Below are 114402 nucleotides of genomic sequence, written 5' to 3'. Positions count from 1 at the left end.
CATCGGCGTCATCGCCAGGGCCACCACGTCGTTGGTCAACAGGGCGGCCAACCCGCCGGCCACCCCCACCACCAGGGCCAGCAGCACGAAGGGACCGCAGGCGGCATTGGCCAGCCAATGGGCGCAGCGGTCATGGAAACCGCAGGCGGCGAATTGGATGCTGACCACCATCAGGCCGAAGAGGATGGCCAGGGTCTCGAAATCGATGGCGGCGACCAGGGCAGCGCCGTCGCGCGGCGCCACGGTTTGCAAGACGATGGCCGCGAGCAGGGCGATGCCGGTGCGATCAACGCCCAACCCGGGAACGCGGCCCAAAGCCATGCCCAGATAGGTGGCGATGAAGACGGCGAGAATGAACAAATCCATGGCGACCCGGCGGGCAGGAAAAAGGCCCTTCTGCCTGCCCCTTTCCGCCGCCCTTGTAAAGAGCCGGGCGCCGCCGGTCTGATCATCGGCGTAGCGTTACCGGGACTGCGGTCCAATTGGGAGGCCGGCTCGATCAGAGTGGTGGCCGGGGCTAAGGTGTGCCGCCAGGATCAAGCCCCGCCGCGCGCCGATTGATCACGCGCCGCCGCCCTGCAAACCGCCAACATCGCCTCCCCCATTCCCCGCCGCCCGAAGGCGGAGGGGAAGGGGTGAGGGAAGATTGGCGTCCTTGGGGGAATTCTTGTGCTGCTCAGTCCTGGAGAACGCGGGGGTCCGCCGCTAAAGGCGCGGGGGAGGCGGTCGTGTCTTGTCCCTGGCTTTCCTCGTTCGAGGATGGGGTAATAATCTCCGCCAATCCGCCGAAGCTCCAAACCCAGGCCTGAAGCTCTTTTTCGCTTGTCGTGGTGACGCTGAGGATGATGCCGCCGTCGTCTTGTTCTTCGATGGTCTGATCGGCGCTCCAGATGCGGTCGCGGACATAATCGGCGGCGTCGGCGGCCACATGGATCTGTCGGCGCATGGGTTCGTGCCATTTCAGGCCGAAGGCGCGGGAGGTGTCCTCAAAAGCGTTGAAGTGGAAGTATTCCTCGCCCGGGGTGATTTGGGTGATCCTGTGCAGCAAGAAGGTTATGAAGTGGCCCGGTAACAGCGACCCCTCGTCTAGGTAGTGGCCCTGCACATAAAACACCCCGTTCATGGCCACGATCCGACCGGGCGCGTAGCGGTAGGATTTGGCGGTGCGCTCGTTCATCGGCAGATAGCACAAGCTGCAAACACGACGGTTCGCAATCGCCTCATTGAGGGTTTTGATGGTCTCGGCATGGGGGCCGTAATCGATATATCCCTTGTTGGCAAAGGTGATCGGCGCGCCCGAAACCGAGCGGCGCTGGCCTTCTTCCAGGTGGAGCGCCAGATTGACTAGGCTGCGGTTGATGCGGCCGATCACGGCTTCGGGAAGATAAGGCGCGGCGAGATCGCGGCACGTCGCTAGATAGCGGACTTCCTCGAAGGAAAAGCCAGGGACATTTTCTTCTTTATGAGAAACAAGCTGATAACAGATTTCATTGTTATTATTTGGTGCTTTCACAATTTCCAGATCGGCGCTGAGAGCGTTATTGATATCGTCAACTATTCTGTCAACGGTTCGTTCTGAACATTCAAGCTCGTTCTTAAGCGTTTCTCGAGAGATTCCCCGGGAACAAGCCATCAAGCGACGAAACACCTTGATGGCTTGTTCCCGCGGGCGGGCGTCGGAATTGATTTTCTCTGACATCGTCGTTGGATCCCCCTACCTTACTCAAGTCCTATTGGTGAGCCAAGTTGCCGCTGCAATCAAGCGTGGTGAGTGGGTTTTTCGGGGCCGTGCTCGCAAAAGGGGTGTGCTTACAACGACCAGTCCAGGGCGCTATAACTTGGCGGGCGGGTGGCCGCGCCCGGGCAAGGCTGGCGCAAGAGGGACGCCATCATCAGGGCGGACCTCACGGGGCGGCCGCCATGGAAGGCTCTGGGGGTCATGCCTGCCGCGCCGGGATGGCTCACGGTTTTGCGGTTGCGCTTCTTGGCGTCGTACATCCGCTCGTCGGCTTCTTCGATCAAGGCGTCGACGCTGGTCGTCTCGTCTGAGTAGCGCGAGAAGCCAGTGCTCACGGTCACCGGGAAAGATTCGCGCAAGCCATTATGGTCGATGTCGACGGGGGTCTCGAAGGCGCGGGAAATGCGCGCGGTGATGGCATCCAGAGTGTCGCCTTCATCGGGTTCGACGATGATCGTGAACTCGTCCCCGCCGTAGCGGGCGGCGATATCGGCGCTGCGCAAGACGCTGCGCAAGCGGGCGGCGATCGCCACCAGGGCGGCGTCGCCAAAGCGATGACCATGGAAGTCGTTGATATCCTTGAAGCGGTCGACATCAACGAAGAGGACCCTAAAGGGCTTTTCAGAGCGCTGCGCCCGGGCGAAGGCGACCTCCAGATGGGTTATGAAGGCCTCTTTGTTCAGCATGCCGGTCAAGGGGTCGCGCTGGGCGCGCTCCTCCAACGCGGCGACGATCTTGTTATGGGCGGCGTCGGTCTTTGCGAGGACCCACCCGATGGTGATCGCCGCCGCCACGGCGATGATCAGCCCAGGGGCGATGCCGATGATCACCAGAGGGGAGCGGGGGAAGGCTGTTGCCCACAGCGGGACGGTGATCAGGATCCACAGGATGGCGCTGGTCAGAAAGAGCGCGACGATTTTGGTAATCGGGGTCATGCGGGCACCTCGGCTGTGACTGGACGAGGGGAAGGCCGCTTTCGTGGTCGACCTCCCTTACCGATGATCCTAGACGGGGGTACCCCCAGATTCTGACGGGTCGCACCCTTTTTCAGAGAAAAAATTCACCTTCGCACAAGGGGGTGGGAGGGGCGGATTCTTGGGCTCGCCTCAGCCTTCGCCGCCGGCCTTGCGGTAAAGGTCCAGGGCCCGGGGCATCAGGCGCTGGAGGTTTTCGATGCGGCTGCCCTCGCTGGGGTGGGTCGAGAGGAATTCGGGCGGGCGTTCGCCGCCCTGCGCCGCCATGGATTGCCACAGGGTAATCGCCTCGCGCGGGTCATAGCCGGCGCGCGCCATGTAAAAAAGGCCGATCTCATCGGCTTCGGATTCGTGGGTGCGGCTATAGGGCAAAACGATGCCAAGGGTCGCGGCCTGTTCCATCAGGGCCACGGCCTGGGCATTGCCGCCCGCTCCCGCGCCCAGGGCCGCGCTGCCCAATTGTAAGCCGGTGCCGATCACCATCTGTTGGGAGACCCGTTCCTCGCCATGGCGCGAGACCGCATGGGCGATCTCGTGGCCGATCACCGCGGCAAGCTGGGCATCGCTGCGCGCCACCTTGGCCAAGCCGGTATTCACGCCGACCTTGCCGCCGGGCAGGGCGAAGGCGTTGGCCGTGTCATCGGCGAAGGCGTTGACCTCCCAGTCATAGGCCGGCAGGTCATTGGCCTTGATCAACCGCTCGGTGATGGCGCGGATGCGCTGGGTATAGGCGTTGCCGGCCGGCAGAACCGGCTTTTCCTTTTTGATGTCCCGATAGGCTTGGGCTCCCATCTCCGCGCCCTGGGCGCCGCTGACCAGGATCAACTGCTGGCGACCGGTGACTGGATTGGCGGCGCAGGCGCAAAGCGCCAGGACCGCGCCCAGGCTGGCGATACGGGAAAGGCGGGGCGGAGACGGCAAGGCCATGGTCGATGCACTCCCAAACGGCATTGGCGGGCGAAAAAGGCGGGTCTTGAGGGTGGGGAGGCGGCCGGCGGCGGTCAAGACCTCGCGGAAAACCCCCAAACATCTCCAAAAGATGGTATCGTCACGAGAAATTGCCCGCAATGGAAAGCCCAAGGGGACGGACGGTGGACGATACGACCCGCGAAATGGTGATCACCGCCTATGCGGAAACCTTCGATGAAGCGCTGGACGCCGGCCATGACGAAACGACGGCCCACCGCGAGGGATTGACCGGCGCCGCGATGTGTTTGGCGGCCATGACGTCGATCGACGACAGTTTGGCGCGCAGCATGGTCGAGGCGATGGACCTGCGCAAACTGGCCGACGCCTGAGGGTTAGCGGGCGTTGGAAAGACCGGGGGCGATATGGCCGGCAAGCTCGTCGACGGCTTTGCTCATCGCCTGAACCACCCCGGCATCGCCGGCCGTGGTCAAGGGCACCGTCACCTGGGCGCCGTTTGAAACCACCGACTGGCGGCTGGCGCCATCGGCGATCGTCCAGCGCGCCGTAAGGATCACCGATCCGCCTTCGATCGCCTCGAAGCCGCTCACATCGACCAGCAGCTGACGGGCCGGCCGGTCGATCGGCGGCTGGGTGGTGAGGATCAGCCCTGGCAGCCGGGCGCCCAGGCTGGCGGCAAGCGCCCGCTGCACGCCGACCGACAGCCGTTCCGCCCAACGGCCTTGCTGGCTGGGGATGATGCGGTCGGGGCCGCGCACCACCAGATCGGTCGTATCAAGATAATCCGAGACCCTGACTGGCTTGATTTCGATCACCGGCCGATCGCCGCCCAAGGGCGCGGCCGTGGCCACCGATTGCGGTTGGCCAAGAACATACAGCGTGGGCGGTGGGCCGGATAATCCGCAAGCCGCAAGCCCCAGGGCCATCGCCGAGACGATAAGCAGCCGAAGACGGCGAGAGGGGGTAAAAGGCGTGCTCATCGTTTGGTGTCCCCACTCAGAAGGGCGCTTGGATCGCGTTCAAGGGTTCGGGTGAAGCTGCGGGTCGAACTGGCGCTGGCCGAAAGATCCCGGGCGGCGGCTTCAAGATCGGCGCGGAAGCGCGCCCTTGGCCCGGCCAGTTCGTTCAAGGAGATCATCAGGCTTTCGGCTTGGCGGGCGGTGCGTTCCGCCGCGCTTAGCGTTTTGCCCAATTCTCCGCCCCTGGCATCGACCTGACGGTGCAGATCGGCCAGCAGATCGCTTAATTCCTTCAAGGTCACCGAGGCGTCGGCCTGGATCTGGCGCACCGCCTCCTGGGTGGTGACCAGGGTCTGGGTGGCCACGGCGACGCTTTGCTCGGCGCTGGTGGTGAGCGTCGGAATGCGCGTGTTCAGCGAACTGGTCAGGGCCTGGACATTGGCCAGGGTTTTCTGGGCGGTCTCGACCAAGTCGCGCAGGGGCAATTCGGTGACCTTGTCGCGCAGTTCATCAAGGTCGGAGGCCACCGCCGGAATTTCCGGCAGGTCGGTGGGTTCGCCCGACAGCGCAGCCGATGTTCCCGGCTTGAAGTCGAGATCGACGCGCATCTGCCCGGTGACGATGCTTTGCGGGGCGAGCTGGGCGCGCAGGCCGGCGGCGATCAAGCGCTGATAGGTGTCGTCATCGCCGTTCAGGTGTTCGCCTTCCCAACTGATCTGATCGGGCTGCAGTTCCAAAACAACCGGAATGCGCGCCGAAAGATCCCGGGTCGAGACCCGCAGGGCGATGGTTTTCACCGTCCCCACGGGCACGCCGTGAAAGGTGACCGGGGCGCCGACCTGAAGCCCGGCGACCGATTCATTGAAGAACACCACCACCTCGCGGGTGGAGGTGAACAGGCGCTGGCCGCCGAACAGGACAATTGCGGCGACGCCGAGGGCGAGGGCGCCAAGAATGAAGCCGCCGACGACGGCAGGTTTAGCGGTCATTGAGACCTCCGCAGCGATGTCTGTGTTTGGGCGGCCCGCTCCATGAAGGCGCGGACCGTGGGATGGTCGCAGGTGTCGCGCAAGGTGGTCGGCGCGCCATGGGCGATAGCCGTCTTGGTCTCGGCGTCGAGGAAGATCCCGTCGTCGCAGATGGCGAACAGGCTGGGCAATTCATGGCTGACGATCACCACCGTCGCCCCCAGGCCATCGCGCAGTTCAAGGATAAGATCGTCAAGGCGCTTGGAGGTGATGGGGTCGAGGCCGGCCGAGGGTTCGTCGAAGAACAGGATCTGCGGATCAAGCGCCAGGGCCCGGGCCAGCCCCGCCCGTTTGCGCATGCCGCCCGACAGCTCGGCGGGCATTTTGGGTCCCGCCGCCGCCAGCCCGACGAACGACAGCTTCAGGTCGACCAGGATGGCGATGGCCTTGGCGTCGAGCGTGGTGAACATCTGCAAGGGCAGGGCGACGTTCTCGGCCACCGTCATCGAACTCCACAAGGCGCTGCTTTGGAACAGCACGCCGAACTTGCGGCCGATTTCGGTCTGGCGGGCGGCGGGCGCCGCCCAGTAATCCTCGCCATCGATCCGCACCGTTCCCGCCTTGGGGGCGAGCAGGCCGACCAGGGATTTGAGAAGGGTGCTCTTGCCGCAGCCGCTGCCGCCCATCAAGGCGAAAACCGAGCCGCGCTTGACCGAAAAGCTCAGGTCGCGCTGGATGATTTTGCTGCCAAAGCCCAGGCAGAGGCCGGAAACGCCGAGGCGGTCTTCGGGGTCTTGCGTGTGATCGGTCATGGTTAGATCCCCAAGCGATCGGCGCAGACGGCGAAGACGGCATCAAGGGCGATGACGCCGACGATGCCGACAACGACGGCGCTGGTGGCGGCGCGGCCGACATCGGCGGCGCTGCGTCCGGCCCTTAGGCCGATGTGGCAGCCGGCCAGGGCGACCAGGAAGCCGAAGGCAACGCTTTTGACCAAGCCGATGGCGAACTGGCGGCCGGCGATGGCGCCCTGGATCTGGTCAAGGAAGGTGGTCGCCGACATGTCGAGGATGGCCAGCGACACGACGAAGCCGCCAAGCAGGCCGATGGCGCAGCCGTAAAGGTAAAGCAACGGCATCATGGTGACCAAGGCGACCACCCGGGGCAGCACGAGAAAATCATAGGCGGGAATGCCCAGAACCTTCAGGGCGTCGATCTCCTCGTTGCCCTGCATGGTGGCGAGATGGGCGGCATAGGCGCCCCCCGTTCGCCCGGCCATGACGATGGCGGTCATCACCGCGGCCATTTCGCGGACCATGGCGATGCCGACCAGATCGGCCACGAAGATGCCGGCGCCGAAGCGCTGAAGCTGCACGGCGCCGACGAAGGCGAGGATCGCCCCGATCAGTCCGTTGACGATGGCGACGATCACCAGGGCGTTGGCGCCCGCTTCCCTCATCAGGTGAAGGATATCGACCGAGCGGGTGAAGGCCCGGCCGCCAAGGCCGCGCGCCACCCCAAAGACGCTTTCGCCGACCAGGGTGGCGATGGCGCCGAGCTCCGCCCCGAAGCCAAGGGTGCCGTGCCCGACGCGGGCGACAACCGAGGCCGCGGCCTTGTCCCCCGAGGCCGAGGGAAGGGGCTCGTTGGTCTCGGCCAGCTTGAGCAAGCGCAACGCCGCTTCGGGGAGGGTTGATTCATCAAGGGTGAAGCGCTTGTTCGCCCCCTCGCCGGCGGCGGCGCGCATCATCCGGGCAAAGGCGACCAGGGCGCTGTCCCAGCGGCCCAGGCCGCTGACATCGTAGCGCAAGGATCCCTTGACCGCCCCGTCACCAAGCAGGCGGGTGATCTCGACGGCGCTGCGCAGGCCGGTCTGGCTGGCCAGCCAGTCGCCCGACAGCACCACGACGCTGTCCGCCCCCTCCTGGCTTATGCGCCATTGCGGGGGATGAAGGGGGAGGTGGGGCGTCGTCATCGGCTCCATCCAGTCGGAACGCGGGGGGGATGGGCAGCGGCGGGGGCCGGGGCGGGCACAGGGTGGGGGGCAGAAAAGGACATCATCTGTCGATCACAACGCCGTTCAGGAAAATGGAGAGGGCGGTATCGAGGAAAGCGGCCCTCTCGGCTTCGGTTGACAGGGCCTGACCGCCAAGAAGCCATTGATTGAGGGCCCATCCGCTGACCATGCCAATCAGGATGCGGCTGAGGAGATCAAGATCGTGGTCGGCGCGCAACCGGCCGGCCCGCGCCGCGGCGTCGAGCAGGCGCCTGATGATGGCGTGAAAGGGCTCGGAGGTGGACTCAAGGGCGTGATCGGCCAAAGTGGGAAAGCGCCGTGATTCGGCGATGAGGATCCGGTACATGGCGATCGAGTCGGGTCGGGCGACGGTTTCAAGAAAGGTGGCGCAGGCCTCGCGCAGGGCCGCCAGCGGATCGGCCGAAAACTTCGCCGCCGCGTCGGCCCGCGTCAGCAAGGACCCGATCAGGGCACCGACGCTCGCCTTGAACAGTTCTTCTTTGGAGCGATAGCGGCGGTAGATCGTTTGCTTGCCAACCTCGGCCTGGGCCGCGACTTTTTCGATCGACGTGGCGGCATAACCATGGTCGATGAACGATTGGGTGGCGGTGGCCAGGATCAAACGGTCAAGCGTTTCCGACGCCTGGGCATCGGGTCGGCCGATGCGCCGCGCCGCACTTTCGCTTACTGCCATGCCACCGCCTATGATGAGGAAGCCGCACCCTATCACAACCCGGCCAAGTAAACGAGACCGTATCGTTCCGTTTTTCGGTTTTGGGGCGAGGGGAGGTGGTTTGCGCCGATGTCCCTGTTTCAAAAGGGGCGGGCGTGCGCTCATGCCTTCGCCAGGGTTCGCAGTCGTTCGGTGAAACCACCAAGGATGGAGTCGGCGATATCGCGAGGAAAGTCCTTGGGTAAAGCCTCCATAACATCCTCAAGCGCGGTCGGGGCGGTAGCGAGGATATCGGCGAATACCGGTTCTACCAGCGAGGCGCCGAGTCCGGCGGCAGCGGCTGTTTGAAGGAAGTGTCTGGGCATGATGGTGTCGATGACATAGTGGCGGTTCGTGCCCACGAACATCGCCAGTTTCATCCGATTGCGCGGGATCTGTCCCGCGTCGGCGCTTGGCTGAGCGGAAATCACGTCATAGAGCGGTGTCATGCGGAACCGCCCGCCCGACGACAGGAAGACGCTGAAATTTTTGGCGTGGCCATCGGTAGCGCCGAGAAGCCAGAAAGCGACCGTGGCTTTTAGAAAGCGCGTTTGATCGACCTTCGGAACATCGCTGCCTTTGAGCAAATTCAAAAGGGCCTCAATACCGGGGCCTCCTTCGGCCTGATACTTTAACGTTGGCGGAACGCCAAGCGCCTGACAGCAGTCTTCCTGGGGAAGGCGCAAAAGGCGATCATCGGCGGTCCAATGGCGATCGAACCGTTCGACCACCAGCACACGATTGTCTTCGAAATCGGCGAGGGCGACATCGGCGCTCGGGATACCAAGGGCTGCGGTCACTTTGAGGCAGAGAAATTCGTTTTCGACACTCGATGTCAGATCCAGACCATTGGACAGGCGCCCGATCCGAGGCTTCAGGATGTGAGTGGTTGCCGTGGTGCCGCAGGGTTTGTACCAGCGATCCTTCCAGTGCAGAAGGGCGGTCTTTTCCTGGGCGCCGGCGATGGAAATTCGGAAATCTATATCTTCGCCCAATCCCAGGGGCGCAATGGAAAGTTCCTTTATGAGACGGGCGATTTCCCGATCATCGACGGGAATGCCATCCACCGTGCCAGCGGTGCCGGGGGCCTCGCCATCGGGAAGGAACTGGAGTGCCCCCACACAGTCGCGGCCGATCGCAGCGAGCAGGTTGTAAGCATCGGATCCTTGTGCCCGAACGCGTTCGGCGGTCCGACGACGAATGAGGGCGCTATCGGGGAGCAGATTTTCCAGAACCGCGTTGACTGCCGCGCCGCTATACCGGTCCTCGCGAAGCGGCAGCGAGAGAGAGATGGGAAGGGCGCGATCCCACTCAAGCCAGGAGGAATCGTACTGGAAATCGATGGCGCCACGCGCCGTTCGATTAAGCCGACCAACGAGGCGGCTGTTCAGGAAAACCGCGAGCGGCGGCTCTTGGTGCGGACGCGGCATTAAAAGATGTCGCCGATTTCGTCGACCGATGCCTTGGTTCGCGGCTGTATGACGAATTCCAGATCAAGGGCGGCCAGGATATCGCAGAGCGTGCGGATTTGCGTTCCCGGTTCGCCGGCCTCGACCGCCGAGACCGTTGCCTGACGCAGCTTGGTTTGCTCTCCCAGGTCAGCCTGAGTGAGCGCGAGCTTGCGGCGTTGACGGCGGATGGCGGCGCCGATCTGCTTGGGGGTGCGGGCGATCATGAGCAAACCCTCCATGGTCCTTCTTGATATACGCTTGGGCGCATATCTTATCAATATACGCTTGAGCGTATTGCTCCGCCTCTTCCCCCTACAAAAAAGGGCGCCCCTTCGGCGCCCTTTCTTCATTGATCCGTCGTTTCCCGCTTGCGGCTTACGAGCAGCCGCTGGTCGAGCCGCAGGTGTCGCATTTCATGCAGGTGCCGTTGCGCACCAGGGTGAAGTTGCCGCATTCGCCGCAGCTGTCGCCCTCGTAGCCCTTCATGCGGGCTTCGCGGATTTTCGACAGCTTGCTGTCGCTGGCGCCGTTGCCGCTGCCCGTTCCCAGCGACATCGAGGCGATCGACGACATCGACGACGACGAAACGCTGGTCGCGCCGACGGTCGCGCCGTGGGTGCCGGTGCTTTGGGCCAGTTCGGCGGTGACGGCGCCGTTTTCGCGGTGGTGGTGCTTGTGCTTGAGCACATAGAGGTTCGAGCGCACATAACCCGCACTGACCGTGGTGGCGATGTGATCTTCTTCCCAGGTGCCCTCCAGATCGCCTTCCTCGTGACCATCGCCGACGGTGTCGGGGTGAAGGTCCTCGGGCTCGACATGGGCCAGATCGTTGCGGCCGAGGTAGCTGATCGCCACCTCGCGGAAGATGTAATCAAGGATCGAGGTCGCCATCTTGATCGCCTCGTTGCCCTGGACCATGCCCTGGGGCTCGAAGCGGGTGAAGGTGAAGGCCTCGACGTATTCCTCCAGCGGCACGCCGTATTGCAGGCCGATCGAGATGGCGATGGCGAAATTGTTCATCAGGCTGCGGAAGGCGGCGCCTTCCTTGTGCATATCGATGAATACTTCGCCCAGGCGGCCGTCCTCGTATTCGCCGGTGCGCAGGTAAACCTTGTGACCGCCGACGATGGCCTTCTGCGTATAGCCCTTGCGGCGGTCGGGCAGGCGCGAGCGCTTGGCGATCACCCGCTCGACGATGCGTTCGGCCACCACTTCGGCCTGGACCGAGACCGCCTTGCCGGCGACGGCCTCTTCCAAGGTCTCCTGGTCGTCGTCTTCCTCGAGAACCTGGGCGGCCAGCGGCTGGGACAGCTTCGAGCCGTCACGGTAAAGGGCGTTGGCCTTCAGCCCCAGGCGCCAGGAGGTCATATAGGCCTGCTTGCAATCCTCGACGCTGGCCTCGTTGGGCATGTTGATGGTCTTGGAGATCGCCCCGGAAATGAAGGGTTGGGCGGCGGCCATCATGTGGATATGGCTGGTCGCCGACAAGAAGCGCTTGCCCAGGCGGCCGCAGGGACTGGCGCAATCAAAGACCGCCAGGTGCTCGTCCTTGAGGCCCGGCGCGCCTTCCAGGGTCATCGCCCCGCACACATGGGTATTGGCGGCTTCGATATCGGCCTTGGAGAAGCCGAGCGTCGTCAGCAAATCGACGCCCGGGTCGTTCAACTGGGCATCCGACATCTTAAGAACGTCGCGGCAGAAGTCCTCGCCAAGCGACCACTTGTTGAAGGCGAAGCGGATATCGAAGCAACTGGCCAAGCCCTCTTCGATGCGGGCGAGGGCGTCTTGAGTGAAGCCCTTGGCGATCAGCGATTGGGCGTTGACGCCCGGCGCGTTCTTGAGGGTGGCATGGCCGACGGCGTAATTGATGATCGCGGCGATGGCGGCCTCGCCATAACCCAGGGTGCGCAGGGCGCTGGGCACCATGCGGTTGATGATCTTGAAATAGCCGCCACCGGCCAGCTTCTTGAACTTGACCAGGGCGAAATCGGGCTCGATGCCGGTGGTGTCGCAATCCATCACCAGACCGATGGTGCCGGTTGGGGCGATCACCGAGACCTGGGCGTTGCGGAAGCCGTGCGCGGTGCCGATCTCCAGGGCTTTGTCCCAGGCGCGCTGGGCCACGGCCACCAGATCGGCCTGGGGGCAATTTCGGATATCAAGCGGCACCGGGGCGATCGACAGCGCCTCATAGCCCTTGCTCTCGCCAAAGGCGGCGCGGCGGTGGTTGCGGATGACGCGGAGCATGGCCTCGCGATTGATGGCGAAGCCGGGGAAGGCTCCCATCTGCTCGGCCATCTCGGCGCTGGTGGCATAGGCCACGCCGGTCATGATCGCCGACAGCGCGCCGCACAGCGCGCGGCCGGCGTCGCTGTCATAGGGCAGGCCGTTGGCCATCAGCAGGCCGCCGATATTGGCATAGCCCAGACCGAGGGTGCGGAACTTGTAGCTGCGCTCGGCGATCTCGCGCGAGGGGAACTGCGCCATCAGCACCGAGATTTCCAGAACCACCGTCCACAACCGGCAGGCATGGGCGAAGCCGACGGCGTCGAACAGCCCGGCCTCGGCGCCCTGTCCCCGGAAGGTGATCAGGTTGAGCGAGGCGAGATTGCAGGCGGTATCGTCAAGAAACATGTATTCGGAGCAGGGGTTCGAAGCGTTGATCCGCCCCGATTCCGGGCAGGTGTGCCAGTCGTTGATGGTGGTGTCGAACTGCAGGCCGGGGTCGGCCGAGGCCCAGGCGGCGAAGGCGATCTCGTCCCACAGGGTGCGGGCCTTGACCGTGCGGGTCTTCTCCGACATGCGGTGGCGCAGCGTCCACGCCCCGTCGCGCTCGACCTGCTGGAGGAAGGCGTCGGTGACGCGCACCGAGTTGTTGGAATTCTGGCCGGCCACGGTCAGATAGGCTTCCGAATCCCAATCGGTGTCATAGGTTTCGAAATCGATGCCGGTGAAGCCCTGGCGCGACAGCTGGATCACCCGCTTGATGTAATTCTCGGGGATCATCGCCTTGCGGGCGCCGAGGATGGCCTTCTTCAAGGTCTTGTTGACGGTGGGGTCGAAACGCTCGTCGCCGTCCTTGCCGTCCCAGGTGCGGGTGGCTTCCATCACGGCGTTGAGGTTCTGCGAGCACAGCTTGGAGCCCGAAACCAGGGCGGCGACCTTTTGTTCCTCGCGCGCCTTCCAGGTGATGAATTCTTCGATGTCGGGGTGATCGATATCGCAGATCACCATCTTGGCCGCCCGGCGGGTGGTGCCGCCCGATTTGATCGCCCCGGCGGCGCGGTCGCCGATCTTGAGGAAGCTCATCAAACCCGACGACTTGCCGCCGCCCGACAGCGATTCGCCGCTGGCGCGCAGCGACGAGAAATTGGTGCCGGTGCCGCTGCCGTATTTGAACAGCCGCGCCTCGCGCACCCACAAGTCCATGATGCCGCCGTCATTGACCAGATCGTCATTGACCGACTGGATGAAGCAGGCGTGGGGCTGGGGATGCTCATAGGCGCTTTCCGAGCGCTTTACTTCGCCGGTTTTGAAATCGACATAGAAATGCCCCTGGCTCGGACCGTCGATGCCATAGGCCCAATGCAGGCCGGTATTGAACCACTGGGGGGAATTGGGGGCGCCGACCTGGGTGGCCAGCATGTGGCGCATTTCGTCAAAGAAGGCCTGGGCGTCGCTTTCGGCGTCGAAATAGCCGCCCTTCCAACCCCAATAGGTCCAGGTGCCGGCCAGCCGGTCGAAGACCTGACGGCTGTCGGATTCGCCAACCAAGCGCTCCTCGGTGGGCAGGCTTTCCAGGGCCTCGGTGTCGGGCTCGCTGCGCCACAGCCATTCGGGAACATCGGCCTCGGGCACGGGGCGCAGGCGGGCGGGAATGCCGGCCTTGCGGAAATACTTCTGGGCCAGAACGTCGGTCGCGACCTGACTCCAGGCATCGGGCACCAGAACGGCGTCGGCGCGGAAAACCACCGAGCCGTCGGGATTGCGGATTTCGCTGATCGCCTCGCGGAAACCGATGGCGGCATAGGGGCTCTGGCCATCCGTGGTGAAGTGACGCTCGATACGCATTGGTCCGTCCTTGGCTGTCTGACCTGACCCGGGGGAGGGCCCATGGACAGGTTTCCGGGGAGACGCGCCGCATCATACGGCTCTGCTACGTCCTCGGAGGGTGGGTAGGAAAAAAAGAATGACGTTGGTAAGGCGCCGGAAAACCTTGCGAATCCCCTGTCAACCTGAAAAGGGCGGGGCCACAAGATCTAGCTTCGTTCGCCGTGTTGGGGCCTAGATTATGTGTCTCCGGGAGGGGCTACAACTGGTTTTTTTCGCCTGACGCAGCCAAAATTTGTTGTGAGGGCGGGAACCCCTGGCGGGCTGCGGAGTCGGGCGGATGAAGTTTTTGGGCCTTGGCCTCGGGCTGGACGGACGGGAGCGCTTGCGCCATAGTGCGGCGCGACCAACCTTTCCCAGGGACTCGCGATAAGGAGTGAGACCGCCATGAGTTTCGCGACCCGGCTTTACACCATGCGCAACGGCGAACTGGTGGGCGAGGACGCCTTCGGCAACCGTTATTATCAAGAGAAGCGCTCCGCCCTGGGCCGAGAGGGGCTCTACCGGCGCAAGCGCTGGGTCTTCTATAAGGGAAAGGCCGAGGGGTCGAAGGTGCCCGCCGAATGGCACGCTTGGCTCCATCACACCAGCGACGCCCCCTTGGCGACGCCGGCGGCGGAGTGGGCCCAGCCCCATCAGCCCAATTTGACCGGAACGCTGGGCGCCTATGTTCCCGATGGCGATGAACGCGCCGGCGGCCGGCGCGCGGCGGCGACGGGCGATTATCAGCCCTGGCGCCCGTGAACACCCCGGTTTCTAGGCCGATGACGATAAGGACGACGAATGGCTGAGAGCCCCCGCAGGGAAACTCTGATCGGCGGCGCGGTGGTCTTGCTGGGCGTGGCGTTGCTGGCGGCGACATCGATCAATCGCCACGACGCTTCGGGACAGGCTGGAGCCTATCAGGTCGAAGCGGTGTTCAACCGAACCGATGGCATCGGCATCGGCAGTCCCGTTCGCTTGGCCGGCATTCCGATCGGCCGCATCGTCGGCCACAAGCTTGATCCCGAGTACCGGGCGATCGTGACCATGCGCCTGGATCTGCCCAACGAATTGCCCGACGACACCGCCGCCAAAATTCAAACCGATGGCCTGCTCGGCTCGAAATATATCGAACTGGTCTCGCTGGGCGGCGGCTATGGGACGATCGCCCCGGGCGGACGGCTTGATTACAGCCAGGATTCGGTGATCGTCGAGGACCTGCTGGTCAAGATCGTCGCCATGGCCAAGATCAAGCGCGGCCTTGATCCCGATATTCCGGCCGCCGAGCAGCAAAAAGCCAAGGCCGCCAGCCACCCTCAGGCGCCGCCGCCCGGCGGTGCCGGTGATCCCGGCGACCCCTTCGGCGGTGGGGCGGTCGCCCCGCCCGAGGTCAATCCCTTCGCGCCCGGGCCCTTTGAGGACGATCCGCCACCGCCCGAACCCGGGGTGTTCTCCCCCGATCCGGGTCGGGATGGCGTTTCCGAGCCGCCGCCGGCCCAGGATACGCGCCACGATATGCGCACGAATACGCTAAACGATACGGCGGGAACGGCGCCCGGCGCCGTGACCTTGGCCTCTTTGCCCGCCGTGCAAGCCGATGTGGAAGAAGGACGATAGGATGCGTAACCCGATCGAAACGATCATGGGCGCGGTGGTTCTGGTCGTTGCCGCCTTTTTCCTGGTTTTTGCCTATAACACCGCCGATCTCAAGGCGGTGACCGGCTATCCGATCCAGGCGGTTTTCCTCAAGGTCGGTGGTTTGGTGACGGGCAGCGACGTGCGGATCAACGGCGTCAAGGTCGGCACCGTCACCGGCCAGACCCTGGATTCCGATACCTACGAGGCGGTGGTCGATATGACCATCAGCGGCGATATCCATATTCCCGAGGACTCGCGCGCCGCCATCGTCAGCGATGGTCTGCTGGGGGGCAAATACGTGCGCCTGGAACCCGGCCAATCGGCGACCAGACTAGCCGCCAACGCCCGCCTGACCCATACCCAGGATTTCCAGTCGATGGAAGAACTGGTGGGCGAGATCATCTTCCTCGCGACACAGCCCGCTCCCGGGTCTTGAGGCTTACCATGCTCCGTCTGGTTTCCAGCCCCCGCGCCGCCGTTCTTTCGGCAACGGGCGGCCTTTGCCTGATGCTTGCCGCCACCGCCCCGGCCGGGGCCGAGGATATCAACGCCGATACCGCCCGCCTGGGCTGGCTTGACAAGACCACGGCGCGGGTGGGCGAAAGCAGCATCGCCGTGGGCGGCGACCTGCGGCTGGGGTCGCTGACCATCACCGTGCGCTCCTGCGTGCGCCGGGTGCCGCCCGACGATCCCGAAAGCGCCGCTTTCCTTGATATCGTCGAACGCGCCGAAGGGGTGGCGGCCAAGCAGATCTTCGAAGGCTGGATGTTCGCATCCAGCCCGTCGCTCTCGGCGATGGACCACGCGGTTTACGATGTCTGGGTCCTGCGCTGCGAGATCCCGGCCGACCGTGACGCCGGCGATAGCGGCAAGCCCGAAAGCGCCCCCGAAGCCGCCCCCATCCCGGTCGATCCCGGCGGCGCCCCGCTCGATTAAGGCGCCCCCTCGCGGTCCGGCCCCCCGGTCAGTAACCGCTGGGGGTGTCCAGGGCCGCCAGGACGTCGGGGACGTCGACGGTGAAATCGCCCATCACCTGCAAGGCGTTGCCAAGGCGGGCGTGGTAAAGCGGCCGGGCGATTTCGACGGCGCCCATGCTGCGCAGGTGGTTGGTGGTGAACTGGGTGTCGAGCAGGCGGAAACCGCCGCGTTTGAGCCGGGCGACCAGATGGCAGAGCGCCACCTTGGAGGCGTTGTCGACGCGCGAGAACATGCTTTCGCCAAAGAACACCCCGCCCATCGCCAGACCGTAAAGCCCGCCGACCAACTGGTCGCCCTGCCAGCATTCGACGCTATGGCCAAGGCCGAGGTCGAACAGGTCGGTGAACAGATGCTCGATCTCGGCATTGATCCAGGTTTCGTCCCGGCCGGGCACCGGGGCGGCGCATTGCTTGAGCACCTCGACGAAGACCGTATCGATGGTGACGGTGAAAGGGCAGTGGCGCAGCACCTTGCGCAGCGAGCGCGAGACATGCAAGCCGTCCAGCGGCAAAACGCCGCGCTCGTCGGGGTCGATCCAATAGAGTTGCGGGTCGTCATGGGCGCGCGCCATCGGGAAAACCCCGCTGGCATAGGCCCTGACCAGAATTTCCGGGGTGATCGAAATCACCGGCTGCACACCTTCTTCATCGCGTAGGAACGGCTCCGCTCAAGAAATCGGGGACGGCTTCCCGCGCGCGGCGGGAGGCCGTCCCCAAAGGAGATAGGATCAAAATTCCGGCGCGAAAGGCCTATTGGTCCACGAAGTTCTCGAGCCAGCGGATGTCATAGGCGCCATCGACGAATTCGGGGGCGCGGACGATGCGGCGATGCAGCGGCAAGGTGGTTTGAATCCCCTCGATGACGAATTCATCAAGGGCCCGGCGCAGCCGCATCAGGCATTCGTTGCGGGTCGCCCCGTGAACGATCAGCTTGGCGACCATGCTGTCGTAATGGGGAGGCACCATCACCCCCTGGTACAGCCCGGAATCCACGCGCACGCCCATGCCGCCGGGCTGGTGGAAATAGGTCACGCGCCCGGGGGAGGGGGCGAAGGTCACCGGATCCTCGGCGTTGACCCGGCATTCGATGGCATGGCCATGGAAGCGGATCGCCGATTGGTCATAACCCAGCGGCGCCCCGGCGGCGATGCGGATCTGCTCGCGCACCACATCGATGCCGGTGATCATTTCGGTGACCGGGTGTTCCACCTGAAGGCGGGTGTTCATTTCGATGAAATAGAACTCGCCCTCTTCGTAAAGGAACTCCATGGTGCCGGCGTTGCTGTAGCCTAGGCGTTCGACCGCGCGTCGGGCGATTTCGCCGATGCGGGCGCGCGCCTCGTCGTTGAGCGCCGGCGAGCGGGCTTCTTCAAGCACCTTCTGGTGCTTGCGCTGGAGCGAGCAATCGCGTTCGCCAAGATAGACCGCGCCGCCGTAATTATCGCCAAGCACCTGCACCTCGATATGGCGCGGGTTCTGGAGATATTTCTCCATATAGACTTCGGAATTGCCAAAGGCCGCCTGGGCTTCCGTCCGCGCCGTGCGGAAGGCCTCGCCCAGGTCATGGGGACCGGTGGCGACCTTCATGCCGCGACCGCCGCCGCCGGCGGTCGCCTTGAACAGCACGGGATAGCCAAAGGCCGCGGCGACCTTCAAGCCTTCCTCTTCGCTGGTCACCGCCCCGGCCGACCCGGGCACGCAGGGCAGCCCGGCTTCAAGGGCCGCCTGCTTGGCGGTGATCTTGTCGCCCATCAGGCGGATATGGCGCGGCGACGGGCCGATGAAGGTGAAGCCGTGGTCCTGGACCATCTCGGCGAAATCGGCGTTTTCGGACAAGAAGCCATAGCCGGGGTGGATGGCGTCGGCATTGGTGATGGTCGCCGCCGAGATGATCGCCGCCTTGGACAGATAGCTGTCACGGGCCGAGGGCGGACCGATGCACACCGACTCGTCGGCCAGACGCACATGCATGGCCTCGGAATCGGCGGTGGAATGCACCGCGACGGTCTTGATGCCCATCTCCCGGCAGGCCCGATGGATGCGTAGCGCGATCTCGCCCCGGTTGGCGATGAGGATTTTGTCGAACATGGGGCGCCCGCCCTCCCTCACTCGAGGATGATCAGGGGTTCGCCGAATTCCACCGGAGTGGCGTCGTCGACCAGAATGGCCGCCACCGTACCGGCGCGCGGCGCGCGGACCGGATTGAAGGTCTTCATGGCCTCGATCAGCACCAGGGTCTGGCCCTGGGCGACCTGATCGCCGACCTGCACGAAGGCGGCGGCGCCGGGTTCGCTGGAATGATAGACGACGCCGACCATCGGCGCCTTGATGGCCCCGGGGTGATCGGCCGGATCGGCGACCGCGGCCGGAGCGGCGGCGGCGATGGCGGCCGGCGCGCTGGCATAGGTCACCCCGGTCATGGCACCGCCTTTGGCGATGCGGATACGCAGGGCTCCGCTATCGTATTCGATCTCGGTCAGCCCGGTTTCGTCGAGCAACTCGGCGAGGGCGCGGATCGCGTCGCTGTCGATGGGGGTGTTCGCCATGGGATCGGTTCTCTCCGCAATGAAAGGATATTGGGGGGTCGGGCCGCGAACAGACGGTCAGCTCCGAACGCCCGGTTGGCCGGCGACGGCCTCGAGGGCGAGCGCGTAGCCCAGCGCCCCGAAACCGCAGATCATGCCGACGGCGGCCGCCGACACATAGGAGTGTCGGCGGAAGTCCTCGCGTCGGTGAATATTGGACAAATGAACCTCGATCACCGGCTTTTCACAGGCGAGCAGGGCGTCGAGGATGGCCACCGAGGTATGGGTATAGGCGGCGGCGTTGAGGATGATCGCCCCGTGGCCGTGGCGGGCCTCCTGAATCCAGGTGACCAATTCACCCTCGTGATTGGACTGGCGGAAATCGATGGCAAGGCCAAGGGCGGCCGCCCGTTCCTCGCACAAAACCCGGATGTCGGCCAAGGTGGTCGCCCCGTAGATTTCGGGTTGGCGGGTGCCGAGCAGATTGAGATTGGGGCCGTTGAGGATGAGGATGGGGCGTGCTGTCATCGGATTCCTGGCCCGCGCGGGCTTCTTCTGGCGCTTGGGGGGCGGATAGGGGTTATACCATGCTCCCCGGCCCTCGCAACAAATCCCGCGCCCGCTGACGGGTCATCCCAGTTGAATCCGACTGATCAGCGACCCATACTGAGGCCCTGCGGGACGAGGGCCGTCTCTCCGCCCAGAAAAAGCGGGATCGCTTTCGCGGAGGGGCCGCCCCGGATTGAGAGCCCGCCCAACAAACAGCCATGGAATTCCAAGACATGCGGGTGATCATCAACGGCGAGCCGCGCGAGCTCGCCCCCTCCGTTTCCATCGAGGCCTTGCTGGTTGGCATGGGGGTCGATCCCCGTAAGGTGGCGGTCGAGCGCAACCGCGAGATCGTGGCGCGGACCACTTATAAGGAAACCGCCCTTGATGAGGGCGATCAGCTTGAAATCGTCCATTTCATCGGTGGCGGCGACCGCTCGGACCCCCAGCCGGCCGATGATCCGTTCACCGTGGCCGGTCGGGTGTTCTCGTCGCGGCTGCTGGTCGGCACCGGCAAATACCGCGATTTCGAGGAGACCGCCCGGGCGATCGAAGCCAGCGGCGCCGAAATCGTCACCGTCGCCGTGCGCCGGGTCAATGTCAGCGATCCGTCGCAGCCGATGCTGGTCGATTACGTCGATCCCGCCAAATACACCTATCTGCCCAATACGGCCGGCTGTTTCACCGCCGACGAGGCCGTGCGCACCCTGCGGCTGGCCCGCGAGGCCGGCGGCTGGTCGCTGGTCAAGCTCGAGGTTCTCGGCGATCAGCGCACGCTTTATCCCAATATGGCCGAGACCTTCCTGGCCGCCGAGGCCCTGATTCGCGACGGCTTCGAGGTGATGGTCTATTGCGCCGATGATCCGATCGCCGCCAAGCGGCTGGAGGATATGGGCTGCGTGGCGATCATGCCGCTGGGGTCGCTGATCGGCTCGGGGCTGGGTATCATCAACCCCTATACCATCCGCCTGATCAAGGAGAGCGTCAGCGTTCCCGTGCTGGTCGACGCCGGGGTGGGAACCGCCTCCGACGCCGCCGTGGCCATGGAACTGGGCTGCGACGGCGTGTTGATGAACACGGCCATCGCCCAGGCCAAGGACCCGGTGCGCATGGCGCGCGCCATGCGGCTGGCGATCGAGGCCGGGCGGCTGAGCTATCAGGCCGGCCGCATGCCGCGCAAACTCTACGCCGATCCGTCCTCGCCGCTGGCCGGGCTGATCTAGGCCCGCCGCCAAGCCGGTCGTTTTTACCCGATGGGGCGGCAGGTTTTGCCGCCCCATCGGCGTTTTGATCCTGACGAGCACAAGACCTTGGCTGAAAGGTTGGGGTCTGGCCTTGGCATAGACTTTGCTGCATAGACCCCGGTTGGTCCATTTCCAAGGCTGTTCCGCGCGCCGCTCCGGCGGGCGGGGTCTTGTGACATGTCGGGAGAATGGCGATGAGCCTGGGTGGCGCGTTCACCAATAGTTCGATGGCGATGATTACCCAGTCCCATGCCCTGGGCCAGATTTCGACGAATGTCGCCAATATCAACACCACCGGCTACAAGCAGGTGGATACCAATTTCAAAACACTGCTGTCGGAATCCACCGCCAATTTCGATTTTTTCGGGGTAAAGCCCGTCGATTACCGGCGGGTGAGCGAACAGGGCGGGTTGCTGACCACCGGGCGCAATCTTGATGTCGCCATCGGCGGCCAGGGACTGTTCATGGTCAATCAGCAAGCCGATCTGTCGGGGGAGACCTTCTATACCCGCGATGGCTCCTTTGGCGCGCGGGTGGCGAAGGAAACCGTTGGCAAGGTGGTCGCGGGCAATTCCTATCTCTCCACCCAGGACGGCTATTACGTGATGGGATGGGCGGCCGATCAGGCCGCGGTGCAGGCGGGAACCGAGCCTTTCCCGGTCAATGACACCAAGACCGGGACGATCACCGGGGCGCGGGCGCTGAGCCCGATCCAGCTCAACACCCGGGCCGAGGCCGACGGTCAGGCGACCACCGCCGCCGTGGTGCGCGCCAATATCAACGCTTTGGCGACCACCACCCAAAGCCTGGGCATCCCCGTCTGGGGGCCGGAAGTGACGACGACGGCGGCCGACGGCACCACCTCGTCGACTTGGCCGCGTCAGAACGTGTCCTTGGAATTCACGCCGGTCGCCGGCACCCAGAACAGCTGGACGGTGGCGGTCTCCGATCCCAATGGCGGCACCACCGGTACGGCGACCCCGGCCCAGGTGACCTTCAACGGTGACGGCACCTTGCTCAGCCCCGACGATGGGCAGCTTGCCGTTGCCGTCACCTATGCCAATGGTACCACCGGCACCATCGCCGTTGATATCGACGCCCTGACCCAGGTCAGCGGCGCCACCCAGATCCGCAATCTTGATACCAATGGTTACAAGGAAGGGTCGCTGATCAGCACCAACATCGATGCCAGCGGCGTGCTGTCGGGCACCTATTCCAACGGCCAGACCCTGCCGCTTTACAAGCTGGCGCTGACCGATTTCCAGGCCAATGACCACCTGGAGGCGATCGGCAAGAACCTGTACCGGGCAAGCGACGCCGCCGGGGAAAGCCGGATCTTCAGCGCCGATAGCGCCGCCAGCGTCGGCACCACCGTGACCTCCGGGGCGCTGGAGCAATCCACCGTCGATCTGGGCGATCAGTTCAGCAAGATGATCACCACCCAGACCGCCTATTCCTCGTCCGCCACCGTTTTCCGCACCTGCGATGAAATGTCGCAGACGGTTTCGGGGCTGAAACGCTAAGGGGCGTGCGGGCCCTACGCGGGCGCGCCATTGTCAGGATGAACCGCGAAGGCTCCCGAGTGAACCGGACGGCCTTCGGTCAGACGGCGTTGGGCGTGCCAGAGGTCATAGGTGGTCTGGCCGTTCATCCACATGTGGGCGGAGGTTCCAAGGACTTCGCCAAGGCGCACGGCCGTGTCGGGGGTGATGCCGACATGGCCGTTGATGATCTGCGACAGATGCTTGCGCGATAGTCCGGTCGCCTCGGCGAAGGCGGTAATGGAGACGGCGCGCGGATCGAGATAAAGATCCTTCAAGATCTGGCCAGGGTGGGTTGGCTGTCTATTTTTGGGGATCATCATCGTCTGTCCTGAGAGGGCTTGAGGGCTATAGCCAATCCCGAGCGATCCGGATCAGACCGCGACGGCGATTTGCTTCACCATCAGTCTCTTAGAGCGGCGTGCGGGAACCAGGATTCACGGGCGCTACTCTAATGATAGTCTTCAAAACCTATATCCGTAATATCCGCCCCGTCGAATCGAAAGGTAATGCACCAATTTCCGCTGACGTGCATCGCATACTCTCCGGATCTGTTGCCTTTCAAGGGATGAAAGTCCTTCACGCCTTCCAGATCCCGAGCGCAGGTCGCCATGTTCAAGGCATCAAGAATCAAAAGACAATTGCGGTGATGGCGTTTGTCGATGTGGCGGGTGGTTCCGTCGTGAAACAGGTCTTCCAAAGCGCGAGTGCGAAATCTCCGGATCATAACGGGCACCTTCGATAAGGTGGCGGCGACGGCGCACTTGAGCTGTCGCGGTCTGTCTTTAGAGGCCCCGGCTCTTTTCCTGTTACCAAAATGGTGACGTTTAGGGAAAAATCAAGGAACGCCCACCGTCCGTCCCCATGAGGGGTGCGGACGGTGGAGCGTCGCCTTATTTCCCGCTGCGGGCTTCCTTGACCAGGGCCTTGAGGGTGGCGGGGTCGAGGGCGCCGGGGACGAGGCGGTCGGCGACGATGAAGGCCGGGGTGCCCGAGATGCCCAGGGCCTGACCGATCTGGAACGAGCGGGCGAGGGCGGCGTCAACCTCCTTGCCCGCCATGGCGGTCTTGAGTTTGGCCGCATCAAGGCCTTGGGCGCGGGCGATCCCGGCGATGGCCTCTTCGGTGAACTTGCCCTTATGGGCCATCAGCGCCTTATGGAATTCGGCGTATTTGTCCTGGCCGATCGCCGCCAGGGCGGCCCGCGCCGCCATCACCGACTCCGCTCCGAGAATGGGGTATTCCATCACATAGAGCTTGATCTGGCCGTCGGCCTCGACCTCGTCCCACAGCACGGGGAAAACGCGCTTGCAGTAGCCGCAGTTGTAGTCGGAAAACTCGATGACGGTGACGTCCCCCTTGGGATTGCCCAAAGCGGGCAAGCCTTCGGGGCTGTGCAACAGCGGGCCCAGGTCCTTGATGGCGCGCGCCTGCTGGGCCGAGGCCTCGGCCTCGTCCTTGGCTTGGAGGGCCTGGACGGCCTCGCGCAGGATTTCCGGGTCCGAGACCAGGGTGTCGCGGATCAGGGCGCGCACGGCGGCCTGCTGGGCGGGCGACAGGCTATCCTCGGCGGCCAGGGCCGGCGCAAGCGCGCCGCCGATCAGGGTCGCGGCAAGCAGCAGGGGGCGGAGCGCGCGAAGCGGACGAAGAGCGAAGGTCATCGGCGGCGAAATCCTTGGCTTTGGGAAAAGGACGATCTGAGTAACCGGCCGTCATGGCGAAACTGTGCGCCATCCGTCGGTCTGGGCGCAAGTTCTGCTAGAAGAATCCCACCAGCACCGCGACCACCAGGGTGGTCATCAGGCCGTTCATGCCCATGCCGATGCCGGCGAAGGTGCCGGCCAGCGGGTCGACCTGGAAGGCGCGCGCCGTGCCCAGGCCATGGGCGGCGACCCCGGCGGCGAAGCCCCGCGCCCGCATATCCTTGATGCCAAGGAGAGTCATCAAAGGGGTGACGATCACCGCGCCCAGCACGCCGGTCAGGATCACCATCACCGCCGTCAGTTCGGGCAGGCCGCCAATGCTCTCGCTGATGCCCATGGCGATCGGTGTCGTCGCCGATTTCGGCGCCATCGACAGCAACACCTCGGGCGTGGCGCCGGTCAGGGCGGCCAGCCCCATCGCCGAACCCGCCGCCACCGTCGAGCCGACGACCAGGGCGATCCCCATCGGGATCAGCGCCTGACGCACCTTGCCGATGTTTTCAAACAGCGGAACGGCCAGCGCCACCGTCGCCGGACCGAGCAGAAAGTGAACGAACTGGGCCCCGGAGAAATAGTCGTGATAGTCCGTTCCGGTGATCTTCAGCAGGCCGACAAGCAACAAAACGGCGATGGCCACCGGATTGACCAGCGGATTGAGGCGGGCGACGCTGTGCAGCCCCAGCCCGATCAGATAGGCGAGCAAGGTGACGGTCAGCCAGAACAGCGGCGTCGCGTGCAGATAGACCCACAGGTCGTGGATTTCGCCGGGAAGGCCGTTCATCGCCCGCCCTCCTTCTTGGCCTTCGAGCGCTCCATGATCTTGCAGACGGCGCGGAAGGTCAGGGCGGTGGCGATCAGGGCCAGGGCGGTACTGCCAAACAGGCTGACCGAGATCGGCAGCCATTGGTCGGCTAGGGTCTGTCCATGAAGGATGATGCCGACGCCGGCGGGAATGAACAGCAGCGACATATGGTTCAGCAGACCGCGCGCCACCTCGGGCAGGGAACTGGAGACCGGCAGGGTGACGGTGGTGCCCAGCAAAAGCCAGGCGAGCAGCAGAAGAAGGCCGAGCACCGGCCCGGGAATGGGCAGGTGCAGGGCCCGCACGATCAGCTCTCCCAGAAGCTGGCAGCCGAGCAGGGCGGTCATGGCGGTGGGCAAGGCAAGGACCTCCTCGAAACGACGGACGAACAAACGATCCTGGGGTTCCTCGCGATGACAGGGCCGCGTTAATCGCGATCTTCCTGGCGTTTCTTCTGGCGCTCGGCCTCGGCGATCAGATCCTGAAGGCGCAAGCCCTGGGGTGAGCCCTTGGGGATGCGTCCCTCGGCCCGTTTGGCATGGGCCAAAGCCTCGCGTGGGTCGCCCTGGGACAGGGCCATCTCGGCCAGATAATAGGCCGCCATCGCCTCGTCGCCCAGTTTGCCCGAGGCGTTGGCCATCTGCCGCCAAGCGAAGGAATTGGTCGGATCAAGCCCGAGCGCGGCGTTGAGATTGGTCAGGGCGTTTTCAAGCAAAGGCCGGTCGCCCAATTCCACCTGGACATGGGCCAGGGACACCAGAATAAGCGGTTCGGTGGGGGCGAGGCGGGCGGCCTTAGTATAGGAGCCGAGCGCTTCGCGCAGACGTTGGTTTTCAAACAACATCTGGCCGCGCAGTTCCTCGAAATAGGGATCGTTCGGATCCTCGGCGATCAGGCCGTCGATCAGCGGCAGGGCGCGGCCAAGATCACCCGCCCGGTAATAGGCGATGGCCCGGGCATAGCGGGCCGCGACCGATCGATCGGTCGCGGGATAGGCGGCCAGGGTGGCGCCGGTGGATTTGAGGAAGGCCATCAGCTTGGCCTTGGCCCGCTGATAGGCCAGGACCTCGGCGGGGGAGGGCGGAACGTCGCTGAAACGGGAATGGGCGACGTGGTCGGCCACGGCGGTGATGCGATCGCGGGTCAGCGGGTGGGTGCGAACGTAAGGGTCCTGGCTGGCGGTGATCAAGGCTTCCTGATCGCCCAGTTTGCGAAAGAACTTCAGCATGCCCGCCGCCGATTGCCCCGTGGCGTCAAGCATGCGCATGGCAAAGGAATCGGCCGAGCTTTCCTGGGTGCGGCTGAAGGTCAGAAAACCGCGCATCGCCGCCTGATTGGTGCCCATCATCACCGCGCTGCCGACATCGCCGCGACCGCTGGCGATACCGGCCGCCGCTCCGGCCAGCATGCCAACCAGCGCCGTCATCGACGCATTGGCCATTTCGTCCTTCATGCGCAGCAAATGGCCGCCGGCGAGATGGCCCATTTCGTGGGCGATGACGCCTTTGAGTTCGTCTGGCCCTTCGGTTTTGAGAAACAACCCGGTATAGACGAAAACCCGCATCTCGGTCGTGGCGAAGGCGTTGATCGTATCGTCGTTTATCAATCGGAAGGTGATGGCCCGATCGCCGATGCTCGCCGCGCGCAACAGTGGCGTCGCGATCATCGCGATGGTATTTTCGATTTCCGCGTCGCGGATCAGCGACATGCCCGCCGCCCTGGCGGGACTTGGTCCGGCGCCCAGCGCCCATAAGGCCAAGCCAAGCCCGAAGAAAAGCCTACCAGCAATGAGAAGGCGCATGCGCTTCACCATGATCTCCATAGACCGGATGTTTCCCCAAGCTAAGGGGCGGCGGCGGGTCCGTCAACGCGCCCGCCGGTCTGTTCTGGCCGTTCTTGCCGCGGGAAGTATGGTCGCCGGCTGCGCCGATGACCGCCAGATCGGCGTTGTCGGCTACATTGAAGGCTTTTCCGGGGTCGTCGCCGCCGATGAACCCCAGGCGGTTCTGGCCGGGCGCGATATCTTGAGCGCCGGCGGCCGCGCCGCCGATGCCGCCGTGGCCATGGCCTTCACCCTGGCCGTCACCTTGCCCTCCGCGGCCGGGCTGGGCGGCGGCGGCCTGTGCGTGGTCTATGACGCCAAGGCCAATAAGGCCGAGACCCTGGATTTCCTGCCCGGCCCGGCTTCGGGGGGAATGGCCGCCTATGGCGCGCCCGGCGGCGCCTTTGGCGGCGGGCGGGCGGTGGCGGTGCCGGCCCTGGGGCGCGGCATGTTCGCGCTGAATGCCAAATACGGCACGCTGCGCTGGGAAGGCCTGCTCGCCGCGCCGGAAAATCTGGCGCGCTTCGGCTTCCCGGTCTCGCGGGCCTTTGGCCAAAGACTGGCCGATTTGCCGCGCGGCCCGGGGGTGGATCGGCGATTGAGCGCCCGCTTCGCCGGGGTCAGCGAGGGGGGGCGGTATAGCGACGTCGATCTGGCCGGTCTGATCGGCCGCCTGCGCCAGCGTGGCCCGGGCGAGATGCACGACGGCCAACTGGCCCGTGAAATCGCTCAGGCCGCCCAGGCCGAGGGCATCGGCCTGACCGTCGAGGACCTGCGCCGCCAGTTGCCGCGCTGGCTGCCGACCACCACCGCCGAGCGCGGCAACGAGATCGTTCACACCGCCACCACCCCGGGCGCCGCCGGGGGATCGGGCGGCGCGGCGCCGGGCGCCACCGGCTTTGTCGTGGCCGACAGCTATGGCAACGCGGTGTCTTGCGCCCTGACCCTGGGGCGGCCCTTTGGCAGTGGCAGGATCATGCCCAATCAGGGCTTCGTGCTGGCCGATGCCAGCGCCGTGGCCGGGGGGGGCGAGGCTTTGGCCACCTTGCTGATGATCAACCCCAATGTGCACGAGTTCCATCTGGCGATCGCCGGCGCCGGCGCCGGGGCGGCCGCCCTGCAAAGCGCCGTCGCCCGCCCCTTGCTCGAGAATGAGGGCGATGCGCAAGCCGCGATCGCCGGGGCGATCTCCGCCGTGGCCAGCGGGGCGCGGGTCAATGTCGCCTCGTGCCCCCAGGGTATTCCGCCCAAACCGGCCTCGTGCCGGGCGGCGACCGATCCCCGGGGGGCTGGCTATGCCCTGAGGGCGGGCAGCTAAAAGCACCCTGGGTTCCCTTTTGCCTTTTTTTGCATGGCCCTCTTTTGCGTGGAATGTGGTTCGATGGCTTTGAAAGTGGCCCGGCGGGGCCTTATTCCGCCGTTTATCGTGATGGACGTGATGCGCGCGGCGGCGGAGCGCGAGGCCACCGGCGCCGAGGTCATGCACCTCGAGGTCGGCCAGCCGTCCACCGGTCTGCCCGAGCAGGCGCTTGACGAGGTGGCGCGGCGCCTGCACAGCGGGCCGATGGGCTATACGGTGGCCCTTGGCCTGGATGCCCTGCGCGAGGCCATCGCCTTGCATTACCAGCGCACCCAGGGGGTGGCTGTCGATCCCGGCCGCATCATCGTGACCACCGGATCCTCGGCGGGCTTCATCCTGGCCTTCCTCGCCGCTTTCGAGGCCGGCGACCGCGTGGGGCTGGCCGCGCCCGGCTATCCGGCCTATCGCCATATCCTCAAGGCCCTGGGCTGCGAGCCGGTGATCTTGCCGACCGGCCCGGAAACCCGCTACCAGCCGACGGTGGCGGTGCTGGAAGAGGCCGGGATGGATCTGGACGGGTTGATCGTCGCCAGTCCGGCCAATCCGACCGGCACGGTGATGCCCGCCGCCGACCTCAAGGCCCTGGTCGCTTATTGCGGCGAGCGGGGGATCCGCCTGATCTCCGACGAGATCTATCACGGCATCACCTATGGCGAGGCGGCGTTAAGCACGGTCGGGCTTGCCGAGCATCCGGTGGTGGTCAACAGCTTTTCCAAATACTTCTGCATGACCGGCTGGCGCCTGGGCTGGCTGGTGCTGCCCCCCGACCTGCTGCGCCCGGTGGAATGCCTGACCCAGAACCTGTTCATCAGCCCGCCGGCCCTGTCGCAATACGCCGGGCTGGCCGCCTTGCGCCATCATGGGGCCTTTGAAGAGAACATCCGCCGCTATGCCCGCAATCGCCAGATCCTGCTTGATGCCCTGCCGGCGGCGGGCTTCGGCGCCTTCGCCCCCGCCGATGGCGCGTTCTATCTGTATGGCGATGTCAGCGGCCTGACCGACGACAGTCTGGGGTTCTGCGCCCGCATGCTGGCCGAAACCGGCGTCGCCGCCACCCCCGGCCTTGATTTCGACGACGCCCGCGGCGCCCATTTTGTCCGCTTCAGCTTCAGCGGCGCGACGGAAACCATCGAAAAGGCCGCCCGTCGTCTGCTGGAATGGAAAGGCGGTCGCGGATAGGGGGGAGGAGAGGCCTGGAATAGCGTTCTAGGACGATATTCCAGGCTGGCGGTGCTACTGCCCGGCCGGCAACGGGTCGCCGTCGGGGTGTTCTTCGAAGGCGTCAAGCGAGGTCTCGGCGGCGGGCTTGGAAGAGGCTTTGCCTTTTGCCTTGGGGGCTTCCGTCGTCTCGGCCTCCTCGAAATAGCCGGCATAGGGATCGTCGGGGCGGGCGGCGCGGGTCAGGCGCAGGCGGTTACGCACCATGAGGACGGCCAGTCCGCCGCCACCGATCGCCAGCAGGCCGCCAAACGCGACGGCGATCCAGAAGAACAGGGCGCCCCAATCGAAGGGCTTGCGCGCCGCCTCTTCGGCCTGGCGGTTGGCCTCTTCCTCGGCAAGGCGGTTGCGCGTGGCGTTGGCCGCCGTCGCTGCCGCCTGATCGGCGCCTTCGGGCAAGGGGCCGATGGTGCGGGCCACCGCGGCCTCGGCGCTGGCCTTATCCTGGACAGTGGCGGCCCCGGCCTCGGCGGGGATTTCGCTCCCCGGCGGCGCCATCGTCGTGCCCACCGGCGCCACCTGACGCACCATGATTTCCGATGGCCCTCCGCCCGGGCCGGGGGTGAGCAAGCCCATCTTGCGGGCGATCACGCAAGGCGGATAGGTCATGTAGTAGGGATGGGCGCCGACGCAGTCGCTCGGGGTTTCCGGGGGCGGTTCATCGGGCGGCTGGGTATAGGCGGGCATCGCCCCGACATCGGGGGCCGGAGCCACGGCGACGGCGGGCGGCGGCGCGGGTACGGGGGCGGCGCGGCGGTTGGCCGGGGGCGCGGCTTGCGGCGGGGCGGGGGGCGGGGCGATGATCCGGCCGACCGCCTCGGCTGGAACGCGCAAAGGTCCGGGATCGCTGCCCGGCGGCGGGGCGGGGTCCAGGCTGCGGGTGGTGGTGGCCGAATCGCTGTTACAGCGGAAAACGGTTTTGCCGGTTTTGAGATCGAGGACCAATTCGCCGACCTCATCGCCATTGGCGCCCTCGCGGCCGATGCAGGTGCCGATGGCGCCGTCCACATCGTTCTGGGGCAGGCCCTGGGCGCTAGCGGTCGCGGCTTGCGCGAGGCAGCCGACCAGCGGCAGGGTGGCGCGTGCCAGGGTCCGGCCCACGCTCCGGGCCAAGGTCTGGTCAAGAAGGCTCATCGGGGCGGCGGTCCTTCAGCGGCGTCGGGCAAGGGGATCTCCGACGATCTTGGAAGGATACGGCCGGCCGGCGATCTTGAAAAGGTTTGCCTCGACCGGTGGGGGCGATGTATCCAATCTTTCCGGCCATTTTCATGTTTTCGCCGGCCGATCAAGACCGGCGCCGGGAATTTTTCCCTATCTTACAAGGATCTTGGTTATGAGCGAACGGGTCAATGTCGCCATCCTCGGGGCCAGCGGCTATACGGGCGCCGAACTCGTTCGCCTGCTCGCCCGCCATCCGCGCGTGACCCTGGCGGCGCTGACCGCCAACCGCAAGGCCGGCCAAGCCTTCGCCTCGGTCTTTCCCCATCTTGGCGGGCTCGATCTGCCGGTTTTGTCGACCATCGAGGCGGTCGACTGGTCGGCGATCGATTTCGTCTTTTGCGCCCTACCCCATGGCACGACGCAGACCATCATCGGCGATCTGCTGAACGGCCCCCACGGCGGGCGGCTGCGCATCGCCGATTTGTCGGCCGATTTCCGGCTGGCCGATCCAATGGTCTATCAAACCTGGTACGGCCATGCCCATGAGGCGGTCGAGCTTCAGAAGGAGGCCGTTTACGGCCTGACCGAGATCAATCGCGCCGCCATCGCCACGGCCCGATTGGTGGCGGTGCCCGGCTGCTATCCGACCAGCGCCCAATTGCCGCTGATCCCGCTGCTGCGCGCCGGCCTGATCGATCCCGACGCCATCATCATCGATGCCAAATCCGGCGCCTCGGGGGCGGGGCGCGACGCCAAGGAAGGCTCGCTCCATTGCGAGGTGTCCGAGGGCATCCACGCCTATGGGGTGGGCACCCATCGCCATGGCCCCGAGATCGAGCAGGGTCTGAGTCTGGCCGTCGGGCGGCCGGTGGCGGTGACTTTCACCCCCCATCTGATGCCGATGAACCGGGGTATCTTAAGCACCATCTATCTGCGTGCCACCGCCGGCAATGACGCCACCACCCTGCGTCAGGCGCTGAGCGCGGCCTATGCCGACGAGGCCTTCGTGCGGGTGGTGCCCGAAGGGGTGTCGCCCCATACCCGTCATGTGCGCGGGTCGAATTTCGTGCTGATCGGCGTTCACGCCGACCGGGTGCCCGGCCGGGTGATCGTGACCTGCGTCGAGGATAATCTGGTCAAGGGCGCCTCGGGTCAGGCGATCCAGGATATGAACGTCATGCTGGGCTTCCCCGAAACCCTGGGGCTTGATCAGCAGCCGCTGTTTCCCTGAGCGACATAAGGGGCGTCCGTCGGGCGCCCCTTTTTCATTGAAGAAAGGGTCGCGACCATGTCCGCCTCCGAGCCTCCCGCCGTTCCCTTGGGCACTCCCGCCGCCGCCGGGCCGATCATCCTGCCCCATCGCGGCATCTGGCCGAGGATCGCCAGCGACGCCTTCATCGCGCCCGGCGCCGTTGTCATCGGCGATGTGGAAATCGGCGCCCGGACCAGCGTGTGGTTCGGCTGCGTGCTGCGCGGCGACGTTCACCACATTCGCATCGGCGCGCGCACCAACATCCAAGACGGCACGATCGTCCATGTCACCGGCGGTCATCTCGGCACCCTCATCGGCGATGATATCACCATCGGCCACCGCGCCCTGCTGCACGCCTGCACCCTGGAAAGCAACTGCTTCGTCGGCATGGGCGCCATCGTCATGGACGGCGCGGTGGTCGAGTCCTGGGCGATGGTCGCCGCCGGCGCCCTGGTCACGCCGGGCAAGCGGGTGGAAAGCCGCAGTCTCTGGGCGGGCAGCCCGGCGGCGCGCAAGCGCGACCTGAGCGCCGAAGACATCGCTTTTTTCCCGGAATCGGCCCGGAAATACGCCGATCTCGCCGATATATACGTCGAAGAAATGTGAAATATATAGAAATACCACTGTTGACATGCTGAATTAAGCTGTGGTTCTTTGTTGAACCGCCGCCGGGTCCGTCCTATATCCGGTCACACTACGCGCCGATTTGCTCCTCAGCTTGCGGGCGCGCAACAAATGCGGCTAAAGCGGGGGGCGTCGGGTTTCCTTCCCGCACGACCGCCTCGGAAACAGCCGTGGCGGTTTTTTTGTGTCGTGAAGGAGTGTGCCGATGATTCGGCTCGCCGATATCCATAAGGTTTATCCCGCGCGGAGGGGATCCCCCGCCCATCCAGCGCTCAAAGGCATCAGCCTTGAGGTGGGCAAGGGGGAGATCTTCGGCATCATCGGACGGTCCGGCGCTGGCAAGTCGACCCTGCTGCGCTGCATCAACCTGCTTGAAACCCCCTCCTCGGGCACGGTGACGGTGGACGGCACCGATGTCACCGCCCTGGCCCGGCGCGATCTGCCGTTGTTTCGCCGGCGCCTGGGCATGGTTTTCCAGCACTTCAATCTTTTGTCGTCGCGCACCGTGTACGACAATGTCGCCCTGCCTTTGGAACTGGCCGGCGCCGGCAAGGCCGAGATCGCCCGGGCGATCGACCCTTTGCTGCCGCTGGTCGGGTTGGAAGACAAGCGCGATCGCTATCCCGCCGAATTATCGGGCGGTCAGAAGCAGCGCGTCGGCATCGCCCGCGCCCTGGCCAGCAGCCCGAGCGTCGTGCTCTGCGACGAGGTGACCTCGGCGCTCGATCCCGAAACCACCCGTCAGATTCTCGCCCTGCTGCGCGACATCAACGCCCGCCTTGGCCTGACCATGGTGGTCATCACCCACGAGATGAAGGTGGTCAAGGCGCTCTGCGACCGGGTGGCGGTGATGGACCAGGGGGCCATCGTCGAGGAAGGCCCCGTCTCTTCGCTGTTTGCCGCTCCGCGTCACGAAACCACGCGCTCGCTGCTCGCCGACGAGTTCATCGATCTGCCGATCCGGGAGGCGGTCCATGCTTGAGACGCTGTTCCACACCCTCGCCCCGCTGCTTGGCAAGGCGACCCTCGAGACCCTTTACATGGTCGTCGCCTCGCTGGGCATCGGCACCGCGCTCGGTCTGCCGCTTGGCGTGCTGCTCGCCACCTCGGGGCCGGGCGAATTGTTCGAGATGCCCTGGCTGCGCCGCATCGCCGGCCCGGTGGTCAACGCCACACGCAGCGTGCCCTTCATCATCCTGGCCGTCGCCATCATCCCCTTCACCCGGCTGATCGCCGGCACCTCGATCGGCACCTCGGCGGCCATCGTGCCGCTGACCGTCGCCGCCATCCCCTTCATCGCCCGCATCATCGAAGGGGCGGTGCGCGAGGTTGACGGCGGGCTGGTCGAAGCCGCCCACGCCATGGGGGCGCGGCCGCTTCAGGTGGTGTTCAAGGTGCTGCTGCCCGAGGCCCTGCCGGCCATCCTCCATGGCCTGACCCTGACCGCCGTCACCCTGATCGGCTATTCGGCGATGGTCGGCGCCGTGGGCGCCGGCGGATTGGGCGACCTGGGCATTCGCTATGGCTATCAGCGCTTCCGCCCCGACGTGATGATCGCCGTGGTCATCACCCTCATCGTCATCGTTCAGGCCGTCCAGACCCTGGGCGACCGGCTCGCCCGCCGGGCCGACAAACGCAACATCTGATCGCGCCCCCCGCGACCAATTTTGATACGACCCGTTTTCGAAAAGGATCTCCCCTATGCGTTTTCTCAAGACGATCGCCGCCGCCGCCATTCTGGCCACCGGCTTCGCCGCGCCGGGCTTTGCCGATACCAAGATCAAGGTCGGCGTGACGCCGGGCGAGCATGAAGAGGTGATGGAGCAGGTCAAGGCCCTGGCCAAGGACAAGGGCCTTGATGTCGAGATCGTGACCTTCAGCGATTACGTGCTGCCCAATCAGGCGCTGAACGATGGCGACCTGCAGCTCAACAGCTTCCAGCACGTTCCCTACCTTGAAAACCAGATCAAGGACCGCGGCTATAAGCTGTCGGTGGTCGGCAAGAATTTCGTCACGCCGATGGGCGTCTATTCCGAGAAGCTGAAAAGCCTCGACGCCCTGCCCGAAGGCGCCCGCTTCGCCCTGCCCAATGATCCGACCAACGGCGGCCGCGCCCTGCTGCTGCTCCAGGCCAAGGGCGTGATCACCCTGAAGGACGGCGCCGGGCTCAGCGTCACCCCGGCCGATGTGGTGGGCAACCCCAAGAAGCTGAAGTTCATCGAGCTTGACGCCGCCCAGCTTCCGCGTTCGCTGCCCGATGTCGACGCCGCGGCGATCAACACCAACTACGCCCTTGATGCCGGCCTCAACCCGACGGACGACGCGATCGCCATTGAAAGCGCCGAAAGCCCCTATACCAACGTCATCGTCGCCCGCACCCAGGACAAGGACGCCGAGTGGGTCAAGGCCTTCGTCGCGGTCTATCAGTCCGAGCCGATCCGCAAGTTCATCCTCGACACCTATAAGGGCGCGGTTCTGCCCGTGTTCTGATCATTCGCCGATCGATACTGAAAAAAAAGGCCCCCGGGGATCTTCGGGGGCCTTTTGCTATCAACGGGGAAGGTTTGACCAAGCGTCCTTGGCGGCGGATGGGGGCGGTTCCGCGCGCTTGGCCATCCACGCTTTCGTGCCGAAGATACCGGCCATCAGGCCCGGCAGGGAAAGATCGACGTCCAGGGTTTCCCAATGCAGACCATAGCCTTGGCCAAGGATTTCGACAGCGCAAAGCTGGTCGTCAGAGGCGCCCTCAAGTCCCTGCGCCAGTCGCGGCGGAAAGGCGAAGGTGCAGCCATTTTCAAGATCGACAATCACCCGGGCGGATGATCGATCATAGCGCGCCTTGGCGGCGCGCGGTTCGTTCGCATGGGCACTCCGGCCCCGCTCCAGGGCGGCGTCGATGAGGGCATCGGTAAGGTCAGCCATGTCTTGCTCTCCAACGCGCCAGAAAATCAGCCTGCCGCTCGATTACCACAGCCATCGCGCGACGCACCTCGTTGTGCTTCATATCCTCGGCCCAGATCAGTTCCGGTTCCCCATCGGGACCGATCAAATTGATCTTGGCATGCCCATCGCCGAACACATGCACATGGGCCGGTTCATGGTCATCGCTAAAAATGACGATGCGCAGGCCATGCGCCCGATAGATCGTAACTATGACCTCAGATGACCTATCTTTATGGGGTCTTCAAGGAGTCGACCGAAACGGCGGCCGGTTCTTTTTAGACGCTCAGCGCAGGGTCGGGCGGGGGGCGATCGGCGGCTTTGGGGTAGAGTCTTCTTCGGGCCAGACGGTGGCGTTGGGGCGGGCGAGCGGCGAGGATTGGGCGCCCCGGCGGTCGAGCGCGGCGCCGTGCTGGATCTGGCGGGCGAGGTCGTCGCAGAAACGGCCGCGGCCGCTATCGCCATTGGGCAGGGCGGCGGCGCGGCGGGCCTCGGTGTCGCATTTGGCCCGATAGGCCTCCATCAAGGCCTCGCGGTCCTGGGCCAAGGCCAGGGGGGCCGCAAGCAGCAGGGGCAGGGCCATCAGAACCGCCAGAGAACGCGTCATCACCATTCCTTGAAACACCCGTTTAAGAAAAACGCCCGGACGGCCTTGTCAGCCATCCGGGCGCCGAGTGTGACTCATCTCGAAGCGCGAGGAAACCCGAAGCGATTCTAGCCGGCGCGCACCTTCACGTAATCGCCCGGGGCGTCGCCCAGCACCGGCACGCCGGCGTCGCCGGGAACCCGGGCGGGAACCTTGCCCTCGGTGAACTTCTCGACCCAGGCCTCCCAATCGGTCCACCACGAGCCGTCGGTCTGGCTGGCCTTTTCCAGCCAGGATTCGGCATCCTTGGCCTTCTTGGTATTGGTCCAGAAGCAGTATTTATTGGCCGAGGGCGGATTGACCACCCCGGCGATATGGCCCGAGGCGGCGAGAACGAAGCGCACCGGGCCGCTGTAAAGCTGGGCTCCGGCGAAGGTCGAGCGCCAGGGGGCGATATGGTCTTCGCGGGCGCTGACGAAATAGCTGGGCGTGCGGTTGCGCCGCAGGTCGATGGGCACGCCAAGCAGCGTCACGCCGCCGGGGTCCTTCAGCACGTTTTCCTGGTACATCTTGCGCAGATAGAAGCTGTGCATGGCCGCGGGCATGCGGGTGCTGTCGGCGTTCCAGTACAAAAGATCGAAGGGGAAGGGATCCTTGCCCATCAGGTAGTTATTGACGACGAAGGACCAGATCAGATCATTGGCGCGCAGCATGTTGAAGGTGGTGGCCATCTCGCTGCCATCGAGATAGCCGACCTTGTTCATCTTGCCCTCAAGGAAGGTCAGGCTCTGGTCGTCGATGAAGATCCCCAGTTCGCCGGGCTCGCTGAAATCGAGCATGGCGGTGAAATGGGTGGCCGAGGCGATGCGGTCGGACTGGCCCTTGGCTTCCAGATAGGACAGAACGCATCCCAGCAGTGTGCCGCCCAGGCAATAGCCGATGGCGTTGACCGAGTCCTCGCCGGTGATCGTCTTGATGATATCAAGCGCGGCCAAGGGGCCTTCCACCATATAGTCTTCGAAGGACTTGGCGGCGAGATCGGCCTCGGGGTTGACCCACGAAATGACGAAGACGCTATGACCCTGATCGATCGCCCATTTGATGAAGCTGTTCTTGGGGCGTAGATCCAGGATGTAGTACTTGTTGATCCAGGGCGGAATGATCAGCAGGGGCCGCTTGTGGACCTGTTCGGTGGTCGGGGTGTATTGAAGAAGCTCCATCAGGCTGTTGCGGGCGATGACCTTGCCCGGGGTCGCCGCCACGTTCACCCCAACCTCGAAGGCGCTTTCATCGGTCATCGAAATGCGCAACTGGCCCTTGCCGCGCTCCAGGTCGTGGAGCAGGTGCTCTAGGCCCTTCACCAGATTTTCGCCGCCGCTATCAAGGGTTTCGCGGATCACTTCCGGGTTGGTTAGGGCGAAATTCGACGGCGCCATGGCATCGACGAACTGCCGCGTATAGAAATCGACCTTCTCGGCGGTATGGCGATCCATGCCGTCGACATCACGGACGACGCCCTGCATCCAGCGCGCCGTCAGCAGGTAGGTTTGCTTGATGAAATCGAAGACCTCGTTGTTGTCCCAGGCCTCGTCCTTGAACCGCCGATCGCCCTGGGCCGGGGTGGCCACCGGATGGGCCTCGGCGCCCATCATCCGCAAAGCCGTGGTCTGCCACAACGCGAGGTAGTCTTGCCACAGGCTCATCTGGGCTTCGACCAGGCGTTCGGGGTGGGACATCATCTGCCGGGTCATATCAAGGAAGGCCTGCCCGATATTCATCGGATCATCCATTCCCCCGGTCGGACTGGTCGCCTGGCGGGTCATGAAATCGGTGACGAGTTTCTGGCTGCGTTCTGCGATATCGGCCATGGTCTTGCCGATCCGCGCCGGATCGGGAGGGGTCTTCTCGCTGCCCTGATTGGCCATGTTGATGTCCTTGCGCGAAGGGGAGAGGGTAGAAGGGTTCCTGGACTGAAATGCTATGTGGTTTGTCCTGACGTTCCCGCAAGACGGGTGAGCTTGGTCGTGCCACTCATCGGACCGGGTGGGCGTGGATAATCCCAGGGGTTGCGTTCCCTATTAGGCTATACCCCATTTGGCTTGAATGTGCTAAGGGTCAAAACAATGAAAACGGCATAAGTTGCAGGGTTTTTTTGTTCATTCGCCTGAGCCTTGCCCCTACACTCTGCCACAGCGTAGTTGAACTGGAGTGCGTAAGAGTCATGACACGTGGGATGCCGGGGAGTCATCGACGCGGCGCGGCCTGGGCCGTGCTCGTCGGAACCATCGTGGCCGGAGGGCTGGTGATGGGCGGATGCTCGTCCGATAGCCCAGCCGGCGAGCGGGCGGAGACCGCCCCGGGGGATTTCCCCGATGTCAACAAGGTGCCGACCAGCCGGCCGCAGCCGCCCACCCTGGACGAACTCAACAGCGTCACCGAAGGCTTGGTCGCCGACCGCGAGGCCTCGCGCCATGCCCGCCAGGGCACCCGCCGCGCCCCCCAGGAAATCGACGCGCCGGTCTCCGAGACCCCGGTTTCCACGCCGCCCCGGGAAGCGACCGAGGTCGGCACCATGCTGGGCGTCGGTCCGGCGGCGCCCTCGACGGCGGCCGCCGCGCCAACCCCGGTGTCGCAGCCTTTGCCCGCCCCGGCGGGCGCGTCCGGTCAAACGATCACCCGGGTCGCCCCGGGAACGGTGGCCAATGCCCCGGCCGGTTCGCCCGGACCGGCCGCTGTCGCCGCCCGTCCCTCGGCCGCGCCGACGTCCGTGCTCCCGGCCTCCGAGGCACCGGCGATGCCCGCCGTCCCCGGATCGGGAACGGTGGTCATCGATTCCGCCGGCGTCCACCAGGAAAACTCCCTGCAAGGAAGCGCGGTGCGCAGGCTTGACGAGGCCGCCGCCCTGGCCGGCGGGGGAGCGAAGGTCGGCGTTGTCTATTTCGCCTCGAGCTCGTCCGATCTCGACAACAACGACTTGCGCGTGATCGCCGAGATCGCCGATTATCAACGCGAGAACGGCGGCGTGCTGCGCGTCATCGGCCATTCCTCCAGCCGCACCGGCGACATGGATCCGGTGAGCCACAAGATTCTCAATCTGCGGGTTTCGGCCGAGCGCGCCGACGCGGTGGCCCAGGCGCTGATGAGCGCCGGGGTGTTTCCGGCCAATATCGTCGTCGGCGCCGTGGCCGACGATCAGAAGGAATACCGGGAAGTCATGCCCTCGGGCGAGGCCTTCAATCGCCGGGCCGAGATCTTCCTCGAATAGATCGTCATCGTCAGCCCTTTCCGGCGACGATGATCGGGCCGGGGAGACGACGGGCCTCCCCGTACCGGATGAGCTTTCCGCCCGCGTTTGCCCCCGATTGGCTATCGCGCGAGAGCGTGCGACAGGATAAAAAGGGGGCCCTCTCAAACGGAATGAACCAGCCATGGACCATGATTTCTACCGGATCAAGCGCCTGCCGCCCTATGTCTTCGCCGAAGTGAACGCGATGAAGGCCCGGGCACGGGCCGCCGGTGACGATATCATCGACCTCGGCATGGGCAATCCGGACCAGCCCACGCCCCAGCATATCGTTGACAAGCTTTGCGAGGCGGCGACCAACCCCCGGGCGCACGGCTATTCGATGTCGCGCGGCATCCCCGGGTTGCGCAAGGCGCTGGCCGGCTATTATGCCCGGCGCTTCAATGTCGAGCTTGATCCCGAAACCGAGGCGATCGTCACCCTGGGCTCGAAGGAAGGTCTGGCCAACCTCGCCCAGGCGATCACCAGCCCCGGCGATATCGTGCTCGCCCCCAATCCCAGCTATCCGATCCACGCCTTCGGCTTCATCATCGCCGGCGGCGCGGTGCGCCATATTCCGGCCAAGCCCGGTCCCGAATTCCTTGAGGCGATGGAGCGCGGGGTGCGCCATTCGGTGCCCAAGCCGGTGGCTGTGCTGATCAACTTCCCGTCCAATCCCACCGCCTATGTCGCCGATCTTGATTTCTATGGACAGGTCGTTGATTTCTGCCGTCACCATGGTATCTGGATCCTGTCGGACATCGCCTATTCCGAGATCTATTTCGATCACAAGCCGCCGCCCTCGGTGCTGCAGATCCCCGGGGCCAAGGAGGTGGCGATCGAATTCACCTCGCTGTCCAAAACCTACAACATGCCGGGCTGGCGGATCGGCTTCGCCGCCGGCAACCGCCATCTGATCGGCGCGCTCACCCGCATCAAATCCTATCTCGACTATGGCGCCTTCACCCCCGTCCAGGTGGCGGCGACGGCGGCTTTGAACGGACCGCAAGACTGCGTCGAGGATATCCGCACGCTGTACCGCGAGCGCCGCGACGTGCTGATCGACGGGCTGGCCCAGGCCGGGTGGGATATTCCCTCGCCGCCGGCCAGCATGTTCGCCTGGGCGCCGCTGCCCAAGGGCTTTGAGCATCTGGGATCGCTGGAATTCTCCAAGCTGCTGATGCGCGAGGCCAAGGTGGCGGTCAGTCCCGGCGTCGGCTTTGGCGAATACGGCGATAGCCATGTGCGAATCGCCCTGGTCGAGAACAAGCACCGCATCCGTCAGGCGGTGCGCAATATCAAGGCCTTCCTGGGCGGTGGCCAGGGGGGCGAAACCGGCCTGGGCGCCAAGGGCGAGGACAAACAGAAGGCGGACGAAGCGGTATGAATGATCCTTTGAAAGTCGCCGTCGCCGGCCTGGGAACGGTCGGCGCCGGGGTGGTGAAGCTGCTGGCCGACCACAAGGACCTGCTGGCCGCCCGCGCCGGCCGGCCGGTGGTGGTCAGCGCCGTTTCGGCCCGCTCGCGCACGCGCGATCGCGGGGTCGATCTGTCGTCCTATGCGTGGTTCGATGATCCCGTCGCCCTGGTCCGCGAGGCCAAGGCCGATGTGGTGGTCGAACTGATCGGCGGATCGGACGGCCCGGCCAAGGCCGTCTGCGAGACCGCCCTTGATCTTGGCCGGCCGGTGGTGACCGCCAACAAGGCGTTGCTCGCCCACCATGGGCTGGCCCTGGCCGCCCGCGCCGAGGCGACGGGGGCGGGGCTGTGGTTCGAAGCCGCCGTGGCCGGCGGCATTCCGATCATCAAGGCCCTGCGCGAAGGCTTGGCCGCCAACCGGATCGACGCCCTTCACGGCATCCTCAACGGTACCTGCAATTATATCCTGACGACCATGCGCGAAAGCGGGCGGGATTTCGCCGACGTGCTAGCCGAGGCCCAGGCTTTGGGCTATGCCGAGGCCGATCCCGGCTTTGATATCGACGGCATCGACGCCGCCCATAAGCTGGCCCTTCTCGCCAGTCTCGCCTTCCATGTTCCGGTCGATCTGGGTGGGGTGAGCATTCAGGGCATCCGCCATATCTCGTCGCTCGATATCCGCTTCGCCGATGAACTGGGCTATCGCATCAAATTGCTGGCGATGGCCCGGCGCACCGCCGAGGGCGTGGAACAGCGGGTGGCGCCGGTGATGGTGCCCCTTGACGCGCCGCTCGCCCATGTCGAGGGCGTCAATAACGCCGTGGTCACCGAGGGCGACTTCGTGGGCCGCAGCGTGTTCCAGGGGCGCGGCGCCGGGGCCGGTCCGACGGCTTCGGCCGTGGTCGCCGATCTGATCGATCTGGCGCGCGGCCATAAGGTTCCGGTCTTTGGCGTGCCCAGCTCGGCGCTGAGCGTTCTGCCGCGCGCCGAGCCCGAGGATCATGTCGGGCGCTATTACGTCCGACTGATGGTCGTTGACCGGCCGGGGGTTTTCGCCGAGGTGGCGGCGGCGTTGCGCGATGAACAGGTCTCCATGGAATCCGTTCTTCAACGCGCCCGCGATCCCGGCGAGACGGTGCCGGTGGTCATGACCCTTCATGACACCGGCGAGGCGGCGATGACCCGGGCCCTGGCCCGCATCGGGGCGATCGACGCCATGGTCGAGCCGCCCCGCGTCATCCGCATCGAACAGTTCTAGAGCGGCGAGCGGAGACGGAAACAGCGATTTTCCGTCTCTTCGCCGCTCTGATCTGGTGAAACGAGAACAAAATCTCCGCGTGACATGGGCCTCATGGAGCGTGGTTTGCTTTAGGGCAAATCCCCGAGCGATCTGACGCCGATCGCAACGACGATTTGCTTCACTTTTAGGAACGGCCAGCCCGGCGTGGCTCTGACGGCCCGCCCGGGCGTCCCTTTGTCAGGAGTAAGGCCCTTGTCCAGTGTCGCGTCATTTTCCGCCGATCCCGTTTTGTCCGCCGCCCTTGATCGCAATCTGGCCCTTGATGTGGCGCGAGTGACCGAGGCGGCTGCCATCGCCGCCGCCCGTTACATGGGGCGGGGCGACGAGCGGGCGGCGGATCTGGCGGCGACGGCGGCGATGCGCGAGGCGCTGACCACCGTGCCGATGGCCGGGACGATCACGCTGGGCGCCCTGGCCGATCCCGACGACGGTTTGTTCCGCCTGGGCGAAGGCGTGGGCAACGGCACCGGGCTGTTGATCGATGTCGGCGTTACCCCATTGGAGGGGGCGACGATCTGCGCCATGGGGGCGCCCAACGCCACGGCCTGCATGGCTTTGGCCCGCAAGGGCGAATTGCTGGCGGTGCCGCCGGTCTATATGGAAAAGATCGCCGTTGGTCCGGGGGTGCCCGAGGGCTGCCTCAGCCTGGATGCCGATCCGGCCGAGAACATTCGCGCCCTGGCCAAGGTGCGCGGCGTCCCGGCCGAGGCGCTGCTGATCTGCGTGCTTGACCGCCCGCGTAACGAGGCCCTGGTCGACCGGGTGCGCTCGACCGGGGCGCGGATCACCCTGATCTCCGATGGCGACGTCTCGGGCGCGGTGGCCGTCGGCCTGCCCGAAACCGGGGTTGATATGTATATGGGATCGGGCGGGGCGGCCGAGGGCGTGTTGGCCGCCGCCGGTTTGCGGTGTTTGGGCGGGGTTCTTCAGGGCCGGTTGATGGTGCGCGGCGACTCCGAGAAGGCCGCCGTGCGGGCGGCCGGCATCACCGATCCCGACCGCATCCTGACCATGGCCGATATGGTGCCGGGCGAGACGATGTTCGCCGCCACCGGGGTGACCGACGGCGCCTTGCTGCGCGGCGTGCGGCTCCACGCCGGCAGTGCCCGTTCCTCGACCCTGGTGATGCGATCGCGCACCGGAACGCTGCGTTTTATCGACACCCGCCACGATTTGTCGAAGCTGAGCGCCGATCGGTAAGGCAATTCCCGAGCGGTCCGGACCGGACCGCGACGGCGATTCGCGTCCCGATCAGTCTGTCAGGGCGGCGGGCGGGGACTAGGTTTCCCCCGCGCCGTTCTCACCCGGGGACGGGTCAGTCCGCTTGCCGGGGGATCGCCGCCGGGGTAGTGTCGGCCCATGACCGATATTCTGACTCCGGCGGCCCCGCCCGCCCTTCCGACCCGCGATGCCGCATTTCTCGGGGTCGAGCGTTCGCGCGGCGGCCGGCGATGGGTCTTGCGCCCGGGCGATGAGCGACAGGCCTTGGCGATCAGCCAGCGCCTGGGGGTTCCCGAGGTTGTTGGTCGGGTTCTGACCGGTCGCGGCGTCCAGGTCGAGGAGGCCGACGGTTTTCTCACGCCGACGTTGCGCGCCCTGCTGCCCGATCCCGGCCATCTGCTGGATATGGACAAGGCGGTGGCCCGCCTGAGCAAGGCGGTGCGCGACAAGGAGACGATCGCCATCTTCGGCGATTACGACGTCGACGGGGCGACCTCGACGGCCCTGATGCACCGCTTCTTCCGCAGCCTGGGCGCCCGGGTGCTGATCCATATTCCCGACCGGGTGCTTGAGGGCTATGGCCCCAATGCTCCGGCCCTGGAGGCCTTGGCCGCCAAGGGGGCGCGGGTGGTTCTTACGGTCGATTGCGGCATCAGCGCCTTTGACGCCCTGCGCGCGGCCAAGGCGGCGGGGCTTGATGTCGTTGTTTGCGACCACCACGAGGCGCGCACCGAACTGCCCGCCGCCGTCGCCGTGGTCAATCCCAAGCGCCTTGATGAGGCCAGCCCCCATACCCACCTCGCCGCCGTTGGCGTGGCCTTCCTGATGGCGGTGGCGATCAACCGCGATCTGCGCGACAGCGGCTGGTTCGCCGCCGAGCAGCGGCCGCCGCCCGATCTGATGGCCTTGCTCGATCTGGTGGCGCTTGGCACGGTTTGCGACATGGTGCCGCTGATCGGCGTCAATCGCGCCCTGGTCCAACAGGGGCTGAAGGTGATCGCCAAGCGCACCAATCCCGGCATCGCCGCCCTGGCCGAGGTGTCGGGCGTGCGCGACCGGGTCGACGCCTTTCATCTGGGATTCATGCTGGGGCCGCGGGTCAATGCCGGCGGCCGGGTGGGGCAGGCCGGCATGGGCGCGGCCCTGTTGTCGAGCGAGGATCCGCTGGAATGCCTGGATTTCGCCCGCCAGCTTGACGCCTTCAATGGCGCGCGCAAGGAAATCGAGGCGGCGGTCCTGCATCAGGCGATCGAACAGGTGGAAGCCGCCCCTGCCAATGATCTGCCGCTGGTTTTCGCCAGCGGCACCGATTGGCATCCCGGCGTCGTCGGCATCGTCGCCAGCCGGCTCAAGGAACGCTATGGCTTGCCGGCCTGCGCCGTCGCCCTGGATGGCGGACTGGCCAAGGGGTCGGGCCGCTCGGTCGGCGGCGTCGATCTTGGCCGGGTGGTGATCGCCGCCCGCGAGGCCGGCGTGCTTGAGGCCGGGGGCGGGCACGCCATGGCCGCCGGTTTCAGCTTGCGCACCGATCGCCTGGAGGAGTTTCGCCAGTTCCTGGGCGAGCGGCTGAAGGATCAGGTGGCGGCGCTCGCCCTGGTCGCCTCGCTCGATCTCGATGGGGTTCTCGATGTGCGCGGCGCCAATGCCCAATTGGTGCGCGCCCTGTCGCAGGCCGGCCCCTATGGCTCGGGCAATCCCGAACCGCGCTTCGCCGTCGCCAATGCCCGCGTCGGCAAGGTCGATGTCGTCGGCATGGGCCATGTCCGCTGTTTCCTCAACGGTCCCTCGGGGGGCTCGTTGAAGGCGATGGCTTTCAAGGCCGCCGATTCCGAAATCGGCCACGCCCTGCTCACCGCCCATGGCGCCTCGCTGCATGTGGCGGGAACCCTGCGCCTCGATAGCTTCCAGGGGCGGGAGACCGTCGTCCTGGTGGTTGACGACGTCGCCCCCTGCTCCTGAAAACGGGTTTTCTCTTTCTCAGCGGAAGGTCGGCGGACCCGAGGGCGAGGCCGGGCCTTCGTCGGCCGGCGGCTGGTCGGATCCGGCGCCCAGGGTGATCTGGTAATAGAACACATCAAGCCAGCGCCCGAATTTCCAGCCGACGGCGGCGATCATCCCGGCCTCGCGGAAGCCCTGGCGCAGGTGAAACTGGCGCGAGGCAGTATTGTCGGCATCGCCGATGACGGCGATCACCTGACGGAAGCCGCGCTCGGCGGCCTCGGCCAGCAGCCGGGTCATCAACGCCGCGCCGACGCCGCCCCGCCGGCACTGGCTATCGACATAGATCGAATTCTCCAGCGTCGCGCGATAGGCCGGGCGCTTGTGATAGGGGCCGGCATAGGCATAGCCGACGATCCTGGGCGGAGCGCCTTCGCCGCTTTCCTCGGCCACCAGCACCGGATAGCCACCCTCGACCAGGGTGCGCAGGCGGCCGGCCATGTCATCGACACTGGGGGGGACGTTTTCAAAGGTCGCCGTGCTGGTCAGGACATAGGGCGCATAGATCGCTTGAATGGCCAAGGCGTCGTCATCGGGCCGCGCCGGGCGGATGGTCAGGGTGGTCAAGGCTGGTGTCTCCGGGGGAGAGGGGGCGGGACGGGGCTGTTTTCCCCGCGCTTTTCCGTTTAGTCCCTTCGTGGCCCCCGGGCAAGCCGGGCAATCCGGGCTCAGCGTAGGGCGAGCCACTTTTCCAGGGCGGCGGCGGTGATCGGCCGGCTGAACAGATAGCCCTGGGCGCTGTCGCATTGCTTGCGCGACAGGAAATCAAGCTGATCGGTGGTTTCCACCCCTTCGGCCAGGACATGGAGCTTGAGCGTGCGCCCCATGGCGATGATCGTCGCGGTGATCTCTTCGGCGGCGGCATCGCGCGGGATATCGCGCACGAAGCTTTGGTCGATCTTGATCTTATCGATGGGGAAGCGGCGGAGGTTGGCCAGCGACGAATAGCCGGTGCCGAAATCATCGATCGCCAGCCGCACGCCCAAGTGCTTAAGCCCGGTCATCTGGGCCTCGGCGGCGGCACCTTGTTCCATGATGGCGCTTTCGGTGATTTCCAGCTCAAGGACGCTGGCCGGCAAGCCGGTTTGTTCAAGGACCCGGCGGACCAGGGCGGGAATGGCGTGGTCGCGGAACTGGCGGGGTGACAGATTGACGGCCAGCACCGTCAGGGGCATGCCCTGGCTGCGCCAGCGCTGCATGGTTCGGCAGGCTTCCCCGAGCACCCATTCGCCCAAGGGAACGATCAACCCGGTGTCTTCGGCCAGGGGAATAAAGCGGTCGGGGGGAATAAGCAGGCCGTCGCCGCCCGCCCAGCGGACCAGCGCCTCCACCCCTTCGACCTCGCCGGTCCCCAGCGCGATCAAGGGTTGGTAGTGGAGGAGAAAATCCCCCTGTTCCAAGGCGTGGCGCAATCCGGCCTCCAGGCCAAGGCGGGCGGAGATCCGTTCGGTCAAGGTCCGGGTGTAAAATCCATAAGCCCCCCCTCCGGCGCCTTTGACCTGGCCCAGCGCGGTATCGGCATGTTGGAGCAAGGTATCGGGGTTGTCGCCGTCTTCGGGGAATAGGCTGATGCCAACGCTGCCGCCGATGCAAACCTCGGGGCCTTCGCTCAACCGGCAGGGTTCGCGCAGGCGCTCGAGCATGGTGAGGGCGATCGTGCCGACGGCCGGGATGCCATCGATGTCTTCAATCACCGCGACGAATTCATCGCCGCCCAGGCGGGCGAGGGTGCCGGTATCGCCCAGGCAGGCGGTCAGGCGCGCCCCCAGGGTGCGCAGCAAGGTATCACCTGCCCGGTGACCCAGGCTGTCGTTGATCATCTTGAAGCGGTCAAGGTCGAGAAACAACACGGCGCACCGCCCGCCGGTGCGCCGCGCCCGTTCGATCGCGTGATCGAGGCGGCTGCGCAACAGCAGGCGGTTAGGCAGGCCGGTTAGCGGATCGTGGTGGGCGAGGTGGTGGAATTTGGCTTCGGAATGCTTGATCCGCGACAGATCGGAGAAAATGCCGATGTAATTGGTGACTTCGCCCTGATGGTTGCGCACCGAGCTGATGCTGAGCCATTCGGGGAAAACCTCGCCATCGCGGCGGCGGTTCCAGATTTCCCCGCGCCAGGATCCGATGGTCAGGACGTCTTGCCACAAGGCGACATAGAACTCGCGGTTTTGGCGACCCGATTGCAAGATGCGGGCGTTGCGCCCCAGAACCTCGGCGGCTTCATAGAGGGTGATCTGGCTGAAGGCCGGATTGACCGCCAGGATCGAACCTTTGAGGTCGGTGACGAAGATCCCCTCCATGCTGTTGGAAAACACCGCCGAGGCCAGCAGCAACTGAAGTTCGGCCTCCTTGCGGCTTTGGATGTTTTCGACCACCGAGATGAAATAGGCCGGGGCGTTATGGATGTCGCGCACCAGGGAGACGGTCAGGTTGATCCACAGGCTTTCCCCCGTTTTGCGGATGTAGCGCTTTTCGATGGTATAGGTGTCGATCTGGCCGGCGAGCAGGGCCTCCATCTGGCGAAGATCGGCCCGCAGGTCATCGGGATGGGTGATGTCTTGGAAGCTGAGCGTGAGCAACTCGTCGGGGGGATAGCCGACGATATCGCAGAGCTTGTGGTTCACCCGCAGCCAATGGCCATCGGGATCGAGATGGGCGATGCCGACGGCGGCTTGTTCGAAGGTGGCGCGGAAGCGGGCTTCGCTCTCGCGCAATACCATCTGCTTGCGGCGGTGGTCGGCGATCAGCCCATCGGCGCGGGCCAGCAGTTCCAGGCGGGAAAACGGTTTGAACAGATAGTCCTGCACCACGCCGCGCAGCATGCGCGCGCGCATGGCCTCATCGGCTTTGGCGGTGAGCATGATGATCGGAATATCGCTGGTCAGACCATCCTGACGCAGGGTGTCGGCCATGGTCTCGCCGCTCATCCTTGGCATCATGACATCGCTGATGATCAGATCGGGCAGGGTTTCGTGGGCCTTCTCCAGCCCCTCCTGGCCGTCGAAGGCCGAGATCACCCGATAGTGTCCAGCGACGATCTCGCTGACAAAGGCGTTCATGTCGGGGTTGTCCTCCACGACAAGAACGAGCGGGGCGTTGATGCCGACGCCGCCAGCGGGCCCGCTGGCGGGCCCGCTGGCGGCGGCAGACGGGGCGAGGTCCGTCAGGCGGTCCTCGCCCTCAAGCCCCTTATCGATGTCACGATAGAACCCCGGGCCTTCGGCCAGGGTGTCGCCGATTTCGGGATAGACCGCGACGTCGGGCGGGGCCTTTTTGGGCAGGACGACGGTGAACGCCGCCCCGCCTTCCGAGGCCTGCCCGATGCTCACCTCGCCGCCGTGGAGATCGACGAATTCCCTGACGATGGCCAGACCAAGCCCGGTTCCGCCATGGCGGCGGTCGCTGCCGCCATCGACTTGGCGGAAGCGCTCGAACACGGCGGTCCACATGCTTTCGGGAATCCCCGGCCCGTTGTCGCTCACCCGCAAGATCACATCATCGCCGCGATCGATCAGCGACACGGTGATCTCCCCCTGGTTGGGGGTGAATTTGAAGGCGTTGGACAGAAGGTTGAGCAGGACCCGCCGGAACTTTTCCGGATCGATCTCGGCCCAAAGGACGGCGGGCGCCTCCAGGGTGAAGGCGATGGCCCGTTCCTCGGCCAACGAGTCGAAGTGCGACAGGGCGAAGCGGCAGAGCCGGGTCACATCGGTGCGGACATATTGCATCCGCATCTGCCCGGCTTCGAGTTTAGCGATATCAAGCAGGTCGTTGACGTGGCGGAGCAGCAGTCGGGCATTGCGCGCCACCATATCAAGCACCCGCTTTTCGGCCGGGGCGAGCGTCGGGTCCTCCTGACGGCTGGTGACCGGCCCGAGGATCAAGGTCAGCGGGGTGCGCAGCTCGTGGCTGACGTTGGCGAAGAACTGGGTTTTGATATCATCGAGTTCGCGGGTTTTTTCGTAAAGGATCGCCAGTTCTGAATTGGCTTCCTTCAATTTCAGGTTTGATTTGGCGACTTCTTTGGAGCGCTGAAAGATTTCCGCTTCCATCTGCCGGACGATGTCGTCCTTCCCGCCCTCGGCGAAATCCTGTTGCCCGGAGGAAGCATAGTATTCGGTTAGATCCTGGGCATAGTGAACGATGTAGACGACCGCGCCATCGGCGCCAAGCACGGGGGTATTGATCGGACTCCAATAGCGCAGCTCGAAGTCGCCCGCCCCGCCGCCCGGCTTGCGCACGTCATACTTCTGAATGGACATCACATCCTGGGTCCGGCTTGACAGGACGCGCAGGAGCGAGGCCCGCAGATTGCGCACGCCCTCGCTGACCGGATCATTGGGGTTGTCGGGAAAGACCTCGAATATGCCCCGGCCAAGGATCTCGCCGCGACGGGTCAGCGTCGCCTGAAGGTAGGCGTCATTGACGGCGGCGATCTTCAAGTCCGCGTCCAGAATCAGATGGGGGCCCGGAAGCGCCCTGAAAATCGCCTCGAAATCGGCCCCTCCCTCGGGATGGCGCTCCGCCTGATCCGAGGGGAGGTCCGGCCTCGCGTCATCTGTCGTCGAAGGGATCATGAAAGCCCGTCCCAGATGAAAGATCCCTGGCTTCGGCCGGAGGTGGACCACATGCCGTTTCTCGGCGGTGTCTCATCCATCGGCTTTCTCCTTAGCACCGGGTCTTCGAGATCGATTGAAGGGGCGTTACTATTCTGTCCATCTATTCAACCGAAGGCTTCGTTTTAGATGGGACTCCTTTTTTAAAAAAAAAGAACCCCCCTGGGCGAGAGGCCTGGGGGGGTAAGGTTGCGGTGGGTCTTGGTGCGCGTCGAGGGGATGACCCGCAGCGCCACCGCGAGTGATTGGGTCCGAAAGGGGCGGCTATTTCGCGAGCAAGTCGCGCAGCCGGGCGGCGACCGCCGCCGGGGTGAAGCCGAAATGGGCGAACAACTCGGGCGCCGGGGCGGATTCGCCGAAGCGGTCCATGCCGATGACCGCGCCTTCAAGGCCGACCACCTTCCACCAGGGATCGGGATGGGCGGCTTCGACGGCCAGACGGGGCAGGTCGGGCGGCAGAACCGCGTCGATCCAGTCCTTGGGCTGGGACAAAAACAGCTCGAGACAGGGAACCGACACCACGTTCACCGCGATCCCTTCGCCATCGAGCAGCGCCTGGGCGGCGGTGGCGAGGCCCAGCTCGGAGCCGCTGGCCAGGATGATGGCGCGCGGCTGGGGACGGGCCGACAGCGTATAGCCGCCGCGCGACGCCGCCGCCCGGCGGTCGCCGTCAAAGCTTTGGGCCGGCAGGTTCTGGCGCGAGAGCAACAGGGCCGAGGGGCCATCGGCGCGGCGAAGCGCGGCGCTCCAGGCGACAGCGGTTTCAAAGGCGTCGCCGGGGCGCCAGACGGCCAGATTGGGGATCAGGCGCAGCGAGGCGGCGTGTTCGACCGGCTGATGGGTCGGCCCATCCTCGCCCAGGCCGATGGAATCATGGGTGAGAATATGGATGACCCTCCGGCGCATCAGGGCGGCCAGACGAATGGCGTTGCGCGAATAATCGGAAAACACCAGGAAGGTGCCGCCAAAGGGAATGAAGCCGCCATGCAAGGCCATGCCGTTGAGAACGGCGGCCATGCCGAACTCGCGCACGCCCGCCGACAGATAGCGCCCGGCCGGACCGTCGTTGATGCGCGCCGCCCCCGGCCAGTCGGTGAGGTTCGACCCGGTGAGATCGGCCGAGGCGCCCAGCAGCTCGGGCAGGGCCGGGGCCAGCCGGCGGATGGCGAGCTGGCTGGCCTTGCGGCTGGCGACGGTTCCCGCGGCGATCAGATCGGCAAACAGCGCCTCTTCGGTCTGGGCGAAATCGGCGGGGAAGGTGCTCGCCAGCCGCCGCTCGAACTCGGCGGCAAGCTCGGGATAGGCGCTTTGGTAAGCCGCGAAGCGTGCGCGCCATGCCGCTTCCAGCGCCGCGCCGGCCGGGCGGGCGTCACAGGCGGCGCGGATATCCTCGGGCACCTCGAAGGGCGCATAGGGCCAGTTCAGGCTTTCGCGCATGGCGGCGATTTCGGCCGCGCCCAGCGGCGCGCCGTGGACATCGTGGCCGCCGGCCTTGGTCGGCGCGCCCTGGCCGATCACCGTGCGGCAGCAGATCAGGGTGGGGCGCAGGGCGTCGGCCTTGGCCTCGGTCAGGGCGAGGGACACGGCCGAGATCTCGTGGCCGTCGACGCCTTCGATCACCTGCCAGCCATAGGCGCGGAAGCGCGCCGGAGTATCGTCGCTGAACCAGCCCTCGACCGCGCCATCGATCGAGATGCCGTTGTCGTCATAAAGGCAGATCAGCTTGCCCAGGCCCAGGCGACCGGCCAGGGACGCGACCTCGTGGCTGATCCCTTCCATCAGGCAGCCATCGCCAAGCAGCACCCAGGTGTGATGGTCGACGATGGCATGGTCGGGACGATTGAAGGTCTCGGCCAAAATCTTCTCGGCCAAGGCGAAGCCGACGCCATTGGCCAGCCCCTGGCCGAGCGGCCCGGTGGTGGTTTCAACCCCCGGGGTCTGGTCGACCTCGGGATGGCCCGGGGTGCGGCTGCCGAACTGGCGGAAGGCGGCCAGATCGGCGGCGCTCAGGTCATAGCCGGTCAGATGGAGCAGGGCGTAGAGCAGCATCGAGGCATGGCCGTTCGACAGCACCACCCGGTCGCGGTCGGGCCAGGAGGGATTGGCCGGATTGTGATGGACCACGCCGCCACCGTTGACGCCCCATAGCGCCACCGCGATATCGGCCATGCCCAGCGGCGCGCCGGGATGGCCGGATTTGGCCTTTTCCACGGCATCGGCGGCAAGCATGCGAATGGCGGTGGCCGCCCGTTCGGCGATCTGGGGATCACCGTGGTCGGCGCGGGGCGGCGGGGCGGCGGTGGTGACGGTCATCGGAAACTCTCCCGGGATCCTTGTGGTTTTGTTGGGCGGTTTTCTTGACAGGACTTGGGCGTCAGCGCCCGAGGGCGCGGGCCCGCTTGTCCATGAACCGCCAGATGAAGGGGGTGAAGATCAGTTGCATCGACAGTTCCATCTTGCCGCCCGGTACGACGATGGTGTTGGGGCGCGACATGAAGCTGTCGTTGAGCATGTTGAGCAGATAGGGAAAATCGATGCCCTTGGGGTCGCGGAAGCGGATGACGACGAAGCTTTCATCGGCCGAGGGCACATGGCGGGCGACGAAGGGATTGGAGGTGTCGACCAAGGGCACGCGCTGGAAATTCACATCGGTGCGGGTGAACTGCGGACAGATGTAGTGAACGTAATCGGGCATGCGCCGCAAAATGGTGTCGGTCACCGCCTCGGTGCTATAGCCGCGGGCGGCGCGATCGCGATGGAGCTTCTGGATCCATTCGACATTGATCACCGGCACGACGCCGATCTTGAGGTCGGCGTGCTGGGCGACATCGACCGTATCGGTCACCACGGCGCCGTGCAGGCCCTCGTAGAACAGCAGATCGCTTTCGGGCAGGTCTTCCCAGGGCGTGAAGGTGCCGGGCTCCTGGGCGAAGGGGGCGGCCTCCTCGTCGTTGTGCAGATACAGCCGTCGCCGGCCGCCGCCGGTTTCGCCATAGGTGCGAAACAGCGTTTCAAGCTCCTCGAACAGATTGGCTTCCGGGCCGAAGTGGCTGAAATTGGCGTTGCCCGCCTTCTGCGCCTCGGCCATGGCGATCTTCATGGCCTTGCGATCATTGCGGTGGAAACTGTCGCCTTCGACGACCGCCGCGTTGACCCCTTCGCGACGGAAGATCTGCTCAAAAGTGCGGGTCACCGACGTGGTTCCCGCGCCCGAGGATCCGGTGATGGCGATGATCGGATGCTTAACCGACATACTCGTGCTTCCCCCTGTCGAGCGGTGGTGATCTGACCGCTCTGCCGCTTTTTTGGTGACGATGGTGTAAGCGCCGACGTCCCCGGTCGGCGGTACGCCGCTTTAGTCGCGGAACAAGCCGCGCTGATTGAACAACGGCGTGGCGAATTCCCGGCGTTGCGGCTCGCGGTAAAGGGTCTCGACCCGCTCCACTTCCACGGCCGACCCGAAGATCAGCGGTACGCGTTCGTGCAAGGACCCGGGCACGAGGTCGAGCATGGTCCGCGTGCCGGTGGTGCAGCGGCCGCCAGCCTGTTCCATCAAAAAGGCCACCGGGGCGGCTTCATAGAGCAGGCGCAGGCGCCCGGCCAGATCGGGGGTCTTGGTGTCGCGGGGATACAGATAGATGCCGCCGCGCAGCAAGATGCGGTGGACATCGGCCACCAGGGCGGCGATCCAGCGCATGTTGTAATCCTTGGACCGCGGACCCGAGCGCCCGGCCAGCAATTCATCGACATAGGCGCGGATCGGCGGTTCCCAGAAGCGGCTGTTCGAGCTGTTGATGGCGAATTCGCCGCTTTCGGGGATCACCGTCATCGACGGGTGGGTCAGAATGAAATCGCCAAGCAGCGGATCGAGGGTGAAGCCGTGAACGCCCGAGCCGATGGTCAGCACGAACATGGTCGAGGGGCCATAAAGGGCATAGCCGGCGGCCACCTGCTGGCGGCCCGATTGCAGGAAGTCGGCGGTCTGCGGGGCTTCGCCGGGGCGGGGCATCGGCAGGATCGAAAAGATCGAGCCGACGGTGCCGTTGATATCGATGTTGGACGATCCGTCGAGGGGATCGAAGACCAGCAGCAAGGTGCCCCGGGCGTAGGACTCGGGGAAGCCCAGAACCTCTTCCATCTCCTCGCTGGCCAGACCGGCGGCATGGCCGGTGCGTTCGGTGGCGCGGACGAAGGCCTGATTGGACATCAGGTCGAGCCGCGCCTGATTCTCGCCCTGGGGATTGACATCGCCGTTATAGCCATGAACCCCGGCGAGCGAGCCCATCGCCGTCATCTTCGAGATGGTCTTGCAGGCCTGGGCGACGTCGAGCAACAAACCAAGAAGCTCGGAATCATCGCCGGCGCGGCCCCGGCATTCCTCGACAAGGAACTGCGCAAGCGTGGTGCGATCGGTGGCGAGCATGGGAGGCCTTTCGCGCGGACGGTCCTGTGACAGAACGGACATTTATGCGGCTTCCTGACCTAATCCACTTTCCGCGGCGCCCCGGATGGAGGCGATGGCCTTGGCCCGGTCACTCGCTCCGAAGATGGCCGAACCGGCCACCAGGATATCGGCCCCGGCGGCGCCGAGCGCCCGGGCATTGGCGGGATTGACCCCGCCGTCGACTTCGATCGCCACCGGCAAGCCGGCGTCGTCGATCCGTTTGCGCAGGGCGGCGATCTTGGGCAGGGCCGAGGGAATGAAGCTCTGGCCGCCGAACCCCGGGTTGACCGACATGATCAGCACCAAGTCGAGGTCTTCGAGGATGTGGTCGAGCAGGCTGAGCGGCGAGGCCGGATTAAGCGCCACCCCGGCCTTCAGCCCGCGCTTGCGAATCATCTGAACGCTGCGGTGGACGTGATCGCTGGCTTCCGGGTGGAAGGTGATCATATCGGCCCCGGCCTCGGCGAAGGAATCGATCAGCGGATCGACCGGCCGCGTCATCAGGTGGACATCGATCGGCAAGGAGGTATGCGGACGCAGGGCGGCACAGACCAGCGGGCCCACCGTCAGGTTGGGCACATAGTGGTTGTCCATGACGTCGAAGTGCAAAATATCGGCTCCGCCGTCGGCCATGGCTTGGGCATCGCGGCCGAGAAAGGCGAAATCCGCGGACAACAAGCTTGGCGCGATACGGATGGCGCGGGTCATGACGGCGTCTCCTGATGGGTGGGAGGGGTTGGGGCCTTGTGAACCCCTAAATCCACCATGGAAATTCTGGCGGGACGGACACATAAACACAACAAAGTTATTATGGCATAGTCTATAAGCTAAACCTTATAGGCCAATCGGCAGGGGAATGATCCGCCATGCGCCACGCCACCTTGCGGCAGATGCAGATTTTCGACGCCGTCGCCCGCCACCTCAGCTTCTCCAACGCCGCCCGGGAACTGGGGCTGACCCAGCCGGCGGTGTCGTTGCAAATCAAGCAGATCGAGGCCCTGGCCGGCTTGCCGCTGTTTGAGCAGATGGGTCGGGTGCTGCTGCTCACCCAGGCCGGAACCATTCTTCTCGGGCATGTGCGGACCATTCTGGCGGCGGTGACCGATGCCGACAAGGCGATGGACGCCCTGAAGGGCAAGCGCGCCGGGGCGTTGCGCATCGGCGTGGTCAGCACCGCCAAATACTTCGCCCCCCGCCTGCTCTCGGTGTTCACCGCCGGCTATCCCGGTGTTGAACTGGGGCTGACGGTGGCCAATCGCGAGCAGATCCTGGGGATGATCCAGGAAAACGCCCTGGACCTGTTCATCATGGGCCGGCCGCCGACCGAGCCGGCGGTGCGCGCCGAACGCTTCGCCCCCAATCCGATGGTGATGGTCGCGGCGTCGGATCATCCGCTGGTGCGGCGCAAGCTGACGTTCCACGATCTGTCGGGGGAAACCTTTCTGATGCGCGAGCCGGGGTCGGGCACGCGCATCCTTATGGAAAAGCTGATGACCGACCATGGGGTGCTGCCCCACCGCATGATCGAGATGTCGAGCAATGAGACCATCAAGCAGGCGGTGATGGCCGGCATGGGCATCAGCCTGCTGTCGCGCAACACCATGAGCCTGGAGCTTTCGGTCGGCCGGCTGGTGATCCTTGATGTGGAAGGGCTGCCGATCCAGCGCGACTGGTATGTGGTGATCCGCGAGGGCAAGCACCTGCTGCCGGTGGCCGAGGCGATGGTGGCCTTTCTCAAGGCGCGCGGCGAGGACCTGTTGAGCGACGCCATCCGCACCCTGCCGCCGCGCCGCAACCGTCATGTCAGCGGCTGAAAAGCGCGGACAACGGAAAGTCGTATAATCTTTTACTTATGGGGAAGTCTAAAACAATAAATTATGGCTTATGGATCGATGGGGGTACAGTGCCCCCCATCGAACATCTAGGGAGAGTCCACCGATGGACCAGTCATCTCGTTACGTCAATCTGGCGCTCAAGGAAGAGGATCTGATCGCCGGCGGCGAGCATGTGCTTTGTGCCTATATCATGAAGCCCAAGGCCGGATATGGCTATGTGGCGACCGCGGCGCATTTCGCCGCCGAGAGTTCGACGGGCACCAACGTCGAGGTCTGCACCACCGACGATTTCACCCGGGGCGTCGACGCCCTGGTCTATGAGGTGGACGAGGCCCGCGAGCTGACCAAGATCGCCTATCCGGTGGCTTTGTTCGACCGCAACATCACCGACGGCAAGGCGATGATCGCCTCGTTCCTGACGCTCACCATGGGAAACAACCAGGGTATGGGCGACGTGGAATACGCCAAGATGCACGATTTCTATGTGCCCGAGGCTTATCGCGCCCTGTTTGATGGCCCGAGCGTCAATATCTCGGCCCTGTGGAAAGTGCTGGGGCGGCCCGAGGTCGACGGCGGTCTGGTCGTCGGCACGATCATCAAGCCGAAGCTCGGCCTGCGTCCCAAGCCCTTCGCCGAGGCCTGCCACGCCTTCTGGCTGGGCGGCGACTTCATCAAGAACGACGAGCCCCAGGGCAATCAGCCCTTCGCCCCCTTGCGCGACACCATCGCCCTGGTCGCCGACGCCATGAGGCGGGCCCAGGACGAGACCGGCGAGGCCAAGCTGTTCTCGGCCAATATCACCGCCGACGATCCCTTCGAGATCATCGCCCGTGGCGAGTATGTGCTGGAGACCTTCGGCGAGAACGCCTCGCATGTCGCCTTGCTGGTCGACGGCTATGTCGCCGGCGCCGCGGCGATCACCACGGCGCGCCGCCGCTTCCCCGATAACTTCTTGCATTATCACCGGGCTGGCCACGGCGCCGTCACCTCGCCCCAGTCCAAGCGCGGCTATACCGCCTTCGTCCATTGCAAGATGGCCCGCCTGCAGGGCGCCAGCGGCATCCACACCGGCACCATGGGCTTTGGCAAGATGGAAGGCGAGTCCAGCGACCGCGCCATCGCCTATATGCTGACCCAGGACGAGGCCCAGGGGCCGTTCTACCGTCAATCCTGGGGCGGCATGAAGGCTTGTACGCCGATCATCAGCGGCGGCATGAACGCCCTGCGCATGCCCGGCTTCTTCGAGAACCTGGGTAATGCCAATGTCATCTTGACCGCCGGCGGCGGCGCCTTCGGCCATATCGACGGCCCGGTGGCCGGGGCGCGGTCGTTGCGTCAAGCCTGGCAAGCCTGGCGGGACGGGGTTCCGGTTCTGGACTATGCCCGCGAGCACAAGGAACTGGCCCGCGCCTTCGAGTCCTTCCCCGGCGACGCCGACCAGATCTATCCGGGCTGGCGCAAGGCCCTGGGCGTCGAGGACACCCGCAGCGCCCTTCCGGCGTAACCGCCTGCCACCAGCCGTCCCGGTTGGACGGCCGGTCAAAGCAGAAGACGCGGAGGCTCTCCCCTCCGCGTCTTTTTTTGAGCTTTTTCGATGGGGCCCGAGATGGGCCTCGACGGGTCAGGTGCGGGCGGCGGCCCTTTGGGCAGTTTTGGCCTTTTGCTTTTGCTCATGCAGCCAAGCCGGAACGGCGAGCAGGGCGACGCCCGACAGCACGATGCCGGTCTTGGCGACCTCGTTGAACTCCTCCGTATAGAAATCAACGAAATACATGGCGAAGACCAGGACCAGATGGAAGGCGTAGACCTGCAGCGAATGGCGGCCAAGGAAGCGCAGGAACTCCATCATGAACAAGCCTTTGAGCACCCAGCCGGCTTTTTGCACGATCGGCGAGGCCGCGTGGGGGCCGCAGATGATCAGCCAGGTCACCAGATAGCCCAGGGCTAAAAAGTTGATCGGATAGATCAGGCTGAAGGTGGTCCGGTGGTCGAGCATCCGGAAGGCCTGGACCACGTGGTCGGGCAGGTAGTCGAAGGTGAAGCCTAGGCGCATCACCATGAAATAGACGACAAGGGCCAGCGAGGTCAGGGCGGGGCCGGGGCGCGAGGCGTCGAACCAGTCGCCGATCTTCAAGGTCCCCTTGGTCAGTCCGGCGCCGATGACCAGACCGGAGACGAAGAGCAACTGCCAGCCCATGGGATTGAAGCCGGCGCGGGTGATGAAATCGGGGGCGACGCTCTGGCCGGCCTCCTCGATGGCAGTGATCAGCAGGGTATGGGCGCCGATCTGGGTCAGCAGCCAGACCGCGATGCTGCCGCCCAGCACCTGAACCCCTTTGCCGTTAAGGGCGAGGCGGATGAGAAAGGGCGTTAGCAGCAGGTACAAGATGTATTGGGGCAGAATATCCATATAGGTCGGCTGGTAGAGCAAGATCAGCGCCCCCATGCCGATGGTCAAAGGATCGCGGAAAAAATCGGCATAGAAGCGTTCCCAGGGCGCGGCGAAGGTCGGAAACACCAAGGGCAGCACAAACAGCAATCCCAGCAGCACAAGGCTGTAGCGATAGAGCAGCCCGGCCCGGGCATAGATCTTGGTGTCCATCTCGAGGCTGCGTCCCTTGAGATAGCCTTTGGCGTAATAGAGCCCAACGATCAACCCGGAGATGAAAACAAACCCCTGGGCATCCTGAACATATCCAAGGGAAGAATGGTTCAACACGCTTATGATCGACCCACCTTGCAGTGTCAGGTGGTTGACCATCATGAAAACGAGGAAATAACCCCGAAATCCATCCAGGATATCTAGTCTTTTCATCTGGCTTCGCCCGCTTTACCGAGGTGTCCCAGCCGGTCCTCCGTCTGGGTCCTTGCGACGTTACTAACGTTGCTTGAAAGCAAGGCGTTCCGGAAAGCGACCGAGAAGGGGAAACAGGGGGGTTCCCCCCGGCCCGGGAAAGCGATTCAAGCGTCGAAATTGTTACAGGATGTTTCGGGCGATTCGAGGGCATTTCGTTGCCCGGTTACCACAAAAAAGCCCCGCCCCCCCGGACAGGGGGCGGGGCCATCGGCGAAGCGGCCGAAGAGGGGCGCCGGGTTATTGCGCCGCGCGGGCGCCTTCCTGCTCGTCGGCGACCCCGGCCAGCTGGCGCAGCAACGCCCAGCGCGAGCGGACATTCTCCTCGGCGGCTTCAAGGAGCATGGCGTAGCGCTCGGGATCGGCGTCGCGGATGATGCGGAAGCGGCCCTCGTTGGCCATATAGTCGCCGATCGGCCGGCTGGGCTGGACACCATCCAGGCTCAGCGCCGGGCCGACGCCCATCTTGCGCGGATCGAAGCGATAGAGCGGCCAATAGCCGGTCTCGATCGCCAGTTTCTGCTGGGACAGGCCGCAGGTCAGGTCATAGCCATGGGCGATGCAGTGGCTATAGGCGATGATCAGCGACGGGCCCTCATAGCTGACGGCTTCCGAGAGCGCCCGCAGGGTCTGATTGTCGCTGGCGCCAAAGGCGATGCTGGCGACATAGACATGGCCGTTGGCCATGGCGATCTGCCCCAGGTCCTTTTTGGGCAGGGCCTTGCCGGCGACCGAGAACTTGGCCGAGGCGCCGATCGGCGTCGATTTGGACTGCTGACCCCCGGTGTTGGAATAGACCTCGGTATCCATCACCAGGATATTGACGTTGCGACCCGAGCTGATGACGTGGTCGAGGCCGCCGTAGCCGATGTCATAGGCCCAGCCGTCGCCACCGACGATCCACACCACCTTTTCCACCAGATAATCGGCCAGCCCTTCCAGGGCCCGGGCTTGCCAGCCGGTCAGACCGCCGAGTTCGGCGCGCAGGGAGACCACGCGCTCGCGCTGGGCGGCGATGGCCGCTTCGTCGTTGTTGGCGGCGTTGGCCACCAGACCGTCGACCAGAACGCCGCTGAGCTGCGGGGCGAGGGCGCCAAGCAGGCGCTTGGCCTCGGAGCGGTGTTGGTCAAGGGCGAGGCGGAAGCCCAGGCCGAATTCGGCGTTGTCTTCAAACAGCGAGTTCGACCACGCCGGCCCCCGGCCATTGGCGTCCTTGGCATAGGGCGAGGTGGGAAGGTTGCCGCCGTAGATCGACGAGCAGCCGGTGGCATTGGCGATCATCAGCCGGTCGCCCCACATTTGGGTCAACAGCTTCAGATAGGGGGTCTCGCCGCAGCCCTGGCAGGCGCCGGAGAACTCGAACAGCGGCGTCATGAACTGGCTGTTCTTGACCGTCGGCCGCAGCGAGGTGCGGGCGACATCGGGCAGATCAAGGAAGATTTCCCAGTTTTCCTTGCAGGCGCTTACCACGTCCTCGCGGGCGTGCATGGTCAGCGAGCGCGCGCCGGTGGCCTTGTCCTTGCCCGGACAGGCTTCCACGCAGATGCCGCAGCCGGTGCAGTCCTCGGGCGAAAGCGCCAGCACATAGGCCGATCCCTTGAGGTCGTCCTTGCCCTTATAGGGGGTGGAGTTCATCGAGGCGGGCAGGGCGGCGGCGGCCTCGGCCGGGACGGCCTTGACCCGCAGGGCGGCGTGTGGGCAGACCATCACGCATTTGTTGCACTGGATGCACAGATCCGCGTCCCAGGAACAAACCTGCTGGGCGATATCGCGCTTTTCCCAGCGCGCGGTTTCGGTCGGCCAGGTGCCGTCGACCGGCATGGCGCTGACCGGCAAGCTGTCGCCCTTGCCCGCCAGCATGACGGCGGTGACATTGCGGACGAAATCGGGGGCGCCGGCGGAGACCAGGGGCGGCAGGGCGTGGCCGGTGAGAACGCCGGGGATCGTCACGCTTTGCAGCCGCGACAGGGTTTGATCGACGGCGGCGAAATTGGCGTCGATTACCTTCTGGCTTTTGCGGGCGTAGGTCTTGGAGATGGCCTTCTTGATCTCCTCGATCGCCTCGTCGCGCGGCATCACCCCCGACAGCGCGAAGAAACAGGTCTGCATGATGGTGTTGATGCGCTGGCCCATGCCCGTTTCCTGGGCAACCTTATTGGCATCGATGACGAACAGCTTGAGATCGCGGTCGATGATCGTCTGCTGAACCGGACGGGGCAGGGCGTCCCACACCGTATCCTTGTCGTGGGGGGAATTGAGCAGCAGCGTCGCGCCGACGGCGGCGGTTTCCAGCACATCGACCTTGTCGAGGAAGCTGAAGTGATGGCAGGCGATGAAATCGGCCTCGTCGATCAGATAAGGCGCGCGGATCGGGCGCGGCCCGAAGCGCAGGTGGGAAATGGTGATCGCCCCGGATTTCTTGGAATCATAGACGAAATAGCCCTGACCGTGGATGGTCGGAGAGTCCGAGATGATCTTGATCGAGTTCTTATTGGCGCCCACCGTGCCATCGGCGCCCAGACCGAAGAACACCGACCGCTTGATATCGGCGCTTTCGATGCGGAACGAGCGATCGACGCTCAGCGACAGATGGGTGACGTCGTCCTCAATGCCGACGGTGAAGGCCTGCTTGGGATTGGCCTTGGCCAGTTCATCGAAGATCGCCTTGACCATCGCCGGGGTGAATTCCTTCGACGACAGGCCATAGCGCCCGCCGATCACCGCCGGATCGACGATGCCGGCGCGCAGACCCAGGGCCTTGGCCCGGGCGAGGGCGCCGACGACATCAAGGTACAGCGGCTCGCCGATGGCGCCCGATTCCTTGCAGCGGTCGAGCACGGCGATGGCGCGGACGGAAACCGGCAGGGCGGCGACGAAGGCGTCGACCGAGAAGGGGCGGAACAGCCGGACCTTGACGACGCCGATCTTCTCGCCGCGCGCCACCAGCCAGTCGACGGTCTCGGCGACGGTTTCGGCGCCCGATCCCATGATGACGACGACGCGTTCGGCCTGGGGATGGCCGACGTAATCAAACAATCCGTAGCGGCGGCCGGTCAGGGCGGCGAGGCGGTCCATATAGGACTGCACGATGGCCGGGCAGGCGTCATAGAACGGATTGCGCGCCTCCTGGGCCTGGAAGAAGGTGTCGGGGTTCTGGGCCGTGCCGCGGGTGACGGGGGTGTCGGGCGTCAGCGCCCGGGCGCGGTGCGCCGCCACCAGATCGTCGTCGATCATCGCGTGCAGATCGTCGTCGGTCATCAGCTCGATCTTGTTCACCTCGTGCGAGGTGCGGAAGCCGTCGAAAAAGTGCAGGAAGGGGATGCGGCTTTCCAGGCTCGCTCCGTGAGCGACGCTGGCCAGATCATGGGCCTCTTGGACCGAGGCCGAGGCGAGGATGGCGAAGCCGGTCTGCCGGCAGGCCATGACGTCGGACTGGTCGCCAAAGATCGACAGGGCATGGGTGGCCAGGGTGCGCGCCGTGACATGCATGCAAAACGGCGTCAGCTCGCCGGCGATCTTGTACATATTGGGGATCATCAACAGCAGCCCCTGGGAGGCCGTGAAGGTGGTGCCCAGCGAGCCGGTCTGGATGGCGCCGTGACAGGCGCCGGCGGCGCCGCCCTCGGACTGCATCTCGACGACTTGCGGAACGGCGCCCCAGATGTTGGTCAGGCCTTTCGCCGACCATTCGTCGGAAAGCTCGCCCATGGTCGAAGACGGGGTAATCGGATAGATGACGGCCACCTCGCTCACACGATAAGCGACCGAGGCGCAAGCCTCGTTGCCGTCGATGGCGACCATTTTCCGTACGGACATAGGGAACGCTCCTCCTTCGATCGATGCCGGCTCATCGGCCGGGCGTCGTTGTTTGGGTCGGAATGCGGGGTAGGCGGGGTCTGCCGTCCCTCCCCCGGATCTCGGGGGCGGCGGGCGACCGAACTCTTTCCCGGAGCGCTGTCGCGTCTCCAGGACGCCTGAGCCCACCTCTGCAAAAGGGCCCTGACCATTGTAGCGAAACTGTAGAAGTTCTTTATCAGTAATAAGTCTTTTCCCAGGAATTGGGCAAGAAACATGGGTGACTGGCCAACTGTATTTTTAATAATAAATCAAAATAGTATATTACTAAATTAGTGGGACATAAAACCGCCGCGACTCTCGGCCGCCGCCATTCCCGGGACGCTTCCGGCCGCTCTCCGGGGCCGTCCCCGTCCGCTCCTTGACTATCGCTTGAGGAAGTCCATTTCGCCGCCCGCGCTAAGTGTCTGAAAAACGTGGACCGAAGCGGCCCGAAATGATAGTCGTTCGCAAATCTGCGGAAAGCCGCAGGGCCCATTATTCAAAAGCGAGGGGGGCTCGCCCCCTGTCGGGGGAGGCGGGGCGAAGGCGGGTTTGCGTGACGGATGTGAAAGACTCCCTTGATCTGTTCCTTCGGCATCGAAGGGCTTTGATCGATTATGCTACCCCAATTGTCGGCGACTCGATGCGGGCCGAGGATGTGGTTCAGGAGGCATGGTTGCGATTCGATTCGGCCTCGCCTTCGCCGACATCCACCGAAGCCGGGCGCGGGACGGCCCTCGAACGCCCCGTCGGCTACCTATACAAGATCGTGCGCAATCTCGCGGTGGACCTGTCTCGGCGACTGAAACGGGAGGCCTGGATGGGCGATGGCGGGGCCAGTCTGGACGGGGTGGCGGCCGGCGCCCCGTCGCCCGAACAAGAGGCGATCGGCCGCGACGACCTGCGCGCCGTCGCCCAGGCCCTGGCCAGCCTGCCGCCCCGCACGCGGACCGCTTTTGATCTGCACCGCTTCGAAAATTGCACCTTTGCCGAAATCGGCCAGCGCCTGGGCATCTCGCAGACCCGCGCCCATAGCCTAGTCCACGAGGCTTTGGCCCATTGCCTCGATCACCTCGATCGGAGTTCAAAGCTTTGATCGAAAAAAACAATGGGGGAAAGCCCGGGGCCGTTCGTCTAACCAAGGAGGGGATGGAGGATCGTCCCGCATGCGCAAAAAGCAGGGAGACGGCGATGGCCGTGGGGGCCGCCGGGGATAGTCGAGAGGATGCGGCGCGGGATCGCCTGATCGCCGAGGCGACGGCGCGGTTCCTGCGTTTGCGAACCGATCCCGCCGATGCGGCCGGGCGCGCCGATCTCGCGCGCTGGCTGGCGGCTTCGCCCCGTCATGGCGAGGTGTGGCGCGCGCTGGAGCGCACATGGCGGGCGACGGGACTGCTCGGCCCGCTCGCCGCCCCCCAATCGGCCCCGTCGCCGGTTCGCCGTCCCGCCCGCCCGTCCAAACGGGCGCGCCGGCTGACGGCCTTCGCCTTGGCCGCGTCGCTGGCCCTGGGGATCGGCGCGCTGGTCGGCGGGCCTTTGTGGCCGGGCGCCGATTACCGGGCCGGGGCGGCGGGGATCGCCGCGATCGTCTTGGAGGACGGCTCGCGGGTTCGGCTCGATGCCGGAAGCGCGCTTGATGTCGCCTATGGTCCCGATCGGCGCGAGGTGGCCTTGCGCGACGGTCCGGCCTTCTTCGAGGTCGAGCCCGATACGGCGCGGCCCTTCGTCGTGCGGGCGGGCGCGGTGGAGGTCACGGTCACCGGCACCGCCTTCGCCATCGATGTCTCGGCGAGCGAGGTTGGCGTCAGTGTCGAGCATGGCGGCGTTCGCGTGGTTTCGGCCGGGCGGAGCGCCCTGTTGGCGCCGGGGGAGCGGATGCGCATCGCCAAGGCCGATGGCGCGGTTGTGCGCGACCGCGTGCCGCTTTCGGCCATCGGCCCCTGGCGGCGTGGCCGGTTGCTGGTCGAGGATCGGGCCTTGTCCGAGGTGGTCGAGGCGGTGGAGCGCCATTTCGCCGGGGCGATCATCCTTGGCGATGGGGCAATGGCCGAACGGCGGGTCACCGGCGTCTTCGATCTTGGCGATCCCGAGCGGGCGCTGCGGGCGGCGGTGGAGCCTTTGGGCGGAGAAATCCGCCGGCTCGGCCCCTGGCTTTTGATGGTTTCCGGACCCTCCGATCCGCGCTAACGCGGCTTTCGGGAAAAAGTTCCTAAAAAAACGAGGATTTTCTGAAGAATGCTTCGGCTGCGTCGTCTCTTTCCCACAAGCGCATGCGAACAAGTCGCATTATCGCTTTTAGTATGGGATGGCGAGGGTATCCAAATGAGGCATGAGGGAAGGGTGGGGCGGACCGGGCGACGGGCCGCCCTGGTGGCCGGGGCGTCGGTCGCGGTCTTGGTGATGGGAGGGGTGGGGGCCGCCGGCGCGGCGTCAGCGCCGCAGGTTTCGCAAGCGGCGGCGGTGCGGTCGTTTGATATTCCCGCCCAGTCGCTGGCCGGGGCCCTGACCCTGTTTGGCGATCAGGCGGGGGTGCAGATCGCCGCCGAAAGCGCCGTGGTCGCCGGGCGGGCGGCGCCGGCGGTCAGCGGCGCCATGGCGCCCGAGGAGGCGTTGCGCCGATTGCTGGCGGGCAGCGGGCTGCTGTGGCGCTTCACCGATGCGACGACGGTTGTGCTGGAAAAGCCGGCGGCGGCCGGCGGGGTGACCGTGGCCGATCCGGTGACGGTCGAGGCCGCCCCCTTGCGCCAATCGCCGACCGGGCCGGTCGCCGGTTTCGTCGCCGAACGCTCGATCACGGCGACCAAGACCGATACGCCGATCGTCGAGACTCCGCAGGCGATCGCCGTGGTCACCGCCGATCAGATGGACAAGCGCGCCGTTCAGAACGTCGGTCAGGCGCTTGGCTATGCCGCCGGTGTCGTCGCCCAGCCCAGCGGCGCCGATGCCCGTTACGATGTGCCGCAGATCCGCGGGTTCTCGGTGGCCGAGGGTCAGTATCTGAACGGTCTGCGCATCATGCGCGGCTTCGGCGCGCCGTCGGTCGAGGTCTATGGCCTGGAGCGGATCGAGGCCCTGCGCGGTCCGTCTTCGGTTCTGTATGGGCAGGCGAGCCCGGGCGGCCTGCTCAATATGATCAGCAAGCGCCCGGTCGATGAGGCCTTTGGCGAAATCACCGTCGAGGCCGGCAGCGAAAAGCGCTTCCAGGGCGGCTTCGATCTCGGCGGACCGATCGCCGATGATCTGCCTTTGACCTATCGCCTGACCGGTGTGGTCCGCGACAGCGGCACCCAGATGGATCACATCGACGACGACCGTTATTTCCTGGCGCCGGCGGTGACCTGGAAGAGCGACGATCAGGCGACGCGGGTCACCTTGCTGACCCAGGTTCAGCACGATCGCTCGGGATCGCCGCTGGGATTGCCGCTGGCTGGAACGCTCTATGACAATCCCTTGGGCAAGCTGTCGCGCGACCTTTATCTGGGCGAGCCCGATTTCGACGAGTCCGCGCGCACCCAATGGAGCTTGGGCTATGAGGCCGAGCGGCGGGTCAATGATCAGGTGACGCTGCGTCAAAACGCCCGCTACATGGCGCTCGATTGGGATTACCAGGGCCTGTATTACGCCGGTTTGGCCAGCGACAACCGCACGGCCTATCGCGGGACCTCCTATCAGAACGAGGACCTCGATACCGTCAATGTCGACACCCAGGGCGAGGTGACGCTGGGCACCGGGCCGCTTGCCCATACGGTTCTGGGCGGCGTCGATGTGCGCTATTTCGACGCCCACACCAAGTCGCTGTTTGGCTCGGCGCCGTCGATCGACATCTATAACCCGGTCTATGGTCAGGCGATCGCCGCCCCCACCGGCAGCGCCACCGACAAGACCCAACGGATGACCCAGGTCGGGCTTTATGTCCAAGATCAGATCCGCTGGCACGACTGGCAACTGACCGCCGGCCTGCGCCACGACGTGGCGACCATCCGCACCAAGATCAAAGGTAAGGGCGGCGGCAAGCAGGACGACGCCGCGACCACCGGCCGCGTCGGCCTGTCCTATATCTTCGATTTCGGTCTGGTGCCCTACCTCAGCTATTCGACCTCGTTCGATCCGCAGACCGGCACGGCGGCCCCGCAACGCGGCGGCGGCAATTTCGATTCCAGCCAAGGGCGCCAGTACGAGGCCGGGATGAAATTCCAGCCCAAGGGCTACAACAGCTTCCTGGCGGCGTCGCTTTTCGATCTGACCCAGACCAACGTGAAGTCGAGCGACCCGCTCTATAGCGGCTATAGCGTCCAAACCGGCGAGATCACCGTTCAGGGCTTTGAACTCGAAGCCCTGGCCAGCCTCTACGAGGGGCTGAATCTCAGCGCCAGCTACACCCTGCAAGAGGCCGAGATCACCGGCGGGGCGGCCAGCGAAAAGGGCAACCGGCCGGCCAATGTGCCAAGCCAGACGGCCTCGCTGTGGGTGGATTACACCATCCAACCCCAGAGCGCGGTGGGGAAGCTGGGCTTGGCCGGCATCGGCCTGGGCGGCGGCGTGCGCTATGTCGGCGAACGCTATGGCGACAACGCCAACACCATCAAGCTCGAGTCCAACACGGTTTTCGACGCCGAGATCGGTTACGAGCGCGAAACCTGGAAGGTCGCGCTCAATCTGAACAACCTGACCGATGAGGACACCATCGGCACCTGCACGGCCTTTGGCTGCTACTACGGCGACGGACGGACCGTCGTCGGTAAACTCACCTATCGCTGGTAAGGACCGCCATGGACAAGACCCCGCGGAAATCCTCTGGAGCGCGTCTCTGGTTCCTTGTGCATTCCTGGATGGGATTGCCGTTGTGGGCCTATGTCTTCTTTCTGTGCTTCACCGGCACCCTGGCCTCGGTCAGCCACGAGATCATGTGGCTGATCGATCCGGAGGTGCGGGCGGGCGCCAGCGGCGATCCGGCTCCGGCCAGCGCCCTGATCGCCGCCGCCGAGGCCGCCGCCCCGGGGTCGCGCGCCCTGTCGGTTGGTTGGGGCGCCGATTACATGGCGGCGACGGTGCGTCTAGGCCTTGAGAACGGCCTTTACGCCATGGCCTATGTCGATCCGGTCAGCGCCACCCTGCGCGGCATCGGTTCGGATAACCCCTTGCCGGTCTTCCTGCGCGCCCTGCATGGCTGGCTGCTGTCGCCGTGGACGGGCGGCTATCCCTGGGGGTGGTATCTGGTGGCGGTGATGGCGATTCCGCTGCTTGGATCGGTCGTTACCGGCATGGTCGTTTACAAGCGCTTCTGGCGGGCCTTCTTCACCCGCCCCAAGCTGCGCACCGGCAAGGGCGCCCGGGTTCTCCTTGGCGATCTTCACCGGCTTGGCGGGGCGTGGTCTTTGTGGTTCGTGCTGCTAATCGGCGTCACCGGCCTGTGGTTCCTGGTTCAGGCGGCGATCGTCGATCTGCGCGGCGCGCTTGATCCCGGGGCGCCGCTGGTGGTCATCGACCGGGCCGATCTGCCCAAACGGGCCCCGGGCGAGCATCCGCCGCCGGCCGAGGTCGACGCGGCTTTGGCCGCCGCCCAGGCCACCCATGCGGGTGGGCGGGTTACCGCGCTTTATTTCCCCGGCACCGCCTTTGATCCGATCTATGCCTATGGCAGCGGCCGGGTGCCGCTCCTGTCGGATGTGACCTATGTCCATCCGCGCACGGCGGAGGTGCTTTATAGCAAAAAGGGCGGAGACTCCGGGCCCCTGGGCTTGGCCTCGCAGATCCTGCGGCCGCTCCATGTCGGCGATTTCGGCGGCCCCGGAGCCCTGGGGCTGGCGATCAAGGGGGTGTGGTTCCTCTTCGGCTTGATTTTGTCGATGCTGATCTTTTCGGGGATGCTGATCTGGAGCAAGCGCACCGTTCGCGCCACCCTCGAGATGCGCCAAGGCGCTAAGCTTGGGGAGAGCCCCTCCCATGCGTAAGCTCTGGCACCGCTCGAAATTCCATCTCAGCGCCCTGATGCTGTTTCTTCCGGCGTTCTATTTCGCCCAGCAGCACGGGGCCTTTTCCACCGCCACCGCCGTCGGCGCCATGCCGGCGACGGCCCCCGCCGCCGTTGCCTTGGGGCCGTGGCGCGTGGCGGTCAGCGCCATGCCCGGCCTGCCGGAACCCGGGGCCGACGGCGCCCTGCGCCGTTTCATCTTGGTCAAGATCGTAGAAGGCGATGTCGACACCATCCGCGGCAGTTTCCTGCGGATCGGCAAGCCGCGCAATATCCGCACGCTTGGCGCGCTGGCTTACGGCAATCCCCATTTCGCCATGGCTCAGGTGCCCGTTCCCGAGGGTCTGACCGGCAAGGAAGAGCTGTGGCTGACCATCGAGGGGTGGGACGGCACCCTTCACCAAACGTCCTGGCCGCTCGCCGCCGTGACCGGCCAGGGAGCAGACCAAGAGACCAAGGAAGGGAACCGGTGATGAAACGTATTTTTCCGATGTCCTCCTGGGCGATCGCCCTGGGTGGGCTGGGCGCCGCCCTTGTGTCGCCCTCGCTCGCCCTGGCCCATTATCCGCTGTGCAGCTGCGAGATGGCCGACGCCCAGACGGTGCGCTGCACCGGGGGCTTCTCCGATGGCTCGGGCGCGCCGGGGGTGACGCTCGATGTCATTTCCTATGACGAGCAGGTTCTGGTCGCCGGCAAGCTCGGGGCCGATTCGACCCTGGTCTTTCCCAAGCCGGCCAGCGAGTTCTACGTGCTGTTCGATGCCGGCCCCGGCCATACGGTCGAAATCGAACACGCCGACATTCATTGACGGTGGCCCCGATGCACAGACAAAGGGTCGCCGCCGCCGGGGCGGGACGCGAGGCGGGGTGGGTGGCCCTGGCCGCCCTGGTTATCGTTGTCGCCGCCGCCTCGTGGATCGGTCTGCGTGGACAAACCCCCGAGGCGGCCGCCCTCGCGCCCTATCAGATCGACGCGCGGACGGCGCTGACCCCGGCTGAACAGGGGATTTTCGCCGATCTGCGTCTGGTCGCCCTGGAACTCGACCGCACCGCCCCTTTGCCCGGACCCGATGAGCTGGGCGCGGAAGGGTTGCCGCCCTTCGTCGCCGATGCCAGTTGGCGGGCGCGCGGCGGCCATCGCTGGCACGCCGTGGACGGCGGCTATGTCGGCCTCAGCGCCTACGCCGAGGTCGCCGCCTCGATGGTTCTGCGCCTGGAGGGCGAGGGGGCCGAGGTCTGGCTCAAACCCACCCATACCCCGCCGGCCGGGCTCGATGAGGCGACGCTGATCGCCGAGGGCTGGAAGCAGGCCGTTACCTCATTTTCCGCCGGAGTCACCCGATGAACCGTCGCCGTTTCCTGTCGCTCGCCGCCGCCACCGCCGGCAGCGCCGCCCTGCCGGCCCGATCCGTTTTCGCCGCCGACCGTCCGCGCATCGGGGTGACGCTCCATCCCTATTATTCCTATGTCGCCCATATAGTCGGCGAGGCGGCCGAGGTGGTGCCGATCATCCCCGCCGGCTTCAATCCCCATGCCTATGAGCCCCGGCCCGAGGATATCCGCCGCATTGGCACGCTTGACGTTCTGGTGGTCAACGGCATCGGCCACGATGATTTCGCCGGCCGCATGGTCGCCGCCTCGGAACGGCCCGATCTGCCGCTGATCGAGGCCAATGCCGAGGTGCCGCTGCTCGCCGCCTCGGGCGCCAATGCCCGCACTGGCGCGGCGGGCAAGGTGGTCAATCCCCATACCTTCTTGTCGATCACCGGGTCGATCCAGCAGGTCTATACCATCGCCCGCGCCCTGGGCGAGCGGGTTCCCGATCGGGCCGAGGTGTTCAACGCCAATGCCCGGGCCTATGCCAAGCGCCTGCGCGGCCTGCGGGCGGCGGCCCTGGCCAAGCTGGCCGGGGCGCCCGAGGTCGGCTTGCGGGTGGCGACCATCCACGACGCCTATAATTACCTGCTGCGCGAATTCGGCCTGGAGGTCGCCGCCGTGGTCGAACCGGCCCATGGCATCGAACCGAGCCCGGCGCAATTGGCCGAAACCATCGCCACGCTGCGCCGCCTGGATGTGCAGGTGATCTTCTCGGAGCTGAATTTCCCCAGCCCCTATGTCGAGACCATCCGCCGCGAAACCGGCATCGCCCTGTATGCCTTCTCGCATATCTCGACGGGCGCCTATACCGCGAGCCTGTTCGAGGAAGAGACCGGGCGCAATCTCGATACCCTGGTCCGCGCCATGCTGGAGGCCAAGGGGTGAGCGGTCCGTCGATCGAAATCAGCGGACTGAGCTTGGCTTTGGGCGGCACCTCGATCCTGGAGGACGTGGCGCTGCGGGTGGCGCCGGGGACGATCCAGGCGGTGGTCGGTCCCAATGGCGGCGGTAAGTCGTCGCTGGTGTCGGCCCTGCTCGGGCTGATGCCCCATCGCGGGACGATCGATATCGACTGGCCGGGCGATCGCCCCGGCGTGCTGGCCTATGTTCCCCAATCCCTGGCCTTCGATCCCGGTCTGCCGATGACCGTCAGCGATGTTCTGGCGGTGATGTGCCAGCGCCGCCCGGCCTTTCTCGGCCCCGCGCGCCGCCTTGCCGGGCGCTATGACCAGGCTTTGGAGCGGGTGGGGATGGCGGGCAAGCGTCATCGGCGCTTCGGCGCGCTGTCGGGGGGCGAGCGCCAAAGGGTTCTGCTGGCCCAGGCACTGATCCCCGACCCCGATCTGGTGATCCTTGATGAGCCGATGACGGCGCTTGATGAAGCCGGAGCCGTGATCTTCGAGGATGTTCTGGCCGGGTTCCGGGCGCGCGGCGTCACGGTTTTATGGGTGGAGCACGACCTGGGGGCGGTGCGCCGGCTGGCCGATCACGCCTGCGGCTTGAACCGCGCGGTTCTGTTCAATGGGCCGCCCTCGGCCGTTCTGGCGGCCGAGCGCCTGCTGGCGCTGTTCTCCGCCCCGTCTCAGCGCTCCCTGCGGGAGGCCCTATCGTGAGCTTCGAAGCGCTGCGCGCCGTCGTCCAGGGCTGGGCGGCGGCGGGATTGCTGCCCGCCGGGCTGACCTATGGCTTCCTGGTCAACGCCCTGATCGCCGCCCTGATCGCCGGTCCGGTGCTGGGTGGCCTGGGAACCCTGGTGGTGACCAAGCGTCTGGCCTTTTTTTCCGAGGCGGTCGGCCATGCCGCCCTGACCGGGGTGGCCATCGGCATCTTGCTGGGCGAGCCCTATACCGGGCCCTATGCCAGCCTGTTTGGCTATTGCCTGTTGTTCGCCCTGCTTGTCGCCTTCTTGCGCAATCGCACCGGCTTGGCCACCGAGACGCTGATCGGCGTGTTCTTGTCGGTGTCGTTGGCGCTGGGCGCCAGCCTGCTGCTGATGCTCTCGACCCGGGTCAACGTCCATATCCTGGAAAACGTGCTGTTTGGCTCGGTGCTGACCGTCGATGACCGCGATCTCGGCGTGCTGCTGGTCGTCGGGCTGGGGGTGAGCGTTGTCGGTTTGCCGCTGTTCAACCGCCTGATGCTGGGCGGCTTCAACCCGGCCCTGGCCCAGGTGCGCGGCGTGCGGGTGGTCTTTCTGGATTATCTGTTCCTGATGCTGGTCACGGTGGTGACGGTGGCTTCGGTGAAGATCATCGGCGCCATTCTGGTTGGCGCCCTGCTGGTCATTCCGGCGGCGGCGGCGCGGGTGGCGGCACGCTCCCTGCGTGGATTTTTCCTGCTCAGCATCGTCTTCGCCACGCTGTCGGCGGTGGCCGGGATCCTGATCCCGGTGCATTTCGACCTGCCCATTCCCTCGGGCGGCGCCATCATCCTGGCCGCCGGCCTTCTTTTCCTTGGGGCGTCCGTCGCCCGCATGCTGTCGCGGAGCAAGCCGTCATGAAGATCCTCGCCCTTTTCCTTTCCCTGATCGCTTTCACTCTGCCCTCGGCCGCCCGCGCCGAAGCGGTGATCCTGGCCGGTCATCCGTTGACGGCGGGATTGGCCGGCGCCCTGCTTGATGGTACGGCGGTGAGCCTGCGGGTGGTGGTGCCGGCCGCCCTGCCGATGGGCCGGCAGGCGGCTTTCCTGGCCGGGCGTGGGGAAAAGGCGCTGGCCGAGGCCGCCCTGGGCGCCGAGGCGGTGGTGTCGCTGCGCTCGCTGTGGCCCGAGGATCCGCTGTTTCCCATGGCGCGGCGGACCAATATCCGCCTGGTCGAGATCGACGCCGGCCGGCCGGTCGATGGCGCCTTGCCCGGGGTCGCCGCCGTGCGCGCGCCCTCGGCCGGGGCCCTGGGAGCGGCTTTGGGCATCCCGGCGCCGGCCCTGGCGCCGGCCGCCCCGGCGCCCTGGCTGTCGGCGAACGCCCTGGGGCGGATGGCCGATATCCTGGCCGCCGACCTGCGGCGCTTGCATCCCGAGGCCGCCCCGCGAATCAGCGCCAATCTTGACGGCCTGAAGCGCGCCCTGCTCGCCCAATCGGCGCGGGCGGCCCAGGCCTTCGCCGGCCTTGCCGATCCTGGCGTGGTGTCGCTCAGCGACCGCTTCGCCGCCCTGACGCCCGATCTGGGGCTGGATGCGCGCGCCAGTGTCGCCCTGGATGACCGTGAATGGACGCCCGAACGGACTCGGATCCTTGGCGATTTCCTGGTGGGCGAGGCGGTGCGGGTGGTTCTCGCCCATCGCCCGCCGCCGGCCGAGGTGGGGGCGGCGATCAGCGGGGCGGGGGCGAAGCTGGTGATCCTGGACAGCCTGGAAAGCGGTCCGCCGGTCGATGTTCCGGTGGCTTTCGCATCGATCATCGACGCCCTGCTGGCGGCCTTTCCGGCCGATGGCCTTTAAGGGCGTTCAAAAAGGAATTATGCAACCGATGGTTTTTGAGTCACACTTGGCGACGGGAGATAAAAAACCGACGGGAGGATAAACCCATGTCCAATGCCCTCGCCACCCTCGCTTCGCCAGCCGATGACATCGCCTTTTATGAAGAGCGCCTGCGCGCCGCCATGCTAACGGGCGATCTCAAGGGTCTTGAAACCTTGCTTGCCGATGATCTCGCCTTTGTCGATCACACGGGATGCGTGAAAACCAAGCAAACCCATCTTGAGCCTTATCGCGCCGGGCTGCTCAAGCTGTCGCGCCTGGATCTTTCCGACGCCGTGGTCCGCGCCGCCGGCGAGGACGGCCGGGTGGTGGTGGTGCGCGCGGTGACGGCGGGCGTCTATGACGGCGAGGCCTTCACCGAAACCTTGCGCTTTACCCGGATATGGCGGCGCACCCAGGGCCCGGCGGGCTGGAAGTTGGTCGCCGGTCATTGCAGTGTTATCCTCTGACCACGCTTTTCCTGTGGGGCAAGGGCGGCGGGGAGCGGGATGGAAACCGGCGGGGCCGAGGCATCCAATGGTGGAGATCGGCGTTTCCCCGGCGCCTCGTCCCGCCGCCCCCCCCGTTCGGATGAAAAGGGTCCTTGATGAAATCCGCTCTCGCTCGCCTTGCCTGTGCGCTTGTCCTGGGATTGACCACGGCCGCTGCCGCCCGGGCCGATGTGGTGGTGTCTTCAAAGATCGACACGGAAGGCGGGGTGCTGGGCAATATCATGCTGCTGGCCCTTGAGGCCCACGGCATCAAGACCGAGGATCGCTTGCAGCTTGGCGGAACGCCGGTGGTGCGCAAGGCGATCACCGCCGGGGAAATCGACCTGTATCCCGAATATACCGGCAATGCCGCCTTCTTCTTCAATAAGGCCGATGATCCGCTGTGGAAGGACGCGGCCCAGGGCTTCGCCACCGCCAAGGCCTTGGATTACGAGGCCAATCACATCGTTTGGCTGACCCCGGCCCCGGCCAATAACACCTGGGCGGTGGCCTTGCGCCGCGATCTGGCCGAGGCCGAGACAATCACCAGCTTTTCGGACTTCGGAAAATGGGTGGCCGGTGGCGGTCGGGTGAAATTGGCGGCCTCGGCGGAATTCGTCAATTCCGCAGCCGCCCTGCCGGCCTTTCAAAAGGCCTATGGCTTCACCCTTACCCCCGAGCAGTTGATCGTGCTGTCGGGTGGCGATACGGCCGCGACCATCAAGGCGGCGGCGGACCAGACCAATGGCACCAATGCGGCGATGGTCTATGGCACCGATGGCGGCATCGCCGCGTCCGATCTGGTGGCCTTGAGCGATGACAAGGCGGTGCAGCCGGTCTATGCCCCGGCGCCGATCGTCCGCGAGGAAACCCTGAAGCGCCATCCCGAGATCGAGCCGATCCTGGCGCCGATCTTCGCCGCCCTTGATCTGGAAACCCTCCAAGCCCTCAACGCCCGGGTTCAGGTGGGCGGCGAGCCGGCCCGGGCGGTGGCCAAGGACTTTCTGACCAGCCACGGGTTGCTTCCCTAGATCAGGATGATTTCAGGTCTGATCGACCTGAAATCTGAATCCTGATCTCAATCTAAATGTTAGAGCGGGATCTTAGGCGAAAACCGCGCACACTTTTCGCCATCCCGCTCTAGGGGTCCTTGATGGGGATATCCCTTGATCGGCCGGGGATCATCGTCGCCCTGGTGCTGGGGGCCGCCTTGGCCGGCCCGCCGTTCATGACCCTGCGGGCGAACCGGATCGCCAGCGGCAAAGGGGTGGCGTTGTTCGACGCGCTGCCCTGGGGCGCGGCGGCCGGCATTGTCGCCCTCGCCGTGATCGTCGGCGGCGTCGCCTTGCTGGCGCGGCGGCCGCTGGCCCGCCTGGGCGCTGCGGTGATCGGCGGAGGGGTGGGAATGCTGGCCGTCGGCTGGGCGGCCGAAGGCCTGACCCAGGCGGGCAATCCCTATGCCCGCATCGCCCCGGCCGGCGGCTTCTGGCTGCTGGTGCTGGCCTGTTTGCTGCTGGGGACCGATGCCCTGGTCCGCCTGAGGCCGGGACCGCTGGCCCGGCTGCTGGCCCTTGGCGCCCTGTTTGGCGCTTTGGGCCTGCTGCTGGCCTCGGGGCAGTGGGACGGGGTGTCGGTTCTTAAGGAATACGCCAATCGCGCCGATGCCTTCTGGCGCGAGGCTCGCACCCATCTCGCCCTCGCCCTCGGGGCGGTGGCGGTCGCCTGCGCTGTTGGCCTGCCCTTGGGGGTGCTGTGCCACCGGGTGGCTTGGCTGCGCGGCATGGTCTTGCAGGGGCTGACGATCATTCAGACCATTCCCAGCATCGCGTTGTTTGGGATTTTGATGGCGCCGCTCGGCTGGTTGGCCGCCCATGTGCCGGCGATCGCCGCCCTGGGCGTGCGCGGCATCGGCGCCACGCCGGCTTTGGTCGCCCTGATCTTGTACGCCTTGCTGCCGGTGGTCGCCAATACGGTGGTCGGTCTGGCCCAGGTGCCCGCCGCCACCGTGGACGCGGCGCGCGGCATGGGCATGGGGCGCGGTCGCCTCCTGCGCGAGGTGGAACTGCCGCTCGCCCTGCCGGTGATCCTAACCGGGGTGCGCATCGTGCTTGTTCAGGCGATCGGTTTGACCACCGTGGCCGCCCTGATCGGCGGCGGCGGCTTTGGCACCTTCGTTTTTCAAGGCGTTGGTCAGGCGGCGATGGATCTGGTGCTGCTGGGCGCCCTGCCTACTGTCGCCCTGGCCTTCGGCGCCGCCGTGATCCTTGACGCCTTGATCGAGGGGGCGCGGCGCGGCGGCGGCGCCCCCACCCCTGGCGTCGGGAGACGGTGATGCCCCAGCCGATGATCGTGCTTGACCATCTGACCAAACGCTTCGCCGAGACCACCGTGGTCGATGACGTGTCGCTGGGCATCGACGAGGGAACGGTGCTGACCGTGGTCGGCACCTCGGGATCGGGGAAATCGACGTTGCTGCGCCTGATCAACCGCCTGATCGAACCGACGGCGGGGCGGGTTCTGATCGGCGGCGTCGATACGGCGACCCTGGCCGGCGACGATCTGCGCCGGCGCATCGGCTATGTCATCCAGGGCTATGGCCTGTTCCCCCACCGCACGGTGGCCGAGAACATCGCCACCGTACCACGCCTGCTGAAATGGCCGCGCCCGCGCATCGATGTCCGCGTCAGGGATCTGCTGGCGGCCTTTCAGCTTGATCCGGCCGAGCATGCAACGAAGTTCCCCCATCAGCTTTCGGGCGGCGAGCAACAAAGGGTGGGGGTGGCCCGCGCCCTGGCCGCCGAACCGGCGCTGTTGTTGATGGATGAACCCTTCGGTGCCTTGGATCCCTTGATCCGCGGCAAGGCCCAGGATGATCTGCGCGCCCTGCAGCGGCGCTTCGGGACAACGGTGCTGCTCGTCACCCACGATATGGAAGAGGCCTTTCGCCTGGGCGACCGGGTGGCGGTGATGGACCGCGCCCGCGTGCTGCAATGCGCCCCGCCGGCCACGCTGCTGACCCGGCCCGCCGATGCCTTCGTCGAGCGGCTGATCGGCGGCGCCGACCGGCCCTTTCGTCTGCTCGATCTGCTGTCGGTGGAGGCCGCCCTTGAGCCGGGATCGGCCGAGGGGCCGCCTTTGGCGGCGGGCGCCAGCCTGCGCGACGCGCTCTCCGCCCTGGCCTGGAGCGGCCGGCCCGCAATGGCGGTAACCGATGCCGAGGGACGGGTGCTGGGCAAGGTCAGCCTGGGCGGCATCCTGGCCCATGCCCGGGGGGCGACCGGGGACGTGGGCGTGCCGCCGGCCGAGGCCGAACCGGCGCGCGGGACGCGATGACGGCGTGGCGATGGATCGGCCGGCTGCTGCCGCGCCTGCTGGCCCTGGGCGTGCTTGCCGGCTTCCTGGCCCGCCCGGCCGCCTTCGCCCCGCTTTTCGCGCCGCTGGCCGAGAACGGCGCGCCGGCGATCTATACCCAAAGCCCGCTGCTTGGCCTGACGCTCGATCATCTGCGCATCGTCGCCCTGGCCGCCACGCTCAGCACCCTGATCGCCCTGCCGCTGGCGGTGATCGTCACCCGGCGGGCCGGGCGGGCGTTCTTTGGCCTGTCGCGCGCCCTGGTCAACCTGGGCCAGACTTTTCCGCCGGTGGCGGTTCTGGCGGTGATGGTGCCGCTGGTCGGCTTCGGAGCCAAGCCGGCGCTGATCGCGTTGTTTCTGTATGGGCTTTTGCCGATCTTCGAAAATACCCTGGCCGGGCTGACCCAGGTTCCCGCTGCCGTTCTCGACGCGGCGCGCGGCATGGGCATGGGGCCGCTGACCCGCTTGGTTCGCATCGAGCTCCCCTTGGCCTTGCCGCTGATCCTGGAAGGGATCAGGGTGTCGACGATCATCAATCTGGGAACGGCGACCATCGGCTCGACGGTGGCCGCCCCGGGGTTGGGCGAGGTGATCATCGCCGGGCTGCTGTCCAACAACACCGCCTTCCTGCTTCAGGGCGGGCTGCTTGTCGCCCTGCTCGCCGTGCTTCTGCACGACGGCCTCGGTCTGATCGAGCGGCGGGTGGCGCGGGCGATGGGGCGGTTCGAGACCGGGGGACCGGCCGCTCCCGGTCGATGACGCCGCTACCGGCACCACAGTCAAAGGGGACTTTCCGCCATGGCTTTCATCACGATGTTTTTAGGCGATCTGGCCGGCGACGCCCTGCGCGTCGCCCGACGCGGCCGGGCGGGGGTGTTTGGCCTGCTGGGGATGCTGGCGGGCTGTACCGGCGTGCCCGATGGCATCACCCCGGCCCAACCCTTCGAGGCCGGACGTTACCTTGGTCCCTGGTACGAGGTGATGCGCCTTGACCACGGTTTCGAGCGGGATCTCAGTGATGTGACCGCCACCTATGGTCTGCGCCCCGACGGCAAGATCAGCGTGGTCAACAAGGGCTATGACACCAAGGCCTGCCGCTGGCGCTCGATCGAAGGCTACGCCACCTTCCAGAAGGGACCCGAAGTGCCCAGTCTGTCGGTCACCTTCTTCTGGCCGCTGGCCGGGGGCTATCACGTTTTCGCCCTTGATCAGGCTGATTATGGCTATGCCCTGGTCTCGGGGCCGACGCGCGACTATCTGTGGATCCTCGCCCGCAAGCCCGATCTCGACCCGGCGATCCGCGCGTCCCTGGTCGATATCGCCCGCGAAAACGGCTTCGCCGTTGACGAGTTGATCCTGGTCGATCACCAGGGGCCCGTTTGCAAGACCGCCAAGGCCGGTTGAGCCGTCCGCTAAAGTCTTTTTCCCTTTCATCAGGATTTTGTCGTCCCGTGACCCCTTCCTCCCCCTGGCATGGCCGAAGCTTGCTGCTGGCGGGCGCCATCGTTCTGGTCGCCCTCAACCTGCGACCGGCGCTGAGCAGCGTCGGACCGGTTCTCAATGAAATCATGGCCGGTCTCGGTCTATCGGCCGCCCAGGCCAGTTGGCTGACCACCTTGCCGGTGCTGTGCCTGGGGCTGTTCGGCCCGCTGGCCCCCCGGCTGGCCCGCATCGTCGGCACCGACCGCCTGATCCTGGCCATGCTGGTGGTTCTGGCCGCCGCCATCGCCTTGCGCGGGGCGCATACGCCTTTGGCGCTGTTCATCGGCACGGCGGTGGGCGGTTTGGCGATCGGAGCGGTCAACGTGCTGCTGCCCGGGGTGCTCAAGCGCGATTACCCCGGCCATGCGGTGGCGATGACCGGGGTGATGACCATGGCGATGTGCGGCGGAGCGGCGGTGGCCGCCGGGGCGACGGTGCCGCTGATGAACCGGCTGGACGGCGATTGGGCGGCGGCCCTGGCATGGTGGGTGGTGCCGGCCCTGATCGCCATCGTCGCCTGGGCCCCCTTCGCCTTGAGGGGCAAGCGGGGCGGCAAGGCCGGCGGCGTGCTGCCGGTGGTCGGCCTGTGGCGCGACAAGGTGGCTTGGCAGGTGACCTTGTTCATGGGCATGCAATCCTCGCTGGCCTATTGCGTGTTCGGCTGGCTGGCGCCGATCCTGCGCGACCGTGGGATCTCGGCGGTGGAGGCCGGGCTGATGGTTTCGGTCTCGGTGCTGTGCCAATTGCCCACCGCCCTGGTCACCCCCAGTCTGGCCGGTCGGGCGCGCGACCAGCGGCTGGCCGTGGTGCTGACCCAATGCGGAACGGCGATCGGACTGATGGGCTGCATGCTGGCCCCCCTGTCGCTGATCTGGGGCTTCGCCGTGATCCTCGGGCTGGCCCAGGGCGCCTCCTTCGCCACGGCGCTCAGCCTGATCGTTTTGCGCTCGGGCGATAGCCATATCGCCGCCCATCTCTCGGGCATGGCTCAAGGGGTGGGCTATAGCGTTTCGGCGATGGGCCCCTTGCTGGTCGGGCTGATCCACCAGCAGACCGGCAGTTGGGGTCCGGTGGCCGGGCTGTTCCTGGCGATTGGCGCCTTGGCCCTGATCGCCGGCCTGGGGGCCGGACGGCGGCGCACCGTCGGCGCCCGGGTGGAAGGCCATGCGTCCGCCGCCTGACCCCCTTCTTTTAGCCGGACACTTTCGACTAGGGTGGCGCGCCGAATAAGAGGATACTCCGGTTGCGTTGGGGGAGGGCCGTCCCATCTTTGAGGGGGCCCTCCGCCATCCGTTTCCGCGAGCAGGAGGCATCATGGAACGCCCAAGGGGACGAGGACTGCGCGAGAGCGGCCCGATGACTTTCGATACGGTGCCGAAGATCGCCGGAGTAGATCAGCTTTTCGCCCTCGCCCTGGCGATGGAGCGGGAATCCGGCCGCCGCTACGCCGAGTTGTCGATGCGGATGGAAGCGGTGGGCGAGGAGGCTCTGGCCGCCCTGTTCCGCCGGCTTGAGGCCGAGGAACGCGACCACGGGGCGATGCTGGCCGAATGGGCGCGCCAGCAGGGGGTGATTCCCGCCGCCGAATTGCCCTTCGCCTGGGATCCCCCCGAAGCCCCCGACCCCGAGGACGTCATCCACGCCGCCCTGCCGCTGTCGAGCCCGTGGTTCGCCCTGGACCGCGCCGTGCGCAACGAGGAACGGGCCTATGCCTTTTATATGCGCCTGGCGGCGGGAACGGCCGATGTCGCCCTGCGCCTGGAAGCCGAGCGGATGGCCGCCGAGGAGCTTTCCCATGTCGCCCGTTTGCGTCTGGCCCGCCGCCGGGCTTGGCCGACCGAGCGCGCCGCCCTGGATGGGGCGTTCCTGCCCGTGACCCTGTCGGCCAGCCTGACGCCGCTTACTTTGCATTTTGACGGGGAGGAGGGCGGGGTGCTGGCCGGCCATGTCGCCCGGGCCGAAGCCGAAACCGCCCATCGCTATGCCTTGGCCGCCCGCTTCGCCCTTGGCACGGTGACCGGTGCGCTGTTCTTGCAATTGGCGGCGGAAGCCCGCGAACGCGGCGAGAGCGTCGGCGCCCCGGGGATGTCCGTCGCCCCGCGCCCGGCCAAGGAGCAAGCCCTGTCCTTTGGCGGCTCGCTGATCGATCTGGTGCAAGGCGAGGTTCGTCTGGCCGGCCGGCTGCTTGGCGCTTGGCAGGATCTGATGGATCGGGAAAGCGATAGCGCCGCCACCGGGATGATCGACGCCGAGGTTCATGTGACGCTGTCGCGTCTGGCCCGATTGAGCGACCGGCTGGCGGCGCTGAAGGCGGGGCAGACCCCCTAGAGCGGGATGGCGAAAAGTGTGCGCGGTTTTCGCCGAAAATCCCGCTCTAACATTTAGATTTAGATCAGGATGATTTCAGGTCGATCAGACCTGAAATCATCCTGATCTAGGGCCATAAATCCGGCTTTTTCGAGTCGCCGCCCCCGGGGCGGGCGGGCGACCGGAGCGGTCACGGCCCGGTTGAGGGCAAGGGATCGGGGAGGGCGCGCCAGGATGGTTCTTCCGCCACCTCATACCAGGAAGTCGAGTCCGGACAAAAGGTAAGCGGTTACCCGAAGGATTCGCTTTGAATAATGTCCCTATGTTTTGTATTGCTAGACGGTCTGCCCTAAGAAGGTGGGGTTTGGCTCCATCTGACTGAGGCGGATTGTTCCCCGTGTGGAAACGCGTCCCCGCGTCTCTTCCTTCGGCAAACAACGCGTTGTACGGGGGGCTTGGATCAGGAGCCGCCCCAGGAGGGGTGCATGTCGCGGCCAATCGTGACTCCCAGCGGAGTCGAGCGCTTCTTCGGCGAAGACCAGATCATTGTTTCGAAGACAGATCTAAAGGGCATCATTACCTATGCCAATGATGTCTTCTTGAAGGTCGCCGGCTACAAGGAGGCTGAAATCCTTGGAAAACCCCATAATATCATCCGCCATCCCGATATGCCGGCTTGCGTCTTCAAGCTTCTGTGGGACCGTATCCCGGCAGGTCACGAAGTCTTCGCCTATGTGATCAATATGGCCAAGAACGGTGATCATTACTGGGTTTATGCCCATATCACCCCGACGTTTTCGGCCTCCGGGCAGGTCATCGGCTATCATTCCAGCCGCCGCGTTCCCGAAGCCCGGATTCTTCCCGGCATCAAGGATCTTTATGCGGCGTTGCTGGACGAAGAGCGCCGCCATGCCTCGCCAAAAGACGGTATGGCCGCCGCCATGGTCCTCGTCGAGGATCTTTTGGCAAAAACCGGCCAGACCTACGACGAATTCATTCATGGCCTGTGAGGGGCGGCCTGTGAGAGCGGGGGCGCAATCGTCGGGAAGGGCAGTCGCCGAAGGTGACGATCTGACGATCAATATCGGCGAGATGGCTTTTCGCCACAAAACGAGCATCCTTTCTCGGAGCTTGACCTCCGCAGGTTGGGGCTGAGGGCACCTCCTTCCCCTTTCCGGCCTTCGCACTTATATTCATGTCAATCTTTGACATGCGGAGGTGCCATGTCCACCAACGTTCACTTGACCCCAGATTTGGAACGCTTTGCCCGCGACTGTGTCGAGGGTGGACGCTACAACAACCTCAGCGAAGTGGTGCGCTCGGGCCTGCGCCTGCTTCAGGAAGCCGAGGACCGGCGACGCCGTTTCCAGAGCATGGTGGAAGCCGCCGAGGCGGAAGCCGACCGGGAAGGAAGCGTAGACCTTGAAGGCGTGCTTGCCGAAATTGATGGCATCATCGACGCCAGCCGGCAATGAACGCGGCGAAACTGTCACCGGCCGCGCGGCGGGACCTTTTGGCCGCAGTGCGCTGGATCGCCAGGGACAACTCCGCCGCTGCGCGAGCCTTGCGCGACGGCATCGCCCAGGCGGCCGTGCACATCGCCGAACACCCCGGCATCGGGACTAGGCGCCCCGACCTGACCGAGGCGCCCTATCGCTTCCTGATCCTGACCGGCTTTCCCTATGTCATCGTCTACAACGCCGACCGACTCCCGCCCTTGATTGTCCGCATCCTGCATGGCGCCCGCGATCTGCCCGAGGCGCTGCTGATGGAGGAGTAAACCCAGAGTGGGGACCAGCTTTAAGGGTGCGATTATTTATTTTCCCCTTTTAGTTGTTTTTTATATATTATGCGCTTTTGGTTGCGGGGGGGCAGGCGGTCAAGAGCCCCGCCGCAAGCGCCATCCCGTCGGACAACCGGCGGTGCCGTCAGCCGACCAGACGACCGGTTGCGGCCGCTCGCGGGTGAAGGGGCCGGCATCGCTATTGATGCACTGGCAGGCCACCATCGAACAGGCCCGGGCCAATCCGCCGGCGCTTTCCGCGGGAAGGACCGATTTTTTGGCGCAGGCGCCGGTCAGGGCGAGGGTGATCCCCAGGGCCAGCGGCATAAACGCCCGGCCCGCGAACTGGCGGCTCATCGACGGCATCTCCTGCATTACGCGACATAAAACCCCAGCCTAAATCAAAGCGCATCGTCTCGCCATCGCTTAGAACCGGTAGCGCAGCGACCCGACGACCTCGCGTCCTTCCTCGCGGTAGCTCAGGTTGGAGGCGAAGGTAACCGCGCGGTTGTCGAAGAGGTTCTTGCCGTTGATCTGGGCGGAGACGCCGCGCAATTGCGGGCTGAGGGCGCTGAAATCATAGCCGATGGCGGCATCGACCAGCACGCGGGCGTCGTTCTTCACCGTGTTGGTATCATTGCCCCAGCTTTCGCCATAGAAGCGGCTACCCGCGCCCAGCGTCAGCCCCTTGGCCAAGCCGCTTTGAAACACGTAATTGGCCCAGGCGGTGATCTGGTGATGGGGGATGCCCGAGGGGATCTTGCCCGCGTTGTCGCCGGCGGCGATTTCCATGTCGAGGTAGGTATAGGAGGCGGTGAGATCGAGGCCGTCGATCGGACGGGTCGTCGCCTGGATCTCGAAGCCGGTGGATTCGACCTCGCCGCGCTGGATCTGGAAGTAGACATTATCGGGGTCGGAGGCCAGGACGTTTTCCTGACGGATCTTGAACAGCGCGGCATTGATCGAAAGCGGCAGGCTGTCGGGGATGTATTTGACGCCGACCTCGACCTGTTCGCCCGTGGTCGGTTCAAAGGCCGCGCCGCTGGCGCTTGTTCCGGTGGTCGGGGCGAAAGACGTGGCGTAGCTGACATAGGGGCTGATGCCATTGTCGAAAAGATAGGTCAGCCCAACCCGATAGGAGAAGTTATCGTCGTAGTGCTCGGTACTGCTTGAAAGATCGAGCCGGTTCTTGGCTTGGCTTCTCAGCCAGTCGTAACGCCCGCCAAAGGTCAGAACCACCCGGTCGATTTCGATCTGATCTTGAAGGTAGAGGCCCGTCTGCCGCTGGCGGACGGTATTGCGGATGAGGTCAAGCGTCGCCGGTCCCTCGATCGCTTGTTGGCCATAATTGCCGGTGATCAGGTTCAGGTCGGGCGCGGTTCCCGCCCCGTATTTGTAATCGCTGTCGATGTAGCTGACATCCACGCCGCCAAGAACGGTATGGGAGAGCGGGCCAGTGGCGAAATCGGCCTGGGCATGGGTATCGACGCCGATGGTCCAGGCCTCGTCGCGGATCCGCCCGGTGCTGCGGGTGGCGGTGGCGCCATCGTCGGAAATATCGTTGATGCCGGTCCAGCGCATATCCGCCTTGATGTTCGAATAGCGCATGTTCTGGCGGAGGGCGAGGACGTCGTTGAAGCGGTGTTCGAACTCGTATCCGACCCGCCACTGCATCTGATCGAAATCGCCCCAAGCCGGATCACCGGTTTCTATGCGGGTTTTCAGATCCGGCGAGGTGTAATAGCCCGCCGCGCCCCCGGTGGTCAGATCGGTGTATTCGGTGAGCAAGGTGAGGTGGGTATCGCGGTCATCCGAGCGCAAGGTGACGGCGGGGGCGACATAGAACCGGTCGTTGGGGGCGGCGAGGTATTGGGTGTCGGCCTCGCGGTACAACCCGGTCAGGCGATAAAGGACGGTATCGTTTTCAAGGACGGGGCCGGAGGTATCGAGGTTGATCTGTCGATGATCGCGGGTGCCCGCCTGAATCTCGATTTCGTTAAAGGCCTGTTCCGTTGGGCGCTTGGATACCACGTCGATGATGCCGCCGGGCGACCCGCCGCCATACAGCGTCGAGCTTGGCCCCTTGAGAACGCTGACCGCCTCGAAGCCATAGGGTTCCTTGCGGAACACCGAGAAACTGCCGCCCAGGTCGCGCAGGCCATCGCGATAGAACCCTTCGCTCGACACATTGAAGCCGCGCACGTGGATGGTATCGAAGCGGGGATCGAAGCCATAGACGCCGGTTCGCACGCCCGAGGAATAGCCAACCGCCTCTACCAAGCTTTGCGCGTCGCGGTCTTCCAACTCCTGGCGTGACACCACGGCGATGGATTGGGGGACCTTTTTCAGGTCCGTATCGGTCTTGGTGCCGATGCGGGCGGCTTCGGCGACATAGCCCCGTGTCACCACCCCGCCGCCCAGGCCGACGCCGGGATCGATGCCAGCACCTTCCACGGTGAGGGTGTCAAGGGTGAGGGCGCCGGTCTTCTGGTCGTCGCCCTGGGGCAGAGGATCAAAAAGGGCGGCGGCGTCCGCTCCGGTGAGGCGGACCGCAAGGCCCGTGCCGCTGACAAGGCGGCGCAAAGCCTCGGCGGGCGTCATCTCGCCGGCGACGGCGCTCGAGGTCTTGTCGCGCGCGACGGCGGTCGAATAGCTGATCTGCCAACCGCTTTGGTCGATGAAGGCGTCGATGGCCGAGGCCAGCGGCTGAGCCGGGATCTGGAAACGGATCGCGTGCTGATCGATGGCTTGCGGCTGCTGGGCCCAGACCTCGGAGGCCGGCGACGCAAGGGACCAGCCCAGGATGGTCGAAGCCAAAAGCGAGGCCAGCGGGCGCGCGCCCCTGCGCCCCGTCATCGTGGTCCCGCGCCGCGCCGCCCCCAAACCGATCGTCATGCTCGCATCCCTTCTTGTCATCCCAAGGGGGAAGGGATCGCCCCATGCGACCCCCTCGCCCTCGCTAGCAAGACGTCGAAGGGCCGGCAGGTCGGAAAATAAAGATGCGACTCTATCGCAAAATCACCACGCCCGCCGGAAGCTCGATCACTTCGGCGCCGGTCGCCGCCGCCAGGGTGCGCAAGGCGCCGGCGATATCGTCCAGGCGATAATTGCCGCTGACGACGGTGCCTTCGGCCGCGTCGTTCAGAACGAAAATCGGTCCCTTGTGGTAGCGTCGCAGGTCCTCGACGACGGCGCCGAGCGGGCGTTCGTCAAAGCGGATGCGCCCGTTACGCCAAGCAAGATCGTGCTCGGGAGCGGCGCGCCGGACCGGCGAGAGGGCCGTCGCCGTCACGCTGACGGCCTCGCCCGGATGGAGAGCGGCGGCTTGCCCGGAGGCGCCTACACAGCGCACCGCCACCGCGCCGCGCTCGAGCACGATCTCGTCGCGATCGTCCTTCATCTCCACCGAAAAGGCCGTACCCTCGACGCGGACTTCGCCAAAGCGGCCGGTCACCGTGAAGGGGTGATCGGCGTCGTGGCGCACATCGAAGAAGGCCTCGCCCGCCAGCAGGGTGATCGCCCGCTCTCCTTTGGCGAAATCGAGGGCGACGGCCGAGGCGGTGTTGAGGATCATCGTCGAGCCATCGGGCAGGGTTACCCGCTCGCGCTCGCCGGTGGCGGTCAGATAGTCGGCGCGCCACGCCACCACCGCATCGGGAGAGCGCCAGATGGCGGCCAAGACGAGGGCGAGGCTGGCGGCGAAGGCCAGCCGTCGCCGCCAGGGCGCGCGGCTGGGGCGCGCGGGCGCCGCCGGGCGCGCGCCGGCCAAAGTGGCGGCCTTCGCAAAGGTTGGGGCGCCCCACAGCTCTTCCAGGGCGCGAAACTCGCGCGCGTGGCGGGGATCGCCGTCCCTCCAGGCCCGAAAGGCGCGCAAGGTGGCGTCATCGGGCGTTCCGGCCCTCAGCCGGGTGAACCAGTCCAGCGCCGCATCGACCACGGGGTCTTCGTGGGTATAGGTCGCCGTTGTCATCTCCTGGTCTGAGCCATCGCGTCCCACCGGACCAAATCCCCCGTCACCACGTCGTGTCGTCCTTCACTTTAACCGCTCTCGCGCGCCGTTCTCTTTTTTATCGACCCGCGCCATGGCATCGCGGCAATGGCCGAGGGCGAGCTTCAGGTCGTTGAAAACGGTGCGTTCGGAAATGCCGAGATGGGCGGCGATCTTGGTGTTGGGCCAGTCCTCGACCCGGCTGAGGGTCAGAACCAAGCGGGCCCGCTGGGGAAGGCGGGCCATCGCCTCGCTCAACACCGTTAGAGTCTGACGCTCGATCAGCGCCTCCTCGGCCGAGGGGCGGTCATCGGCCAGATCATCGATCGCGCCGTCCTCGACCGCGCTGCTCCCCATTCCCGCCCGCCGCTTGGTCCGCCGCAGATGATCCAGGGCGAGATTGCGCGCCGTCCGGTGCAAGAACGCCTCGATATGATCGATCGGCCCGCTTTCCGCCGCCCGCCGCACCCGCAGGTAAGTTTCCTGGGTCAAATCCTCGGCGATCTGCCGGTCCTGGACGATCCGCGTCAATTTCCCCAGGAGCGAGCGCCGATAGCTCTCGAAAACGGCATTCAGGACAGCCGACACAATACGCTTTCGCCTTACGGAACGGGAGGAGCATCCCATCCCGGGAAGGGGTTCCCGGGGCTGAAATGCAAACGCTTCGCATTTTCGGTACGGCCATAGCATCTGGGAAAGGGGATGGCAACCCGTCACCCCGGCGGGGGCGGGGAGGGGGCCCGCGCGCTTGGCGCGGTCAGGCGCTGACGGTGGCCGTTTGTCCCAGGGTGGCCGCCAGGGCGGCGGCGTCCTGGCGGATGTCGGGAATGGCGGTGCATTCCCATTGGGCGCCGCGCACCAGCGGGCCGAGGGCAAACAGCGTGCGATAGGTCCGCCCACCGGCCGACAGCACCTGTCCCTGGGCGGTGACGGCGACTCCCAGGCCGGCGGGGCCCAGGGCGACCTGACCCTTTTCGAACAAGGTGGCGAGCAGGGGATTGGCGGTGAAGCGGCCTTCCGGGCAGGAGCCGGTACAATTGAGGATCACATCGACGCAGAGCGGGCGCAGGCCCTCGGCACGGTCCTGATAGAGCACGTGGAAAAGGCCATCGGTGTCGCGGCGCACATCGCGCAGGCGGCCGGCGTGAAGGGTCAGCGCCCCGCTCTGGCGCAGGGTTTCGATGCGCTCGAGGCTGACCGGGGGCAGGCGGTGGCGCAGCAAATTCCAGCGCGGCAGAAGATGGCGGAGGAAGCGGCGCTTGTCGGTTTCGGCCAGCAAGGGCCACAGCGCCTTGCTGGGCGCCCGCAAGCCATCCATCACGCTGCGCCAGTCGCCGCCGGCGGCGACCTCGGCCCGGGCCTGGGCCTTGATATGGTGGAGCAGGCCGGCGATGCCCAGGCTGTCGGCGCCCAGCGGCAGTTTGACCGGCTGCTTGGGCAGGCCGGAAACCTGGGGCAGGGGCAGGCGGCCGCGCCGCGACAAGGCGTGGATCGGTCCCCGGTGACCATCCTCGGCGAGGGCGATGACCACATCGACCATGGTCAAACCGGTGCCCAGGATCAGCACCGAAGCGTCGGCGGGCAAACGCTTGGGCGCCAGCCACGGCGTCTCGTGCAGCCCGGGGACGCAGCCGTCGTCGGAGCGGACGCGGATCGGCGCGCTTTGATTGTTGCCCAGGGCGAGAACGACGCGGCCGCCGCGCTCGGTGGTGCCGTCATCAAGGGTGGCGACCCAGGCGCCGCGCCCGGGAGCGCGCTGAAGATCGACGACGCGGGCGCGCCGATGGCGCAACCGCCCCTCCGCCAGGAAGGGATCGAGCCGCGAGGACAGATAGTCGCCAAAGGCGGCGCGCGGCACGAAGGCGTCGGCGGTGGTCGTCGCCAGATCCGCCCAGCGTCCCTCGGCCGGGCGCCGGCGCAGCCAATCGAGGAAATCGCCCGGGTCGTCGGGGTCAATCCCCATAGCGCCGGCCGGCACATTGAGCAGATGAAAGCTGCGGGCATCGCCATAGGCGACGCCCAGGCCCAGACGGGCGCGCGGTTCGACGAGGGTCACCGGGCCGTCGAAGGCTTGCCGCGCCAGCAGGTTCCAGGCGAGCAAGGCCCCCGAGGCGCCACCGCCGATGATCAGCAGCGGACCGCTGGGCGGCGGCGGGGCCGGCGCGCGGGGGGCGGCGGGACGCATCGTGCTCACCGGAACGGAGCCGACGAGGGGGGGAAGATCGGCATCGGGCGTCTCCTGTCGGATAACCGCAAGTCACGAGGGACGATGATGAGGGGGGCTTCCGCGCACCCTGCCCGGCAAGGGTAACGCCAAACCCTAGTATGTCAATAGAGATGGATTTCTTAAAAGCCCTTCCGATCGGCGCTTATCAGGGCGCCGGCGGTCGGTGGCGGCTGGTCAGGCGGCGCGGGCGAGGCGAAGACGCACCGGTTGCACGAGGCCGTTGGCCGGCAGCACCAGCCCGCCGTCGCGCAAGGCATTGGCCCGGGCGGTCAGCGGCAGGGCCTGAACCCGCGCGGCGTTTTCCTCGGGCATGACGATGCCGAAGGCGCTGGCCGCCCGGAAGCCGAAGCGCCGGTAATAGGCCGGATCGCCGACCAGAACGATCATATCGACGCCGCCAGCGGCGGCTTCGACGATGGCGTGGCGCATCAGCCGCCCGCCGATTCCGCCGATGCGCAGCGCCGGGTCGACGGCGATGGGGCCAAGCAGAACAACCGACAGGGCGGGCGCGAGGCCGGTGCCGCCCAGGCCCAGGCCATGGCCCCCCGAGAGGGTGACGGGCCAATGGCGGACGGTGCCCGACAGCGCGCCATCGGTGAAGGCGGTGAAGCACAGTTCGGGCAGCGGCGCCACGCCCTGGCGATAGCGATAGGAAACCTTGGCGGTGCGGCCCGGTCCGAAAGCCCGGTCGAGCAGGGTTTCGATGGACGGTCCCAGGGCGGGGCCTTCGGGAAGGATATTGGTCATGTCGGGGTTCCCAGGCATCATAAAAGGGGGTGGGCTACCTTCCGCTTGCGGCGGCGCCGGCCTTTGGGAACCTTCAAGGAGGAGGGTCGGTTTTCCCTAAGCTCGGCCAACGACGCGGGCGTCGCAAGCGATATCCCGCGCCAGGGCGCGGTCGCTTGTTCGTCGTCGCTGATCGAAAGAGAAGGGATGCATGGGAGGGACCCACTCCGTCCGGTGTGTCTACCGTTGCGGGAAGTACGGCCTGCCGATCCCAAAGTCAAGAGGCAACACCACATGAAAACAGGGACCCCGTGTCATGAGCAGTCTTGAGCGTTGCCCGCCCCGGGCGCTTTGGCTGATGGCGGTGCTGGCCGGCCTTGGTTTTGGCGGGCCCGCCGCCGCCGAGCCCGCCGCCGAGGAGATCATCGACAGCCGGCGCGCGCGCTTCGCCGTGGTCAGCCTCGCCGAGGGCTTGGAGCATCCCTGGGGGATCGCCATCCTGCCCGACAAGCGCCTTGTGATCAGCGAGCGCCCCGGGCGCTTGCGACTCGTCGTCGAGGGTCGCCTTGATCCCCGGCCGATCGGCGGCGTTCCCCCGGTCGTCGCCCGTGGGCAGGGCGGCTTGCTCGATGTGATCGCCCATCCGCGCTTCGCCGAGACCGGCTGGCTTTATTTCGCCTATAGCGCCGCCGTCGATGGCGGGCTGACGACGCGAATCGGCCGCGGGCGTCTGGTCGGCGGCGCTCTCGACGCCGTGGAAACCCTGTTCACCGCCCAGCCCCCCGGGCGCGGCACCGAGCATTTCGGGTCGCGTCTGGCCTTCGACGGTCAGGGGCATCTGTTCTTCACCGTCGGCGAACGCAACCAGCGCGACCGCGCCCAGGATCTGGGCGATGACGGCGGCAAGGTTCACCGGATCAACGAGGATGGCTCGATTCCCGCCGACAACCCCTTCGTCGGCCGCGCCGACGCCTCGCCCAGCGTCTGGTCCTATGGGCACCGCAACCCCCAGGGCCTGATGGTCGACCCGTCTTCGGGGCGGCTGTGGGAAACCGAGCACGGGCCGCGCGGCGGCGACGAGTTGAACCTGATCCTCCCCGGGCGCAATTACGGCTGGCCGCTTGTCACCTTCGGTCGCGAGTATTCGGGGCTGGCGGTGGGAAAGGGCGAGACCGCCGCCCCCGGGCTGGAGGCGCCGGTGATCCATTGGACGCCGTCGATCGCCGCCTCGGGGCTGGCCCGCCATGACGGCGCGGCCTTCGCCCCCTGGCGCGGCAACCTGTTCGTCGGCGCCCTGGTCCTCACCCGCCTTCACCGCCTGGAAATGGACGGCGCCCGGGTGGTCGATCAGGAGATCCTGCTTGACGGGACCCATGGGCGGATCCGCGACGTGGCGGTCGATGGCGAAGGGTTGGTCTATGTGCTGACCGACGCCGAGAACGGCGCCCTGCTCCGGCTGGAACCGCGCTGAGGAAAGGCGGCCTCGGCCGCTTTCAGGGCGGCCAGGGCGTCTTCGAGCACCAGGGCTGGATCGGTGCCGGCGGCGCCGTCACGGCCAATGCCCAGGCAGTCGAGCGGCAGGGTCACCTCGCCCAGCAGCACGCCGTGGCAAAGGTGGCCGACGACCCTGTGGGCGACCACGGCCGCGTCGTGGCCGGCGGGGCAGAACAGGGCGAAGGTGTCGGCGGTGATCTGGCCGATCAGGCGATGGGGAGCCTCCTTGGCCAGGGTCGCGGCCAATTGGCGATAGAAGGGGGCTTCCAGGGCGCCGGCGACGGTGGATTGCAGGCGGGTGAAGCCGGTGAAGCCGATGACGGCAAGGCCATAGCCCTCCGCGCCGGCCAGATCCCCGGCCTCTTTCACGAAGCGGGCCTGGGCGGGCAGGCCGGTGGTCGGGGAATGGGACAAAAGATGGTCAAGGGCGCGTTCCAGATCGGGCAGATCGACGCCATCCTCGAAGGTCCAGATCCAGCTTGGCCGTTCGGGGGGCTGCGAGGCGGGGACGACGCGGGCGATGACGCCAAACATCCGGCCGTCGGCGCCCGGCAGCGCCGCCATGCGGCCGCTTTCCAGCCCGGGAGTCGGGGTGGGCAGGTCGGGGCAGAGCGCGGCGAGGCTGCGCCCGATCAGGCTTTCGGCCGCCTGACCGATCTGATGGGCGAAGCGCGGATTGGCATAAAGGATGGCGCCACCGGCCTGGGTCACCACCAAGCCGAAGGGCAGGCGATGGGCCAGACGGGCGAGGACGCGGTCGCGCAGGCCGGCGGCGAGGATGGGATCGATCATCGGCAGGACTCCTGGCCGTCGGGGGCGCCGAGAAAGGCGCTGACGCTTTTAAGGTCGATGGGTTTGACGAAGACGCCAAGGACGCCGACTTGGCGCAGGGCCTGGCGGCGCGCCGGCGGGGCGTGGCTGAGCAGGGCCAGCAGGCGCGGGGCATAGGCGGGAATCTGACGCAGGCGGGCGAAGGTCTCGTCGCCTTCGGCCTCGGGCTGGTCAAGATCGACCAGCATCACCCCGGGCCGGCGTTCGGCCGCCTGGGTCAGGGCTTTCGGCCCGCTGTCCGTGGCGATCACCATCCAGCCGTCGGCGCTCAGCCAGCGGCTCAGCACCTCGCGGGTAATCGGGTTTTCACCGACGATCAGAACAAGGTCGGACTGTTGATCGTTGACGGTATCTGTCATTTTGCAATGCGCCCTGGCGGAAGAAGGGTGCGAACGGCGGTTTCATCGTTCGTGGACCGGGTCCGCCTGTCGTTTTGCAAGGGTGATGCCAGAGAAACCGGCTGGGAGGACGTCCGCGGCGGCGGTCGTCCTGCCCAAGGGCCTAAAACCGGTGCATTTAGACAAAAACACCCGTTCCGTTAGGCTTGACCGCGCACGCCGGCCAGGAAGCCGATGACCTTTTCATGCAGGCTGGTGGATTCCTGGCGCAACTGACCGGCGGCGTTCAATACGCTTGCCGAAGCCTGACGGGTGGTGGCGATGGTCTCGGCGATGGCGCCGATGCTTTGGCTGACCAGGGCGGTGCCGGCCGCCGCCTGATGCACATTGCTGGTGATCTCGCGCGTCGCCATGCCCTGTTGCTCGACGGCGGTGGCGATCGTCGTTGTCGAATCGCCAATGGTGGCGATGACGGTGGAAATCGCCTCGATGGCGTCGACGGCGACCGTCGTCGCCTGCTGGATCGCCGCGATCTGCTCGCCGATCTCCCCGGTCGCCCGCGCCGTTTGGTTGGCCAGGGATTTGACCTCGCCGGCGACCACGGCGAAGCCCTTGCCGGCATCGCCCGCCCGGGCGGCCTCGATGGTGGCGTTGAGCGCCAGCAAGTTGGTTTGGCTGGCGATATCGGTAATCAGTTCGACCACCGCGCCGATGCGCTGCGCCGCATCGGCCAAGCCGTGGATATGGGCGCTGGTCTTCCTGGTTTCCGTCACCGCATCCATGGCGACCTGGGCCGAGGTCGCCACTTGACGGGCGATCTCGTTGATCGAGGCCGTCAGTTCCTCGGTGGAGGCGGCGACGGTCTGGACATTGACCGAGGCCTGTTCGGCGGCCGAGGACACCGTGACCGAACGTTCGCCGATGTTTTCGGCCGAAAGCGACAGGGCGCCTGCGTCGCGTTCAAGATCAAGGGCGGCGCCGCTGACCACCTGAAGGGTGGTTTCGGTGGCGGCGTCAAAGGCGCGGGCCAGGGCGCCGATGCGTTCGGCCTCCTCGGCGCGCCGCCGCTGTTCGGCCTCGCGGGCCTCGGCCATATCGCGGTTTTCGATCAGGCGATGGCGGAAGACCTCAAGGGTTCTGGCCATCGCCGCCAGTTCATCATTGGCCGAATCGGCCGGGACCGCCGTGGTCAGATCGCCCTCGGCCATCGCCCCCATGCGCTCGGCCTGCCCGCGAACCCGCCGGCCGATGCTGCGGGTCACGCCAAGGCCGATGATCGCGATGAAGACCAGGGCGCAAAAGCCGCCGATGGCGATTTCCCACAGGGTGCGCGCCACCTCGGTCTCGACATCGTCCATATAAACGCCGGTGCCGACCATCCATCCCCAGGGGGCGAAGCTCTCGGCATAGCCCAATTTGGCCACCGGTTCGGTTTGGCCGGGCTTGGGCCAGACGAACGGCATGAAGCCGCCGCCGCGTTTGGCGATCTCGATCAGGTCCTCGACGATCTTCACCCCTTTGGCGTCGCGGGTGTCCTTGAGGGTATAGGTTCCTTCCAGGTCGGGGCGGACGGCATGGGCCAGCAACTTGCCGTCATAGGCGTAGATATAGAAGTATTCGTCGCCGGCGAAGCGGATGGCGCGGACGGCGTCGCGGGCCAGACGCTGGGCCTGATCCTCGGCCAGGGCGCCCGCCGCCACCTGGGCATGCAGCGAGGCGATCACCTTGACCGTGGATTCCGTGACACTTTTGATCTGAACGCGGTGGGTCTCTTCGATCCGGTCATGGATGAGAGTGCCGGCGAACAGGGCGACCAGAACGATCGCCCCGGCGGCGAGGCAGGGAATAAGCAGGATTTGGCTTCGCAGCGAGAGCGATCGCATGGGGCGGGGCTTTCTTGAAGTCGGAGAGGGAGCGAGTCGAAACGGATGGTGGAGCGGCGTATGGAGCCATAAGGCCCCCCGCTTGAACAACGCCCTGCTTTCGCATGGCCCCCCTGCTTCAAACCGGGCTTGGCTTTGCCCGAAAAACCCCTACTGACCGCGCGGCTTTACCCGGTTGGTCGCCTCGGCCCCGGTGGGATCTTCCGGCCAGGGGTGCTTGGGGTAGCGTCCGCGCATGTCCTTGCGGACCTCGGCGTAGGAGCCCTTCCAGAATCCGGCGAGGTCGCGGGTGACCTGCAGCGGCCGGCCGGCCGGCGAAAGCAGGTGGACCAGCACCGGATGGCCGCCGTCTAGCACCGCCGGGGTGCGGGTCAGGCCGAACAGCTGTTGGACGCGGGCGGCGAGGACCGGGCCGTCGGGGACCTCGTAATCCAGGGCCACCTTGACGCCGCTTGGCACATCCATCTGCGCCGGCGCCAGCCGGTCGAGGTCGGCCAGACGCCGCCAGCCGATCAGCGCCTTGAGCGCCGCCATCAGATCGATGCGGGCGAAGGCGCTCCGCCGCGTTATGCCGTCCAGCCAGGGGCCAAGCCAGTCGGCAAGGCTGGCGAGCAGGGCGTCGTCGGACAGATCGGGCCAGTCGTCGGCGGAATGAACCCGGTGGAGGAAGGCGACCCGGGCGCGCAGGCGGTCGGTTTCGCGCGTCCATGGCAGACAGCCCAATCCCAGACGGCGGATGCCGGCGCAGACGGCCGGGGTGGTCCGGGCCGGGTCGGCGCGATCGGGCAGGTCGCGGCTTTCAAAGACCAGGGCGCCCAGGCGGCGCTCGACGCGGGCGACGACGGCCTCGGCGCGCGGGTCCCAGGTGACGGTTTCGCAAGGGCGCAGTGCCTCGTCGAACAGCTCTTCAAGATCGGCGCGATCAAGGGGGGCGGCCAGGAAGACGCGGGCTTCGGACCCGGCGCCATCGACCTCGGCCACCGCCAGGAAAGCGGCGGCGGCCAACGGATCGCCGACGTCGATCAGGGCGCCCCGGCCCGAGGACAGCAAAAAGCGGCCGGGCTGGCCGGGACGGGCCTGGGCGATGCGGTCGGGATAGGCCCGGGCCAGCACCCGGCCGCAGCGCGCCGGCTCGGGGCTGGCCGAGGCGGCGATCCCGGCGAGCTGGCGCAGGCGAGCGGCCTCGTCGCGGACGGCGCCAAGGGTTGGCTGGCGCAGGATCTGTCCGGCTGGGGCGCGGCGGCCCTGGCCGATGAGGATCTCCAGGCGGGTGGTCAGATCGCGGTCGCGGGCGGCGCCGGGGCCGGGGCGCAGGATATCGCGTTCGGCAAGCAGGGCGGCGAGCAGGCAGGCGAGGGCGCCGTCGTCGGCACCATCGGCCTTGGCGGCCAGCACCATATGGGCAAGACGCGGGTGGAGGGGCAGGGCGGCCATCGCCGCGCCATGGGCGCTCAAGCCCCCCGCCGGCTCCAGGGCCCCCAGGCTGGTCAGCAGATCGCGGGCCTGGGCCAGGGGGCCGGGCGGCGGCGGGGTCGGCCAGCATAGGGCGGCGGCGTCGCGCGCCCCCCAGCGCGCCAGCTCCAGGGCCAGCGGCGCCAGATCGGCGGCCAGGATCTCGGGGGTTTCCTGGGCGGGTAGGGCGCGGTGCTCGGCCTCGGGCCACAGCCGCAGGCAGACGCCCGGTTCCAGCCGGCCGGCTCGGCCACGGCGCTGCTCGGCCCCGGCCTGGGAGATACGCACCGTGTCCAGGCGGCTGAGGCCGGTTTGCGGATCAAAGCGCGGGCTGCGGCGTAGGCCGCTATCGACAACGATGCGCACGCCTTCGATGGTCAAGCTGGTCTCGGCGATATCGGTGGCCAGAACCACCTTGCGTTGGCCGGGCGGACAAGGACTGATCGCCGCGTCCTGTTCGGCCGGGGGCAGGGCGCCATAAAGCGGGCGCAAGACCGTATCGGCGGGCAAGGCCCTGGCCAGGGCCCCGGCGACGGCGGCGATCTCGCGTTCCCCGGGCAGGAAGGCGAGAACGCTGCCCGGCTCGTCCTCGAGCGCCCGCAAGATGGTGCGCGCCATCGCCGGGCCAAGATCGCGCGCGGCCGGGCGCTCGCCATGGGTGATCGTCACCGGAAAGGCCCGGCCATGGCTTTCGATCACCGGCGCGTCGTCCATCAGCGCGGCGATGGCGGCGCCATCCAGGGTGGCCGACATGACCAGCAGGCGCAGATCGGGGCGCAAGGCCCCCTGGATCTCGCGCAACAGGGCGAAGGCCAGATCGCCCTGAAGGCCGCGTTCGTGAAATTCATCCAAGATGACGCAGCCGACGCCGGCCAGTTCCGGATCGTCCTGAATGCGCCGCGTCAAGATGCCCTCGGTCATCACCTCGACCCGGGTCAAGGGGCCGCTGCGGCTTTCACCGCGAACCCGGAAGCCGAAGCGTTGGCCCACGGCCTCGCCGGCTTCAAAAGCCATGCGCCGGGCGGCGGCGCGGGTGGCCAGCCGGCGCGGTTCGAGCATGACGACCTTTTGCCCGCCAAGCCATAAGGCGCCAAGCAGGGCCGGGGGAACGCGGGTGGTCTTGCCCGCGCCCGGCGGGGCGATCAGCACCGCCCGGCCGTGGCTGGCCAGGGCCTCGAGCAAAGCGGGCAATACGGGGTCGATGGGCAAAGGCCCAGGGGAGAATGGGGGCATCACGGCCTTGCGTTCACGCTCAGTGCGGAGCAGTCTTGAAGGATCCATATCGGCCCAGACCCCGTTCATGGTAAACGGGGATCCGGAGCCACCGGGTGAGAGTGGCGGTGCGGAGCGGGGGTATCGCCGGGAAGTCGTCAGCGGCTTTGGCGGTTAGCGCTCCAGGATAAAGGGCGGGTTTATCCCATGGCCATGCGTGTCGCCAAATATCGGATTGGTCAAGTGGTGCGCCATCGGGTTTATCCCTTTCGCGGCGTGATCTTCGATGTCGATCCGGTTTTCAACAATACCGAGGAATGGTACGATGCCATCCCGGAGGATATTCGGCCCGCCCGGGATCAGCCGTTCTATCACCTTCTCGCCGAGAATGGTGAAAGCACATATACCGCTTACGTTTCGGAACAAAACCTGCTTGCCGAGGACAATCCCCGGCCGGTTCAGCACCCGGAATTGGCCGAAATGTTCGACGCCCGCAAAGATGGGGTCTACATTAGCCGCACCCTGCGGCCCCATTAGATCAAACCGGGGTAAAGGCGATCCGGTAACGCGGATCATTTGATCTGAACTCGATAAAAAAGCAGAGCGTTGTTCTCCACGATCCTCCATGGTTTTTCCGGGGCAGAGCGGGTGACCCTTACCAAGATCACGGCCGGCAAGGACGATCCCGACACCGGCTTCGCCATCGCCACCTATAACATTCATTCCTGTCTGGGGACGGATGGCGCCTTCCGTCCCGATCGGGTGGCCCAGGCGATCCGCGCCCTTGATGCCGATGTGATCGGCCTGCAGGAAGTGGGATGGGCCCTGCGCGGCCCCAGTGGCTTTGACCAGTTCGCCTTTCTGGAACGCGAAACCGGCTATACGGTGATCCCCGGGCTGGTCCGTCACCATGCCAACGCCCATTTCGGCAATGCTATCTTGTCGCGCCATCCCGTTGAATCGGTGGCGCCCCTTGACCTCAGCCTGCCCTATCACTCGCCGCGCGGCGGTATCGATGCGCGCATCCGCGTCAAGGGGCGGTCGGTGCGGCTGATCAATGTCCACCTGGGGCTGATCCCTTTGGAGCGCCGCATCCAGATCCGGCGGATCGGCCTGCGGCTGCTGGACGGCTGGCGTGGTCCGGCGCTGGTTTGCGGCGATCTCAATCATTGGCGGCGGACCAGCCCGGCCATGCAGCGCCTGCACCGCCTGTTGCCCGGCGGGGTGACCGGCCAGACCTACCCTTCGGCCCTGCCGACGATGATGTTCGACCGCATCCTGGCCACCGGCGATCTGCATCTGGAAAACCATCAGGTGATCCGCACCGAAGGAACGCGCGTCGCCAGCGATCACCTGCCTTTGATGGCCTGGTTCCGCTTCGAGGGCGCCGACGTCTTGTCCGAGGATGCCGCCTAACCCCATGTTGAGGAAAGCCGCTCGGCCCCACCCGCTTTCGAGGAGAGCTTTCACCATGGCTACCGCAACCTTCGCCGCCGGCTGCTTCTGGGGCGTGGAAGAAACCTTCCGCAAGATCCCCGGGGTAACCGGCACGACCGTCGGTTATACCGGCGGGCATTTCAAGGAACCGACCTACCGTCAGGTCTGCGCCGGCGATACCGGCCATGCCGAAGCGGTGCGCGTTGATTACGATCCCGATAAAGTGACCTACGAACAGTTGCTGGACGTGTTCTGGGCCGCCCATGATCCGACCCAGGTCGACCGCCAGGGGCCCGATATCGGCGATCAGTACCGCAGCGCCATCTTCTATCACGACGCCGGCCAGGAAGCCGCCGCCGGGGCCAGCCGCGCCCGGCTTGAACAGTCGGGCGCCCTGTCGCGGGCCATCGCCACCCGCATCGAACCCGCCGGCCCCTTCTGGCCGGCCGAAGAGTATCACCAGCGCTATATCGACAAACAACGGGCCCGCACCGGCGTCGCCCCGGCCTGTCATTAACTCCTGCCCGTTCGCCGTTCGCCGTTCGCCGCCCGATTGCGGCGCGCGGCGGGCGCCGGTTTATCCGTCGCTCAATAACCGCCCGCCTTCTGGTCTGCAAACCCCACCATTCCCATCTCACAGTCTCTATGGGTCGTCCCCGTCAGGCGGCGGCCATTGAACGGAGACGGGCATGACAGGGACGACCGGCCTTGGCAGGCGCATTGTGTGGTGGTGGATCGTGGGCGCGGTGCTGGCGGGGATCGGACTGAGCGGTTTTGCCGTCTGGTGGGTGACGCAGCGCAACGCGGAATTGGCTGAAACGGCGGCGTCGCTTGAATTGACGCGCCTGTCCGACGCCATCGCCGAGCGGATCACGCTCTATCAATACGGCTTGCGGGGCGCCCGGGGGGTGATCGTCACCTTTGGCGAGAGGGGCATTACGCGAGAGGTTTTCCGGGGGTACTCCAAAACCCGCGATATCGGCGCGGAATTTCCCGGGGCGCGGGGATTTGGCTTCATCCGCCGCGTGCCGGCGGACCGCGAGGAGCGGTTCCTTGCCGAGGCCCGTGCCGATGGCTGGCCCGATTTCGCCATCGCCCAATTCACCCCCCACGAGGGTGAGCGGTTCGTTATTCAGTATATAGAACCGGCCCAACGCAATCTTAAGGCGGTCGGCCTGGACATCGCGTCGGAAAAGAACCGGCGGGAGGCGGCCCTAGCGGCGATCGACACCGGGCAGGTGCGCTTGACCGGCCCGATCACCCTGGTGCAGGCGAGCGGCGACAAATCCCAGTCCTTCCTTATCCTCCTGCCCATCTATCGCACCTTGTCGACCCCCGAAACCCTTGCCGAGCGTCGGGCCCAGGCTTTTGGCTGGAGCTATGCGCCGCTCAACATGCCCGAGGTTCTGAGCGGACTGGTCCCTAACCAGGATCGCCTGGCGCTGACCCTGCGCGACGTCACCAATCCGGCCGAGGCCGAGACGGTCTTCACCTCCAATACCGACTGCGCGGCGGCGGAGTGTGTGACGAAAACGTTGACCCGCTCGATTTTCGGGCGGGTCTGGGAAATCTCGGTCACGGTGAGCCCGGCCTATGGTCACGCGGTCCAACGGATCGCCCCTTGGGTCGTCGTGTCGCTGGGCATCGGCGCGTCGATTTTGGCCGCCGGCTTCGCCGCCGTGATCGGCCTTAACCAAGCCCGTCGCCGGGAAATCGCCCAGGCCCAGGCCCGTTTGTCCACGATCGTCGAGAACAGCGGCGACGCCATCATCGGCGAGGCGCTTGATGGCACGATCGTTGGCTGGAACCGGGCGGCGGAAGCCCTGTTTGGCTATAAGGCGCCCGAGGTGATCGGCAAAGCGCTCGCTCCCTTGCTGATTCCGGCCGATCGGATGGCCGAAAACCAGAGCATCGTTTTGTCGGCGCTTTCGGGAGAGGCCGTCATGGCCTTCGATACCCAGAGGATCCACGCCGACGGTCATCTGTTCGATGTGTCGATGACCGCTTGTCCGGTCCACGATAGACTGGGGCACGTCGTGGGCGTCGCCAATCTGATCCGTGATATCCGCAAGCGAAAAGCGGCCGAGCAATCGTTGCTCGAGTTCAATGCCCAATTGGAAAAACAGGTCGCCAGCCGGACCGCGGAGCTTGAAAAGGCCCGCCGCGCCTTACAGACCGTTTTGGATTCCGTGCCCTCGATGATTGGCTATTGGGATCGGGATCTGCACTGTCATATCGCCAATCGGGCCTATTGTTCGTGGTTCAATGTCGATCCGAGCGGTCTGATCGGCAAGTCCATGCGCTCCCTGTTGGGCGAGGCGTTGTTCACGGCCAATCGTCCCTTTATCGAGGCCGTTTTGCGCGGCCAACCGCAGACCTTCGAAAGAATGATCCCCCGGCCCAATGGCCAGGGCGTTCGCCATTCCCTGGCCCATTATATTCCCGATGTCGTCGACGGCGAGGTTTTGGGATTCTACGCCCTTGTTCATGATGTCAGCGAACTGGTCGAGGGGCGCCAAAAGCTAGACGCGGCTTTGCGCGAGAATGAAGCGTTGCTGCGAACGATCGATGAACAACTGCTGTGTTCAATCACCGATCGGAATGGAAATATCATTAGTATCAATGATAATTTCTGTAAATTGATGGGTTATACGAAAGACGAGCTTCTTGGACTTGATCACCGGATTATGAATTCCGGTCTTCATGATAAAACGTTCTGGGCTGACGTGTGGGCGACGATCTCGGCGGGCGGCAGCTGGCGTGGAGAAGTCTGCAACAAGGCGAAAGACGGCGCCCTTTATTGGTTGGACAGCGTTCTGACGCCGTTTTTCGGCGAGGACGGAAGCATCGACCGCTATGTGGCGCTGCGCATCGATATCACCGATCGCAAGAAAGCCGAGGCGGAGCGCAATCGCAGCAACACCTTGCTGCGCAGTGTTCTGGCCTCGGCGCGGGAGTTTTCGATCATCGCCACCGATCCCGATGGCGTGATCACCATTTTCAACAGCGGGGCCGAAAAGCTGCTTGGCTATTCGGCCGAGGAGATGGTCGGAAAACAAACGCCGGCTTTGATCCACCTTGCCGACCAAGTCGCCGAGCGGGGGCGGAGTCTGAGCGATGAATTCGGCGTTCCGATCGAAGGATTCCGGGTTTTCGTCCACAGATCCGAACGCGATGGCGTTGAGGCCCAGGAATGGACCTATGTCCGCAAGGACGGCGGCCATCTTGAGGTGCTTTTGGTGGTGACCGCCATTCGCGAAGACGATGGCCGGATCGCCGGCTATCTGGGCGTGGCCCAGGATGTCAGTCGGCGCAAGGAGTTCGAACGCGCCCTTGTTCTGGCCAAACAGGCCGCCGAAGAGGCGAGCGTCGTGAAGGGGCAATTCCTGGCGAATATGAGCCATGAGATCAGAACGCCGATGAACGCCATTCTCGGCATGCTGACCCTGGTTCAACGCACGGCGCTCACCCCCCATCAGGCCGATTATGTCTGCAAGGCGCATTCGGCCGCCGGCTCTCTTCTGGGATTGCTGAACGACATCCTGGATTTCTCGAAGATCGAGGCCGGAAAGCTTCATCTCGAGCCCCATCCCTTCCGCCTGGAAACGGTTTTGCGCGATCTGGCGGTGGTGCTGTCGGGCAGTTATGGCGACAAAGGGGTGGAGGTGCTGTTCGATATCGCCCCCCATTTGCCCGACAGCTTCATCGGCGATGACCTGCGCCTGCGACAGGTCTTGCTCAATCTCGCCGGCAACGCCCTGAAGTTCACCGATCAGGGGCAGGTGATCGTCTCCGTCGGTGTGCTGGCCCGCGAGGACGACCGCCTGACGATGCGGATGGCCGTCAGCGATACGGGGATCGGCATCGCGGCCGACCAATTGGCCAGCATCTTTGGCGCGTTCGAGCAGGCCGAGACCTCGACGACCCGGCGGTTCGGCGGCAGTGGTCTGGGGCTGACCATCACCCGTCATCTTGTCGAGCGGATGGGCGGCGTGTTGCGGGTGGAAAGCCAGCCGGGGCGGGGGAGCCGCTTCTGGTTTGATATCACCTTGCCTGTTAGCGGCGAGGGCTCCGAAAGTGCGGAAAGCGGCAGACCCTTGCGCGTTCTTGTCGTCGAGGACAATCCGGTGGCGGGCGGCATTCTCGCCCAAACCGTCCAGGGCCTTGGCTATGACTGCGATCTTGTGCAAGAGAGCGCGGAGACCAAGGCGCGGATCGTCGCCGCCGACGCGGCCGGGCGCCCCTATGACGCCGTGCTTCTCGACTGGCGCATGCCCGAAGTCGACGGACTGACCACCGCCCGGATCCTGCGCGAGATGGGAGTGACGCTGTGTCCCCAGTCCATCATCATGGTGACCGCCTATGGCCGCGATGTCTTGAGTTTGGCCGAGCAAACCGGCGATGCGCCGTTTGATGCGGTTTTGACCAAGCCGGTCACCCCGGGGCAACTGCGAGACGCCTTGCTTCGGCGGGATCGGGCCACCTCGGAGGGCGAGGCGACCGCCCTGGCGCCCCGCGGTTTGCCAACGCCCCTGGCCGGGCGCCGTTTGTTGGTCGTCGAGGATAACGCCATCAATCGCCAAGTGGCGGCCGAGCTTCTGGCCGGCGCCGGGGCCGAGATCGATCTGGCCGAAGGCGGGGAACGCGGGGTGATGATGGTTTTGCGGGGCGAGATCGCTTACGACGCCGTGCTGATGGATATCCAGATGCCCGATATCGATGGCTTCGAAGCGACGCGGCGCATCCGTGCCGATGCCCGCTTCAAAGCCTTGCCGATTGTCGCGATGACGGCGAACGCCTCGCGCGCCGACCGCGAGGCCTGTCTTGCCGCGGGCATGACCGAGCATGTCGGCAAGCCCATCGACATCACCGCCACCATCGACGTGCTGGTGTCCTTGATGACGGAAGGGATGACGGAAGGCGAACCGATCGCCCCTCCATCGCCGATGGGCGGGACGGGGAGGGAGGTCCCGTCGGACGAGCCCTTGCTTGAAGACCTGGACTCGATCGCCGAGCGGCTTGGCGGGCAGGTGGATCTTCTGCGCCGCCTGCTGCCGACTTTCGCCGAGCGGACCGGGGAGCTTCTTGACGAGATCGAGGATCTGATCGGTCGCGGCGACTGGTCCGCCCTGTCGATGGCCTTCCATACGATCAAAGGAAGCGCCGCATCGATGGGCGCCGTCGCCCTGGCCAGTCACGCCGCCCTGTGGGAGGAACGCTTGCGCGAGGACGGTCCGGGCACCCTGGATGCCTTGCGTCGCGATCAGGCGCTCTGCGACCAGATGCGCGCGCTGCTCGCCGCCTCGCTGGAGGCGTTGTCCTCCCACCTGGACGCGATGGCGGGCCCTTATGCGAAAGAGCCCGCCGGGTGATGGAGAAGCCGATCGGTTAGACGCGCGGGCTGTCCAAGGCGTCCTCGGCCCGGTGGCAGGCCACCTCGCGGCCGCCGACCGGGCGGAGCGTCGGGATCTGCTGCTTGCACATCGCCACCGCCAGCGGGCAACGGGTGTGGAAGGTGCAGCCGGGCGGCGGGGAGAGGGGCGAGGGCAATTCGCCCTTCAGCGGCTCGCGGCTGCGCCGGGCGCCGGGATCAAGCTTGGGGGTGGCGGCCATCAGCGCCTGGGTATAGGGGTGGGCCGGGGCGCCGAAGATCGCCTCCTTGGGGCCCATCTCGACCACCCGCCCCAGATACATCACCATCAGATCGTTGCTGATGTGGCGGACCACCGACAGGTCGTGGCTGATGAACAGGAAGGCGACGCCGAAATCCTGCTGAAGATCCATCAGCAAATTCAGCACCTGGGCCTGCACCGACACATCGAGCGCCGAAACCGGCTCGTCGGCCACCACCACCCGGGGATTGAGCATCAGGGCGCGGGCGATGGCGATGCGCTGGCGCTGACCGCCGGAAAACATATGGGGATAGCGGGTGGCGAATTCGGGACGCAGCCCGACCCGGGCCATCATCTCGGCGACCTTTTCGCGCCGCTCGGCCGCGCCCAGGGTGGTGTTGATCGCCAGCGGCTCGTCCAGGATGGTCCGCACCTTCCAGCGCGGATTGAGCGAGCCATAGGGATCTTGGAAAACGATCTGGACGCTGCGCCGCGCGTCCTTGACGGCGGCCTCGTCGGCAAAGGCCACGGCCTTGCCATTGATCCGCAAGGTTCCTTCGCTCGGCTCCTCGATCAGGGTGACCTGACGGGCGAGGGTCGATTTTCCGCAGCCCGATTCACCGACGACGGCCAGGGTGCGGCCCGGCGCCAGACGGAACGATACATCGGTCAGGGCGTGGACGGTGGCGTCGTCCTTGAAGGGACCACGGGCCACCGAATAGCGCTTGGTCAGCCCCTGGGCCTCGAGAACCGGCATCACGGCCTCGGTCCCCGGCAGGGGGGAATGCGCGGTGGGGATCGCAGGAGTCATGGCCGGGCCTCTCCACGGATATCGATGTCCAGGGCGGCCGGCGGCGGCGCCTTCAGGGGATCGGGGGCCGACAGGGGGAAGAAGCAGCGAACCTGTCCGCTATCGGTGGGGGTCAGGCTCGGCCGTTCGGCCCGGCAACGGTCCTGGGCGAAGGCGCAGCGCGGCGCCAGCAAACAGCCCTTGGGGCGGTCGTGGGCGCCCGGCACCACGCCGGGAATGGTGTTGAGCCGACGCTTGCCCTCGGCCCGTTCGGGCAGGGCCTCGAGCAGGGCGGCGGTATAGGGGTGGTGGGGACGATCGAAGATCGCCGGCACCGCCCCGGTTTCCATCACCTGACCGGCATACATCACCACCACCCGATGGGCGGCCTCGGCGACCACGGCAAGGTCGTGGGTGATCAGCACCATGCCCATGCCGCGCTTTTCCTGCAGGGTCAGCAGCAGGTGCATGATCTGCGCCTGGATGGTGACATCAAGCGCCGTCGTCGGCTCGTCGGCGATCAGCAGACGGGGATCGCAGGCGACGGCCATGGCGATCATCACCCGCTGGCTCATGCCGCCGGAAAGCTGGTGGGGAAACAGGCCCAGGCGCGATCCCGGATCGGGGATGCCAACCTGGGACAGCAATTCGATGGCCCGGTCCCGGCGTTGGGCGCGGGTGCCGCCCTGGTGGATCTTCAGGGTCTCGGTGATCTGATAGCCGATGGTGAAACAGGGGTTGAGGCTGGTCATCGGCTCTTGGAAGATCATCGCCACGTCCGAGCCGGTCAGCTTGCGACGCTGGCGGCCCGACAGCGTCAGCAGATCGATGCCGTCAAACACCATCTTGCTGGCCTTGACCCGCCCGGGATAGGCGACCAGACCCATCATCGCCAGCGAGCTGACGGATTTTCCCGAGCCGCTTTCGCCGACGATGCCCAGAACCTCTCCGGCATCGACGGAAAAGCTGACGTCCTCGACGGCGCGGAACGGTTTGTCGCCGCTGCCGAATTCTACGGTCAGGTTCTCGATTTCAAGCAAGGACATGGCAGGACTCTCACCGCTTCATGCGGGGATCGAGGGCATCGCGCAGGCCGTCGCCCATCAGATTGAAGGCCAGCACCGTGAACAGGATGGCAAGCCCGGGGAAGGTAACGATCCACCAGTGGCTGAGCACGAATTCGCGCGCTTCCGACAGCATGGTTCCCCATTCCGGTCGCGGCGGACGGGCGCCAAGCCCGAGGAAGCCAAGCGCCGCCGCGTCGAGGATCGCCGTGGAAAAGCCAAGGGTCGCCTGAACGATCAACGGCGCCAGGGTATTGGGCAGAATGGTCTTGACCATCAGCCGGCCCTTCGACGCGCCGGCCACCCGCGAGGCGGTGACGTAATCCTTGGTCGCCTCGGTCATCACGGCGGCCCGGGTCAGCCGGGTGTAATGGGGCAGGACGACGACGGCGATGGCCGCCATGGCGTTTTCCAGGCCGGGGCCGAGAATGGCGACGATGGCGATGGCCAGCAGCAGGCTGGGCACCGACAAGATGATGTCCATCAGCCGCATGATGACGATATCGACCCAGCCGCGCAGGAAGCCCGCCAGCAGGCCAAGGCCGACGCCGGCGACCAGCGACAGCGTCACCACCACGGCGCCGACCATCAGCGACAGCCGGGCGCCGAAAATGATGCGCGACAGGATGTCGCGGCCCAGGGCGTCGGTGCCCAGCAGATAGGACCACTGACCGCCCTCGAGCCAGGCCGGCGGCATCTTGGCCATCGGCACGTTCATCTCATAGGGATGGTGGGGGGCGACCTGGGGGGCGAAGAGGGCGACGATGACAATGACGACGATGAAGATCAGCCCGGCGACCGCGCCCTTGTTTTCGCTGAAGTAATGCCAGAACTCGGCCAGCGGATGGGGCGGCTTGAGGGCGAGCGCCGCTTCGGCCCGCAGGGCGACGGCGGCCTCCTGGCCGGGAGCGTCGAGCGCGCCCCCCGCCGTCTTGGGGCCGGTCTTGGGTTCGGAAGGGGTGAGAGTCATCTTGATTACCGTCGATGGCGGATGCGCGGGTTGATGACGCCATACAGCACATCGACCAGCAGGTTGACCAGAATGACCACGGTGGAGATCAGCAAGATGCCGCCCTGAACCGCCGGATAATCACGGCGGTTGATGCTGTCGACCAGCCATTTGCCAACCCCGGGCCAAGCGAAGATCGTCTCGGTCAGGATGGCGCCGGCCAGCAGAACGCCCGTCTGCAGGCCGATGACGGTGATCACCGGGATCAGGGCGTTGCGCAGGGCGTGGACCATCACCACCCGGCCGGGGCTGACCCCCTTGGCCCGCGCGGTGCGGACATAATCCTCGCGCAGGACCTCGAGCATGGCCGACCGCGTCATGCGGGCGATCACCGCCAAGGGGATGGTGCCGACGACGATGGCGGGCAAGATCAGATGGTGAACAGCCGACAGGAAGGCGCCGGGTTCGTCCGACAGCAGGCTGTCGATCAGCATGAAGCCGGTGACGGTGTCGATCCACATGATGGAATCGATGCGCCCGGAGACCGGCGTCCAGCCGAGGATGCCCGAAACCAGCATAATCAGCAGCAGGCCCCACCAGAAAATCGGCATGGAATAGCCCGTCAGGCTGACGACCATCACCCCGTGATCGAGGCTGGTGCCGCGTTTGACCGCCGCCAACATGCCCGCCGGGATGCCGATCAGCACGGCGAAGACCATGGCGAAGACGCCAAGCTCGATGGTCGCCGGGAACAGCGTCTTGAATTCTTCGATGACCGGCTGGCGGGTGACGATGGAGTTACCAAGGTCGCCCTGCAGCGCCTTCCCCAGATAGGTCAGATACTGCTCCCACAACGGCCGGTCGAGGCCGAGTTGGGTCATCAGCATGGCATGGCGCGCGGGGCTTACCCCGCGTTCGCCGGCCATGACCAAAATGGGGTCGCCGGGGATCAGGTGGATCAAGGCGAAGGCCAGCAAGGTCACCCCGATGAAGGCCGGGATGATCAGCACGACCCGTCTGAGAATGAACGAAATCATGGTGTCTCGCGCTCTTCGCGCTGTTGCGGGGCCAGGAAAGCGCCGGACAATACACGTCCGTATGGGAAATGCAAACCTTGGAATCCGTCGGCTACCGCAGAAGGAGCGAGTGTCCGCCCCGCGCCGCACAATGAAAAACGGGGGAAGGCATCGCCTTCCCCCGCCGGCTTTGTCGGCTATTTCTTGAGGTCGACGCCGTAGAAGATATGTCCGCCAAGCGGATCTATCTTATAGTCGATAACTTCCTTGCGAATCGGCTCGTAGACCACCGAATGCGCGATCGTCGCCCAGGGGGCCTGCTCCTTGAAGATGACCTGAGCCTCTTCGTAGAGCTTCACCCGCTCTTCCTGGCTGGTGGCGATCTTGGCCTTCTGGATCAGGTTTTCAAAGGACTTGTCGCACCAGCGCGCATAGTTGTTGCCGGGGATGGCGTCGCAGCCCAGCAGAACCGCCAGGAAATTATCGGGATCGCCATTGTCGCCGGTCCAGCCAAACAGCGCCGTCTCATGCTCGCCGGCCTTGGCGCGCTTGAGGTATTCGCCCCATTCGTAGGAGGTGATTTCGGCATCCACGCCCACGGCCTTCCAGTTGGCCTGAAGGATTTCGGCCATGCGGCGGGCATTGGGGTTGTAGGGGCGCTGGACGGGCATTGCCCAGATGGTGGTCTTGAGATCCTTCACCCCGGCTTCGGCCAGCAGCTTCTTGGCGGCGGCCGGATCGAAGGCGTCGTCCTTGACGGCCTTGTTGTAGGACCAGATCGTCGGCGGGATCGGGTTGGTGGCGGCGGTGCCGGCGCCCTGATAAACGGCGTCGATGATCGCCTTCTTGTCGATCGCCAGATTGAGGGCCTTGCGCACGCGCACGTCGTCGAAGGGCTTCTTCTCGACGTTATAGGCCAGATAGCCGACGTTCAGGCCTTCCTGGTGCATCAGGTTGACCGCCTTGTCGGTCTTCATGGCTTCCAGGTCGGCCGGATTGGGATAGGGCATCACATGGCATTCGCCGGCCTTCAGCTTGGCGTAGCGCACGCTGGCGTCGGGGGTGATGACGAAAACCAGGCGGTCGATGGCGGCCTTGCCCTGCCAATAGGTCGGATTGGCCTCGTAGCGGATCTGGGCGTCCTTCTGGTAACCGCGGAACATGAAGGGACCGGTGCCGATCGGCTTCTGGTCAACGACTTCCGGGGTTCCGGCCTTCATCATCTTATCGGCGTATTCGGCCGAGAAGATCGAGGCGAAGTCCATGGCCAGATTGGCCAGCATCGGCGCTTCGGGGCGGCTCAGGTGGAAGACCACCGTATAATCGTCGACCTTCTCGATCTTTTCGAGAAGGGTGTTCATCGACATGCCTTCGAAGTAGTCGTAGGTGCCGCCGGAAACCGCGTGATAGGGGTGATCCTTCTTCAACTGACGCTCGAAGCTCCAGATCACGTCATCGGCGTTGAATTGCCGCGTCGGCTTGAAGATGTCGCTGTCGTGGAAGGTCACGCCCTTGCGCAGGTGGAAGGTATAGGTCTTGCCGTCGGGCGAAACCTCCCAGCTCTCGGCCAGACCGGGTTCGATCTCCGTGGTGCCGCGCTTGAAAAGAACGAGCTTGTCGAAAATGTTCTTGCTGGTGGCGTCGAAGGTCGTGCCGGTGGTGTAAAAAGCCGGATTGAAGCCCTCGGGGCTGCCTTCCGAGCAATAGACCAGCGTCTTGGCCTGGGCCCCGCTCGCCGCCATGGCGAGGATAACGGCCGAAGCCGCGCCAATCACTATTTTGCGCATGCTGTCCTCCAGAGTATGGACCGGCCCTTGGACGGGCGCGGCCGGGACGAATGTCCTTGATCGTGACTATGTCTGTTCCGGGAAGGCGCCGCCCGGCTCGGCTGGATCAAAGGGGGGAGATCCCCATCCGGTGCTCAAGATCCCCGCCGGAAGGTCTTTCCGGCAAGCTCCAAAGCGGCTACCACTATCGGAGACATTTTTGTACCCGTCAACCCTGGCGAAAGTGGCCGATAGCAAGGTCCTAGAGCCAATCCCCGAGCGATCCGCAGCCGATCGCGACAACGATTCGCTCCCCGATCAAGATCCTAAGGCGGTGGGCGGGAAGCGGATTTTCCCCTGCCGCTTGCGGTCTTGGCGGGCGGGGTTACCGTCAAAGGCCGCCGTCCCCGCGGAACCGGAGAGCGGCGCCATGATCAAGGAGAAGGCGATGGCCGAGGTGATCAACCTGCGACAGGCCCGGAAACGCCGGGTCCGCGAGGAGCGGGGGCGCGAGGCCGAAGCCAACCGCGCCCGCTTCGGCCGCCCCAAGGCCGAACGTCAGGCCACCACCCTGGAGCGCGAGCGCGCCGGCAAGGTGCTCGAGGGGCATCAGCGCCAAAGGCCGGAAGAGGGCGCGGGCGGCGGGCCGGAGGAGGGGGACGACGGGCCCGACTAGGGCGATCTGCGGGAATCCTCGTCCCCGCGCATCGCCCTAGCTTTTCCAAACCTTGTCCATGGCCTTCACCGCCTCCCAGGCCTTGCGTCCGGCGGTTTCCAGGGTGGCTTGGCGATCCTCGTTCAAAGCCGCCGCCCAGCCGGCGGTAAAGGCCAGATCAGGGTGGCCGGGGCCGGCGCTGGCGGCGGCGCGGCGCAGTTTTTCGCGGGCGACGACGATATCGTGGGCGGTCCCCAAAATCTCCTGGGCTTCCTTGAGCACGCGCAACGTCGCCCGTGTCGGCTTTTCGGGATAAAGGTCGGAGAGGAATTCCAGGGCGTAGCGCAGTTTCTTGATATGAACGCGCAGGGCGTGGCGGGCCTCGGGGCTGAGGTCTTCAAAGTCGCGGCCGGCGCGGCGCAGGGCCTTATGGCGCTTGCGCAGAACGGCGGCGGCGGCCTTGCCCAGGGGCGTCGTCCGGGCGACCGAGCGCTCGTCGGCGCCGCGCCAGTCGCCGCCGTCAAGCCAGCGGGTGGCGCGCAGCACCAGCAAGGCGAAGCGCGGGCTGGCCACCGCCTCGCGGGCGGCGCGCTGGTGGGCCAGGCTTTCCGTTTCGAAGTGATCGCGCAAGCCCGCCCACCCGGGGGCGCCGGCGCCGTCCTCGGGCACCGGCGGGCGTTCCCCTTGGGCCGAAGGGGAGGATTCGACGGGCGGCCGTGCCGTCGTCTTGGACTGCGCCAACGCCGCGGCGGCGAGCGGGGCCAGACTCTCGGCCAGGAAAACCTCGGAATCCCGGGCCGGGGCCAGCAGCCCCATCAACCAGCGCAGATCTTCTTTCACCGCCTCGGTATCCTCGCCGGCGATCATCGCCTTGAAGGTGGTCATCGCCGAACGCAGGCGGCGGATGCCGATGCGCATCTGATGGACGGCATCGTCATCGCTGGCGGCGATCAGCGCCGGGGCATTGGCCGCCACGTGATCCAGGCAGGAGCGGCCGATATGCCAGAAGGCCTCTTCGGCCGGCATGGCGCCGTCCAGCGGGATGGCCTCGGCGCGCGCCGCCTGCGGCGGCTCGCCCAGGCCAAGCAGGCGGAAGCCGCGCGCCGCCTTGGACTCCGACCCCAAAGCCAAAGGCAGGGTTTCGGCCAGCCGCAGGGCCAGATCATAAAGGGCGCCGACCTCGCCCTCGATCAGTTCCAGTTCGATCTCGGCGATCGGCTCGCTGGCCTCCTCGGCGCGGACCTCGCCACGGTCCACGGCGATTTCAACGACGCCGGTCGGTGTCGTCACCCGTCGGGTGGCGCGGCGGATATCGGTGACCACGCGCGGGAAAAGCGGCTGCTCGCCGATAAGGGCGGCGAAGTCCTCGGCCAGCCCCCAGTGTTCGAGAAGGGTGATATCGGGAAGGGGGGTGGCGACCCGGGCTTCCCATTCCCCCCGGGCGTGCAGCCCGCCGCGCTCGCTGCCCTTGGTCTTGACCGTCTGCCAATGCTGGCGTCCGGCCGAGCGCAGGCGCAGCGACAGCCCGGCCTTGGCCAGGGCGTTATCGGCGGTATCGTAATAGGTGCTGATCTGATGGCGGGAAACCGGCTTGCGGCCGCCGGGCGAGCGCATCACCGGATGGTCGAGAACTTCGCCGATCCGTTCGGCCGGACAGCTCAACTTGAGTTCCGTTTCCATATTGGCCATGAGGTCCCCTTCGTCTTGCCCAAAACGCCTTGCCTAGAACGGCTATCGCCCGTCCATGAGATGCCAGACCGGAGGGAAAAGGCAAGTCTCCGCCCGGTTTTCCCGCCGCGGTCGCGCCTTTTATCGACGCGGGATCGGGTGGGCCGGCGCGGATTCGGTTTTTCTTAAGGTCTCCATGGTGTGATCCGCGCCAGGAATGGATCATCGGACTCCCGGCTTTCCCGACGGGGGGCGACGGGATGGAGGCGGACGGATGAACGGAACGACCCTGCGTGGCCTGGCCGCGCTCTGGATGCTGTGCCTGGGGCTGGCGGCGTGCCAAAGCCCCGGGGGCCAGATGGAGGACGCCGCCCAGGCGGGGAGTCCGGCGGCGGGGCTGTCCACCGATCTGGCCCTGGCAGCCCTAGCCAAAGGCGACTACCCCGGCGCCGAAACCCATGTGGAACGCGCCCTGGCCGCCAATCCCCAGGAGCCCTACGCCTTGCTCGCCGCCGGTCTGCTGTATCAGAACACCGGTCGTCCGGCCGAGGCGGCGCGCATCTATCGTCACTTGGTGGCCCTCAAGCCCCGGGAGCAGGCCGCCGTCGGCACCTGGTTCCGCCAACCGCCCCAGCCGATCGCCGATATCGCCGCGGCCAATCTGGAAGTTCTCGGCATGCTGCCGGCGACCGAAGGAGCATCCTCGCGCCTGCCGGCCGAGCTGTCCTCGCCCAGGATGCCGATGACGCCGGCGGCGCCCACGGCGATGCCGCTGGCGATGGCGCCACCGCCGACCACGGAAGCGGTTCCCCTGCCGCGGACCTCGGGGAAACGCACGGTGACCGTGCGCACGGTCACGACCACGACGACTTCCTCGCCCGCCGGGAGCGTCGCCCCGCTCTCCGCCGGGCCCGCCGCCGGGGCCGCCGCCGGCGGGCCGGTGATCGAAACCGTCAGTTCCTCCGCCTATCCGGTCGAGCCTTTGTCGGCTTCGGGGGCGCCGCGCTCCCTGGTGACGCCGCCGAGTCCGGCGACGGCCGCGGCGCTCTCCCTGGGCGCTCCCCTCGTTCCGGCGTCGCCGATTCCCCAGGCCGGGCTGCTCGATCCCCGGGAAACCGCCAATATCGCCCGACGCTTCGTCGCGTTACGCCGCTTGCTCGCCGAGTCCCTGATCACCGAGGAGGAATACGGCCGGCGCCGCGCCGCCAATCTTGGCGCGCTGTTGCCGTTGACCCGCCCCGAACCGGCCGCCGATCTCGGCCGTCCGGCCCCGGCGCCCGAAGAGGTGGTCACCCGCCTCAAGGCGCTGCGCGCCACCCAGGAACGCGGGGCGATGACCGGCGAGCAGATGGCGGCCGAGCGGCTGGCCATCCTTGAGGCCCTGTTGCCCGCCGACCCGCGCTCGCGCGCCCCGGTTCTGGCCCGTCCGGCGACGGCGACCGATGGCGCGGCGGCCGAGGACCGGGTCGCCCATCTGCAAAATCTCGGGGTGATCTCCCAGGCCGAAGCCCGGGCCGAGATCGCCGGCATCCGCAAATCCGTCGGCCTGTCGCGTCCGACGGCGCCGCGCCAGACGGCGGCGGCGTCCTCGCGCACCGCCAAAGGCAAAAGCGCGGCGGGCCGCTCGGCCGCCAATGGCGTTCACCTCGATTCCTACAAAAGCGAGGCCGATGCCCGCGCCGGATGGGCGGCCCTGCAAAAGCGCCATGGCGCGCTGCTGTCGGGGCTGTCGCCCCATATCGTGCGCGCCGACCTTGGTAAGAAGGGGGTTTTCCAGCGGCTGACCGCCGGTCCGCTTCCCGCTGGCACCAGCGCCCAAGCGCTCTGCGCCCGCCTGAAAAGCGCCGGTCAGTATTGCGAGCCGACCAATCTTTAAGGCGCGGTGCCTTTAAGGCTGTGGACTTTTAAGGTGGCGGGCGGGCATCGGCCAAAAAACCTTGCGATAAGGCTAAGAAGCTCTTACATTGATAAATCCGAGGTCAGGCACTGTTTAGAGTGTGTGTGGCCGACAGGGACCCTTTTTCTGATCCCCGTCTATGCTATCGATCCGGTGGACCTTTTGTCCGATGGATTGGGGCTTGTTTTACGGTTCGACGAAAGTCGGCCGACCCTTGGCGTCTTCCGGTCCGATCTGTTTGACGGTTTTTTTCAAGGGAAGGCGAGAAAGCGGTTGACGTTGTGGGTCCAGGGGCCTAGAACCCGCCTCCCGACGGCGCCGGTGGTGCTTCGGGGAGTTGGCTCCGGGTTTGGCCGGTCCTGAAAACGCGATATCCCGCAAGGGGTTAGCGGTCTCCTGAGAGGGGGATGGGCTGGTGGAAAAAAGAAAAACGCGGTGTTGACAACGGTGCTGGGGCGGGAGTAGAAACCGCCCTCCCGACGAACCGGGCGGCGGTGCCGCGGACTGGTTTGACGGGGTCCGGGGATACCTGGACGGGTTAGGGAAAGACAGGGCTTTTCAAGCCTTTCGGAGTTGGTTTGGCTCCGGCGTCTGT

At 65.8% G+C, this 114402-nt stretch carries 100 protein-coding genes and 2 pseudogenes (1 of these 102 only partly in view); 51 read left to right on the top strand and 51 right to left on the bottom strand.

What is annotated here, in order from left to right; genetic code table 11:
* From RRU_RS12695 to RRU_RS12680, 4 genes are all read right to left on the bottom strand, one after another.
* Window positions 1–366: the beginning of an SLC13 family permease gene (locus RRU_RS12695; RefSeq protein ID WP_011390206.1), read on the bottom strand. The gene continues 876 nt to the left of window position 1, outside the view; only the first 366 of its 1242 coding nucleotides appear in the window; its start codon is at window positions 364–366; its stop codon lies beyond the left edge, outside the window.
* Window positions 367–676: 310 nt separating this feature from the next.
* Window positions 677–1699, bottom strand: a complete 1023-nt coding sequence (locus RRU_RS12690) for a helix-turn-helix transcriptional regulator (protein WP_162470622.1) — start codon at window positions 1697–1699, stop codon at window positions 677–679.
* 110 nt (window positions 1700–1809) lie between these two features.
* Window positions 1810–2673: a GGDEF domain-containing protein gene (locus tag RRU_RS12685; protein ID WP_011390204.1), complete on the bottom strand. Its 864-nt coding sequence runs from the start codon at window positions 2671–2673 to the stop codon at window positions 1810–1812.
* Window positions 2674–2844: 171 nt separating this feature from the next.
* Complete coding sequence (locus RRU_RS12680) at window positions 2845–3639, bottom strand: M48 family metallopeptidase (RefSeq protein WP_011390203.1); 795 nt, start codon at window positions 3637–3639, stop codon at window positions 2845–2847.
* Between the two features lie 164 nt (window positions 3640–3803).
* On the opposite strand from RRU_RS12680, the gene RRU_RS12675 reads away from it, so the two are divergent.
* Window positions 3804–4010 carry a hypothetical protein gene (locus RRU_RS12675; RefSeq protein WP_014626383.1) on the top strand — a complete coding sequence of 69 codons (207 nt, stop codon included), beginning with the start codon at window positions 3804–3806 and terminating at the stop codon, window positions 4008–4010.
* A 3-nt stretch (window positions 4011–4013) separates the two neighbouring features.
* On the opposite strand, the gene RRU_RS12670 is transcribed toward RRU_RS12675, so the two are convergent.
* From RRU_RS12670 to RRU_RS12635, 8 genes and pseudogenes are all read right to left on the bottom strand, one after another.
* A complete protein-coding gene (locus RRU_RS12670; protein ID WP_011390201.1) occupies window positions 4014–4619 on the bottom strand; it encodes a PqiC family protein in 606 nt (201 codons plus the stop codon).
* Window positions 4616–5587, bottom strand: a complete 972-nt coding sequence (locus RRU_RS12665) for an MlaD family protein (protein WP_011390200.1) — start codon at window positions 5585–5587, stop codon at window positions 4616–4618. Before RRU_RS12665 ends, RRU_RS12670 begins: the two co-directional genes overlap by 4 nt.
* Window positions 5584–6378 (bottom strand): ABC transporter ATP-binding protein, encoded by a 795-nt coding sequence (locus RRU_RS12660; protein WP_011390199.1) that lies wholly within the window; start codon window positions 6376–6378, stop codon window positions 5584–5586. Before RRU_RS12660 ends, RRU_RS12665 begins: the two co-directional genes overlap by 4 nt.
* 2 nt (window positions 6379–6380) lie before the next feature.
* Window positions 6381–7541, bottom strand: coding sequence for an MlaE family ABC transporter permease (locus RRU_RS12655; RefSeq protein ID WP_014626382.1), 1161 nt, complete (start codon window positions 7539–7541; stop codon window positions 6381–6383).
* An 82-nt stretch (window positions 7542–7623) separates the two neighbouring features.
* The gene (locus RRU_RS12650; RefSeq protein ID WP_011390197.1) at window positions 7624–8277 is read right to left on the bottom strand and encodes a TetR/AcrR family transcriptional regulator; all 654 of its coding nucleotides are present in this window, start codon (window positions 8275–8277) and stop codon (window positions 7624–7626) included.
* A 140-nt stretch (window positions 8278–8417) separates the two neighbouring features.
* Entirely contained in the window at window positions 8418–9725 is a 1308-nt protein-coding gene (locus RRU_RS12645) for a type II toxin-antitoxin system HipA family toxin (protein ID WP_011390196.1), read from the bottom strand.
* A 113-nt stretch (window positions 9726–9838) separates the two neighbouring features.
* Window positions 9839–9970, bottom strand: a pseudogene (locus RRU_RS20220) (helix-turn-helix domain-containing protein); the annotation flags it as partial.
* Between the two features lie 151 nt (window positions 9971–10121).
* A complete protein-coding gene (locus tag RRU_RS12635; protein WP_011390194.1) occupies window positions 10122–13817 on the bottom strand; it encodes a vitamin B12-dependent ribonucleotide reductase in 3696 nt (1231 codons plus the stop codon).
* Window positions 13818–14243: 426 nt separating this feature from the next.
* Here RRU_RS12635 and RRU_RS12630 point away from each other — a divergent pair, with 426 nt between their 5' ends.
* The 4 genes from RRU_RS12630 to RRU_RS12615 are packed head-to-tail and all read left to right on the top strand — an operon-like array spanning window position 14244 to window position 16412.
* The gene (locus tag RRU_RS12630; protein ID WP_011390193.1) at window positions 14244–14600 is read left to right on the top strand and encodes an NADH:ubiquinone oxidoreductase subunit NDUFA12; all 357 of its coding nucleotides are present in this window, start codon (window positions 14244–14246) and stop codon (window positions 14598–14600) included.
* 39 nt (window positions 14601–14639) lie between these two features.
* The gene (locus RRU_RS12625; RefSeq protein WP_011390192.1) at window positions 14640–15455 is read left to right on the top strand and encodes an MlaD family protein; all 816 of its coding nucleotides are present in this window, start codon (window positions 14640–14642) and stop codon (window positions 15453–15455) included.
* 1 nt (window position 15456) lies between these two features.
* On the top strand, window positions 15457–15912 hold the full coding sequence (locus RRU_RS12620; protein WP_011390191.1) for an outer membrane lipid asymmetry maintenance protein MlaD: 456 nt from the start codon (window positions 15457–15459) through the stop codon (window positions 15910–15912).
* Window positions 15913–15920: 8 nt separating this feature from the next.
* Window positions 15921–16412, top strand: a complete 492-nt coding sequence (locus tag RRU_RS12615) for a DUF2155 domain-containing protein (protein WP_011390190.1) — start codon at window positions 15921–15923, stop codon at window positions 16410–16412.
* A gap of 28 nt (window positions 16413–16440) precedes the next feature.
* On the opposite strand, the gene aat is transcribed toward RRU_RS12615, so the two are convergent.
* From aat to aroQ, 4 genes are all read right to left on the bottom strand, one after another.
* Window positions 16441–17082, bottom strand: a complete 642-nt coding sequence (gene aat, locus RRU_RS12610; protein ID WP_011390189.1) for a leucyl/phenylalanyl-tRNA--protein transferase — start codon at window positions 17080–17082, stop codon at window positions 16441–16443.
* 121 nt (window positions 17083–17203) lie between these two features.
* On the bottom strand, window positions 17204–18541 hold the full coding sequence (gene accC / locus RRU_RS12605) for an acetyl-CoA carboxylase biotin carboxylase subunit (RefSeq protein WP_011390188.1): 1338 nt from the start codon (window positions 18539–18541) through the stop codon (window positions 17204–17206).
* Between the two features lie 17 nt (window positions 18542–18558).
* Window positions 18559–18999: an acetyl-CoA carboxylase biotin carboxyl carrier protein gene (locus RRU_RS12600; protein ID WP_011390187.1), complete on the bottom strand. Its 441-nt coding sequence runs from the start codon at window positions 18997–18999 to the stop codon at window positions 18559–18561.
* A gap of 57 nt (window positions 19000–19056) precedes the next feature.
* Window positions 19057–19506, bottom strand: a complete 450-nt coding sequence (aroQ, locus tag RRU_RS12595) for a type II 3-dehydroquinate dehydratase (protein ID WP_011390186.1) — start codon at window positions 19504–19506, stop codon at window positions 19057–19059.
* Window positions 19507–19745: 239 nt separating this feature from the next.
* On the opposite strand from aroQ, the pseudogene thiS reads away from it, so the two are divergent.
* The 3 genes and pseudogenes from thiS to RRU_RS12585 all read left to right on the top strand — a co-directional run.
* Window positions 19746–19946, top strand: a pseudogene (thiS, locus tag RRU_RS20215) (sulfur carrier protein ThiS); the annotation flags it as partial.
* A complete protein-coding gene (locus RRU_RS12590; RefSeq protein WP_414153050.1) occupies window positions 19947–20750 on the top strand; it encodes a bifunctional sulfur carrier protein/thiazole synthase protein in 804 nt (267 codons plus the stop codon). It abuts the pseudogene before it with no gap.
* A gap of 215 nt (window positions 20751–20965) precedes the next feature.
* Complete coding sequence (locus RRU_RS12585; protein WP_011390184.1) at window positions 20966–22294, top strand: flagellar hook protein FlgE; 1329 nt, start codon at window positions 20966–20968, stop codon at window positions 22292–22294.
* A 14-nt stretch (window positions 22295–22308) separates the two neighbouring features.
* Here RRU_RS12585 and RRU_RS12580 read toward each other — a convergent pair whose 3' ends face one another.
* The 6 genes from RRU_RS12580 to RRU_RS12555 form a co-directional block, all read right to left on the bottom strand.
* Window positions 22309–22635: a HigA family addiction module antitoxin gene (locus RRU_RS12580; RefSeq protein WP_011390183.1), complete on the bottom strand. Its 327-nt coding sequence runs from the start codon at window positions 22633–22635 to the stop codon at window positions 22309–22311.
* Window positions 22636–22763: 128 nt separating this feature from the next.
* Window positions 22764–23039 carry a type II toxin-antitoxin system RelE/ParE family toxin gene (locus RRU_RS12575; protein ID WP_014626377.1) on the bottom strand — a complete coding sequence of 92 codons (276 nt, stop codon included), beginning with the start codon at window positions 23037–23039 and terminating at the stop codon, window positions 22764–22766.
* Between the two features lie 166 nt (window positions 23040–23205).
* Window positions 23206–23973, bottom strand: coding sequence for a DsbA family protein (locus tag RRU_RS12570; protein ID WP_011390181.1), 768 nt, complete (start codon window positions 23971–23973; stop codon window positions 23206–23208).
* A 97-nt stretch (window positions 23974–24070) separates the two neighbouring features.
* Complete coding sequence (locus RRU_RS12565) at window positions 24071–24796, bottom strand: LrgB family protein (RefSeq protein ID WP_011390180.1); 726 nt, start codon at window positions 24794–24796, stop codon at window positions 24071–24073.
* Entirely contained in the window at window positions 24793–25176 is a 384-nt protein-coding gene (locus RRU_RS12560; protein ID WP_237703765.1) for a CidA/LrgA family protein, read from the bottom strand. The genes RRU_RS12565 and RRU_RS12560 overlap by 4 nt, the downstream gene beginning before the upstream one ends.
* A gap of 68 nt (window positions 25177–25244) precedes the next feature.
* A complete protein-coding gene (locus RRU_RS12555; protein WP_011390178.1) occupies window positions 25245–26618 on the bottom strand; it encodes a M48 family metalloprotease in 1374 nt (457 codons plus the stop codon).
* Between the two features lie 109 nt (window positions 26619–26727).
* Between RRU_RS12555 and RRU_RS12550 the strand changes: the two genes are divergently transcribed.
* Both RRU_RS12550 and RRU_RS12545 read left to right on the top strand, forming a co-directional pair.
* On the top strand, window positions 26728–27957 hold the full coding sequence (locus RRU_RS12550; protein ID WP_011390177.1) for a gamma-glutamyltransferase: 1230 nt from the start codon (window positions 26728–26730) through the stop codon (window positions 27955–27957).
* Window positions 27958–28020: 63 nt separating this feature from the next.
* Window positions 28021–29178, top strand: coding sequence for an aminotransferase class I/II-fold pyridoxal phosphate-dependent enzyme (locus RRU_RS12545; RefSeq protein ID WP_014626375.1), 1158 nt, complete (start codon window positions 28021–28023; stop codon window positions 29176–29178).
* A gap of 54 nt (window positions 29179–29232) precedes the next feature.
* Here the strand turns inward: RRU_RS12545 and RRU_RS12540 are convergent, their stop codons facing one another.
* Window positions 29233–30351, bottom strand: coding sequence for a hypothetical protein (locus RRU_RS12540; protein WP_011390175.1), 1119 nt, complete (start codon window positions 30349–30351; stop codon window positions 29233–29235).
* 199 nt (window positions 30352–30550) lie between these two features.
* On the opposite strand from RRU_RS12540, the gene argC reads away from it, so the two are divergent.
* The 5 genes from argC (at window position 30551) to RRU_RS12515 (ending at window position 34744) form a co-directional block, all read left to right on the top strand.
* Complete coding sequence (argC, locus tag RRU_RS12535) at window positions 30551–31609, top strand: N-acetyl-gamma-glutamyl-phosphate reductase (RefSeq protein ID WP_011390174.1); 1059 nt, start codon at window positions 30551–30553, stop codon at window positions 31607–31609.
* Window positions 31610–31666: 57 nt separating this feature from the next.
* Window positions 31667–32236 (top strand): gamma carbonic anhydrase family protein, encoded by a 570-nt coding sequence (locus RRU_RS12530; RefSeq protein ID WP_011390173.1) that lies wholly within the window; start codon window positions 31667–31669, stop codon window positions 32234–32236.
* 223 nt (window positions 32237–32459) lie between these two features.
* Window positions 32460–33236 carry a methionine ABC transporter ATP-binding protein gene (locus RRU_RS12525; RefSeq protein WP_011390172.1) on the top strand — a complete coding sequence of 259 codons (777 nt, stop codon included), beginning with the start codon at window positions 32460–32462 and terminating at the stop codon, window positions 33234–33236.
* The gene (locus RRU_RS12520; protein WP_011390171.1) at window positions 33229–33900 is read left to right on the top strand and encodes a methionine ABC transporter permease; all 672 of its coding nucleotides are present in this window, start codon (window positions 33229–33231) and stop codon (window positions 33898–33900) included. The genes RRU_RS12525 and RRU_RS12520 overlap by 8 nt, the downstream gene beginning before the upstream one ends.
* A 55-nt stretch (window positions 33901–33955) precedes the next feature.
* Window positions 33956–34744 (top strand): MetQ/NlpA family ABC transporter substrate-binding protein, encoded by a 789-nt coding sequence (locus RRU_RS12515; RefSeq protein WP_011390170.1) that lies wholly within the window; start codon window positions 33956–33958, stop codon window positions 34742–34744.
* Window positions 34745–34804: 60 nt separating this feature from the next.
* On the opposite strand, the gene RRU_RS12510 is transcribed toward RRU_RS12515, so the two are convergent.
* The 4 genes from RRU_RS12510 to RRU_RS12495 form a co-directional block, all read right to left on the bottom strand.
* Entirely contained in the window at window positions 34805–35176 is a 372-nt protein-coding gene (locus RRU_RS12510; protein WP_011390169.1) for a DUF2442 domain-containing protein, read from the bottom strand.
* Window positions 35169–35333, bottom strand: a complete 165-nt coding sequence (locus tag RRU_RS12505) for a hypothetical protein (protein ID WP_237703876.1) — start codon at window positions 35331–35333, stop codon at window positions 35169–35171. The genes RRU_RS12510 and RRU_RS12505 overlap by 8 nt, the downstream gene beginning before the upstream one ends.
* 147 nt (window positions 35334–35480) lie before the next feature.
* The gene (locus RRU_RS12500; RefSeq protein ID WP_014626374.1) at window positions 35481–35801 is read right to left on the bottom strand and encodes a hypothetical protein; all 321 of its coding nucleotides are present in this window, start codon (window positions 35799–35801) and stop codon (window positions 35481–35483) included.
* A gap of 107 nt (window positions 35802–35908) precedes the next feature.
* Window positions 35909–37705: a PHA/PHB synthase family protein gene (locus tag RRU_RS12495; protein ID WP_011390166.1), complete on the bottom strand. Its 1797-nt coding sequence runs from the start codon at window positions 37703–37705 to the stop codon at window positions 35909–35911.
* A 296-nt stretch (window positions 37706–38001) separates the two neighbouring features.
* Here RRU_RS12495 and RRU_RS12490 point away from each other — a divergent pair, with 296 nt between their 5' ends.
* From RRU_RS12490 to recJ, 5 genes are all read left to right on the top strand, one after another.
* On the top strand, window positions 38002–39045 hold the full coding sequence (locus RRU_RS12490) for an OmpA family protein (RefSeq protein ID WP_011390165.1): 1044 nt from the start codon (window positions 38002–38004) through the stop codon (window positions 39043–39045).
* A gap of 163 nt (window positions 39046–39208) precedes the next feature.
* The gene (locus RRU_RS12485) at window positions 39209–40450 is read left to right on the top strand and encodes an LL-diaminopimelate aminotransferase (protein ID WP_011390164.1); all 1242 of its coding nucleotides are present in this window, start codon (window positions 39209–39211) and stop codon (window positions 40448–40450) included.
* Window positions 40447–41739, top strand: a complete 1293-nt coding sequence (locus RRU_RS12480) for a homoserine dehydrogenase (protein ID WP_011390163.1) — start codon at window positions 40447–40449, stop codon at window positions 41737–41739. The genes RRU_RS12485 and RRU_RS12480 overlap by 4 nt, the downstream gene beginning before the upstream one ends.
* A 234-nt stretch (window positions 41740–41973) precedes the next feature.
* The gene (gene glpX / locus RRU_RS12475; protein WP_011390162.1) at window positions 41974–42981 is read left to right on the top strand and encodes a class II fructose-bisphosphatase; all 1008 of its coding nucleotides are present in this window, start codon (window positions 41974–41976) and stop codon (window positions 42979–42981) included.
* A 159-nt stretch (window positions 42982–43140) separates the two neighbouring features.
* Window positions 43141–44961: a single-stranded-DNA-specific exonuclease RecJ gene (recJ, locus tag RRU_RS12470; RefSeq protein ID WP_011390161.1), complete on the top strand. Its 1821-nt coding sequence runs from the start codon at window positions 43141–43143 to the stop codon at window positions 44959–44961.
* A gap of 18 nt (window positions 44962–44979) precedes the next feature.
* Here the strand turns inward: recJ and RRU_RS12465 are convergent, their stop codons facing one another.
* The 6 genes from RRU_RS12465 to rpe form a co-directional block, all read right to left on the bottom strand.
* A complete protein-coding gene (locus tag RRU_RS12465) occupies window positions 44980–45567 on the bottom strand; it encodes a GNAT family N-acetyltransferase (protein WP_011390160.1) in 588 nt (195 codons plus the stop codon).
* 101 nt (window positions 45568–45668) lie between these two features.
* Complete coding sequence (locus RRU_RS12460; RefSeq protein WP_011390159.1) at window positions 45669–49574, bottom strand: EAL domain-containing protein; 3906 nt, start codon at window positions 49572–49574, stop codon at window positions 45669–45671.
* 303 nt (window positions 49575–49877) lie between these two features.
* Window positions 49878–51926 carry a transketolase gene (tkt, locus tag RRU_RS12455; protein ID WP_011390158.1) on the bottom strand — a complete coding sequence of 683 codons (2049 nt, stop codon included), beginning with the start codon at window positions 51924–51926 and terminating at the stop codon, window positions 49878–49880.
* A gap of 61 nt (window positions 51927–51987) precedes the next feature.
* Window positions 51988–52866 carry a phosphoribulokinase gene (locus RRU_RS12450; protein ID WP_011390157.1) on the bottom strand — a complete coding sequence of 293 codons (879 nt, stop codon included), beginning with the start codon at window positions 52864–52866 and terminating at the stop codon, window positions 51988–51990.
* Window positions 52867–52968: 102 nt separating this feature from the next.
* A complete protein-coding gene (locus RRU_RS12445) occupies window positions 52969–54078 on the bottom strand; it encodes a class 1 fructose-bisphosphatase (protein ID WP_011390156.1) in 1110 nt (369 codons plus the stop codon).
* On the bottom strand, window positions 54079–54765 hold the full coding sequence (gene rpe, locus RRU_RS12440) for a ribulose-phosphate 3-epimerase (RefSeq protein WP_011390155.1): 687 nt from the start codon (window positions 54763–54765) through the stop codon (window positions 54079–54081).
* A gap of 158 nt (window positions 54766–54923) precedes the next feature.
* Between rpe and RRU_RS12435 the strand changes: the two genes are divergently transcribed.
* Window positions 54924–55871 carry a LysR family transcriptional regulator gene (locus RRU_RS12435; protein WP_011390154.1) on the top strand — a complete coding sequence of 316 codons (948 nt, stop codon included), beginning with the start codon at window positions 54924–54926 and terminating at the stop codon, window positions 55869–55871.
* 124 nt (window positions 55872–55995) lie between these two features.
* Window positions 55996–57396, top strand: coding sequence for a ribulose-bisphosphate carboxylase (locus RRU_RS12430; RefSeq protein WP_011390153.1), 1401 nt, complete (start codon window positions 55996–55998; stop codon window positions 57394–57396).
* Between the two features lie 117 nt (window positions 57397–57513).
* Here the strand turns inward: RRU_RS12430 and RRU_RS12425 are convergent, their stop codons facing one another.
* Window positions 57514–58707, bottom strand: coding sequence for an OpgC family protein (locus tag RRU_RS12425; RefSeq protein ID WP_014626371.1), 1194 nt, complete (start codon window positions 58705–58707; stop codon window positions 57514–57516).
* A 279-nt stretch (window positions 58708–58986) separates the two neighbouring features.
* On the bottom strand, window positions 58987–62562 hold the full coding sequence (nifJ, locus tag RRU_RS12420; RefSeq protein WP_237703763.1) for a pyruvate:ferredoxin (flavodoxin) oxidoreductase: 3576 nt from the start codon (window positions 62560–62562) through the stop codon (window positions 58987–58989).
* 475 nt (window positions 62563–63037) lie between these two features.
* Here nifJ and RRU_RS12415 point away from each other — a divergent pair, with 475 nt between their 5' ends.
* The 22 genes from RRU_RS12415 to RRU_RS12310 all read left to right on the top strand — a co-directional run bounded on the left by RRU_RS12415 (window position 63038) and on the right by RRU_RS12310 (window position 82799).
* Window positions 63038–63679: a sigma-70 family RNA polymerase sigma factor gene (locus RRU_RS12415; RefSeq protein ID WP_269147105.1), complete on the top strand. Its 642-nt coding sequence runs from the start codon at window positions 63038–63040 to the stop codon at window positions 63677–63679.
* 95 nt (window positions 63680–63774) lie between these two features.
* The gene (locus tag RRU_RS12410) at window positions 63775–64770 is read left to right on the top strand and encodes a FecR family protein (protein WP_011390149.1); all 996 of its coding nucleotides are present in this window, start codon (window positions 63775–63777) and stop codon (window positions 64768–64770) included.
* Window positions 64771–64905: 135 nt separating this feature from the next.
* On the top strand, window positions 64906–67344 hold the full coding sequence (locus tag RRU_RS12405; RefSeq protein ID WP_011390148.1) for a TonB-dependent siderophore receptor: 2439 nt from the start codon (window positions 64906–64908) through the stop codon (window positions 67342–67344).
* Between the two features lie 8 nt (window positions 67345–67352).
* The gene (locus RRU_RS12400; RefSeq protein WP_011390147.1) at window positions 67353–68534 is read left to right on the top strand and encodes a PepSY-associated TM helix domain-containing protein; all 1182 of its coding nucleotides are present in this window, start codon (window positions 67353–67355) and stop codon (window positions 68532–68534) included.
* A complete protein-coding gene (locus RRU_RS12395) occupies window positions 68527–69027 on the top strand; it encodes a hypothetical protein (RefSeq protein ID WP_011390146.1) in 501 nt (166 codons plus the stop codon). Before RRU_RS12400 ends, RRU_RS12395 begins: the two co-directional genes overlap by 8 nt.
* Window positions 69027–69362 carry a hypothetical protein gene (locus RRU_RS12390; RefSeq protein ID WP_011390145.1) on the top strand — a complete coding sequence of 112 codons (336 nt, stop codon included), beginning with the start codon at window positions 69027–69029 and terminating at the stop codon, window positions 69360–69362. Before RRU_RS12395 ends, RRU_RS12390 begins: the two co-directional genes overlap by 1 nt.
* Window positions 69363–69373: 11 nt before the next feature.
* On the top strand, window positions 69374–69898 hold the full coding sequence (locus RRU_RS12385) for a DUF6162 family protein (RefSeq protein WP_011390144.1): 525 nt from the start codon (window positions 69374–69376) through the stop codon (window positions 69896–69898).
* Window positions 69895–70815 carry a metal ABC transporter substrate-binding protein gene (locus RRU_RS12380; protein WP_011390143.1) on the top strand — a complete coding sequence of 307 codons (921 nt, stop codon included), beginning with the start codon at window positions 69895–69897 and terminating at the stop codon, window positions 70813–70815. The genes RRU_RS12385 and RRU_RS12380 overlap by 4 nt, the downstream gene beginning before the upstream one ends.
* Entirely contained in the window at window positions 70812–71543 is a 732-nt protein-coding gene (locus RRU_RS12375; RefSeq protein WP_011390142.1) for a metal ABC transporter ATP-binding protein, read from the top strand. The genes RRU_RS12380 and RRU_RS12375 overlap by 4 nt, the downstream gene beginning before the upstream one ends.
* Entirely contained in the window at window positions 71540–72430 is an 891-nt protein-coding gene (locus tag RRU_RS12370) for a metal ABC transporter permease (protein ID WP_011390141.1), read from the top strand. Before RRU_RS12375 ends, RRU_RS12370 begins: the two co-directional genes overlap by 4 nt.
* On the top strand, window positions 72427–73368 hold the full coding sequence (locus RRU_RS12365; RefSeq protein WP_011390140.1) for a metal ABC transporter solute-binding protein, Zn/Mn family: 942 nt from the start codon (window positions 72427–72429) through the stop codon (window positions 73366–73368). The genes RRU_RS12370 and RRU_RS12365 overlap by 4 nt, the downstream gene beginning before the upstream one ends.
* A gap of 86 nt (window positions 73369–73454) precedes the next feature.
* Entirely contained in the window at window positions 73455–73856 is a 402-nt protein-coding gene (locus RRU_RS12360; protein ID WP_011390139.1) for a nuclear transport factor 2 family protein, read from the top strand.
* A gap of 137 nt (window positions 73857–73993) precedes the next feature.
* The gene (gene osmF / locus RRU_RS12355; RefSeq protein WP_011390138.1) at window positions 73994–74908 is read left to right on the top strand and encodes a glycine betaine ABC transporter substrate-binding protein OsmF; all 915 of its coding nucleotides are present in this window, start codon (window positions 73994–73996) and stop codon (window positions 74906–74908) included.
* A gap of 122 nt (window positions 74909–75030) precedes the next feature.
* Complete coding sequence (locus tag RRU_RS12350; RefSeq protein ID WP_011390137.1) at window positions 75031–76209, top strand: ABC transporter permease; 1179 nt, start codon at window positions 75031–75033, stop codon at window positions 76207–76209.
* Complete coding sequence (locus RRU_RS12345; protein WP_011390136.1) at window positions 76209–77210, top strand: ABC transporter ATP-binding protein; 1002 nt, start codon at window positions 76209–76211, stop codon at window positions 77208–77210. The genes RRU_RS12350 and RRU_RS12345 overlap by 1 nt, the downstream gene beginning before the upstream one ends.
* Entirely contained in the window at window positions 77207–77989 is a 783-nt protein-coding gene (locus tag RRU_RS12340) for an ABC transporter permease (RefSeq protein ID WP_011390135.1), read from the top strand. Before RRU_RS12345 ends, RRU_RS12340 begins: the two co-directional genes overlap by 4 nt.
* A gap of 39 nt (window positions 77990–78028) precedes the next feature.
* A complete protein-coding gene (locus tag RRU_RS12335) occupies window positions 78029–78634 on the top strand; it encodes a lipocalin family protein (RefSeq protein WP_011390134.1) in 606 nt (201 codons plus the stop codon).
* 47 nt (window positions 78635–78681) lie between these two features.
* On the top strand, window positions 78682–79893 hold the full coding sequence (locus tag RRU_RS12330) for a CynX/NimT family MFS transporter (RefSeq protein WP_011390133.1): 1212 nt from the start codon (window positions 78682–78684) through the stop codon (window positions 79891–79893).
* A 175-nt stretch (window positions 79894–80068) separates the two neighbouring features.
* Window positions 80069–81040 carry a ferritin-like domain-containing protein gene (locus RRU_RS12325; protein WP_014626368.1) on the top strand — a complete coding sequence of 324 codons (972 nt, stop codon included), beginning with the start codon at window positions 80069–80071 and terminating at the stop codon, window positions 81038–81040.
* A 464-nt stretch (window positions 81041–81504) separates the two neighbouring features.
* The gene (locus tag RRU_RS12320; protein WP_011390131.1) at window positions 81505–82029 is read left to right on the top strand and encodes a PAS domain-containing protein; all 525 of its coding nucleotides are present in this window, start codon (window positions 81505–81507) and stop codon (window positions 82027–82029) included.
* Window positions 82030–82242: 213 nt separating this feature from the next.
* Window positions 82243–82494: a type II toxin-antitoxin system ParD family antitoxin gene (locus tag RRU_RS12315; protein WP_011390130.1), complete on the top strand. Its 252-nt coding sequence runs from the start codon at window positions 82243–82245 to the stop codon at window positions 82492–82494.
* The gene (locus RRU_RS12310; RefSeq protein ID WP_042440152.1) at window positions 82491–82799 is read left to right on the top strand and encodes a type II toxin-antitoxin system RelE/ParE family toxin; all 309 of its coding nucleotides are present in this window, start codon (window positions 82491–82493) and stop codon (window positions 82797–82799) included. Before RRU_RS12315 ends, RRU_RS12310 begins: the two co-directional genes overlap by 4 nt.
* Before the next feature lie 99 nt (window positions 82800–82898).
* On the opposite strand, the gene RRU_RS12305 is transcribed toward RRU_RS12310, so the two are convergent.
* From RRU_RS12305 to RRU_RS12280, 6 genes are all read right to left on the bottom strand, one after another.
* Window positions 82899–83159, bottom strand: coding sequence for a hypothetical protein (locus RRU_RS12305; protein WP_011390128.1), 261 nt, complete (start codon window positions 83157–83159; stop codon window positions 82899–82901).
* A gap of 69 nt (window positions 83160–83228) precedes the next feature.
* Window positions 83229–85697, bottom strand: coding sequence for a TonB-dependent siderophore receptor (locus RRU_RS12300; RefSeq protein WP_011390127.1), 2469 nt, complete (start codon window positions 85695–85697; stop codon window positions 83229–83231).
* A 112-nt stretch (window positions 85698–85809) separates the two neighbouring features.
* Entirely contained in the window at window positions 85810–86772 is a 963-nt protein-coding gene (locus tag RRU_RS12295) for a FecR family protein (protein WP_207187500.1), read from the bottom strand.
* 63 nt (window positions 86773–86835) lie between these two features.
* Entirely contained in the window at window positions 86836–87378 is a 543-nt protein-coding gene (locus RRU_RS12290) for an RNA polymerase sigma factor (protein ID WP_014626366.1), read from the bottom strand.
* 169 nt (window positions 87379–87547) lie between these two features.
* Window positions 87548–88975: an FAD/NAD(P)-binding protein gene (locus RRU_RS12285; protein ID WP_011390124.1), complete on the bottom strand. Its 1428-nt coding sequence runs from the start codon at window positions 88973–88975 to the stop codon at window positions 87548–87550.
* A gap of 216 nt (window positions 88976–89191) precedes the next feature.
* Window positions 89192–89764, bottom strand: a complete 573-nt coding sequence (locus RRU_RS12280; protein ID WP_011390123.1) for a GNAT family N-acetyltransferase — start codon at window positions 89762–89764, stop codon at window positions 89192–89194.
* A gap of 295 nt (window positions 89765–90059) precedes the next feature.
* Here RRU_RS12280 and RRU_RS12275 point away from each other — a divergent pair, with 295 nt between their 5' ends.
* Window positions 90060–91214 (top strand): PQQ-dependent sugar dehydrogenase, encoded by a 1155-nt coding sequence (locus RRU_RS12275; protein WP_011390122.1) that lies wholly within the window; start codon window positions 90060–90062, stop codon window positions 91212–91214.
* Here the strand turns inward: RRU_RS12275 and RRU_RS12270 are convergent.
* From RRU_RS12270 to hrpB, 4 genes are all read right to left on the bottom strand, one after another.
* Window positions 91160–92029: a PAS domain-containing protein gene (locus RRU_RS12270; RefSeq protein WP_011390121.1), complete on the bottom strand. Its 870-nt coding sequence runs from the start codon at window positions 92027–92029 to the stop codon at window positions 91160–91162. The genes RRU_RS12275 and RRU_RS12270 overlap by 55 nt on opposite strands.
* Entirely contained in the window at window positions 92026–92427 is a 402-nt protein-coding gene (locus RRU_RS12265; RefSeq protein WP_011390120.1) for a response regulator, read from the bottom strand. The genes RRU_RS12270 and RRU_RS12265 overlap by 4 nt, the downstream gene beginning before the upstream one ends.
* 179 nt (window positions 92428–92606) lie before the next feature.
* The gene (locus RRU_RS12260) at window positions 92607–94289 is read right to left on the bottom strand and encodes a methyl-accepting chemotaxis protein (protein ID WP_011390119.1); all 1683 of its coding nucleotides are present in this window, start codon (window positions 94287–94289) and stop codon (window positions 92607–92609) included.
* Window positions 94290–94439: 150 nt separating this feature from the next.
* The gene (gene hrpB / locus RRU_RS12255) at window positions 94440–96974 is read right to left on the bottom strand and encodes an ATP-dependent helicase HrpB (protein ID WP_042440436.1); all 2535 of its coding nucleotides are present in this window, start codon (window positions 96972–96974) and stop codon (window positions 94440–94442) included.
* Window positions 96975–97160: 186 nt separating this feature from the next.
* Here hrpB and hspQ point away from each other — a divergent pair, with 186 nt between their 5' ends.
* The 4 genes from hspQ to RRU_RS12235 all read left to right on the top strand — a co-directional run bounded on the left by hspQ (window position 97161) and on the right by RRU_RS12235 (window position 103762).
* Complete coding sequence (hspQ, locus tag RRU_RS12250; protein WP_011390117.1) at window positions 97161–97490, top strand: heat shock protein HspQ; 330 nt, start codon at window positions 97161–97163, stop codon at window positions 97488–97490.
* Window positions 97491–97601: 111 nt separating this feature from the next.
* Window positions 97602–98369 carry an endonuclease/exonuclease/phosphatase family protein gene (locus tag RRU_RS12245; RefSeq protein WP_011390116.1) on the top strand — a complete coding sequence of 256 codons (768 nt, stop codon included), beginning with the start codon at window positions 97602–97604 and terminating at the stop codon, window positions 98367–98369.
* A gap of 55 nt (window positions 98370–98424) precedes the next feature.
* Window positions 98425–98907, top strand: a complete 483-nt coding sequence (msrA, locus tag RRU_RS12240) for a peptide-methionine (S)-S-oxide reductase MsrA (protein WP_011390115.1) — start codon at window positions 98425–98427, stop codon at window positions 98905–98907.
* 172 nt (window positions 98908–99079) lie between these two features.
* Window positions 99080–103762, top strand: coding sequence for a PAS domain S-box protein (locus RRU_RS12235; protein ID WP_011390114.1), 4683 nt, complete (start codon window positions 99080–99082; stop codon window positions 103760–103762).
* Window positions 103763–103778: 16 nt separating this feature from the next.
* Here RRU_RS12235 and RRU_RS12230 read toward each other — a convergent pair whose 3' ends face one another.
* The 5 genes from RRU_RS12230 to RRU_RS12210 form a co-directional block, all read right to left on the bottom strand.
* Window positions 103779–104813 (bottom strand): peptide ABC transporter ATP-binding protein, encoded by a 1035-nt coding sequence (locus RRU_RS12230; protein ID WP_011390113.1) that lies wholly within the window; start codon window positions 104811–104813, stop codon window positions 103779–103781.
* Window positions 104810–105838 (bottom strand): oligopeptide/dipeptide ABC transporter ATP-binding protein, encoded by a 1029-nt coding sequence (locus tag RRU_RS12225; RefSeq protein WP_011390112.1) that lies wholly within the window; start codon window positions 105836–105838, stop codon window positions 104810–104812. Before RRU_RS12225 ends, RRU_RS12230 begins: the two co-directional genes overlap by 4 nt.
* A gap of 10 nt (window positions 105839–105848) precedes the next feature.
* A complete protein-coding gene (locus RRU_RS12220; protein ID WP_011390111.1) occupies window positions 105849–106826 on the bottom strand; it encodes an ABC transporter permease subunit in 978 nt (325 codons plus the stop codon).
* Window positions 106827–106831: 5 nt separating this feature from the next.
* Complete coding sequence (locus RRU_RS12215; protein ID WP_011390110.1) at window positions 106832–107842, bottom strand: ABC transporter permease subunit; 1011 nt, start codon at window positions 107840–107842, stop codon at window positions 106832–106834.
* 176 nt (window positions 107843–108018) lie between these two features.
* On the bottom strand, window positions 108019–109608 hold the full coding sequence (locus RRU_RS12210; RefSeq protein ID WP_011390109.1) for an ABC transporter substrate-binding protein: 1590 nt from the start codon (window positions 109606–109608) through the stop codon (window positions 108019–108021).
* 409 nt (window positions 109609–110017) lie between these two features.
* Here RRU_RS12210 and RRU_RS12205 point away from each other — a divergent pair, with 409 nt between their 5' ends.
* Window positions 110018–110263, top strand: a complete 246-nt coding sequence (locus RRU_RS12205; RefSeq protein ID WP_011390108.1) for a DUF4169 family protein — start codon at window positions 110018–110020, stop codon at window positions 110261–110263.
* A gap of 36 nt (window positions 110264–110299) precedes the next feature.
* Here RRU_RS12205 and RRU_RS12200 read toward each other — a convergent pair whose 3' ends face one another.
* Entirely contained in the window at window positions 110300–111931 is a 1632-nt protein-coding gene (locus RRU_RS12200) for a CYTH and CHAD domain-containing protein (RefSeq protein ID WP_011390107.1), read from the bottom strand.
* A 253-nt stretch (window positions 111932–112184) separates the two neighbouring features.
* On the opposite strand from RRU_RS12200, the gene RRU_RS12195 reads away from it, so the two are divergent.
* Entirely contained in the window at window positions 112185–113786 is a 1602-nt protein-coding gene (locus RRU_RS12195; protein WP_011390106.1) for a tetratricopeptide repeat protein, read from the top strand.
* Window positions 113787–114402 lie beyond the last annotated feature (616 nt).

The organism is Rhodospirillum rubrum ATCC 11170 (assembly GCF_000013085.1).
In the GTDB taxonomy this organism is placed as follows: domain Bacteria; phylum Pseudomonadota; class Alphaproteobacteria; order Rhodospirillales; family Rhodospirillaceae; genus Rhodospirillum; species Rhodospirillum rubrum.
Note: the sequence above shows the minus strand (reverse complement) of the source record. Positions and strands in the feature narration are given on the sequence as shown.

What these genes read in the sequence shown, in the direction of transcription:
- RRU_RS12690 (WP_162470622.1), bottom strand. Translation starts at nt 1,699, where the DNA reads ATGTCAGAGAAAATCAATTCCGACGCCCGCCCGCGGGAACAAGCCATC.
- RRU_RS12685 (WP_011390204.1), bottom strand. Translation starts at nt 2,673, where the DNA reads ATGACCCCGATTACCAAAATCGTCGCGCTCTTTCTGACCAGCGCCATC.
- RRU_RS12680 (WP_011390203.1), bottom strand. Translation starts at nt 3,639, where the DNA reads ATGGCCTTGCCGTCTCCGCCCCGCCTTTCCCGTATCGCCAGCCTGGGC.
- RRU_RS12670 (WP_011390201.1), bottom strand. Translation starts at nt 4,619, where the DNA reads ATGAGCACGCCTTTTACCCCCTCTCGCCGTCTTCGGCTGCTTATCGTC.
- RRU_RS12665 (WP_011390200.1), bottom strand. Translation starts at nt 5,587, where the DNA reads ATGACCGCTAAACCTGCCGTCGTCGGCGGCTTCATTCTTGGCGCCCTC.
- RRU_RS12660 (WP_011390199.1), bottom strand. Translation starts at nt 6,378, where the DNA reads ATGACCGATCACACGCAAGACCCCGAAGACCGCCTCGGCGTTTCCGGC.
- RRU_RS12655 (WP_014626382.1), bottom strand. Translation starts at nt 7,541, where the DNA reads ATGACGACGCCCCACCTCCCCCTTCATCCCCCGCAATGGCGCATAAGC.
- RRU_RS12650 (WP_011390197.1), bottom strand. Translation starts at nt 8,277, where the DNA reads ATGGCAGTAAGCGAAAGTGCGGCGCGGCGCATCGGCCGACCCGATGCC.
- RRU_RS12645 (WP_011390196.1), bottom strand. Translation starts at nt 9,725, where the DNA reads ATGCCGCGTCCGCACCAAGAGCCGCCGCTCGCGGTTTTCCTGAACAGC.
- RRU_RS12635 (WP_011390194.1), bottom strand. Translation starts at nt 13,817, where the DNA reads ATGCGTATCGAGCGTCACTTCACCACGGATGGCCAGAGCCCCTATGCC.
- RRU_RS12630 (WP_011390193.1), top strand. Translation starts at nt 14,244, where the DNA reads ATGAGTTTCGCGACCCGGCTTTACACCATGCGCAACGGCGAACTGGTG.
- RRU_RS12625 (WP_011390192.1), top strand. Translation starts at nt 14,640, where the DNA reads ATGGCTGAGAGCCCCCGCAGGGAAACTCTGATCGGCGGCGCGGTGGTC.
- RRU_RS12620 (WP_011390191.1), top strand. Translation starts at nt 15,457, where the DNA reads ATGCGTAACCCGATCGAAACGATCATGGGCGCGGTGGTTCTGGTCGTT.
- RRU_RS12615 (WP_011390190.1), top strand. Translation starts at nt 15,921, where the DNA reads ATGCTCCGTCTGGTTTCCAGCCCCCGCGCCGCCGTTCTTTCGGCAACG.
- accC (WP_011390188.1), bottom strand. Translation starts at nt 18,541, where the DNA reads ATGTTCGACAAAATCCTCATCGCCAACCGGGGCGAGATCGCGCTACGC.
- RRU_RS12600 (WP_011390187.1), bottom strand. Translation starts at nt 18,999, where the DNA reads ATGGCGAACACCCCCATCGACAGCGACGCGATCCGCGCCCTCGCCGAG.
- aroQ (WP_011390186.1), bottom strand. Translation starts at nt 19,506, where the DNA reads ATGACAGCACGCCCCATCCTCATCCTCAACGGCCCCAATCTCAATCTG.
- RRU_RS12585 (WP_011390184.1), top strand. Translation starts at nt 20,966, where the DNA reads ATGAGCCTGGGTGGCGCGTTCACCAATAGTTCGATGGCGATGATTACC.
- RRU_RS12580 (WP_011390183.1), bottom strand. Translation starts at nt 22,635, where the DNA reads ATGATGATCCCCAAAAATAGACAGCCAACCCACCCTGGCCAGATCTTG.
- RRU_RS12575 (WP_014626377.1), bottom strand. Translation starts at nt 23,039, where the DNA reads ATGATCCGGAGATTTCGCACTCGCGCTTTGGAAGACCTGTTTCACGAC.
- RRU_RS12570 (WP_011390181.1), bottom strand. Translation starts at nt 23,973, where the DNA reads ATGACCTTCGCTCTTCGTCCGCTTCGCGCGCTCCGCCCCCTGCTGCTT.
- RRU_RS12565 (WP_011390180.1), bottom strand. Translation starts at nt 24,796, where the DNA reads ATGAACGGCCTTCCCGGCGAAATCCACGACCTGTGGGTCTATCTGCAC.
- RRU_RS12555 (WP_011390178.1), bottom strand. Translation starts at nt 26,618, where the DNA reads ATGCGCCTTCTCATTGCTGGTAGGCTTTTCTTCGGGCTTGGCTTGGCC.
- RRU_RS12550 (WP_011390177.1), top strand. Translation starts at nt 26,728, where the DNA reads ATGGTCGCCGGCTGCGCCGATGACCGCCAGATCGGCGTTGTCGGCTAC.
- RRU_RS12545 (WP_014626375.1), top strand. Translation starts at nt 28,021, where the DNA reads ATGGCTTTGAAAGTGGCCCGGCGGGGCCTTATTCCGCCGTTTATCGTG.
- RRU_RS12540 (WP_011390175.1), bottom strand. Translation starts at nt 30,351, where the DNA reads ATGAGCCTTCTTGACCAGACCTTGGCCCGGAGCGTGGGCCGGACCCTG.
- argC (WP_011390174.1), top strand. Translation starts at nt 30,551, where the DNA reads ATGAGCGAACGGGTCAATGTCGCCATCCTCGGGGCCAGCGGCTATACG.
- RRU_RS12530 (WP_011390173.1), top strand. Translation starts at nt 31,667, where the DNA reads ATGTCCGCCTCCGAGCCTCCCGCCGTTCCCTTGGGCACTCCCGCCGCC.
- RRU_RS12525 (WP_011390172.1), top strand. Translation starts at nt 32,460, where the DNA reads ATGATTCGGCTCGCCGATATCCATAAGGTTTATCCCGCGCGGAGGGGA.
- RRU_RS12520 (WP_011390171.1), top strand. Translation starts at nt 33,229, where the DNA reads ATGCTTGAGACGCTGTTCCACACCCTCGCCCCGCTGCTTGGCAAGGCG.
- RRU_RS12515 (WP_011390170.1), top strand. Translation starts at nt 33,956, where the DNA reads ATGCGTTTTCTCAAGACGATCGCCGCCGCCGCCATTCTGGCCACCGGC.
- RRU_RS12510 (WP_011390169.1), bottom strand. Translation starts at nt 35,176, where the DNA reads ATGGCTGACCTTACCGATGCCCTCATCGACGCCGCCCTGGAGCGGGGC.
- RRU_RS12500 (WP_014626374.1), bottom strand. Translation starts at nt 35,801, where the DNA reads ATGACGCGTTCTCTGGCGGTTCTGATGGCCCTGCCCCTGCTGCTTGCG.
- RRU_RS12495 (WP_011390166.1), bottom strand. Translation starts at nt 37,705, where the DNA reads ATGGCCAATCAGGGCAGCGAGAAGACCCCTCCCGATCCGGCGCGGATC.
- RRU_RS12490 (WP_011390165.1), top strand. Translation starts at nt 38,002, where the DNA reads ATGACACGTGGGATGCCGGGGAGTCATCGACGCGGCGCGGCCTGGGCC.
- RRU_RS12485 (WP_011390164.1), top strand. Translation starts at nt 39,209, where the DNA reads ATGGACCATGATTTCTACCGGATCAAGCGCCTGCCGCCCTATGTCTTC.
- RRU_RS12480 (WP_011390163.1), top strand. Translation starts at nt 40,447, where the DNA reads ATGAATGATCCTTTGAAAGTCGCCGTCGCCGGCCTGGGAACGGTCGGC.
- recJ (WP_011390161.1), top strand. Translation starts at nt 43,141, where the DNA reads ATGACCGATATTCTGACTCCGGCGGCCCCGCCCGCCCTTCCGACCCGC.
- RRU_RS12460 (WP_011390159.1), bottom strand. Translation starts at nt 49,574, where the DNA reads ATGATCCCTTCGACGACAGATGACGCGAGGCCGGACCTCCCCTCGGAT.
- tkt (WP_011390158.1), bottom strand. Translation starts at nt 51,926, where the DNA reads ATGACCGTCACCACCGCCGCCCCGCCGCCCCGCGCCGACCACGGTGAT.
- RRU_RS12450 (WP_011390157.1), bottom strand. Translation starts at nt 52,866, where the DNA reads ATGTCGGTTAAGCATCCGATCATCGCCATCACCGGATCCTCGGGCGCG.
- RRU_RS12445 (WP_011390156.1), bottom strand. Translation starts at nt 54,078, where the DNA reads ATGTCCGTTCTGTCACAGGACCGTCCGCGCGAAAGGCCTCCCATGCTC.
- rpe (WP_011390155.1), bottom strand. Translation starts at nt 54,765, where the DNA reads ATGACCCGCGCCATCCGTATCGCGCCAAGCTTGTTGTCCGCGGATTTC.
- RRU_RS12435 (WP_011390154.1), top strand. Translation starts at nt 54,924, where the DNA reads ATGCGCCACGCCACCTTGCGGCAGATGCAGATTTTCGACGCCGTCGCC.
- RRU_RS12430 (WP_011390153.1), top strand. Translation starts at nt 55,996, where the DNA reads ATGGACCAGTCATCTCGTTACGTCAATCTGGCGCTCAAGGAAGAGGAT.
- RRU_RS12425 (WP_014626371.1), bottom strand. Translation starts at nt 58,707, where the DNA reads ATGAAAAGACTAGATATCCTGGATGGATTTCGGGGTTATTTCCTCGTT.
- nifJ (WP_237703763.1), bottom strand. Translation starts at nt 62,562, where the DNA reads ATGTCCGTACGGAAAATGGTCGCCATCGACGGCAACGAGGCTTGCGCC.
- RRU_RS12415 (WP_269147105.1), top strand. Translation starts at nt 63,038, where the DNA reads ATGATAGTCGTTCGCAAATCTGCGGAAAGCCGCAGGGCCCATTATTCA.
- RRU_RS12410 (WP_011390149.1), top strand. Translation starts at nt 63,775, where the DNA reads ATGGCCGTGGGGGCCGCCGGGGATAGTCGAGAGGATGCGGCGCGGGAT.
- RRU_RS12405 (WP_011390148.1), top strand. Translation starts at nt 64,906, where the DNA reads ATGAGGCATGAGGGAAGGGTGGGGCGGACCGGGCGACGGGCCGCCCTG.
- RRU_RS12400 (WP_011390147.1), top strand. Translation starts at nt 67,353, where the DNA reads ATGGACAAGACCCCGCGGAAATCCTCTGGAGCGCGTCTCTGGTTCCTT.
- RRU_RS12395 (WP_011390146.1), top strand. Translation starts at nt 68,527, where the DNA reads ATGCGTAAGCTCTGGCACCGCTCGAAATTCCATCTCAGCGCCCTGATG.
- RRU_RS12390 (WP_011390145.1), top strand. Translation starts at nt 69,027, where the DNA reads ATGAAACGTATTTTTCCGATGTCCTCCTGGGCGATCGCCCTGGGTGGG.
- RRU_RS12385 (WP_011390144.1), top strand. Translation starts at nt 69,374, where the DNA reads ATGCACAGACAAAGGGTCGCCGCCGCCGGGGCGGGACGCGAGGCGGGG.
- RRU_RS12380 (WP_011390143.1), top strand. Translation starts at nt 69,895, where the DNA reads ATGAACCGTCGCCGTTTCCTGTCGCTCGCCGCCGCCACCGCCGGCAGC.
- RRU_RS12365 (WP_011390140.1), top strand. Translation starts at nt 72,427, where the DNA reads ATGAAGATCCTCGCCCTTTTCCTTTCCCTGATCGCTTTCACTCTGCCC.
- RRU_RS12360 (WP_011390139.1), top strand. Translation starts at nt 73,455, where the DNA reads ATGTCCAATGCCCTCGCCACCCTCGCTTCGCCAGCCGATGACATCGCC.
- osmF (WP_011390138.1), top strand. Translation starts at nt 73,994, where the DNA reads ATGAAATCCGCTCTCGCTCGCCTTGCCTGTGCGCTTGTCCTGGGATTG.
- RRU_RS12350 (WP_011390137.1), top strand. Translation starts at nt 75,031, where the DNA reads ATGGGGATATCCCTTGATCGGCCGGGGATCATCGTCGCCCTGGTGCTG.
- RRU_RS12345 (WP_011390136.1), top strand. Translation starts at nt 76,209, where the DNA reads ATGCCCCAGCCGATGATCGTGCTTGACCATCTGACCAAACGCTTCGCC.
- RRU_RS12340 (WP_011390135.1), top strand. Translation starts at nt 77,207, where the DNA reads ATGACGGCGTGGCGATGGATCGGCCGGCTGCTGCCGCGCCTGCTGGCC.
- RRU_RS12335 (WP_011390134.1), top strand. Translation starts at nt 78,029, where the DNA reads ATGGCTTTCATCACGATGTTTTTAGGCGATCTGGCCGGCGACGCCCTG.
- RRU_RS12325 (WP_014626368.1), top strand. Translation starts at nt 80,069, where the DNA reads ATGACTTTCGATACGGTGCCGAAGATCGCCGGAGTAGATCAGCTTTTC.
- RRU_RS12320 (WP_011390131.1), top strand. Translation starts at nt 81,505, where the DNA reads ATGTCGCGGCCAATCGTGACTCCCAGCGGAGTCGAGCGCTTCTTCGGC.
- RRU_RS12315 (WP_011390130.1), top strand. Translation starts at nt 82,243, where the DNA reads ATGTCCACCAACGTTCACTTGACCCCAGATTTGGAACGCTTTGCCCGC.
- RRU_RS12310 (WP_042440152.1), top strand. Translation starts at nt 82,491, where the DNA reads ATGAACGCGGCGAAACTGTCACCGGCCGCGCGGCGGGACCTTTTGGCC.
- RRU_RS12305 (WP_011390128.1), bottom strand. Translation starts at nt 83,159, where the DNA reads ATGAGCCGCCAGTTCGCGGGCCGGGCGTTTATGCCGCTGGCCCTGGGG.
- RRU_RS12300 (WP_011390127.1), bottom strand. Translation starts at nt 85,697, where the DNA reads ATGACGATCGGTTTGGGGGCGGCGCGGCGCGGGACCACGATGACGGGG.
- RRU_RS12295 (WP_207187500.1), bottom strand. Translation starts at nt 86,772, where the DNA reads ATGACAACGGCGACCTATACCCACGAAGACCCCGTGGTCGATGCGGCG.
- RRU_RS12285 (WP_011390124.1), bottom strand. Translation starts at nt 88,975, where the DNA reads ATGCGTCCCGCCGCCCCCCGCGCGCCGGCCCCGCCGCCGCCCAGCGGT.
- RRU_RS12280 (WP_011390123.1), bottom strand. Translation starts at nt 89,764, where the DNA reads ATGACCAATATCCTTCCCGAAGGCCCCGCCCTGGGACCGTCCATCGAA.
- RRU_RS12275 (WP_011390122.1), top strand. Translation starts at nt 90,060, where the DNA reads ATGAGCAGTCTTGAGCGTTGCCCGCCCCGGGCGCTTTGGCTGATGGCG.
- RRU_RS12270 (WP_011390121.1), bottom strand. Translation starts at nt 92,029, where the DNA reads ATGATCGATCCCATCCTCGCCGCCGGCCTGCGCGACCGCGTCCTCGCC.
- RRU_RS12265 (WP_011390120.1), bottom strand. Translation starts at nt 92,427, where the DNA reads ATGACAGATACCGTCAACGATCAACAGTCCGACCTTGTTCTGATCGTC.
- RRU_RS12260 (WP_011390119.1), bottom strand. Translation starts at nt 94,289, where the DNA reads ATGCGATCGCTCTCGCTGCGAAGCCAAATCCTGCTTATTCCCTGCCTC.
- hrpB (WP_042440436.1), bottom strand. Translation starts at nt 96,974, where the DNA reads ATGCCCCCATTCTCCCCTGGGCCTTTGCCCATCGACCCCGTATTGCCC.
- hspQ (WP_011390117.1), top strand. Translation starts at nt 97,161, where the DNA reads ATGGCCATGCGTGTCGCCAAATATCGGATTGGTCAAGTGGTGCGCCAT.
- msrA (WP_011390115.1), top strand. Translation starts at nt 98,425, where the DNA reads ATGGCTACCGCAACCTTCGCCGCCGGCTGCTTCTGGGGCGTGGAAGAA.
- RRU_RS12235 (WP_011390114.1), top strand. Translation starts at nt 99,080, where the DNA reads ATGACAGGGACGACCGGCCTTGGCAGGCGCATTGTGTGGTGGTGGATC.
- RRU_RS12230 (WP_011390113.1), bottom strand. Translation starts at nt 104,813, where the DNA reads ATGACTCCTGCGATCCCCACCGCGCATTCCCCCCTGCCGGGGACCGAG.
- RRU_RS12225 (WP_011390112.1), bottom strand. Translation starts at nt 105,838, where the DNA reads ATGTCCTTGCTTGAAATCGAGAACCTGACCGTAGAATTCGGCAGCGGC.
- RRU_RS12220 (WP_011390111.1), bottom strand. Translation starts at nt 106,826, where the DNA reads ATGACTCTCACCCCTTCCGAACCCAAGACCGGCCCCAAGACGGCGGGG.
- RRU_RS12215 (WP_011390110.1), bottom strand. Translation starts at nt 107,842, where the DNA reads ATGATTTCGTTCATTCTCAGACGGGTCGTGCTGATCATCCCGGCCTTC.
- RRU_RS12210 (WP_011390109.1), bottom strand. Translation starts at nt 109,608, where the DNA reads ATGCGCAAAATAGTGATTGGCGCGGCTTCGGCCGTTATCCTCGCCATG.
- RRU_RS12205 (WP_011390108.1), top strand. Translation starts at nt 110,018, where the DNA reads ATGATCAAGGAGAAGGCGATGGCCGAGGTGATCAACCTGCGACAGGCC.
- RRU_RS12200 (WP_011390107.1), bottom strand. Translation starts at nt 111,931, where the DNA reads ATGGCCAATATGGAAACGGAACTCAAGTTGAGCTGTCCGGCCGAACGG.
- RRU_RS12195 (WP_011390106.1), top strand. Translation starts at nt 112,185, where the DNA reads ATGAACGGAACGACCCTGCGTGGCCTGGCCGCGCTCTGGATGCTGTGC.